Genomic DNA, 111,599 nt, shown 5'->3' with positions numbered 1-111,599 from the left:
CGGGGATGAGGCGGCCCTCTATCCCACGAAGGTCATGCTGTGGGGGAGGCTGTTGCAGGCGTTTTTCTCGGTGCGCTCAGGGCGAATGCCGATGGAGCGGATCGACGACAATCTGGCGTTTCGCTGGCCCCATCCTGAGCCTTTCGACGGACATCGGCCCGGGGATAGATGCCGCGGTCCGGTATCCAACGGCGTTCACGCACAACCACGACCGGTTGATGAAAGGGAATGTCGCCTATGCCTAAATGCCGGGCTTGCTATCGCTGAAGCCGGTCGAGCGGCTCCCGTGGAGCGACCACTGCACCGTCGATACCACGTTGATCGAAACCTGAAAGAGAATAAAAAGCTTCCCATGATGCTGAGGCAGGACCAAAGACTGCGTGTCGCATGCCCCAGATACAGATGCTAAGAGCCCCGCTGGCGCAGCCAGAGTCTCCGAGGACCCACTTGGGCACGTCTGGCAGTTGGTTGAGCCGCATAACCGCATAAAATTGTTTACGGTCCTGCGCTCGCGGCAGTCCGAAAGGTATGATGCAGCCCGGCTGGTCGGACATTATGCCGACTTCGGTGCTATAGCCGCGACGCGAGTGACCAGGAACTGCACAAGTATCCCGCCGGGATCCGAGTACCTTCATTTGGCGGCAGCATGTGTCTCCGCGTTTTGCAAGTCGGCACCCGCTTCCGGGGGCGTATCAGTTACCTCCATTGCCCCTAAAAGCGGGACAATTCCTAAATGTGAGGTCTTAAAGTATCCGCTGGGACCTCACGCAACCTTCTCAGCATCCCCCAGCCGCCCCGCTGTTGCTGACGTTGATATCGCCCTTGAAGAATGGCCTGCATCGAAGTCGTTAGGCGTAAAACACCCCTGACGAAGAGCTTCCTCGACCTCTTCAAGGCTGCGTCCTTTCAGTTCGGGGAGGAAGCGCCACACGAAGATAAATGCCAGGACATTCATACTAGAATACACCCACATCGCTCCTTCCGCTCCGAGGTGGTGGATCAGCGTAAGAGCGGTGCCCGTCAAGAGTAGGTTCGAGCCCCAGACCATGGTTGCCTGGGCGCTCGTACCAGCCCCGCGCACGCAAAGCGGATAGATTTCAGATCCGGTCAGCCAGCCGATGACTTGCAGGCCACCGGCCTGGAATACCATGAATAGAAAAAGGCAGCCGATAATGTATGGCGTGTCCGCTGGGCCGGTCCGTCCCAGGAAGAACAGTGAACCGAGGATCGCCAGCGACACCGCCGCACCCGGAAGCGTCAGAAGCGAGAGGCGACGCCGCCCTACCCGGTCAACAATGGCGAGTCCCAGCGCGGTCATGACGAGGTAGATAAGGGCGATGCCCACATTAGTCAGGAGCGCGCTCGTTTCTGCAAACCCCACCCCCTTAAGCAGGGTCGGTGTGTAGTAAATCATCATCTCGATACCGACCAGTTGAGTAAAGGCTGCAGTCCCGCAACCGGCGATCACGGCGGGCCTAACCCAGGGCGCGGCGAGTCCGCGCCACCCTAGGGTATCGGAAGCGCGGCTGTGCCGAACTGTCTCTCGGATGGCCGCCATCTCGGGATCCAGAGTGAAGCCAGATGAGCGGACGCGCGAAAGCGCTTCGCGAGCCTCCTCCCCCCGGTTATGGGCGATCAGCCAACGCGGACTCTCGGGGAGATCGAACATCGCGACAAATAGGATCACGGCCGGAATGGCAGCGATCGCGATCATCCAGCGCCACGACATTATGCCATGCAGACCGTAGCCCACAAGGCTCGCGCTCACGATCCCCAAACCAATCGCTACGCTGAAAGCTACGACCAGCTTACCGCGTTGCTCCGCCGGTGCCAGCTCGGCGACGTAAGCTGGTATCGACTGGGAGCATGCACCCACCCCGATGCCGAGGATGACACGCGCAAATGCCAGGAAACCGGGATTCGGCGCCAGGCCGGCACCTACGGCACCGAAGGTAAAGACCGCCGCGATAGCGATGATGGTGCGTCGACGACCGAACCGATCTGCAAACCAGCCGGTGCTCAGTCCCCCGAGAGTTGCCCCAAGGAGGATTGCCGCAACAACCATCTCCTGCGTGGAATGTGAGAGCTGATACTCGGAACTGATAGAAAGAAGCGCTCCAGATATTATGCCCGTGTCGTAGCCGTATAGGAAACCGCCGAGCGCGGCCGTAACAGCGACGCGCCACATGAAAGGGGTCAAATCCGGAGATTCAGAACTTCGGAAATCAGGGTAATTGGTAGGGGCTTGCAAACGGAACCTCCAAAGCCTTGAGTTGATAGGAAAGAGCAAACGGTATCTGCTCTGCATTAACCTGCGCATGAGGCGGAATCTCTCGACCGGCAGCGTACCCAACCTATTCAAAAAAGCTGTTTTTCCGGACCGCGTCGCACCTCCTGGCTTGCGGCGTGTAACGTTCTCGACCCTGGTAGAAAGACGCTATGGCTTACGATCGCGAAAACTGGCCTATACGGATAATAATCGATCCAGCGGACACACGCGAACTCCTAGCAGGAGATGTCCCGTGTGCTATAACTACTTCTCAGCCTCCTAAACCACTTTGCAGATAGATAAGCGCGAGGCTGGCCCAGCGTCTCCGCGCTCGTCATGGCATCGCTGTCAATTGCCGAGTTGCGACGAGCGCCGAAGTCACACGCCACATGAAATGTAACAGTCGCCCATTGCTAAGATAGATCTCAGCGACATCGACCGAACGAACGTAGACCAACCCACCCCCCCCCTAACGACGCTTACCTTGGGCGCTGCCGACCGCAATAATCCCATTGTTTGCTGGCTTTCTCGAAGTCGGAACAAGTGTAAGTCAGGGAAACTGGTTCCGGTGCTGAACCATACCGAACCGTCCAAAGGACTTAGCGCCATTGGTGCCCCAAAAAGGCCGCGCTTAGCCTCAACTGTCTCTGTCTGTCGGCCACCATAGATCGAATCCAAGCGCGAACTCAAAAATGCACGCCTTGAAATTGCAACGCTCTCGGCCGGCACCGACTTCGCTGGAGTTGTATCGACCGAGACTGCGTTCTCGCCAATGTACCGGCACCATATCGAGTCTCCCGTGTCGGCCCAAGAACTTTTAAAGGGCCGCCATGCTATTTCGCGCCACCGGTTTTTAGCCGAAAGCAAAGCTAAGCTGTTGTGTGCGGCGCTTCAGTCAACAACATAAGATCGAATCTTTATCCAAATATCTATTGTCTATACCTTATGTTAGGCATTTTATTTAAGCAAATCAATCCCCGCAAACATAGGTCAAAGTAAAAAATCCAAGAATGGCGTCTAGTGGTGTAAGGACAGTGAGCGCGACGAGCCAAGGGGGGCTCGACGCGTAATCACGATGGGTACGTTTAAGGCCACGCCAAGCCCGAGCGTGCTGATCCAGTTCTCCGAAGCAGATCGTCTAACGTCTTCTAATGCCGTTGGATGTGAAAGGAGGAGTTTTCACGGGGGGAAGGTGGGGAAAAATTGACGCTCCGCCGGTGAGGCGTTCGTTAGTCAGCGCGCTGGCTTAAATACTTTGTCTGGAGTTGAACTTTGGGAAAAAGCCTTGTTCTCGCGCGGGTCGGACGGAACTCCCTTCATCGATGTTGGGTCGACGCGGGAAAGCCACGAGACTGGGATCTGTGTCTGTGTCCTTTCCAAACCATTGGAGACCAATCCGATCTCCACTGCCAGGTCAGCGAGGTTTACCCGGGGCCAAAGTGGACAGGTCTCCAGCAACTCCTGCAGGACTGGTCAGGTTGGCGGGATTACGATTTCATCTGGCTTCCGGACGACGATATCTTCACCGACCAGGATACTATCAGCAAGTTCTTTTCGGCGGCTCGAAGTTTGCGTTTCCAGCTTTGTGCGCCTTCACTCAGCGAAAACTCACACTATGCTCATTACATAACGATGCGGAACTCTAATTTCTTTGCGCGCCGGGTTGGCTTCGTTGAGATCATGGTCCCTTGTTTCACGAGAGAAGCCCTTGAACGGCTCCTTCCAACGTTTGCGCTATCGACGACCGGATGGGGATGGGGGCTGGATTCCCTATGGCCGAAACGCCTTCGGTACACCGATGTCGGCATCATCGACGGGATTTCCGTTTTCCATACCCGGCCGGTCGGTCAATTCCGAGATTTGGAACTCGGCAAACGCGTGAACGCCGAAGCGGACCGAATCCACCGCGATGAGGCGTGTGGCCAGAGAATAGTCACCTTCTCAGGGATCGGTTCGGATCTGCAGGATATGCTGTTAAGCCCAGACGAACTGTTGGTCCTACTTGCCGAAGGTTGGCAGTATCTGCTTCGGCAAGAGCCAAAAGTCTTGCGCTGGATGGTCGAACATCAGCAATCCTCGTTCGAATGGCCTCCCTATCCGATCGCTGGCTGTCCCACGAGCCCGTCCAATAGCAACTGCGCTTCGCCTGTTCGATGAGCACTCCAGCGCTTCGTATGACATACCGCACCAAAAGCGATCCCCCCCGAGAAATTGCCAGCCAGATTAGTATCGAGGTTAAGGTAAAGCATCTTCGTCGGAAACCACACGAAGCTCTAGACTATGGAACGCCTTCGGGTGGTTGAGGTTTTGAACTTCACAACTCGGTGGAGCAAGCTATGCTTTTGAAGTCGTCTATTCTTGCTATTGCGCTGGTCATTCCAACCGTAGGTTTGGCAGCGGCACAGAGTCTTACTGTCCCGCAAAATCCAGATACCACTGGCACGGTTATCCAGCTGCAGCCGAACACAACCGGCAATGATCGCGACGTCATTATCTCTCGTGGCGCGACAGGTGCTGAAACCATTACTACAGACTCCGCGGCGGGAGGCAATGCCAACCATCCAGAGCAAGCCGTTCCCAACGGCAGCGCAGGGGGCGGAAGCAGCCGATGAAACCATGAAAAGCATATCCGCTTAGTTCAAACCGTCGTGAGCACATCGGAGGTTACCATGAGACCCATCCTATCGCTTATTGTCATTATCGCGTTCGGAACGACCACGGCACTTGCAGCACCCTGCGCGATCGGTACGACTGTCAGCAGCCAGGGCAAGCAGGGCGTTCAGGACAAGTCCTCGAACGTTGATACCTCGACCAAAAATCTTGCCGGTGGCGAAAAGGCGGGGGCTCCCAAGACAGTTGGTGCTCTGAATAATCTGGGTGCGGAAACGGTTCCCGGCAAGGATGAGAAGAAGCCAGAGCCTGGAAAAGTAATTCAGGGCCAAAGCAGCAACGATTGTTGATATGACTTCGATATTTGGTGTCTCATGAGAAGAACATTGGACGCTTTTGACGATCCCGTCATGGGCAAGCTGGTCGGTTTGCTTTGTGACCAGCTTCCGGGTTCAGCACAAAAAGCCCGCTTATATCTTTTGGAGCGTCTCGAAGAGCTTGAATTCGAGGCGACAAACGGCTCATCCGAACCTGCGACGCTTCGTTCGATACACGCGGTTCAACAAATCATCCTCGCGAGCGATCCCCTGGGATAGGCGATGCCTCTTTCGGCCTCACAATGATCGGAGGAAAGCGCGTTTGTGAAGGATCTCCGCACGAAGCCCAGAAACATTCATGTCTCTATGCGCGACGACAAAAGTGCAGCACCGCGCCTTCACAGTTTTGCTCGAAACTAGCGATGTCTCAGCATGCCCGCCGGCAGTCTCTAGCCAGATCTCCTGAGTGAAGCTGGAGGCCTACATTCACGGCTTTATTGCCGTCTTCAAGGGTCGCGTGACCAGTTGCCACCGAAAGTTCGTGCGGATGCTTCTCTGTACAGGGACTTACGTGAACCGCCATAAAATCGCGGCGGCGATTTGGGGTGCCGAGACAGAAGCCCATTCAAACGGCTGACGGTCCGCTCCACTAAGCCTCTGGCCAATCATATTCCGCGATGTGTAATGCCTTTTCTTCGAAGCCGTGCCATCCGCGAATCGAAAGCTATTGCCGGCTTTTGCTGTATCTCTGCATTCGTCAATTCTCACGTGTTAAGTTTCTGTCAGCATACACAAGCCGGCGGAGCTTGGCGTTTATTTAATAAACATCTATCAATAGATTTTCGTTAATGCAGCACTACATCATCGCGGTAGTATTACTTGAGGATTGATTCGTCGAATCGCAGGGCGGCTGGATGACAACAATAGTTGTAAACAACCATGCGAATGTGCTCGATAGTAAGCCACCGTTCTTTCAGCGGTGGTTTTTCTCGACCAATCACAAGGATATTGGCATCCTGTATCTGATTTTTGCATTCAACGCCGGTATCATCGGGGCTTTTCTATCCTACGCGATGCGGATGGAGCTCGAGCAGCCTGGGCTGCAGTACTTTTCCAATCCGCAAACGTACAATGTTTTCGTGACGGGCCATGGCTTGATCATGATCTTCTTCATGACCATGCCTTCGCTCATCGGCGGCTTCGGCAACTATTTCCTTCCACTTATGATTGGTGCGCCGGACATGGCGTTCCCGCGCATGAACAACATCTCGTTCTGGCTGACCGTTGCCGCCTTTGCGAGCCTGCTCTGCTCACTCTTCTTTGAAGGTGCGCCGGGGGCGAACGGCACCGGTACCGGTTGGACCATGTATCCACCGCTCTCGGCCCTGGGGCATCCCGGTCCCGCCGTCGACTTCGCGATCTTCGCCCTTCACCTTTCCGGTGCCGGCTCGATCCTCGGCGCCATCAACTTCATCACCACCATCCTGAACATGCGCGCGCCCGGCATGTCCCTGCACAAGATGCCGCTGTTCGCTTGGGCCCAGTTGGTCACCTCGTTCCTGCTGCTCCTGTCGCTTCCGGTTCTCGCCGGCGCGATCACCATGCTGCTCACCGACCGCAACTTCGGCACGACCTTCTTCGATCCGGCGGGCGGTGGTGATCCGATCCTTTGGCAGCACCTGTTCTGGTTCTTCGGTCACCCCGAAGTGTACATCATGATCCTGCCGGCCTTCGGCATCGTCTCGCACATCATCTCGACCTTCTCGCGCAAGCCCGTCTTCGGCTACCTTGCCATGGCCTACGCCATGGTCGCCATCGGCGTCGTCGGTTTCGTCGTGTGGGCGCACCATATGTACGCCGACGGCTTGTCGCTCCAGACGCAGTCCTACTTCGTCTTCGCCACCATGGTCATCGCGGTGCCCACCGGCGTGAAAGTCTTTTCTTGGATCGCGACGATGTGGGGCGGCTCGATTCGTTTCACCGCCGCGATGCACTGGGCCGTGGGCTTCATCTTCTTGTTCACGGTCGGCGGCGTCACAGGGGTCGTCTTGGCGAATGCCGCGGTGGATTACTACCTGCACGATACCTATTACGTCGTGGCGCACTTCCACTACGTCCTGTCGCTCGGCGCCGTGTTCATCATCTTCGCCGGTGTTTACTACTGGTTCCCGAAGATGACCGGCTACGTCATCCCGGAATGGGCCGGCAAGCTGCACTTCTGGCTGGCCTTCATCGGTGCGAACATCCTGTTCTTCCCGATGCACTTCCTGGGTCTGGCCGGCATGCCGCGCCGCTACGCCGATTACCCGGAGGCCTTCGCTGGCTGGCACAAGGTCTCGACCTGGGGCGGTCACATCTTCGCCCTCGGCATGGTGGTCTTCTTCATCGGCGTCGTTCTCGCCTTCCGCTCGAAGGTCCGCGCGGCAGACAATCCCTGGGGCGAAGGTGCCACTACCCTCGAGTGGACGCTCTCCTCTCCGCCGCCCTACCACCAATTCTCGATTCCGCCTCGCCTCGTCGATGAGCCGAGATAGTGACGAACCGGAGCTCACAACGAGATGCGGCGACTTCTGATCGAGAGCTGTTTCGGGAAGGAAGGCAAGACAAGCGAAGAGATTCGAGAGTCTCGGGCCTCTCTCATTCTCATCGGCCTTTCCGTTGTCAGCGTGCTTGGCTACGGGGCTTTCACTTGGATGATGCAAGTGAGATGACTTGGCGCGTTGGATACGTGTGCCTCAGCAGATCGATATCGCTGCCTCGGCGCTCGGCACGTTCCGCCCTGAGCAGGGCGAGCCGTGTGAGATTGCCAATGTGCCGGGTCAAACTGCCGTCTTTCGTTTCAGTGGCGTTTTCTTTGCCCACCTTCGTTCCGGATCGGGTGTCGAATGCCTTCTGACACAGCCCACGCGATCGGTGTTCTAGCCTCACGACCCCGTAGCGGGAGCAGAACCCGTCGTCACGATCCAGGTACAAGGTCCCTCGGACTCGCGCATGGCCGGGACGGTCTGGTGCATGTTCCCGCCTCCTATGATCCATATCGGCCGGCTCCCCTGATGATCATGTTGCATGGCGCGGGAGCCTCGGCGCGCGACGTCGTGCCGATGGTCACACCGTGTGCGGACGACCATTCCGTCCTCGTTCTCGCACCCGACGCCCGGGGCGCGAGCTGGGACTTGATCCAACGAGACTACGGACTGGACGTTGCGTTCCTGGATCGCGCCCTTGAGGAGGTCTTCCGGAACCATGCGATCGATCCAGAACGCATCGCAATCGCAGGCTTCTCGGACGGTGCTTCGTACGCGCTTTCGCTCGGGCTTTTGAACGGTACCTTGTTCCGAGACGTCCTTGCCTTCTCGCCCGGCTTTGCCGCTCCCGCACAAACCGTAGATCAGCCGCGCATCTTCATTTCCCACGGGCGACAGGACCCCGTTCTACCGATCCATCATTGTGGCGAGCGTGTCGCGGCGGCACTGATACAATCCGGATATGACGTCGATTATCGGGCCTTCAGCGGCGGCCATGTGGTCCCAGCCGAGATGGTGGCAGCCGCCTTTGTGCGCTTCCTGAATTGAGGCTCCGGCTCTCAAGCCACGCCCCCCGTGACCCTACTCCTGCAAGTCGGAGACTGCTCATGGATGCACCCGCCGACCGCAACCATCTCGTTGAGCTCCTGCGCCAGCACGCTGAGCCATTGCCCCAAGCGTACGAGGCGGACTTCGAAGCGCGCTTCGACCGGATCGGTAGTGCCAGGGTCGTGCTGCTCGGCGAAGCCACGCACGGAACCGCGGAGTTCAACCAGGCCCGCGCAGCTATCACGCAGCACCTGATCGAGCATCACGGTTTTAGGGTGATCGCCGTGGAAGCGGACTGGCCAGATGCAGCCTACATCGATCGTTTTATCGGGCATCGCGCTGCCACCCCGTATCCGCGGCAAGCCTTCCGGCGCTTCCCCACCTGGATGTGGCGCAATGCGGAGATGCTGGACTTCTCCGGACGCCTACGGAGCCTCAATGCGGGACGCGACGTTGCGGACAAGGTGCGGTTCCGTGGTCTCGATGTCTACAGCCTGGCAGCCTCCATGGAAGCGGTCTTGCACTACCTCGATGGGGTCGATCCAGCTGCGGCGCGACAAGCGCGCGATCGCTACGGTTGCCTGACGCCCTGGCACACCAAGCCGGAGCGATACGGCCGCGAAGTGATGTTTGGAGCCAAGCACCCGAGCGAGGCTGCTTTCACCGAGATCCTCAAGGACTTGCAGCTGAAGCGCATCACCTACGCCGCACAGGACTCAGAGGCTTACCTGGACGCAGCTCAGAACGCCCGCATCGTGCACTCGGCGGAGCAGTACTACCGCATCATGTACCGGGGCTCAGCCGAGTCGTGGAACGTGCGAGACCGACACATGTTCGACACGCTTCAATCGCTCGTCGGCGGTGGCTCTAAAGCAGTCGTCTGGGCGCACAACTCGCACATCGGTAACGCAGCCGCGACGGCGATGGGGTGGGAGGGAGAATTCAACATCGGCGAGTTGGCCAAGACAGCGTATGGCGAGGAGGCAGTGCTGATCGGCTTTGGCACTGACCGCGGCACGGTTGCGGCCGCGGATGATAGGGACGACCCGATGCAGGTAATGCCGGTTCGTCCAGCAAGAGCCGACAGCCACGAGGGCTTATTCCGTGATGCAGGCCACGGATGCAGCTTGACCGATCTTCGGGGACGCGAGCCAGCGCGCTGCGCGAAGCTTTGGCTCATCCCCAGCTCGAACGGGCGATTGGGGTGGTCTACCGTCCGGAGACCGAGCGCGCGAGCCACTACTTCGAGGCCATCTTGCCGGAGCAGTTCGACGCCTACGTCTGGTTCGAGGAAACGCGAGCGATCACACCGCTACAGGCCGTGAATTCTTGTGTGATGTTGATGTAGGACTCAACCGTTACCGCCGTCGTGCTCTTTCGCACCCACACCGGAGGTAATCACCCTGGCGGGTAAGCGTATGACTTGATGGCCCTTTTTGGTCGCTACACGCGATGGGGACCAATTCACAGCCCATAATCAAAGGACATAGCAGCATGACCCCAACCGAAGCCGCTGCCTACGCCCGAGGCGTGGAAGAGGCCCGCGAGTTCGCTATGATCGCAGTCCTCACCATCGAGGCCCGCTACGACCACCGCGAGATCCGCCAGCAGGCCGCATCCGCTGCCCTTTACGGGCTGGCCGAGAATTAAAGCAACTAGTCTCATAGGAGCCGATTGCCAGGGGATGACGTGATTAGCACGCCCCTTCGTTGAGCCGCCTTCACCCACTAGATTGATTGCCCTAACCTGAGATAATAATGCATGACATCTAAGCCTAGGCAGGATGGTCATGAACCATCAGAACACTGGCGAGCCCAAGCCGCAGGGACTCGACGTCATGAACCGCCTCATCGAGATGACCGAGGCGCGGCTCGTCGATTGGATCGACCCTCTGCATGACCCCGTCGTTTACGAGGAAAGCATCTCCGAGGCGGTGCGGGTCGTGGTGGCCATTGAGTATGCCCTTGGCAGGCTGATCGAGGAGCGGGATCTCCTGGCGCCCTCGGAGCTATTGGCATAACCACCAGCGGTATCCGGGTAGGAGGTCGGCGCGAGAGGAATCCATGAGCGACCCTGACCGCTTGCTTCTCAATCTGCAGAGAGATGTCGAGGAGGACCAGCGGCGCCGGAATACGCAGATCGCTCTGATCGCCTCCCTCGCTGGCCAGAAGAAGGAGCAGGACGAAACGCGGCAGGTGGCCCGCATGATCGAGACGACCATCCTTCAGGCCCAGCAAAGCCACGCCATCGTGAAATTTCTCGTGGAGTCCGAATGAGCACCCCTGTTACTCAGCCGGTGTGATACCATCACGTCCAGGCCCGGTCGGAACCGATCCCGGGTCACCAAGGCGCGCGCCAAGTCGATCTGCTCGAACGGCTTGGCCAGACGCAGCAGGCCGGTAAGCCTGTCCTCCAGCAACTCGGCATATCCGCTGGCAAGGATCACCGGCAGGGCGGGGTACTCTATCCGAGAGCCTGTGCCAGCTGCTCGCGGGCGCGGAACATACGACTCTTGATGGTGCCGAGGCTGCAGCCTGTAGTGCATGCTGCCTCTTCATAGCTCATGTCATTTAGTACGATCAGCAACACCACTTCTCGGAGCTTGGGTGAGAGCAGATTCAGTGCGGTCTGCACATCCTGCAGGTGAAGATGACTTTCCTGTGTCGGAGGAAGGCTGAGCAATGCCGCATAGGCATTATCTGGATCTTCGATTTCCCGAGATCGCCGGCGGTGGCCTGTGTAGAATCCGTTGCGCAGGATCCTCGTCAACCAGCCCGCGAGATTAGTGTCGGGCTGGTACGTGTGCCGGCTTCGCCATGCACGTAGCAACGTTTCCTGAACTAGATCGTCCGCCCGAACGGGGTCCCTAGTCAATGATAAGGCAAAGCGCCTCAGGTTTGGCATCTGAGCCGCAAGCCCAGCACGAACCTCAGCTGTCAACGCCTCGCTGTGGGCGGCCAATGCCACTGTAAGACGTTCCAACACCTCCTGTATGGATGTTGAGGTACACTACTCCACAGGGGGGCCATAGAGAGCACGCAACTGCATCCCAAGGTGCCGGCGAATGGACATAGGCAGGATAGGCTCATCTTGCTCGATTGCCTGTGAAGAAAGCGTAACGTTCTGTAGCATAAACGAAGCAGACCGCATAAAGTATTAAATGAAGAACTGTGAAAGACATGGTTCAATAGACAATTCTGATTTTAATAATCGGGTTGTCTAATAAACCTGCAATCGTTTAAATCTACGATCCAGCGATTTTGATGGCTATTCGCAACTGTCGGTGGGTGATGCTGAACTGTTCGGGCCATAGCTGGCGAGGCGCCGCATCATTGATGTCGATGTGGGCCGCGACACGAGATGTTGAGGTTGGCTGTGTGAAAGGCATACGGGGCCACCCTAGGCGCTCAGCAAGTAGGCATATAATCTGCAGACATCTAAATGATTGCTTGACAACGCGGCTTATGAGTTTTCGTTGCTCTGTCCGAAACAACACACAACTATAACTCGGCAGACCCGCGGCACCGAAAACGCCACTGCCAACCTAGCTCCGCAGATCTATATGGCTCCCTCATAAGAGTCCAGAAAACGACCGTTTTCCCGGCGCCGAGCTTCCGCAGGCTTCGGTCCTACCGTATCGTGAACCAGACCGACAGGTGTCGATCCGACTACGTCGTAGCGGCTGGTCACTGCCTTGCCCGTAAGCGGACGTTTGCGGATTAAACAACTCAGCGTTTCGCACTTCAAATTCTGGCGGTTGTATGAGTTTCGGCGCTCTGTCGGACAGAGAGTGCACTGTGTTGGGGGGGGCTTGATAGAGGTTCATACGGAGCAAGCGCGGGACGCGGTACATCTTCGACATCCACGATCGCGGCATATTCTGACATGTTATTTCTGTGCCCTTTTCGTCGTGACAGCCTAATTCCATCGCTTGCCGGTGATCCGGGCGCAGGCGCTTAGGAGACCGTGTGTGCTCTTGCCCCAATTGGGAGCGGAGCCGTGTCTCAGCCTAAACAATCCACCGTTCGCAACCGCCTACTGCAGCGCCTTTCATCCAACGACTTTGCTCTGCTCCAGCCGCACCTCCGCATGGTGCCTACTGAGTTGCGCCAGACGTTGCTCCATCCCCATGAGCCCGTCACACAGGTGTTCTTCCCCGAGGTTGGCTTCATCTCCATTGTGGCGGATGCAGCCAGCAACCGCGTCGAGATCGGTATGATTGGACGGGAAGGCCTAGTGGGGGTTGCGCCCGTGCTGCTGGACAGCGGCAGCACCCCCTACCTTGAGTTCGTGCAGGCTCCCGGTGAGTTGCTCGCCATTGAGGCCGTCGATTTTTGTGCTGCCGTCGATTACAGCCCGACCCTGCGCAAGCTGATGCTGCGCTATATCCAAACCAAGCTGATCCAAGCCCGTCAGACCGCTCACGTAAATGCGGCCTACACTATGGACGTGCGCCTCGCTCGCTGGCTCCTGATGTGCCACGATCGCCTGGACGGCGACGAAATCCCGATCACCCACGACTTCATTGCGCTCATGCTCGGCGTTCAGCGCTCGGGCGCGACGCTCACGGTGCAAACTCTGGAAGGCAACCAGCTGATCAAGGCTCAGCGTGGGCGCATCAAAGTTCGGGACCGAGACGGCCTGATCGCGTTGGCAAACGGCAGCTACGGCACGACGGAGGCCGAATATGCCCGTCTGATCGAGGGAGCATGATATGCCCCGCTACTACTTCAACCTTCGTCACCGCCCGGGGCCAGCTGGCTTGGCGGTCGACCAAGAGGGCGAGGAACTGCCGGACCTGAACGCTGCGCGCGAGTATGCTTTAGAGGCGGCACGCGACCATATCGCCCGAACCCGTACGTACCTCATTCGTGACTGGTTCGTCTGCACCTTCGAGATTGAGGACGAGGACGCTCAGCTCCTGCTCACGGTGCGCTTCAGCGACACGGTTCCCGACGAGGACGACGAGGATCAAACGGGCTGATCTGCAAGGCCCGCTTCAGCGATGATCCGTCCGCATTCGGCTGGACGGAAAGCCACCGATCCTTGCCGTAGCAGTCGATCGGAGCCGTGCTCAGAAGCGGTCGTTCCCCTTTCGGCATCTCCGCAGCATCGCGCCGATTTCGATTGATCAGGATCTGTGTACGAGCTTGACAGTTGAATCTTCAAATGCGGAAGCGGTCCCCACTTGAGGAGACGTTCACGTGGAGATCTTCGAGACCTTGCTGGGCCTGCTCGCGGCCAGCGTTGCGCTCGCGTTGCTTGCCCGCCGCTTGCGCGTTCCGCTCGCGGTCGTCCTCGTTATCGGGGGCATGGCCCTCGCCCTCATCCCGGGCCTGCCGAATGTCACTCTAGATCCACAGCTCGCGCTAGTCCTTTTCCTGCCCCCATTGCTTCAAGCGAGCGCCTACCGGATCGACTGGCCAGCTTTCCGCTTCAACCTTCGGCCCGTCCTTTTCCTGGCTCTCGGCGCCGTCGTGTTCACGGCCGCAGCTGTTGCAATGACGACGAAGCTCCTGGTGCCGGATATGCCCTGGGCCGCCGCTATCGCGCTAGGTGCGATCGTCGCTCCGCCAGACGCGGTCGCGGCCGCGTCGGTGCTGAAGGACTTCCGCATTCCTAAGCGGCTCGTCGTGATCCTTGAGGGCGAAAGTCTGCTCAACGACGCCTCGTCGCTCGTCCTCTACCGCTTCGCCGTCGCCGCAGCGCTCGCCGGCGAGGTCTCGCTCAGCCAAGCCTCTCTCTCGTTCCTTACCTCGGCCGTCGGAGGCACGCTGATCGGGTACGTTCTTGGTCGCGTCGCCATGTGGGTCTTCACCCACCTAGAGGACACTCTGCTCGACATACTAGTCTCTTTTCTGGCGGGCTTCGCTGCCTACCTTGCGGCGGAGAAAGTCCATGCCTCGGGCGTACTTGCGGCGGTGGCCTGCGGCCTCGTGCTCGGCCAGCATCAACATGCAGCATTCACCGCCCGCACCCGTCTAGAGGCAGGCGCGGTATGGAGCTTCGTCGAGTTCGTCCTCACTGCACTTGTCTTCGTTCTAATCGGCCTGCAGCTGCGGGGCATCATCGACCGCCTTGGACAACAGGATCCCTGGCACTTGGCCGGCCTTGGCTTGGCCATCTCGGCCGCCATTGTTGTCAGCCGGTTCGTTTGGGTGTTCCTAGCGCTGTGGTTGCCCCGTGCGTTGTCGCGCACCCTGCGAGAGCGCGACCCGATGCCGCCGTGGAGCCATGCAACGGTCCTGTCCTGGGCGGGCATGCGGGGCGTTGTCAGCCTTGCTGCTGCCTTGGCCCTACCGGCAAATTTCCCCGGGCGCGACATCATCCTTTTCCTGGCTTTCTGCGGGATCCTTGCCACCCTTGTGATCCAAGGCACAACACTCGGCCCCCTCATTCGCCGCTTGGATCTGAGTGAGCCCGGGGACGACGCCGTTAACCTGGCCGTGACACCGCAGGCCATCGACGCGCGCAGCCAGGCCACGGTTGCGGCGATGACAGCTGTCACCGAGAAACTCGAAGGCCTGGACCCGGAGCGCGCCGCAGCTGGGGAGGACCTGCTTCGTGAGCTCCGGCAACGCGCTAAGCGGATTGCTCATGTAAGCGAGCAGACGGACAGAGCGGGGGAACGTCTCGCCGCCCGCCTCGGCCTTCGGTTGACGGCGATCGAGGCCGCTCGGACGAAGTTGCTGGCCGATCACAAAGAGGAGCTCGACCATGACGAGATGTCATCGCTCATGGCCGAGCTCGACCTCGAAGAGCAGCGAGTCAGAGTCGCGATGGGTGAGGGGTGACTGCGACCTAGATAAATTGTCGGTTCCAGGTCGAGCCTCCGCCTGGGCGATCGCCACGCTACATGGCATATACTTTCAGGACGAAGAACATACCGTCGTCTCAGAGGTCAACGGAACGGTCAAGCTGTCCTGAGAGCTGCTCGGCAGCAACAGCATAGGGCTGCTTCACTAACTTTTCAGCCAAAAGCGGATAGGCAGACAGCCACCCAATTAAGATGATACCGGCAGCCTCATTGGCCGCTAGAGCGTTTTCGGTTTGCGCTGAGTCGATACGGCAGGGTTCACAGGAAGGCGGTGGGCTGATTCACTGAACGCTCTCGGTGAGGAGCGACCGATGGGACGGCCCTACAGTCAGGATCTGCGCGAGCGGGTGGTGGAAGCCGCGGCAACGACTTCGCGCCAGCAGGCGGCCGCGCGGTTTGGGGTGGGTATCGCCACCTCGATCCGCTGGATGGCCGCGCTCACGACGACCGGGACGGTGGCGGCCCGTCCGCAAGGACGCGCGCCGCTCGAAGCTCGATCCGCACGCGGCGTTTCTGCGCAGCCTGATCGGCGCAAAGGACGACATCACCCTGGAGGAGATGCGGGCCCGGCTTCGGGACGAGCACGCTCTGACGGTCGGGCTCGGCACCCTTTGGACGTTCCTCGACGCGCGCGATATCACGTACAAAAAACAGCCCACGCGACCGAGCAGGACCGCCCGGATGTGAAGGCCGCCCGCGAGGTGTAGTTCGAAGGTCAGCTGGATCTCGATCCTGCCCGCCTCGTGTTCCTCGACGAAACCTGGACTTCGACCAACATGGCCCGCACCCGCGGGCGTTCATCGCGCGGAGAGCGGCTGCGCTCGCTCGTGCCGCATGGCCATTGGAAGACCACGACCTTCGTGGCGGGCCTACGCCTGTCCGGGATCGCCTCGCCGTTCGTGCTGGATGGGGGCCGATCAATCGGGACGCCTTCCAGGCCTACGTCGACCGCGTCTTGGCGCCCGAGCTCGTTCCCAGCGACATCGTCGTCGTGGACAACCTCGGCAGCCACAAGGGGCCGCCGTGCGAGCCGCCATTGAGGCCGCGGGCGCACAGCTGTTGTTCCTCCCGCCCTATAGCCCCGAACCGAAGGACCGCGCAGCGACTTCAACCCGTGTATGGATGACTCCTGCGGGTCAAGGATGTCGGATCGGTTCGGGTGAACTGGTCGGTTGCGGCCATGTATACGGCGTCTGATCTGCAGCGGGATCGCTGCGCGCCCTGATGAAGTCCGCTTGGAGAACAGGTCCCACTCAATCGAGCGCGCTTGAAGCGCTTCGGATTGATCGGGGTGTCCTGGTTCTTCCTCTCCGTTTGTTCGCCATCACCTCACGTCGCCCTGACCGTTCGTTTAGCCGTTCAGGCGGTGGTCGCCTGCGGCTGGTAGCGTGAGCCGTCCCTGAGGACAGCGAAGATCGTTCTTGCCATGCGATGTGCCAACGCGATGGCGGCGACTTTCGTCTTCTTTCTGGCCAGCAGGTCGGACAGCCAGTCCTGTCTCGGACCGCACCTGGATCTCACCATGATCTGCGACATGGCGCCCAGATAGAGCAGCCGCCGAATATACCGGTTACCCATCTTTGAGATCCGCCCGATCCTCTGTTTACCGCCGGTGGAGTGCGGCTTGGGGGTCAGGCCGAGCCAGGCGGCATAGTCCCTCGCGCAGTCGAAGTTGCCGACGTCCGGCGTCGTCGCTGCGATGATCGTCGCCGAAAGCTTGCCGACGCCCGGAATCGTCGCCAGACGCTGGCTCGTCTCACTTTGGGCGTGGGTCGCTTCGATCTCGTCCGTCAACCGCTCGATCCGCGTATCGGTGTCGACCAACTGCTCGAAGAGCAGGTTGACGGGCAATCGGGCCGCTTCCGGTAGTTGGTGCAGTTGCGTTCGCAGCCGATCGACATTCTGCGCGCCCTTGGCTGCGATGACACCGAACTCCGTCATGTGAGCGCGGATCGCATTGCCGATCTGCGTGCGCTGGCGGACCAGAAGATCCCGCGTGCGGTGGAGAACCAGGACCGAAGAGCAAGCTTCGCTCTTCACGGCGACAAACCGCATGGAGGGACGTGTGACCGCTTCACAGATGGCGGCCGCATCGGCTGCGTCCGTCTTCCCGCGCTTCACATAGGGCTTTACGTAAGACGGCGGCATCAGCCGGACATCATGCCCCAATCCCTGAAGCCTGCGCCCCCAGTCGTGAGCGCCTCCGCAAGCTTCCATGCCGATCAGGCATCGCGGCTGCTTTTCGAAAAACGCGAGCAGCTGGCTTCGACGGAGTTGGCGACGCACGAGAACACGACCGCTCTCATCGACACCGTGGATTTGGAAAACGCTCTTCGCGAGGTCGATACCGACCGTAACAAGCTTGGACATGGGTGGCTCCTCAGCTTGAGGCGACAACATCCCGCCTATGCTCCAGCGCAACGCCGGGAGCAGGAGCCATCCACACCATCAATCGAGATGGCCTTCTCGAAGCTAAAAGCGCTGCTGCGCAAGGCCGCATAGCGAACCGTCGAAGGGCTGTGATCGGCCATCGGGCGCCTCGTCGACACCGTCACACCCGACGAGTGCGCCAACTTCTTCGCCGCCGCAGGCTATGAACTAGATTAAACCGAAAACGCTCTAGTCGAAGCTTCTATATCCGCCGCCTCAAATCCATAGTTCAGCTTATACCAAGTCTCACTGTACTCAACCCATAGGTCGGATTCAGCGAGGTCCGGCGGATGACCGCCGCCGCGCCGTCGCGCGGGCAGACCTTGAAGAGTCAGGCTCAGCGAGGTCTGGTATTAGATGCATTCGAGCCCGAGCTTGGCTATGCCGTCAATGAACAACTGGCCAATTGTTTGATGCTGTACGGACCAGCAGAATATTAATCTGGGTTGCGGCGACCGTTGCTTCCGCGCGCTAGCCTAGATCGAGATCATATGGAGAATTACCGATGCTATCTGCCACCCGCAACGTCATAGATATCGATTTTGAGATGGCTTCACTTGTGCAGGAACTCTCCGCCGAAGCTGTCGAAGATCGCGGCGCAGCAGCCCTGATTACGACTGAGAGGTTGCGGCGTCTGGAGGACGAAGCTCGTTGTTCCGGCACGAGTCGCCAAGCATTCCAGAAGATCGCATCCGCTCGTCGTCTTCTCGGCGACAAAGCTCACTTTGGGCCATTAAATGGACCATTTCTCGACGGCTGAACGGCTTCAAGCAACCGTTGCAGCTTCGTGCAAGGTGCTGAAACGCGCTGACCACGAAGCATAATGCGAGAACGGGTCTACGGCCTCGTTGTTAGCCGTTGCAAGCCTCAACAGGCAACCACGTGACCGTAGAGAGTTGGTTGTTGGTTACGAGTAGGTGGCTCGGCTGTAAGCCGGCGCATGAGAGATATGATGGCAGCTGACCCGAAGTCACTGAAGCTGTGGGACCGCGACAAGGGCAGATCAGTCGAGGAGTGGTTGCCGGACCACCAGGCCACTTACGAGACCCGCCCGAGACGCTCGCCCCTACAGTGGCTGCAATCGACCCCACTCTACGACAGGTTCTACGCGCTCTACCAAGACGCGCCCTGGACGGCTATCCGCAACGAGCGGCAAGTGAACATTCTGGAGTCCGAGAACTTTGGGCGTCTCGGTTTCGTCGAGTTCGGCGCGCTCACCGTGGGCCGCATCGTGCAGCGCCACCCAATTGATCAGCCCTTCAAGCGTGGCGCCCAGAAGGGGGGTGTTCAAGTTCGGTGGGTCGGCGGTTGCGATCTTTGGTGAACCGGGCGCTTGGCGGCCAGCGGACGATATTCTTGAACACACGTTAGAATGCATGGAAACCATTGTGCGGCTGGGCGAGCCGGTCGCTTCGAGCCTAAGGACTGAACTGTTGCGAGCCAACTCAACTACTCTGAGTTATCAGACGGGGTGAGAAGGCGGCTGCACGAGCCGCTTGCAGGGCGAGTGGCAGTATCAGCGCCGTACGTGGCCCAACAATCTCGGGAAGCAAAAACGTGAAATGGTGCACCCGCATGCTCGGCATCCGCCGAACGCATCAGAATAACCGCCGAACGAACATGCGAGGCTTTGATTCCTAGCTCTCAACCAGAAGGACCACGGCATGACACGCTGCAATTCGGATGCGACTTCCACCAGTACAAACATCGAGCCTGCACGGGAAAGCGAGTTTCGGACGAGCAGCCAATTTAATGCCGACTTCGCTGCTGAAGCTGCACCCGGACAAAGGAGCCCGGGTGAAGATCTGAGGCGGCGCCAAGAGCAACTCCTTGACGAGGCGATCGAAGAGTCCTTCCCGGCGAGCGATCCGATCTCGCCAGCACGCATCACAAAGTAGGGTTGCCTTATACCAGAAATCGAGAAAGCAAACGAAGTTGCAAAAGGGCTGCAGCTCCCCACCCGGTCGGAGGTCACTTGGTTGAAAGCCTCTACAGCAGCTTAGGTTAAGGACGCCGCCCGATCAACTTTGTATAAAAAAACTAGTAGAAGTTGCAGGCTGTATAGTTATGCCGCCTGGTGGCCATCTACAGCGAGGTAATCCGTGCGCATCATCCCAACCTATCTTCACGGCATACTTGACTATGCCATGGGCGTGCTCCTGATCGTCGCGCCTTACATACTGGGCTTTGCCGACGGCACGGCGGCCCAGTATGTGCCGCAAGCTCTTGGTCTCGCGACCTTGCTGATGAGCCTCATGACAGACTACGAGCTTTCCATCACCAAGGTGATCCCGATGTCGGTTCACCTTGGTGTAGACATTGCTAGCGGCCTGTTACTCGCCATCTCGCCCTGGCTCTTCGGCTTTGCAGATCGGGTCTCCTGGCCCCACCTTATTCTCGGCATTGCAGAGGTTGGAGCCGCTCTGATGACGCAGACATGCCCGCATAACGTTGACTTGAAGCAAAATCGTGTCTGAGGTTCCTCGTAACGCTCACGACGTGTCCGATATTGCAGGCGACCGCGCCGCTGAGGATGTTTCACGGTCCGAAAATCCCGAGGGTCGTGCTAGAGCGTCGGCTGCCTCGAGCTCGCCGCAGTGCGGACCAGACCACCACGTTGTCATCGTGGGCGGTGGCTTCGGGGGGCTTGCAGTGGCTCAAGAGCTCGGCAGCGTCTCCGGCATTCGGGTAACAGTGATCGACCAGCGCAATCACCACCTGTTCCAGCCCCTGCTCTATCAGGTCGCGACCGCCGTTCTCTCGCCAAGCGACATTGCTGAGCCCATCCGTGGCATTCTCAGCCACCATCAGAACATCGACGTCTTAATGGCGCGAGTAGAACGCGTCGATGTAGATCGACGTAAGGTGCTTCTGGAGAAGGACGACACTTGCGGCTACGACACCCTTGTCCTCGCAACCGGTGCCACGCACAGCTACTTCGGGCACCCCGAATGGGAGCAAGCTGCACCGGGCTTGAAAACCATTGAGGATGCACGCCGTATCCGCGCCAAGGTTCTCCTCGCCTTTGAGCAGGCTGAGCGGGCGACCGACGCGGCTGAGCGCGACCGCCTGATGACCTTCGCCGTGATTGGCGGTGGTCCCACCGGCGTGGAGATGGCTGGTGCGATCGCTGGTCTGGCTCGGAATGCCCTGGTGCGCGACTACCGATCGATTGATCCACGCTCTGCGCGCGTTCTGCTCATCGAGGCCGCACCAGAGATCCTCAATACCTTCTCGAAGGATCTCTCAACCTACGCCCGCACAGCTCTCGAGCGGCTTGGCGTTACGGTTCTGACGAATAGTCCCGTCGAAGATATATCTGGCACGGGGGTTACAGTTGGCGGGCAGTTGATCCCGACCGCAGCTGTTGTCTGGGGCGCGGGTGTCAGGGCTTCACCTGTCGGGGCGTGGCTTGGGGTGGAGACTGACTGGATAGGTCATGTGCGTGTTGGACCAGACCTCTCTGTCCCAGGTCGCGCTGGCGTGTACGTGATTGGTGATGCGGCTTTCGCTATCGCGCAGGATGGTTCGCCACTGCCGGGCCTAGCGCAGGTAGCGCACCAACAGGGACGCTATCTTGGACGCGCTCTGAGGGAACGCATACGGCACAACCGGCCACCGAAGCCCTTCCGATTCCGTAGTCGCGGAAACCTCGCGGTCATAGGCCGAAATGCTGCGGTGGTGCAGTGGGACAGCGTCAAGCTGAAGGGGTTCTCAGCTTGGCTAATCTGGGGCGTAGCACACGTGTATCTTCTGGTTGGCTTCCAAAATCGTCTGGTTGTCAGTCTGCGCTGGCTTTGGGCCTATATAACCTTTCGAAGAGGCGCACGAATCATTCCGTAAGTGCTGCTGGAAAGCTTGGGTCATACCAGCTGCGTCATCCAGGTGGACGTCCCGTAGCTGAGCGCGCTGCCAAGAGACAGGGCCATAAAAATGAGAGCTGAACGAAACACTCGAAGCCCCTGGTGCATCCGCGCCGCGACCTGCATGTCGGTGCGCAGGCGAAGGCTGCCGCCGTGATCGGGATGCTGGCTCCGCGCCTGACCGACCGGATCATGGGGCGCATCATGTACGATTCCTACCAATCTCTTACGCGCCGCTCCTCGGGCTCGCGCGCCCGCTCCCTGTTCGAGGCGGGCTGCGGCGGCCAGAAGCGTGGCACCCACGAACCGCACCTGCTGCGCGGTCGAAGCCTCTACGTCCAGGTTTCCAAGCGCCCCGTCGTCACGACGGCGGCCGTCGCCGCGGCACTGCTGCTCGGATTCGCCGTCCGGAAGCGGATGGCGCGCTAGCGGGTCGAAGACGTCGCCGACAAGCATCAGGGTCTCCTTTATGGGAACGGGACGCGCCTAAGCGATTGTGTCCCTGCCGCCGGCCGCCGGCATCGGGTTCCTCAGCGCCGGTGCGTCCGTCGGCCCGGCGACCGGGGGCGGCGTCGACGGCGGAAGCGGCCGGTTTCCCGGGACCGGCCATGCCCGCTCCGCAGCTTCGACGCGGCCCCAGGCGGCAGCATTTGGGAGAACGGAATCCTGCCGACCGCGCGGTGGCCGCCGCCGCTGGGACGTGGATCCCGATCGGAACGGGTTGCAAGATGAAGATACAGGATGATCCGAACGTTGTTCTTTGCCTTCTACGCCTTTGGCCTCGCGGTGGCGCAGGCGCATGCCCAGACCGCGTCACACGATCTGGGAACCGATTTCGGTCAGTCGAATCGCCTGATGGGCTGGCCGGTCTGGATCGCCGTTGGTGTCATCGTGGCGGCGGCGTTGCTCTATACATTCGGCTCGCCACGCGGGCGCTCGCGCAAGTGAGGCCCACCACCCCGCCCCGCGCCGCCTAGCGCGCCCAGATCTTCCGGCCGGGGCAACGGTCGATCCGCGTCACGAGCCAAACCGTTCTGACAGAAGGCGACGAGCGTTCCCAGGAACGTCGGGAGCGAGAGCGGCCACCCGACCCGGACGACGACGGCGAGGCCTTGCGCCGTCATGACGCGCTCGGTCACCGCGCCGACCGAGGCTCCGGGACGCATGGTCTTTTCGAACCGTGTCCGCAACGGCCGCGAGTTCGTGCCCGAGGTCGGCTGACCGTGACCGAACGTGTGGCGAGGGCACTTCGAGCCACTTCGCCGTGATCGCGGCAACGAGTCCGCGTGGGCTCTCGGGCAGGGCGATCGAACATCGCGACGACCAGGAAGGCGGCTGGCACGGCGCCGAGGCGATGCCTGAATCGGGCCCGCCGCGAGACGGCTCGGCCTTAGGCGCGCAGGGCTTCGGACCACAGCGGAGCCGCCGGTCAGGCGTCCGCATCGCCTCCTGCCCTCCGGGCGGGCGCCCCCTCGACTCCGGTTGAGAACACGGTGCGGCCCGCATGGGCCTCCTCCGTCCGCGGCCTTCAAGAACCGGCCGGATCGCCGCCGTCCCGGCCAACCGGGGCGTTGAACTCTGGAGAAGGGTCAGTATCGTCGCTGATGACGCTCCCGCGCACCCGGTCCTCCTCCGGCCCGAACATCTCGCCGTAATTGTTGTAGCCGTCGCCCCCGAAGCCGCCCTCCATGCGTCCGGGTTCAGCGCCGACCGGGCTGCCCGCAAGGCCGAAGGCCGCCCGGGCGACCTCGCTCTCGATCGCGGCCCTTGGGTCGGCCACCCGTCCCGTGTCGGCATCGGGCGCGCGGCCCGCATCCGGACGGGGACCCGGCGGCTGCGCCAGGCGGCCCGCGAGCTCCCGATGTTCTTCTTCTGTCAGGGGATCGTGTCGCGCATTGCGAGTCGTATCCGCGCGCGCGGTGCTCAACGTTCCGGATCGGTCGGGCTCAGCCGGCGAGGAGATGTCGCGCAGCGCATCGGCAGTGCCCGGCGCTCCGCCGTCCGCCAAGTCGCCCAAGGACACAAGTCCGACTAGATGCCGGTCCTGATCGACTACCGGCATCCTCCGCACCTGCAACTGGCGCATCCGGTCCATCACGCCTTCGACCGCATCATCGACTCCGCACGTGGTGACGTCGGTGGTGAGGATCTCCTGGACGCTCTGGTCCCCCGGAGCCTGCCCGGCGGCACTCGACCGGACGACGATGTCCCGGTCGGTGATCACGCCGACGAGGCGCGTATCGAGACACACCGGCAGAATGCCCACATTCAACTCGTCCATGAGCCGCGCCGCATCGCGAATGGTCCGGTCGGGGGTGATCGCACAAACGTTCGAGGTCATGACATCGCGTACAAGCATCGTTCCGCTCCCTGTGGCCGAAAGGATTACATCGGTGACAGTAACGGCACTAAGCCGTGGTGATCCGGTCCGGCTGGTGCGCTCGGTCCTCGCGCAGGAGGCGCTTCGTGCGCCGCAACTGCTTCTCGACCTTCTGAAGCGCCGAACGGAACGCCAGAGGCACCTCCGGTCCCAGCGCCTCCGCGCTCATCATGGGAGTGCCGCCCATCTGCATATTGACCGAACACCGATAGTCGCTGCCCTCACGCGCGACATGAACCGAAGCCATGGTTAGGTCGCCCAAATATTTCTTGGCGGTATCAAGGATGCGGGTCTGTGCCTGCTGGCGAAACTCTGAACCCAGATCAACGTGAGCACTGCCAACCGTGATATTCTCATCGCTCATCGAACTCTCCTCATAAAAGGACAATCGGACCTTCAGTATTCAAGTTCCGGTGTTGAATCGGACCGATATCGGACCGGAACTTTGCGCAATGGGAGAGCCATGTTGGGCCGATGCCGATCTCGACGGTCTCCTGTCCCGGACCGCCACAAATCTGGGAGGTCACAAGTCTTGGGGGACACGAAAAAGCAGAATCGGATCGGAAAAGCCGCGCATGATCGTCAGCAGCATCCGAAGCCGATCGATGCCGGCTAAGGCTCCGCTTTCTCTCACGCTTGCATCGCGGCAGATTCTCCAGACCAGTCAAAGGTTTTTACGTGCGTTACCGTACCGCCCCGGTAGCCCAGCTTCCCCTACACGTCCCCAGGAACCGCTTGATGTAATGCGATCTCGCAGACCCCCGCAGCAAACTAAGTTAGAGAGTCGGGCCGAGGCGCTATGCTATGTTTTCTCGCGCGCCTTTTAGTGATGGGATCGAGTCGATCTTAAACTTAGTTTGGGGCAAGCATTCTGGGAAAGTGGCACTTGACGCTTTGTCTATGCCGCTCGTTAGGAGGTCCGATGTTTGAACGCCGCAAGCATGTCCGATTTTGCGCGAGCTCGATTGCGTTGATTGGCCTACGCCAAGCAGGTCCAGGAAATGATCGAAGGCGATGAGGCAGGATCACCGTCATGATGATCTGTCCGTTTCAAGGATGGTCGCGTGGCGGCCCGGGCGCCCATGCCGGCTCGATCCGTACCGGGAATGGGCATAGCCGCGACGAACTGACCCTTTCGGTCACGTAAGCCGGCCGCTGATACAATGTCGCCGCCACGAACGGCTCACGAGCCGCCGCCAGCGCGGCGGCGTGACCCCACACATCGTCTTCTGTCTCGAGATTGGAGTCCCCTGACATGATCAGCAACACGGCGGAAGAGGACCGCGCGGAAGGACTGGCAGGAGCGAGCGTGTCCGCCAGCCTCGACCATGTCAGCCAGAGCAGCCCGGACCATCAGGAAACGGGCGACCGGACGCCGAGCCATCGCCGCCTGACCGAGGCCCCCACCCCGGGCGCGCCCAAGAAGGATCCGGATCGCCCGAAGCCCGAGGATCGCTACAAGCCCTAAGATTCCGTCCAATAAGTCATGAGGCGCGTCCCAGACGTCGAACGAGGATCATGACGGCAGCGGCGTAGAGGAAGGCTTGAGCGGAAGTGAGGGTCGCTTCCGGGTCCTTCCAGAGGCGGCGGTTGCGGGTGATCCACCCGAAGAAGCGCTCAACCACCCACCGGTGCGGATGCACGGCGAAGCCGACCTGATCTGGAGGCTTACGCACGGGCCGAGCTGTTGGATCTGGTCCTCTCCGCCCTCCGACGGGCCGCACGTGACCGTGCAATTCTCTCGAACCCGACATCGGCGTCGAATTGCTCGGGCTGGTCCGCTCGGAAGGGGCGGCCGGTCCGCTCTGTCTCCAGCCGGTCAACCACCTCGATGGCGGGCTCAAGGCGGGGCTGGGACAGGGCTTCTCGCAGGTTCGTCAGGCTGCGCAACAGGCTACCCATGGCCGAGACCATGCAGTAGCCTTTCAATCAGACCCGCTCACAATATTGGTCAGGTCGCTCCTGGGTCACGCACCTCATCTCGTGAAAGGGGTTTCACCTGTTCGTAGAAAACGAGGCGCCAGGAGTACCGAGGCACGCTTCCGTCGTCGCGCCCGATGCTTAAAGGGCTGTTTACCATAACGGGATAGCCAATCGGAAGAGAAGGCGCCGCTGTGGCGCTCGCTGAGCGCTCCGATGAGCTTCCTAGATATCTCCTCCGCGATTTGGCTGGCAGCCCAAGCTAACCTGGATGCGTTCGGGGCCATGGGTTTGGCCTTTGGCTTTGCAACAAGTGTAATGCCGCGCCGGACGATGATCCTGATGTGCTCGGCGGCTTGTGGCGTCTGCTTCAGTGCTCATTATCTGCATCTTGGATCCACGACTGGCATGGCCATGTCAGCCATATCCGTCACTCAGAGCCTTCTCGCAGCTCGCTTTATCACCTCGCATGGTCGGCCGACTTGGCTTAACGCAGCCTTTGCTGCCAGCATGTTAATGGTCGCAGGGCTAACGCTCATGACTTGGAATGGCTGGCCGTCAGCGTTCGCTGGCACAGGTGCGCTCTTCGCAACGGCCGCTCGCCTTCAGGCGTCCTCGCAGGCCATGCGCCTGCTTCTGGTATGCGCAACGTTATGCTGCGCTGGCCATAACTCGATCGTCGGATCGGTATGTGGAATTACCTGCGATGTACTGGCCATCTCAGGTTTTGTCTTAACGATGGCGCGCAGCAGTAGGTTTTGGCGTCTGCCAAAGTCGAGGGCGTCCTTTGCAGGCTGCTGACCCGCGCCGACATCGTGCTGCATGGCGGCTTTGACAGGCTGCGTCCAAGACCTCATCACCGGAGAGCCCTTCCGCTTGAAGCTTCCACATGTGGCCGAACAAGTCACCACCTACAAGGGCTACGACAGCTTGTACGAAGGGGCAGCTTGAATTGGAATTAAATATTGCAAGTGAATTAAATTCCGCTGCCTGTCAGAGCAGATGCAGACCGGACCATTCCGTTCGTCTTGAGACCGATCTCACGAGGTGCCTCAAGCCGTAACGACGAAAAAATCAGTCCGAAGCCGCACTTCAGAAGCATCTGGGGAAGAAAACCTGCTCTAAGTGGGTGCAGCAGAACGCTACTGACGTATCTTTAGAAGGGTGTAAGCCGTGCCTCCCGATGCACGGCCATCGTCGATGAGGCCGAGCATGAATGATGGATCTGGGGCTTCGCCTGAGAACACACACGTTAGCAGCGACGAACTCCTTCAGGTCATCCTCGAGAGTGCCACGGATTTCGCAATCTTCGCCCTGGATCCCAGTGGCAAGGCAATCACCTGGAACGCAGGGGCAGCTCGTCTCTTCGGCTACGTCTCCTCGGAGATGGTCGGCCAAGACAGCGACGTGATCTTTACGCCCGAGGACCGCGCTGCCGGTGTCCCGCAGGCTGAGCGCCGCATAAGCCAGGAGCAAGGCCGAGCTAAGGACGAGCGTTGGCATCAACGCAAGGATGGTTCGCGTTTTTGGGCCTCTGGCCTGCAGATGCCGCTACGCGATGGCGTGCCGGGCTTCGTCAAAGTGGTGCGGGACCTGACAGAACAGCATCTGTCCGAAGCTCAGTTGCAGGAGAGCGAGGAGCGCTTCCGCCTGCTGGCAACGAACATACCTCAACTCGCATTCCGCAGTTGGAGCGATGGCACCCGCACCTGGGGCAGCCCTCAGTGGGTGGAGTTCACGGGCCTTTCTGAGCCTGAAAGCCTTGGGCAAGGCTGGGTTGAGGCTGTGCACCCCGAGGACCGCGCTGCCACGCAGGAGGCGTGGCACGGAGCCCAGAGGACAGGTGAGTACTACGTGGAGCACCGCATCCGCTGGGCTGCCAAGGACGAGTACCGCTGGCATCAGACCCGTGCCAAGCCGATCAATCAGGACACCGCCGTCGCGCTGGAGTGGGTTGGGACCTCGACGGACATCCATGACCTGCGTGGCCTGCAGGATCACCAGCAGGTGCTTCTGGCAGAGCTTCAGCACCGTACCCGCAACCTTCTGGCTGTCGTGCAGGCGGTTGCCCGCAAGACGATGCGATCCAGCAGCACGCTTGAGGACTTCTCGACTGAGTTCGAGAGCCGCTTGAGGGCGCTGTCGCGGGTCCAGGGGCTGATCGCGCGGATGGATTACGATGCCGTCGAACTCCGCCCGCTCATCGAAGCTGAGCTGACGGCCCATGGTGACGGGAAAGCTGACAAGGTGGCGGTGGACGGTCCACCCGTTACGCTTCCGGCGCCGGCCGCGCAGGCCTTGGCTCTCGCCGTGCACGAGCTGGCCACGAATGCGGTCAAGTATGGTGCCATCGGCCAGGCGTCCGGCCACCTCTCCGTCACCTGGCAGGTGGAAGAGGACGAGCACGGTACGCCGCGGGTGGTGCTGGAATGGCGCGAGAGCGGAGTTCAAATCTCACAGAACAGTCAGTCTCGGCGAAAGGGCTATGGCCGCGAACTGATCGAGCGAGCTCTTCCATACCAGCTGAATGCCAGAACGGAGCTCGAATTTGGCGAGGGTGGTGTGCGCTGCCTAATCGCAGTTCCGATTATAACGCAGCGCGAAGGAGCGTCCCGTGGCTGATCCACGTATCCACGGCCTGAAAGGGTTGCGCCTCCTTATTGTGGAGGACGAGTACACGATTGCCTCCGATCTCGCGGACGCCCTTGAGGCAGCCGGAGCGACCGCGGTGGGGCCGACCAGCTCCGTTGCGGAAGCGCTCGCTTTGGTAGAGGCGGAGCAGGATCTGGATGGCGCCGTGCTCGACATCAACCTGAATGGCGATCTGGTCTACCCGGTCGCCGACGCCCTAAGGGCCCGCAGCGTGCCCTTCGTTTTCGCCACGGGCTACGATGCGCGGGTCATCCCCGCCGCTTATGCCGAGGTCCCGCGCTACGAGAAGCCCGTTGATACCGGCCAACTCGCACGTGCTCTCTCGCGACATGTCACGTCGTCACCCAATATGCCTTGAAGGCCGGCCACCTGGACCACGGCGTCAATCTCGCCAACATCACCCTACTGCTCGTATCGCTACGGCAAGAGAGCAGCCCAGCCCCTTCCGGCTCGCTCCATAGCCCCAGCAGCGAGCCGCACCGCTGCCGAACGGCCCCTGCTAAGCTCCGATGTAGCAAGCTCTAATGGACCGGCGGGACCAATGCTCAAGAGGCATGGGTTTGGGGGAACGGCCGAAACCGGTGGATTTCTGCCAGTCCGGTTTCGAGTTTAGAATTTGGAATAGCGGACGCTGTCTCCGCGAGCGATGGGTTTTGGAACCGCTTTGGCCCTACGCCGTTCCAGTCTCGCTTTACTCACGCTCTAGTGACGGGAAGGCGATGATGACTTCCGGGCCTCAAACATCGACGAATTCCGAGCCGCACGCCCCCCGAGCTGACGAAGGCTTTGCTGCGAACGTCCGGAGTCAGGCCGAGGATTACGTAGCTCGTCGCAAGCAGGACGTGGTCAGGGTGGTCTCGGACGTGGCCGGGGCCATTCGCGGAGCCGGCGCGGGCTTCGAGGATGCGCCTAACGTGAAGGCGTTCTTCGACAACGCTGCCGAGGGCGTCGAGGAGCTCTCCGCCGATATCGGACGCCGCACGGTCAGCGAGCTGTACGACGAGCTCGACGCCGCAGCGAGACGTCGGCCTGGGTTGACCCTGGCCGTGGCAGCTGCCGCCGGCTTTGCGCTGTACCGACTGCTGGCCGCATCTGGCGTCAGGCCAATCCCACGGTCCCGGGCAGTGGTCCCTGTCGACGTGTTACCCGTCCCCGACATCGACGGCCCTTCATGACCGAGCCTCGGCCCAGGACCGTCCAGAGTCTCCTTGGAGATGCGATCCGTGAGACCCAGGAACTCGTCTCGACGGAGATCGTCCTCTTTCGGGCCGAGATGACCAGTAGCCTGCATCATCTCACCTGGGCGTTGAGCCTGTTCATCGCAGCCGGTGTGTTCGCCATGGCAGGGGTGGTCGTGCTGATCCTGGCGCTGGTAAAGGGCCTAGCGGTCCTCCTTCACTCCGAAGCGCTTTCGGCCTTGGTCATCGGCGGTGTGTTCGCGGCCATCGCTATTAGCTTGACCCTGTGGGGCCGCAGCAAGGCGTCGCTTTCGGGGCTGGAGCCGATCCGGACCGAGCAGCAGGTCGGGCAGGACGTCGCCCTCATCACGGAGCGCATCAGCGGATGAGCAAATCTTTCGATGAGTTGGAGCACGACGTCGAGGCGAGCCGCGGAAGGTTGGACGGCACGCTGGCCGAACTCCAATCCCGCCTCAACCCATCGAGCCTTGCCGAGGAACTCACCGGCACCCGCGATCCTGCAGGTGCGGCGGCGCTGACGGCTGGGCGCTTGTCCGACAAAGTACGTGCTAACCCGCTTCCCGTGCTTCTGATCAGTGCCGGATTCGCGTTCCTTGCCTTCGCAACGATGCGACAGGCGGCCGAGCGTCGGCGCTTGCGCCTCATCTCGGAGGAGAAAGCCCTTAAGCCTTCCTTGGATGCCGCCTTGCCAGGCAACCACCCGGATCGGCTTGATGAGAAGCTCGACGAGGCGCTGGAGGAAACCTTCCCGGGCAGCGACCCCGTTTCGGTCAGGATCACGAAATAGATTGCCTTCGATCTCCTGCCGGTACGATCTAGCAAATGCTTCGGGGAGAGGGACTTCGTGGCCATCGGAGGCCCGGCGACTTCGCGGGGCACGTTAGGGTGACGTGTAGCATAATGATGTGATGGGAGAACGGATCGGGCTCGCGCGACGAATTCTCGGCTTACCAACGAAGGACACCCCTGAGCCATCACACGATGTCACCGAGATAACCGAACGATGTTCGATGGCGACGCACCCAGCAAGGGGGGGGGCGCATCGCGAACGACTGCTTCCAGGAACAGCGCATGCTACCGTGATCCGCCGGGCGAACGCCTTCAAAGATCATTCAGGAAGTGGGTCCTCTGATAACCGCAAATTGGGCGGCGACTTCAGTTTTTGCTTGATGCCATATAAGCGTCCATAGCCCGACGGCAATTTTCAGTCAGCTTTTCGCGGTTCGTCTTGAAGCAAGCACCCATAGCTGGATCATCTGAATCAATATCTCCACAGTGCGTGAGTGCATCACCTGTGCAGTATTTCTTTAAGTCAGGGTTGCCGCGCTTGGTAGAAGTTGCATCTGCGGCGGCAATGACGGGCCCACTGATAAAAATGCTGAAGCCCAAAGCAACAAGGAAACCGCGCATTTTAAGTTTATACCTTCATATGTCGTGATGCTGCAGACGCATCCCTGATCCGAACAGCAAAACACCCCACAAGCCCAAAGGCCGTGGAGCAGAGATTTTTGGTTATTTGGACATGCCGCTGGAACTCGTGCCGCCACCGCTGCTATGGCCGCTCATCGGAGCGCCGCCAGGCGCTGCAGCACCACCGGCAACACCAGGAGCCATCGTCGAGCCAGGCGCTTCCATGGCTGCACCGGTCGCAGAGCCCTTCGAGCGCTCCATGCTCTTCTCGCTATTGCTCTTCACGCTGCCAGGATTGTTCATGTTACCCTCGGTGCTGCCACCGCCTGCCGCGGTCTGAGCGAGCGCCGCGCCCGTAAGGGCGAGGGTGAGTGAAGCCGCCAGGGTAAGTGCCTTAATCGTCATGTGCGTTTCTCCAGATCGATTCAAATCGGTGTCCAAACGCGATGGTGGTCGTATTCGTTCAACCGTTTTTCTGCATCTGACACGCACTGATTCACTTCGTGCCTCACATAGTACGGAGACCTTACCTTCTACCAAGACGTGCCATGCCCAGATCACGACCGGCCGGAGCACCGGCGCATATAATGGCGAGCTCTGTTCCATAGGAAAGCAATGGGAGTTCTTCTTTCAAACTTCCGTACCTGCAAAATTAATTTATCATACATTTATAATAATAGTTGTTGTCGTTGCATTTGGATCTCCCACCTGTCTGTTTCGAAACGATGAGACCTTGAAACGGAACAGGAGAGAAGGAGTGCGGTTAACCGCGGACCCAAAGAAGGAGACGCCTCGTGGCCACGCCAAACACTCTCAAGGACATCTACCTGGACGAGCTTAAGGATAACTGGTCCGCCAACGATCAGATGGTCCGAGCGGTTCAACAGCTAAGCCAGCGGGCTTCCGACGAGAAGCTTAAGCTGATTCTACAAAAGTCGATTGAAGGCATCAACAAGCACACCGGCATACTCAAAACCCTTATCGAGCAGGCTGGCGGCCAAGCCGAGCCAGAGCATTGCAAAGGCATGGAGGGCTTGGTCCGCGAAGCGCATAAGCACGGCTTCGAAGAGGCGCCAGAGGACGGCAAGCTGCGCGACGTTGTCATCATCGCCCAGTACCAGCGAATGGCCCATTACGGTCTTGCCGGCATCGGTTCGGCCGCAGCCTATGCCAAGGCATTGGGTAAATCGGAGGACGAGAGCAAGCTCAAGCAGGCCGTCTCTGAAATCTACAAGGCTGACGAATATGCCAGCCAGCTTGCCGAGAGCCTGCAGCAGGTCGCAACCTGATTCGACCTCTACACAAGGGTCGCCCCCCCTTCGATCACACTCGCTATAGTATGAGCGGCGATCCAGGCTCAGATGGAGGGGCTGCCTAACAGCGTCCCTTCCATTCTAATCCAATTACTTTATCCACGATCGGCCTGAGCACCAGCGGAGACGCGGGAGAATTCTGTTCAGCAAAAAGGCCATGGGCGACCTGTTCCGCGGGCCTTATTGGACTGGCACGTCGGGATAGAGATCCAAACACGTTTTACCGACAATAGAAAACTAGACACATTTTCCTGGCATAAACGCATTCGTTTTGACATGTGCTGCGGACACATAAGTTGTTTGTCGGGAAAACGAACGTTTTCCGTTCACGCGACGCAATGACGTTTGCAACGTTCCAGGAGGGGCAACCCTCATTGGAACGTCTGAAGGCTGGGAACGCTAATATCCTATGAGGGCCGCCGCTCTGCGCAACCCGCGTAATAGGATTGCTGGAATTGGATTGCACAAGGCGTAGCGTTGGACGGCAATAGGATCTCATCAGCTTGGCCGCAAGACGGCGGAGAAATGGCCGAGCGTGTTCGCGTTCACGACTGGTCCGCGACGCCGCTTGGCCCTCTGGCGGCCTGGTCGGACCGCCTCAAGCTCATGGTTGAGCAGGTTCTCGCCAGCCCGCTCGTTGCCACGCTCGTGTGCGGCCCCGAGCGCATCCTGATCTATAATGACGCCGCTGTGCAGATCTATGGTGATCGGCATCCCTCCGCCTTCGGCCGCCCACTTCCGATGGCCTTCCCCGAAGGCTGGGCGACGGTCGCGCCCTTCTACGCGCGTGCTTTCGCGGGTGAGACGGTGAAGGTTGAGAGCCAGACACTCGACACCCGTGGCGAGGGTGATGCGGTCGATACGTTCGACGCCTTGCTCATGCCCGTACGGGAAAACGACGGCTCGATCGCCTACGTGCACCTGATCGGCGCCGAGGCCGGAGCCCGCATGAAGGCAGAGGCAGCGCTGCACGCAAGCGAGGAGAGGCTCGCAGCCGACCTCGCTGACGCGACCCTTCTGCGCGACCTCGCAGCTCGCTTAGTTACAGAGGAAGACGTCGAGACGATCCACGAGGAGATCCTGTCGGCCGCCATCGCCATCATGCGATCGGATGCGGGGACTGTCCAAGTCTATGATCCGAGAACAAAGTCGCTCGTGCTGCTCGTGACCCGGAACTTGGAGCGCACGATGACGGACCATTTCCGCCGTCTTGATGCGAGCAGCCGCACGGCGTGTGGCATTGCGCTCAGAACGGGGGAGCGGACGTTCATCGACTTCAACGACGATGACACGGATGAGGCGTGCATCAAGCACGTCGAGGCTGGCTATCGATCGGCGCAGGCCACCCCGCTGGTGTCCCGCACGGGCACCCCGTTGGGCATGCTGAACACCCATTGGCGCGAGGCCAGGCATCGCCCGAACGAGAGGCAGCTGGGCTTCCTCGATCTGCTCGCCCGGCAAGCGGCCGACCTGATTGACCAACGGCAAGTGCAGAGAACCTTGCGCGAGAGCGAGGAACGCTTGCGGCTGGCCGTCGACGTCGGACGGCTCGCGACATGGGACTGGAATGTCGACACGGGCGCAGTCAGCTGGTCCGACGAGCACTATCGCGTCCATGGCTACGCGGTTGGCGAGGTCACACCAAGCTATGAAGCCTGGGCCGCTCGCGTCCACCCCAAGGACCTTGAAGACGTCGAGAACGCGCTGATACGGGCCCGCGACGAGCACCGAGAGTACACCCACGAGTTCCGCACGCTTCATCCGGACGGCACTATCCGCTGGTGCGATGCGCGCGGGCAGTTCTTCTATGACCCGGGAGGCCGCCCATTGCGCATGATCGGGACCATGCTGGACACGACAGAGCGCCGCGTCTGGGCGGAACGCCAGCAGGTGCTTATCAGTGAACTGCAGCACCGGACCCGCAACCTCCTGGGCGTGGTGCGCTCGATCGCGCAGCAAACAATGGCCAAGGCCGGGCCGACAGAGGCATTCCGCGAGCAGTTCAATGAACGGCTCTCCGCTCTCTCACGCGTGCAGGGCCTGCTCTCACGCTCGGACCAGGAACCGATCACCATCGGCGCACTGATTAGGACCGAGTTGGACGCGCTCGGGGCTGGTGCCATGCAGGATCGCATCCATCTCGACGGCCCTCCGGTCCGTTTGCGCAAGGCTCACGTGCAGACCCTCGCGCTGGCGCTGCATGAGCTGGCCACGAACGCGCGCAAGTATGGCGCGCTGACCACGGAGCACGGGCAACTCCGGGTGACGTGGCGAACCTATGCAACCGATGACGATGGGCAACGGCTCGCGCTGGAATGGGTCGAGGACGGGATCAGCCGGCAGCGTGAAGAGCAGAGCCCCGTCACGCGCGGCGGCTACGGGCGGGAGCTGATCGAGCGGGCGCTACCCTACGCGCTCGGCGCCAGGACTCGTTACGAACTGGGGGAGACGCAAGTGCGTTGCTCCATCGACCTGCCGCTGACGGAGCGGACCGATAAGAAGGGTAGTCCATGACGGGTACGTCGAAGGACTTGACCGGCTGCCGGGTTCTGCTGGTGGAGGACGACTACTTCATCGCCGACGATCTGAGGCGGCAGTTCGAGGAGAGCGGAACCGAGGTGCTTGGGCCGGTCCCCAGCGTCGAGGATGCCCTGGCGCTGATTGCGGCCACGCCGCAGATCGATGGCGCGGTGCTCGACGTAAACCTGCGCGACGAGATGGTCTATCCTGTAGCTGATGCGCTCCGGGAGCGGCACGTGCCGTTCGTGTTCGCCACGGGCTACGAGAAGACGACGATCCCGGCGCGCTATACGGACGTGCGTCACTACGACAAGCCGGTTGGGGCCGCTCAGGTCGCACGGTCGCTCTTTGCCTGAACCGGAGAGCGGATCGGGACTGTCGCAGGACCGTTCAGCGAACGGCAGGTTCCAAGAGCGATTGATGGCGTTCGGAACGGCTGGATGGGGTCGGGAGTAGACAGTTCGAGTGGGTGAAGATCACCACCGTCGAGCCGCATCCGGAAAAGCAGGCGCCACCCCGCGCCGCCGACTACGCCCCGGCCCTCGTCGCGCGCTTCCGCCTCGTCGCCGAGACGCCCGCCGCCGACTTCCGGCCCGATCCGGTCAAGGCCGAGGTGGTGCGCTGGGATCTGAAGATGCCCGGCCCCGGCAGCGTCTACGCCCGCCTCGTCGCCGCTCTGCCGGCGGCCACCCCACTGCCGTCGTCGCGCTCGCGTCCAGCATCGCGGCACCGAGTTCTCACGAGCGCAAAGGCGCCCCTGGTCCCGCCCGCCCCGTTCCCTGCTTTCGGGGTTCGGCCATGATCCTTGCTCCTTGCCGGTCGACCCGGCCGTGGACGCACTGACAACCATCCTCGCTGCCCTGGAGCGGCCTGACACGGGGAGCGCCGCCGCTTCGCCTACCACGCAGCCATCCGCCGAAAGGGCCAGGAGATCGTCCGGAGACAATGTATCTTCAGATGGCATTGCCAACGTCCTTCCCAGCTCCCCCGCCAGCCCCGTCGGCAAGGTTAGGCACGTCGCGCAATTCGTCGTCGATCTGACGGACGACGATCCGGCCTTCCGCGATGACGATGATGGCCGCGACGATGACCAGGACGAAGCCGCCGATGGCCGTCGCGACACCCAGAACTGTGATGGCTGCGGTCTGGGGGACCATGACGTCCAGCGCTCCGAAGATGAGCGAACTTATCAGTAGGATGACCGGGGCGCTGGCAGGCGTGGCCGGCGCTGTGGCCGGCACGCTCCTTGGCCGGGCCGCCCGGGGGCCTGACTCTCGCACGGCTCCCGGGCGTGCCAAGGGTCTCGCCGAGGATGCTGCCGCCGTCGCCCTCGCCGTCCTGGTTGTTGCCTCGGCCGAGCGCCATCACGTGACCGCCCACCGGAGTGCAAACCAAGCCTGACCCTACCGCGTCGGCGGCTCTCCATAGGCGGGAAGGAACTGAGCGAACCTGAAGGTCCTCTTCATCACCAGCTAGGCGTCGTGGTCACGCTCACGATGAAAAAGGCTTACCTCGTATCCTGAGGCGGTGCCGGTGCGGCCCCATGGCGATGCGGGGAACCAGGACCTGTCAGACGCTACCTGAAGGTATCGCCACCCTGACGGACGAGAGCGAGCGCCGCTTCGGCGTCACCGCGCCGCCTGACCTTGAAGTCCTTCCCCATGAGATGGTTGTACTGGGCGAAGAACGCCTCGACCTCGTCCAGCATGCCAGGACGCAGGTCCGGTAGGGCCGCGATGTGGGCGTGAGTGCGAGCCTTCACCGCCACGCCAACGAGACGGTCGTTGCGCTCCCAAGTGCCGTCGCGCTCCCGCTGATCGGCCTCGATCACGCCGACCAGCCGCGCTTCCAGCACGCAGCCAGGGAATGCGGGTGCGTCGAGGAGGATCAGGATGTCGAGCGGATCGCCGTCGGCACCCTTTGTCGAGGGAACCATCCCGAAATCGTACGGAAAGCTCATGCCGTCCGGCAGGACCATCTTGAACTCGAAGGCGCCGAACGCATCCGAGTAGGCGTACTTGTTCGGACTTCCCTTGGGCGTCTCGATCACGACGTGGACGGCTCCGTCTTTCCCGAAGGTGGGAAGGCGGCTGAGGGAAGGTGCGGGCTTGATCAAGGGGCGGTCTCCGGGGAGGTGCCACCGTACCGTGGCCCAGGGGGTGAACCCCGAAATGATCGATAGGCTCCAATGTGGAGCAGGTGGTGCAGTGGCGCGCGGATCCCCAAGCGCTCCACTGCGCCACCTTGCGCCACTCCACTTTCGCAGGTGTCGCAGACGGGGGTCGGCCATGATCCCCGCCGCCGATGATCTGGACGAAGCCGAGCGCCCCGCCCGGTCTCGCGCGTTCTGAGCCGTGCCAACCGGACCAGGGGGATGCTCTACCGGATCCAGGCGGAACGGTAGCAGCCTTCGCCTCCGGCCTCTCGGCGATTGTCTACACAGCGCACCACCTGTTGCTCGGCAAGACGGCCGAAGAACTGCCGACGTTGTTCATGAGCATCAGCGTCGATCTTCGTTCTGTCCGGCCATGTCGAGGCTGAATAAACCGCGAGAGGCGTTATCGCGAGAAGGGCTACCACAACGATTGGGCACAACATTTCGGCTTTCGTTTTTAGCGGCCGCTTACGTATTTAAATCCAACAGTATGAAATGCTTGAAGTTCCGCCTGTAAAATATGACCTGGTATTTTGCTTTTGATTGGTTACCTAAACATTATGGGTTGAAATAGTAGGCGGAGGAACTTGCGAGCCCGCGTGCTGATGTTCGCCGGGTCCACCCTCTTTTTGTCTTGGATGCGAGCCCGAAGCCATGATCCGCCCCCGGACGACTGGACACCTTGCTGAATCCATCAAGCGGCCAGAAGCAGCCGTGAAGTCCTCGTCGCAGGAGAGTGCCGACCTGATCGGCCAGGCGCTTCTAGCCCTCGTCATCGTAGTCGAGAGCCAACCACTCGTTGGACCGGCCGTGAAGGCCTACCAAAGTGCCATCCGGCGCAACGGCGAGGAGGCCTCAGCCAACGGCGGTCATGAGGCAATGGAGGTCGCTCTGCGCTTCGTCATGGATGCCGATTCTGACCATGCAGAACGCCGGGAGAGCATCATCGACAAGGCATGGGCTGGCCTGCCGGGGTGGCGCTCATGATCGATGACGCTCAGATCTCGGTCTGGCGTCAGACGACTGCTGTCTCGTCCGTATCCTTCTGTGCCAGCGCAACATCCCGAGCCTCATCGGTGCCGGTTACAGGCTCGGCCGTCAACTTCTTCCCCGCAGTCAACGCCGCTTCGGATGCCTGCTCCGCGCGAGCACGTCGGTTGCCATCGTACTCGGTGTTTCCAAGGTCCTCCGTGTGGACGACCAGTTTGTCGGGCATGAGTTGCTCTCCGTGTGCGAGGGCAACGTATCTTGCTTCCAGAAGGCGGGGAACAGGTTGGCAGCACAAGGCTGCGATCCCGCGCACACAAAAACGGCGAGGCTTTCGCCCCGCCGCTCACATATTAGACCGATCAGGTGCTTACCGATTGGATCCCAGGCTCTCACGAGATGCGGGCCCAGATAATGGCAGTCCACGGGGGCCGACGTTCGGGCTAAGTGAGTTGGTGGTGAAAGCAGCATCAGCATCCGGCGAAAGCCCGCGCTGGGCGCCGACAAGGTCATGCTGGGAGTCTGCAACAAATGGCGAGTTGATTGAACCCGTGGGCAGTTCGTCGGGTGGTGAGCCCAGCCGTTGAACCCGAACACTCATCTGTCCGGGAGACTCGGCAAGAATATTCGTTCCCTGTGCGACTGCCGAACGGGTACTCAGGCCAAGTAGTAAAGCCAAACTGATAAACGTAGAAAGCTGTTTCATAGATTTTCCCAACTGTTAAGTTTAGATTGTTTCTCTCGAATAATGATAGATTTATTTTTTATGATAATGGTTGTTGCTGATCCGATCAACACTGTGCGTCCATTAGACAGCTGCAACTCGGAAACTAGTGAAATGTTTCAAGAAAACTGCTCAATGAGCGCTATAAGAGCGACTTGGTGTTAATTCAGACCAACCAACCAGCCATCCGGCAGCGCGGCGGGAAGGATGCCCGCGAGTTCGCAATGATCGCCGCCGTCACCATCGAGGCCCGCGACGATCACCGCGAGGTCCGCCAGCAGGCCGCGAGCGCGGCCCTTCATGGGCTGGCCGAGGGGTTGAAGCAGCTACTCCCGCAGAAGCCGACCGCTGGAGGGTGATGCGGCGAGTGCGCCGCTCCGCTGCCTCAACCTGCCGGACGGAACAATTTAACCTCGGATAATTAATTAGTGTATCCGGGGCCAGACGGGCGGGGCATGTGAACGAACTGACCATGGGCGAGACCGAGCCGCAGACGCTCGATGTCGTGGATCGGCTCATGGATGAGGCCGAGGTCCGTCACGTCGCGTGGGTCGCTCACCTGCGTGCCCTGGTCGCCTGTGGGGAGCGCAACACCGAGGCGATGCGGGTCCTGGTCGCGATCAAAAGCGACCTCGTGCGCCTCAAAGATCAGCGGCTCAGTCTGTCGCCCCTGGAGCCAACGCCATGAGCGCCGGGGTCGAGGCCTTCACCGATCCCCTACTCCTCAGTCTTCAGCAGAGCCTCAACGAGGCCTTGCAGCGCCATGAGGCACAGATCGCCTTGATTGCATCTCTCACTGGCCAGGAGAGGAAGCAGATCGAGGCGCGACAGGTGCTTCGCCTGATTGAGACGACCATCCTTCAAGCCCAGCAGAACTACGCCCTCGTGAAGTTCCTCGCGGAGCCCGAGTGAAGGCCATCGGCATTACGGCAGGGCCACCGGCGTTATCCCTTCAGAAGCTTCTCCAGTGCTAGGAGCACTATCTGGGGATCCACTGGCTTCTCTAGACGGGGAACATGTGCGTAAGCATCCGGGATGATGCCCTGGTCATAGCCCGTCGTGAAGACGAACGGCACGGATCGGGCGATCAGAACGTCCGCGAGCGGGTAGACGCACTCGCCGTCTAGGTTGACGTCTAGGCTCGCCGCGTCTGGCGCAGCGCTCCCTTCCAGAATGCGCAATCCATCCTGCACAAAGGCGACCGGACCCAGGACCTCGGCCCCGGCATCCTGCAATTCGCGCCTCAACTCGTCCGCCAGGAAATACTCATTCTCCGCTATGAAGATCCGTCGCCCCCGAAGCGTGTGGTCAAGCATCGGCATCCTTTGTCGGATCGTGCGTCCCGGACCGGCAGCGCGAGGGTGCACCGCCTTGGGCGCCACTGAAAAACGCACCAACCTGTTTTGGACCCGTACTATTTCGACATGGGTTGCCCTGGAGAGCACCTAGGATGACCGCCCGAGGCTGTCGGTGGTTCAGCCGGGGTGGATGGCGGGGTTAGGTTGGGCGCCGCGTCCGGTTCGCTATGGTGATGCAGCGGCCATCTGGCACGGCAACCATTCGCAGGTGAGAACGTAGAGCCCCGGCATTGGAGCATGGCCGTGTGGCTACACCCGTTGAGAGCGATTGCGGGACCTGCTGGGCCGATTTTGTGGGCTCAGACGGAACGGTATCACTCACACTCATGCTGTTCGCACTCGATGATCGCGAAGCAAGACGCAGGGCCAAAGGGATGGTGGATGACCACGCCGTGGACCTGTGGGACGGCGTGCGCTTGATCGGGCACTTTTCGCCCACTGATAACAGGCCGGATGCCTCAGGCCCCTCCTTCTGGAGCTAGTCGAGGTTCGGCCGGTAGGGCGGGATCTTGAAAAGGATTTCCTTGATTTCGCTCAGAAGGGCACGGCTTCGAGCAACCTCATCCCGCATTTCTTGGACCAATCGAACAGGTTGACGGACGTGTTCAGGACCTTTTGCGGGGATGCGGTTTTCCGCTATTCTAACAACGTTCGACATTAACTTGCCGTAAATCTAGAGAGTTTGAGCCCAAACGATTTAATCGTTTAGGCTTAGGAGCTGTCATTGTGGCTCCTCTTGCAGATAGCGGCAATTACTTGAGTTTATAATCTTTTGATTGTTGTGGACCAGACGAAACGATGCTGCCCTAGCAACGCTAGCCGTGAGCATTGGATGGCACTGTATGTTCCTGTCCATGAGTGCGTTACTACGCCAAGGCCGAGCGGAATAAAGTTGAGTGCTGCAGGCTATCGTGTGTGAGTGCGCCGGCATATCGCACGTTTAGGATCACGGCATTGTCGGCGGTTCTGACACAGGAGCCGACATCTGGGAGAGACGTGTGCTTCCGCCTGCAACGCAGAGTGAAGCGGCCATGCCCCCAGCTTTCAACGACAAGCTTTTGACCATGCTCATCCGCAAACTGGAGAGCATCGCGCCCCTGTCCGAGGAGGAGCGGGAGGCCATTCGCAGCCTGCCTACCAAGATCCGCACTCTTCAAGCGGGGGAGACCATCGTGCGCGAAGGCGACACGCTTTCGCAGTGCTGCCTCATCGTTGAGGGCTGGGCTTGCCGCTTCAAGATCTTTGGAGACGGGCGTCGGCAGATCTTCTCATTCCATATCCCTGGCGACATTCCCGATCTGCAAAGCCTGCACCTGCACACCATGGATCACAGCCTCGCGACGATAACCGAGGCGACCGTGGCCCTCATTCCACACGAGAGCATGCTGGGTCTGACGATGCGCTTCCCGCGTGTCGGGGCGCTGCTCTGGCGCGACACGCTGATCGACGCGGCAGTCTTCCGGGAGTGGATGGCTGGAATCGGCCGGAAGTCGGCTTTTGGTCGGGTCGCGCACCTGTTTTGCGAACTGTACGTGAAGCTGGAGGCGGTCGGTCTTGCTGGAGATCACCGCTGTCCCCTGCCGATCACGCAGGCCGAACTCGGCGATGCGCTCGGGCTCACAACCGTTCATGTGAACCGAACCCTACAGGCGATGCGCGGCCAGGGCCTCATCACCCTGCGGGGCAGTACTCTCGTCGTCCACGCCTGGAAGGAACTCACGCGGTCTTCCGAGTTTGATCCTACCTACCTGCATCTCACAAAAACGGGCTGAAGGATGAGTCTACACCTCCAGCCTGTGCAGGTTGCGACAGGCAGCAACGATACGGAAAGCCATCTGGTTTTTGCTGATGGCTTCCTTGTGGCGATCCTCGTGCAACTCTCCGAGCAGCATGAACACGAGGCAGGTAGCTGGTTCTTGGAAGCCGGGTTCGGCCGGGTTCATCACCAGAACGCTCCCACATTCGCGAACCTCGACGTGGCCCAGGACTGGATCGAACGGCAACTCGCCCGCACGGTAGGGTCTGCCCCGTGACACCACGCTGAGGCTTGTTCGTCCCCTCTGCCGCCCGCCTACCGCCCCGCGTCCCGCAGCATCTGTTCACTGATCTGCATCGTCTCGCCGAGATCCCGACCCGCCTGCGCAATGGCTCGTTTCATGGCGATGTACTCAGCCGAGCGCCGGCCGTGCTTCCAGTTCGACCGCTGCGCCCGCGCCTTGCCCACGGCCGTCCTCGGCTCGGTGCTGGCGCCACCGTGGACCCAGTATCGACTACTCTTCATCGCCATGCCGCTGCGGCAGCACCAGCCTTCGCCAATGGCCTGCATCATCTGCCTATCAGGCCCGCGCCTTCCTGTTCCGTTTCTGATATAAACAGAAAAGCGGACAAACCGGCTAACTCATTGCCACCGTTCGATCCGTAGTAGAGTTATGGAACTATGACGGAGCGAAAGAGCAGGTTCGAGAAGGGCAAGATCGGCAACCCTGCCGGCCGTCCCAAGGGCAGCCGCAGCAAGTCCACGCTCGCCCTGGAGGCCATCCTAGAGGGCGATGCCGAGAGCATCGTCCGCAAGGCCATCGAGCTCGCCACGGACGGCGACACGCAGGCCCTGCGCATGTGCCTGGATCGCCTCATGCCGGCCAGGAAGGACCGCCCGGTGCAGTTCGACCTTCCCGTGATCGAGACCACTGCTGACCTCCCCAGGGCCACGCATGCCCTGTTGCAGGCTGTGGTAGCCGGCGAGCTCACCCCGTCGGAGGCCGCCGACATCTCGAAATCCGTCGACGCCCACGTCCGCGCCATCGAGGCGACGGATCTGCACGAGCGCCTTTCCCGTCTGGAGGAGATGACCCAGCCATGACCTCGAAAGTGATCGACCTCCGCCTCCGCAAGCTGGAAAAGGCGAGAAGGGCCAACCGCTTCGACCACATGTCGGAGGGGCAGCTGAACGAAGAGATCAACCTCTACCTCGGCGAGGTCTGCGAGCCCTACGGCACCGTCAACGCCACGGCGGAGGCCCTGAAGGCGTCGCCCGTTCGCCTGGACCAGGAGGTGGCCGGGCACCTCGAATGGTACATCGGCTATGTGGGTGAGGAGCGGGCGGCGGGGCGGATGGGGTGAGGAGTGCCCCTAAAAATCTTTGCCATTTGGAAGCCTGTTTCGTTGCCCCCCTGGATAGCCCCCGGGTTGGCTGGTAACTGAAGCCGTTCATTTGAAGGGTCACGGCGATTTCCGACGACGTATGGTCGACCACGCTGGGGCTTGTGGCAGTCCTCGCCCTGGTGTTCGCCAACGGGTTCTTCGTGGCGGCCGAGTTCGCCTTGGTTTCGGTGCGCCGTAGCCGCGTCGCCGAACTCGTTTCTGAGAGACGCACCAACGCCACTGCTCTCCAGCGGGCCACCGACCGCCTCGACGCCAATCTTGCCGCTACGCAGTTCGGCATCACACTATCTTCCCTTGCCCTGGGCTGGGTCGGCGAACCGGCACTCGCCCACCTGATCGAGCCAGCGCTCGCATGGCTCCCGATGGGGCTTGGAACAGCTGCGTCTCATACGGTGGCAGTCGTGATCGCTTTTTCCATCATTACGTCTCTGCACATTGTGCTCGGTGAACTTGCCCCCAAGAGTCTGGCCCTGCAACGCAGTGAGCGCACGGCGCTCGCCATCGTCCGTCCCCTCGGGCTGTTCCTCCTCGTCTTCAGACCGGCCATTCTGTTCCTGAACGCACTTGGCAATGGCGTCCTGCGCCTATGCGGCCTCCAGCCCGGGCACGGCGAGGGCTCGCTCCACTCGACCGCTGAGCTCAACCTGCTGATCCAGGCGAGCCAGGAGGCCGGTCTCATCCGTGAGGTTCAGCAGGAGGCGGTCGAACGCATCTTCTCTATCGGCGAGCGTAAAGTCCGGGACATCATGACCCCGCGCCACGAGGTCTTCTGGGTCGATGCCGATGATCCGCGGGACATGGTCCTGAAGTCCGTCCGGGAATGCAACCATGCCCAGGTCGTTGTCAGCCGTGGTGACGTGGACGAGATCGTCGGTGTGGTACGCAAGCAGGACCTGCTCAACCAAGTGCTCGATGGGAAGGAGATCGACGTTGTGGGCGCCACCCAGCCGCCCATCGTCGTCCATGAGAGCATGACCATTCTAGTGCACTGACGCGGTCAGAGGATTCACGCAGGGCGTGATGCATGCGAGTCTGGGCGATGGCTCAGACCGTCTGTGTGCTCCTCGACGAAGTCAGCGCTGTCCGCGATCGCCGGAGATCGATCCCGCCCCCTCAAGCACATCCTGCGGGCGTGCATCGTCCTGCTGTCGTCCGAACGGTTGAGCGTGCAGGACGTGGCGCGGCAGGCTGACGTCAGCCGACCCGCCGTTTGGCGCTGGCAGCAGCGCTTCGCCGAGGAGGGCGTCGAGGGCCTGCTGCACGATAAGACCCGCCCACCCGGCACCCCGCCGCATTCCACACGCACAGTGGCGAAGGTGCTGGCGCTGACCTGTTCGGAACCGCCGGACGAAGTCACTCACTGGACCGGGCGCGCCGTCGCTGCGCGGACCGGCATCTCACTCCGCTCCGTGCAGCGGATCTGGCAAGAGCACCGCCTGCAGCCGCATCGGGTGCGTACCTTCAAGCGCTCGCACGACCCGGCCTTCGCCGAGAAGGTGGAGGATGTGGTCGGTCTCTACATGGATCCGCCCGCCCACGCCGTCGAGCTGTCCATCGACGAAAAGTCCCAGATCCAGGCTCTGGAGCGAACCCGTCCCGATCGGCCCATCCGTCCCGGACATCTTGCCGCTCAGACGCATGACTACACCCGCCACGGTACGACGACCTTGTTTGCCGCCCTCGACGTCTTGGAAGGCACGGTGCTCGGCCGCTGCATGCAGCGCCATCGCCACGGTGAGTTCATCCGCTTTCTCAATGCCGTCGAGGTTGCGGTCCCTGCGGGCAAGGTGATCCATGTCGTGCTCGACAACTACGGCAGCCACAAGCACCCGAAAGTTCGCGCCTGGCTCACCCGCCACCCGCGATGGACCTTCCACTTCACACCAACCTCAGCGTCCTGGCTCAATGCCGTCGAGGGCTTCTTCTCCACGCTCACGCGCCGCCGCCTTCAGCGGGGCACCTTCACCGGCATCGTCGACCTGCAGGCGGCCATCAAACGCTATATCGCCGAGCACAACCGCAGCGCCCGTCCCTTCGTCTGGACAAAGCCCGCCGCCGCCATCTTCGATGCCCTCAACCGAGCCCCTGAACCATCCGTCTGAGTCAGTGCACTAGCGACCATCACGGAAGGTCAGGGCAGCTTCTGCATCCGTGACGCCGCGAAGCTCCTGCAAATGGTCGAGACGGGCTTGCGCGGCTACCTCGCGTCCAACCACTGGATCTACAAGCGCGAGGCTGGCGGCGAGTGGGTGCCGTTCGCCGAGCGCGAGCGCCAAGGCTGGATGACGACGAAGCTGATCCCGGCGGAGACCGGCACCGTTAAGCCCTGGAACAAGCCACAGGCCCGCATAACCTGCGCCGGGCTCACCATCCTCGCCCAACGGTTCGGCAAGCCCGTCGCGCCCGAGGCGATGACACCTTTACCCCTCGTCCAGTTCGCGTCGGCTCGCGCGTAGCAACATCGACCCGGTCGCGGCCGGTGGCCGGGTCACACTCTGGAGATACCGATGAAACTCGAAGACATCACCATCAGCATCGAAGCCAACAACGTGTCGGACATCGAGCGCGCCTATCGCGTGCTGGCCGACTACCCGCGCGAAGAGACCATCGAAGGCGCTGACCCGACGAACCTGCTCGCCGCCATGGTCAGCGTTACCATCGCGCTCGCGCACGACTACAGCATCATGCCGAGCGAGACCTGCGAGGCCGCCGGCCTGCGTCCTGGCTCAACCTACTCGGAGGCAACGACGGACTTCATCGTGAACCGCCAATGGTGGGTGCGCCGCTTCCAGTCAGTGATGCAGGGCCACTGATCCTCAACCCCCAATCGAAGCGGCTCGGCCGCATGGAGGACTGTGACATGGCGAGCATTCGGAAGCGCGAGTGGACCCACAAGGGCGAGAAGAAACCGCGTGGGTCGTGAGCTACTCTGATCAGGGCGGCAAGCGACGGCTTAAGACCTTTGAGACGAAAAAGGATGCCGACAACTAGGCCAAGCCGAAGTGCCCATGCCCTTCACGCACCGCCAAGCTAACGTACCTGTGACCGGGACCTTCCTAGCCGTTTCCTGTACGCCTCCCAACGACACGGCTCCGCGCAACGACCCTGTCCGGGATCATTGGGTCTTCGACCGACGCGTCGCATGTGCGCGCTCTAGGGAAGCCACCTTGCGCCGTTGCTCACGCAGGATCTCGATGGTCGGCTGCCACCAGCCGCGGGCAAGTTCGGCCTGTCCCGGCCCTTCCCTGGCGGGCCAGGTTCGAACCAGTTCTTGGTGCGTCGGCCTCCGCCGGGTGGCCCAGATCAATGCGCCCGCACCAGCCGACACGCCCTGGTAGAAGCGGGTAGCAACCGAGTTCTCGACGACCTCGCCGGTGACCGCTTCCAATATCACGCAGCCTGCCTGGGTCATCAGCACCTGCCCGAGCGGTGGCAGCGCGTCCTCGGGCACGGGGTACCGGTTGCGGCGGCGTTCGGCGGCTTCGGCCAGCCTATCCGCATGCTCGGGGGAAGCCTTGCGGCCCTCCGCACGTTTCCTTCGCTCCTCAGGCTCGGCCCGGCGAGCGGCCTCCTCGACCCCAGGCCAGCGCCGCCGTAACTCCTCCAACGACCGGAACGGGACGCGCCATGCCTTCGATGCCGGATCCCACCGGGCCCATGGCACTTGCCGCAGTTCGGAGACGACGTCCCGGGAATAGGGCGTCCGCACTACCAGTTCGTCGGCGACCTCCAGATAGGGGCTCGTGAGTGGCTCGAACGTAAAGGCATCGCGTCCGCGCTCATCGGCATGGGCTAGGACGCCGGACCATTCGCGGCTCGACCACGAGTTGAGGCGGCGCTCCGCAGATGTGCCCGGCACGAACCAGGCATCCAGGTCGTCACGCCACCGCGCACGCGGGAAAGCGACACGGAACCGCTCCACGGTCATCCGATCATACGGAAAGGCCGCCGTTGCCCCGGGCCTACCCCCGTCGGCTTCTCGCTGGGTAGCGTTGAACTGCTCGGTCTCTCCAGTCACTAATCGACCCATGTTGCCTTATCGACCAAGCGGCCGAGCCAGGCGGATCAGTTGAAAGTTCGTGCGCGGGCACCGGTTCCCGTAGTCGCGCACGGCCATGGCATTGGCGCGGTCGGGCAGATTGTCATCGGCGCCGATTGACCTGTGTAGCCACGCGAGTTCGCTGGCTGGATGTTATGGAACCTGGGATGGTCCGCCGTCCATAGTGAAATGAAGGCAGCGGTCGTGCGCCGACCGTCGAACTACTTGTCAAGAATACGTTTGCGCCGCTTCCACGTGGCGGCCTTGCGTAGGATGCGCGAGAGCTGTTCCACCGAGTAGGGCTTGTGCAAAAGCTCGAACCCGTAAGTGCCGTTCTGCGCCAGGACGTGGCTGTACCCGCTTGCCAGCACCACCGGCAGGTCATGGTAGAGACGACGGATCTCGTGGCCGAGGTCGATCCCGTTCATGCCGGGCATGATCACGTCGGAGAACACGACATCGAAGGCGCCGGCATCCTTGGCGAGTTCGGCCAAAGCGTCTTGGGCGTTCGTAGCCCACGTCGGGACATAGCCAAGCTCGGCCAGCGTCTGGGTGGCGAAGGTGCCGACCTCGACGTTGTCCTCAACCACAAGCACGCGGGTGCCGTGGCCATCGATGAGGGGTTCGGGCTCGGGGATCGGGCCGGCCACCCCAGCAGCAACGCGCGGCAGGTAGAGCACGAACATCGTGCCCTTCCCGACCTCGCTCTGGACTCGGACCTCGCCTCCCGACTGCTTGGCGAACCCAAACACCTGGGAGAGACCGAGCCCGGTGCCCTGACCCACCTCCTTGGTCGTGAAGAAGGGCTCGAAGATGTGCTCGATCTTGTCGGCCGGGATGCCTGAGCCGGTATCCTCAATGCACACCGCCACGAAGTCCCCGGCGACGGGAGAATGGCTGCGGATAGCCGGAATGCTGGTGACCGGGTGAACTGTGATGGTCAGGCGACCCTCGCCGTCCATGGCGTCCCGCGCATTCACTGCCATGTTGACGATGGCGGTGTCGAACTGGCTCGGGTCGGCATCGACGAAACAGGGTTCGTCGGGAATGTCGGTGTCGATCCGGATGCGCGAGCCGGTCAGCGTCCCCATCATGTCGCTCAGGGCCGCCACGCCTCGGCCGATGTCAAACACCTCGGGCTTGAGGGCCTGCCGACGTGCGAAGGCGAGAAGCTGCCCGGTGAGCTTCGCTGCACGCCCGACCGTATCGGAGATTGCACCGATGTAGCGCTGGCGCCGCTCCTCCGCGAGGTCGGGCCGCTTCAGCAGGTCGGTGGATGACTTGATCACGGTCAGCAGATTGTTGAAGTCGTGCGCGACCCCGCCCGTAAGCTGCCCCACGGCCTCCATCTTCTGAGCCTGACGCAGCTGCTCCTGCGTAGTAGCAAGCTCGATCCCCGCCTCCTTCTCGGCCGTAATGTGCCGACCGCTTGCATAGATCAGCCCGTCTTCAGGCGCAGCTACCCACGAGATCCAGCGATGGCTCCCGTCCTTATGCCGGTAACGGTTCTCGACCGTAGGGAGGCTCTCCTTTCGGGCATGCTGAAGCGCGCTTTGGGTCAAGGCCTCGTCTTCGGGGATCACAAAATCGAGCACTGTCCGGCCGATTACCTCCTCCAGCGACCAACCGAGGATCGCGGTGAAAGCCGGATTGATGTCCTGGAATACGCCCTGCCCGTCGATGACGACCTGGATGTCTTGAGAGTTGTGCCAGAGCCGGTCGCGCTCGCGAGTTCGCTCCTCGACACGCTGCGCAAGGCTCTCGTTCAGGCTGCGCAAGGCCTCCTCGCTCTCGCGCAAGGCGATCTGGCCCAGGTACATCTCGGTTACGTCGTGGCCCTCGGCGAAGATGCCCGTGACCGCGCCGCTCGCGTCGGTGACCGGCTGGTAGACGAGGTCGATGAAGCGCTCCTCGATCGGAGCGCCAGGTATCCGCTGCAGGCCGACCCGCATGGCCTTGCCCCGAAACGGTTTGCCGCTGGCATACACGTCATCGAGCAGCTCGAAGAAGCCTTGGCCCTCGACCTCTGGCAGTGCCTCGTGCACCGGCTTGCCGACGACGTCGCGGTGGCCGACGAGCTGCATGTAGGCCGGGTTCGTCAGTTCAAAGACATGCAGCGGGCCGCGCAGCATGGTCATGAAGCCGTGGGCCTGATCGAACAGCTGCATCAAGCGCTCGCGCTCGGCCGCTAACTGGCGCTCGCCCAGCGTCTTGGCCGTAGTATCCATCGCGGTGACGAGGACACCGCCGACACCGCCAGTCTCAACCCGAATTGGGGCGAAGCTGTAGGTCCAGAAGGTCTCCTCCAGCCGTCCATGCCGCATCATCATCAAGCGCTGACTCTCGGTCGCGAAACCCTGGCCTGTCGTGATCACGGTGGCGAGCTGCGGGCCGAGCACGTCCCAGATCTCGGGCCAGACCTCGCTCAGAGGCAGCCCAAGCGCTCCGGGGTGCCGCTCTGCCAGGGCGGGCTCATAGGCGTCGTTGTAGAGGACGCGGAAATCCGGTCCCCAGTAGAGCGCGCTGACGATCTTGGCGTTCAGGCAGATCGAGAGAGCCGTTTGCAGGGATTGTGGCCACGTCGCTGGCTCTCCCAAGGGCGTCGTCGTCCAAGCATGGGAGCGCATGAGTGCACCCATGGCGCCGCCCTCTTCCAGAAATTGAGGAACGTCGGACGACCGGTTAGCGCTCATGAGTATGAGTGTGCGGTGCCGGTATCGTGTCCTGTCTGCGAAGGTCTGGCTCATGTTCACCGAGCAGGCGTAGCGCAGCGCGGACGACTTCACTCGCGTTGCCGTAGCGCCCTGACTTCAGCCGCCCTTTGATGAAGGAGCGAAGTTCTGGGGTGATCGAGATCGTCATGGTTTCGCGAACGGCCATCCTTGGTCTGTAGCAGGTTCCTAACGTGTGTTACAGGTGTCACGATGCCATGACCTTAGGCACCGTTCCAATGGAGCTTGCCCTAATGGATCGAATGTTTCCGTCGATCCGCAGCGTCGGTGGTAGACCAATTGGCACCATGTCACGGTGGAAAACCGTGACATGTTTGGCTAAGCCACTAATCTGATGGACGAGACTTCTCAGCCGCCGGTCCCATGGGCGACTCCAGAGCAACTCAAGAGTGATCGGGCCAGGATCACATCGGAGATAGACGGGACCGATGGGGGCATCGATCCGTTTCCCGCTGCCGTGCGCGCCACGCGCATGCCGATGGTCATCACGAACCCACGCCTGCCTGACAATCCGATCATCTTCGTCAACGCCTCATTCTGTCGTCTGACCGGCTACAATCGAGACGAGATCGTCGGTCGCAACTGCCGCTTCCTGCAAGGGCCCGAGACCGATCCGGCGACCGCGGCACGCATCAAAGCAGCCATAGCCGTACCGCAGGCCATCGAGATCGACGTCCGCAACCACCGCAAGAACGGCACAACGTTCTGGAACCGGCTGTTGATGGCGCCGGTCAACGATGCCAACGGCCAGCTCGCCTATTTCTTCGCCAGCCAGCTCGACGTGACAGTTGAGCGAGAGCGGTTGGCGACCCTGGAGGATGAGAACGCCGCCCTGACGGCCGAGCGGCGCGCCAACCGTGAACGGCTCGAATTCAGCGAGCAATCGCATCAACTCGCCATCGAGGCCGCCGAGATCGGCACGTGGGACCTCGACCTGTTTACCGACACGCTCACGTGGTCAGATCGCACGAAAGCAATGTTCGGCATCTCCCCGAACGTCTCCGCCGATATGGCGGACTTTTACGCCGGTCTGCATCCTAACGACCACGACGCCACCGCTGCCGCCTTCGCCTCGGCCCTCGATCCCATGCGGCGCACAACGTACGACGTTGAATACCGCACAATCAGCAAGGAGGACGGAACCGTGCGTTGGGTCGCGGCCAAGGGTCGAGGCATATTCGACGAGACCGGGCAATGCGTGCGGGCGCTGGGTACAGCGATCGACATTACGGCCCGGCAGCAGGCGGACGAAGCCGTGCGTGCAAACGAAGCCCGCCTCCGCTTCCTCGATAACCTAGGCGGAGAGACCGCAAACAGCACGGATGCCGACGCCATCTTGGCGACGACTACACGGATGGTAGCTGAGCATCTGGCCCTCTCGAACTGCGCCTATGCCGACATGGATCCGGACGAAGATGGGTTCACCATCCGCGGCAACTGGGCGGCAGAGGGCTCGCCGACCATCGTCGGCCATTACAAACTCGCTGATTTCGGCAAGCTCCCGGTACGCAATCTGAGTGCCGGCGAGCCGCTGATCATCAACGACAACCTGTCAGAGCTGGCGCCGGAGGAGGCCGCAACCTTCCAGGCCATCGGCATCACAGCCACGATCTGCATGCCGCTGATCAAGGAGGGTCGCCTCACCGCCCTCATGGCAATCCATGACCGTGTCCCCCGCGTCTGGACTGCCTATGATCTAGACCTCATCCGCGAAGTGACGGGGCGCTGCTGGGCCCACATCGAACGGGTTCGCGCGGACGCAGCCGTGAGTGAGGCGGTGGCTGCGCTTGCCACCCTGAACGCGACCCTTGAGGAGCAGGTCACCGCGCGCACTGACGAGTTGATGCGCGCCGAGGAAGCCCTTCGCCAATCCCATAAAATGGAAGCCGTTGGTCAGCTTACAGGCGGCCTGGCCCACGACTTCAACAACCTGCTGGCGGGCATCTCCGGCTCGCTGGAGCTGATGCAGACGCGCCTGCAGCAAGGCCGGTTCAACGATGTCGAGCGCTACATGGCGGCGGCACAGGGAGCCGCAAAGCGCGCCGCTGCGCTGACGCACCGCCTGCTTGCCTTCTCGCGACGCCAGACCCTCGACCCGAGGCCTACTGACGTGAATCGGCTCGCTACGGGCATGCACGAGCTGATCCAGCGCACTGTCGGACCCGGCATCCCGGTCGAGGTGGTCGGCGTGACCAATTGCTGGCCTGCCTTGGTGGACCCGCCGCAGCTTGAGAACGCCTTGCTCAACTTGTGCATCAATGCCCGCGATGCGATGCCGGATGGTGGAACCATCACCATCGAGACCGCCAACAAGTGGATGGATGAACGCGGGGCACGCCAGCACGACATGCCGGAAGGCCAGTACCTCAGCCTCGCCGTGACCGACACCGGGACCGGCATGCCGCCGGAGGTGATCGCACGGGTGTTCGAGCCGTTTTTCACCACCAAACCCATTGGTGAGGGTACGGGCTTGGGCCTGTCAATGATCTACGGCTTCGCGCAGCAATCGGGTGGGCAGGTACGCATCTACTCCGAAGTCGGACAGGGAACGACCGTGTGCATCTACCTGCCGCGCCACTACGGAGCCGTCGAGGACGAGACGGCAGCCGAGGGTATCTCCGACTTGCCCCGCTCCGAGCAGGGCGAGACCGTGCTGGTGGTGGACGATGAGCCGACCGTACGCATGCTGATTACCGACATCCTCGAAGATCTCGGCTATGCGGCTATCGAGGCTGGTGATAGCGCGACGGGCCTCAAGGTGCTGCAATCGGACGTGCGCATCGACCTGCTGGTGACGGATGTGGGCCTGCCCGGCGGCATGAATGGGCGGCAGATGGCGGACGCAGCGCGCACGCACCGCCCTAACCTCAAAGTGCTGTTCATCACCGGCTACGCGGAGAACGCGATCCTCGGCAACGGGACGTTTCCACCGGGGATGGCGGTGCTGACCAAGCCATTTGCAATGGACAACATGGCTGCGCGCATTCGTTCGATGATCGAGGGTAGCAAGGAGCAGGCCCGTCGCGCGTAGCCCTATGTCCGATATGGGGCCGTCGACAAGCACGGCAATCCGGTCGACTTCCTCCTCACCGCCAACCGCGATCTCGACGCCGCCAAGCGGTTCTTCCGCAAGATGCTGCAGGATCAGCCCCTCCTCGCCCCCGACCGGATCGGCACGGATGGCGCCGGCACGTATCCGCCGGCCATCACCGAGAGCCGGAAGGCAGGCCTGCTGCCAAGTACTCCGATTCACTACGTCACCAAGCACCTCCAACAGGGGATCGAGAGCGACCACTTCCGGGTGAAGCGGTCGATGCCGCGAGTGGGCGGCTTCCGCTCGTTCAACACAGCGCGGTGCACGATCCAGGGGTTCGAAGCCATGCTCTGGCTGCGCAAGGGCTTCGGCTTCGCCGGCGCGTGGACGGTGCGTGAGCAGAACCAGCTGCTCGCACTCTGCTTCGGGCTTCCCCAGGCGAACAAAGGGTGAAAGCGAGACGGTAGGGGGCGTTCGGCGCCTCAGATCAGAGTTTGCGACACGCCCCTCTTTCGAGGTCGAGGACGAGGATGCCGGGCATGTGCTGACGGTGCCGTTCAGCGACATCGTTCCCCAGGAGGACGACGAGCAGACGGCCTGATTGGCAATGTCCGCTTCAGCCATGAGGCGGCCGATAGCAGACAGGCAGAAATCCACCCAACCCAGTTGTCCAACGCTGCTTCCTGAGAGCCTAAGATCGGACGTTTTCAGGTTCATCAAAGGGTCATCAGGGATGCTGCGGTAGCGGGCCTTTGCCTTCGTAGGCATCAAGCTCGTCCCGCAGATACGGGGCCGTGCGGCTGGCCTGCGCTTTGGCCACCACCTCGGGACGGCCGGCCACCATCACAGCGCCACCCAAGTTTCCGGCGCCGGGCCCCACGTCGATGACGTGATCGGCCGCTGCGACAACGCGCATGTCGTGCTCGACCATGACGACCGCGTTGCCTGCATCGACCAAGCCGTTGAGCTGGAGCATGAGGCGATCCACGTCGGTCGGGTGCAACCCGGTCGTCGGCTCGTCGAGGACGTAGAGCGTGCCCCCGCGCTGGCCTCTCTGCAGCTCGGTCGCGAGCTTGATGCGCTGGGCCTCACCGCCGGAGAGTTCGGTCGCCGGCTGGCCCAGGCGCAGGTAGCCGAGACCGAGATCCTGCAGCACGGCGAGCGGCCGCAGCACGGACGGCTCGTCCGCGAAAGCTAAACAGGCGCGATCGACGGTGAGCCCGAGCACGTCCGCGATCGTCAGCCCGTTCCAAGTGACCTCCAGCGTCTCCGGCGCGTAGCGGGAGCCGTGGCAGGTCGGGCAGGGAGCGTAGACGCTCGGCATGAATAGGAGTTCGACGCTGACGAACCCCTCGCCCTCGCAGGCCGGGCAGCGGCCCTTGGCGACGTTGAAGGAGAAGCGGCCGGCATCGTAGCGGCGCCTGCGCGCCTCGGGCGTGGCGGCGAACAGTTTCCGGACGGCGTCGAACAGGCCCGTATAGGTCGCAAGATTCGAGCGGGGAGTGCGCCCGATCGGCTTCTGATCGACCTTCACCAAACGCCGGACCCCGTCCATGCCGCCGACGATGCGGCCCTCGGTCGGGCCCGGCGCGTCGTCGAGCGGGTCCTCCGGCTCGTCGTCGGTCTCGATAGGCCGTCCAAGCCGGTCGCCGACGAGTTCGAGCAGGGCTTGGGAAACGAGGCTCGACTTGCCGGATCCGGAGATGCCGGTCACGGCGGTGAGACATCCTAGAGGGAACGCGGCCGAGACGCCGCGCAGATTGTTGCGGAAGATTCCCTCCAGGCGCAGCCATCCCGAGGGCTCGCGGCGCGGACGCCGCGGCGGTTCGACCAACCCAAACAGGTGCAGGCGCGTGCGCGACGCCTCCACACCGCGCAAACCCTCCGGCGGCCCACTGTAGAGTACGGTGCCCCCGTGCTCGCCCGCCGCCGGGCCGACATCGACCAGCCAGTCGGCGCGGCGCATCGTGCCGATGTCGTGCTCGACGACGAACAGCGAATTGCCCGAGGCGAGCAGCCCAGCGAGCGCCTCGTGCATGGCATCCCCGTCGGCGGGGTGCAGTCCGGCTGTGGGCTCGTCGAGCACGTAGGCCACGCCGAAGAGCTGCGAGCGGAGCTGGGTGGCAAGGCGCAGGCGTTGCAGTTCGCCCGACGACAGGGTCGTGGTGACCCGGTCCAGCGACAGGTAGCCGAGGCCCAAATCCGTCAGCGTTCCGATCCGACCGACGAGGTCGGCGGCGAGACGCTGGGCGGCAAGGCGCTTCTCGATAGAAAGGTTCGGCGTCACGCGCACGTCCGGCGCACCCGCATGGGCCGACGCCCCGGAGGCAGCGCGCCGGGCGCGATCCCGCTGGCCCGCTTCGCGGTCGAGGACCTTCTGGGCGGCATCGTTGGCAGAGTGGTCGTCGGGCAGCCTGTCCTCGGCCGCCGGCCGCATCGCCTCGGCGAGCTCGGAGAGCGGCATGCGCGACAGCTCACCGATATCCAAACCCGCGAAGGTGACCGAAAGCGCCTCGGGCTTCAGGCGCTTGCCTTGGCATGCCGGGCAATCCTCGCTCACGAGGTAGCGCGCGGCGCGGCGGCGCATGAGGGCGCTCTGCGAGGTGGTGAAGGTGCCGAGCACGTGACGACGGGCACTCGTGAACGTGCCCATGTAGCTCGGGTCCAGGCGCCGCCGGCGAGCTGCCTGCGTCTGCTCCGGGGAGAGCCCGGCATAGACCGGCTCCTGCGGCTGGTCGTCCGTGAACAGGATCCAGTCCCTGAGTGCCCTCGGCAGCTCCTTCCAGGGCGTGTCGACGTCGACGCCCCGGCTGACCAAGATGTCCCGCAGGTTCTGCCCGCCCCAGGCCTGCGGCCAGGCCGCGACGGCCCGCTCACGGATCGTCAGCGAGGGGTCAGGCACCATGGAGGCTTCGGTTGCCTGGTAGATCCGTCCGAGCCCGCCGCAGGACGGGCAGGCGCCCTGGGGCGTGTTGGGCGAGAAATCCTCCGCGTAGAGCATCGGCTGGCCCGCCGGGTAGGTGCCGGCGCGCGAGTACATCATCCGCACAAGGCTCGACAGGGTGGTGACGCTGCCGACCGAGGAGCGGGCGCTGGGCGTGCCGCGCTGCTGCTGGAGGGCGACAGCCGGGGGAAGCCCCTCGATGGCATCGACGTCGGGCACCCCGACCTGATCGATCATCCGCCGCGCGTAGGGGGCGACAGACTCGAAGTAGCGCCGCTGGGCCTCGGCGTAGAGCGTGCCGAAGGCGAGCGAGGACTTGCCGGAGCCGGAGACGCCGGAGAACACCACGAGAGCGTCGCGCGGCAACTCTACGTCGACGTTGCGCAGGTTGTGCTCCCTCGCGCCCTTCACCGTGACGTAGCCCGGCCGTCCCGCGCCGGCCCGAGCAATCCTGACCGGTTCTCGGGGCTTCGCCTGATCCATGAAACCTCCCCACGACGCGTCCTCTCTCGCAGGACGCCGAACGTTGCCGCGCCGAGTAGATGTTCAGGAGCGCGGGAGCTACCCCTCGCGGGACACCGTCGGCAGGCTGGAGCCGACTTCCCGAGCCACAAAATGGATGTTCCGGAAGGGCTCAGAGGTGCGCAGGCCGCCTGTTCGGCTGTGCGCCATGAGCGGAAGTTGGCCGCCCGCCCTGAAGCAGACGTTCCGCATTCGACCCGACCTCGCCGTAGCAGCGGTTTCTCAGCGTGCCCTGTAGCGGACGTTCGCGGAGGCTTGCGAATCCCTCATGGCAACTCGTGCCATTTTACGGGCGGGCATCACGCAGCGGAGCGGCGCCCCAGGTGCAGATAGTTCGGTTTGAACGAGGCCATTTTCTTCAGCCGCGGAAGGTCCAAAACCGTCAGGCGTCCGCCCTTGAATGTGATCAGTTCCTCCCGCCGCATCGCCTGCAAGGTGCGGTTCACATGAACCGTCGTAAGCCCGGTTGTGCTGCCGAGTACGGTCTGTGTCAGCGGCAGGACGCAGCTGTCCTCGACGGCATGGCCAACTGCCTTCATGCGCGTCAGAAGCTCGCAAAACAGATGCGCCATTCGTGACAAAGCGGAACGGCAATTGATGTTGACGAGCCATTCTCGCAATGTCGCCTCGTCCACGAGCTTGGACATGCGCAGAGCCCGGGCGATGCCGGGGTGGTCCCGCATCAGCTCCGCGATTGTCTCAGGTGTGATGTGAACGATCCGGCATGACGAGACAGTGGTAATGGTGTGATCCATCCTGTCCAGCAGAGCCACATCGAGGTCGCAGATATCGCCCGGTAGCAGGTAGGCCATGATCGGGCTCTCACCATCCGACTGGTGCTTCTGGCGGCAGACGAAGCCGTCCATGACGAGGAACACACCATCGGGTTTGTCGCCCTCGCGCACGAGAGCGGTATGCGCGGGAACGTTGCGGGGTTTCGCGCTGATCCGCTCCAGCACCGCCCGCTCCGCATCCGATAAGGTCGCGAGGCTCTCCAGCTTGCGAACGAAGGGATTGCCGCTGCTTACGGGCGTAAGCGGTTGTTCTGGCGTGATTTGCGGGCGGCTCGCGGGTGCAATCGTCGCCACAGGGGACGAGAGGGACAACTGATCACACATCGCCACCACATCCTCGGCCAAGGCCGGTTTGCTCAGCCAGGGTACGCCTTGGCAGTCAGGGACGAACGATCTATCCGGCCGGCAAGCCGAGTGGACGAGGAACGAAATCCCCCGCTGGCGCAGCTCGCGAGCCAGTTCAGTGCAGGCCCCATCCTTCAGCACGACGTCGATGATCGCCAGTGTTGGCGTCTCACGCATGAGGCTGGATAGCGTCTCGGCTCCCGTCGCAAAGGGCCCGAGCACGCGGTAGCCCTTCTGTTCCAACGTGTCGCTGAGGTCCATGGCCACCGAGGCATCAGCTTCGGCAAGCAGGACGGCGGGCGGCCGGGCTATGAGTTCCATGCAAGGCTCCATAATGATAATCCGCCTGGCCTGTCCGGGGCGCGGGGCTGTATATCCGAAGCTGTAAACTTGAAATATTCGCTTAGTAAATGTCCGCATTTGCCGGGTGCGATACCGAACTTTCTGAATGTGCGCTACCGTAACCCTGGATGATCTGTACCAGACATAGCACTAAATCATATGCCGCAGGGCAATTATGTTGAAAATTACTGTTTTTTATTTTATATCGATCTCATCGCCTGCTGGAAATATCCGAGCGTAGGCGGCTGAGAGACGATGTGCTCTTGCTCCAAAATGGAGAGCAAGAGCCCATGGCTTACGTTCAACAATCCGCTGTTCGCAATCGCCTGCTGAAGGCCATGTCCGCCGAGGACTTTGCCCGGCTTCAGACGCAGCTGGAGCCCCTGGATCTGCCGGCAGGGCAGTCTCTGACCAAACCCAACGCCCGCACTGACCACCTGTACTTCATGGAAGCTGGGATCGCCTCGATCACGGCCGAGGGCACGAACGGCCGGGTCGAGGTAGGGATCATCGGCTGTGAGGGCGTGGTGGGTGCCACGCCCGTGCTACTCGGCGCGGACCGTATTCCGTATGACCACTTCGTCCAACTGCCGGGAAGCGCCCTGCGCATCCGCGCTGATGTCGTGAGCGCGGCCGTGGATGAGAGCCCATCCTTACGCAAGCTCCTCCTGCGCTACATCCTGACCGAGATGGTCCAGGTGCGGCAGACGGCATTCCTCAACGCAACCTTTGAGATCGAGGCGCGCCTCGCACGCTGGCTCCTGATGTGCCACGACCGGACGGACGGCGACGATCTTCTGCTCAAGCACGAGTTCCTGTCGATGATGCTGGGTGTCCGGCGGTCCGGCGTGACCTTGGCCATGCAGCAGCTCGAAGGCGCAGGGCGCATCCGGGCCAAGCGCGGGCGCGTCACCGTGCTCAACCGCGAGCTTCTGGAGGAGGTGGCGGATGGCGCCTACGGTACGCCGGAGGCGGAATATGCTCGCTTGATCGAGGGAGCGTGACATGTCCCGCTACTTCTTCAATCTGCGCTATGGTCCCCGCCTGGGCAAACTGACACTTGACCCGGAGGGGGATGAACTCGCCGACGATGAGGCGGCACGTCAGCATGCGTTGCAGATCGCCCGTGACCTGGTCGCCGGGCCACCTTCGTTTGCCGTACGAGATTGGTTTGCCTGCTCTTTCGAGGTCGAGGACGAGGATGCCCAGCATGTGCTGACGGTGCCGTTCAGCGACATCGTTCCCGCGGAGGTGGACGAGTAGACGGCCTGATCAGCAAGGCCTGCTTCAGCCATGAGGCGGCTGATAGCTGACAGGCAGAAATCCACCCAACCCAGTCGTATAGGGGACTGGCGGGTCCCGACCCAACCACGCCGTAGCGAGCAATCCATGCAATCCCAGAAATCGGACGTAAGTCCCTTGGTTTGAGGAATTGCCAGCGACTCCCGCGAAGCTTGCGGGTCTCATCGACCCTCCGCTCATTAAAAGTGGCTAAGTCGTTGTGTCCGCCAAGACAGCAGACGGATACCACTCAGGGGGCAGGGATGAGAAAGATCCTTCCTTGTCCGTGGCTTGACATTAGGCACCCTAGGCATTGAATAAGCGCATCGGGATGCGGTCTCCCGACGAGGCCTCGGCCGAAGCATCGCGTCCAACCTGCATGTCTTGCAAGGACGCGCCATGGCCCTGCCCAACACGATTTCTGTCGAGAAGCTTGCACGTCTCATTGGCACCCCGGCATGCCCGGTCCTGGTGGACGTGCGTCCCTTCGGCGACTTTCAAGCCGACCCGCGCTTAATCCCCGGCGCAAAGCCAAGGATCTGGGACAGGGTCGCAGAATGGGGACATACCCTTCATGGGCGCTCCGTCGTCGTAATATGCCGGGATGGCCATGGGCAAAGCCAAGGGGTCGCCGCCTGGCTCAGGACCCAAGGTGTGGCCGCTGAGACGCTGGAAGGCGGGGTCTCAGATTGGGCGGCTGCGGACCAGCCCATGGTACCCACCGACAAGCTCCAGAACCGAGACGCGCAGTGTCGGACGGTCTGGGTGACCCGGTCGCGCCCAAAGGTCGATCGTATCGCCTGCCCTTGGCTGATCCGCCGCTTCGTCGATCCAGACGCGGTGTTCCTCTTCGTGCCACCCTCCGAGGTCTTGGACGTAGCCAAGCGCTTTGACGGCGAGCCGTTCGACATCGACGGTGCCGGAGTGTTCTGGAGCCACCGTGGCGAACTCTGCACCTTTGACGTGATGGTGCAGGAATTGGGGCTGGCGAGCGAACCGCTGCTGCACTTGGCAACTTTGGTTCGGGGGGCTGATACGGGTCGCCCCGACCTCGCTCCCGAGGCGGCCGGGCTCCTCGCCGCCTCGCTCGGTCTGTCGCGGATCTTCGCCGACGACCTGGAGCAGCTCGACGCGGGCATGCTTCTCTACGACGCCTTCTACCGCTGGTGCCGGGACGCCTCGGACGAGACCCACGATTGGCCGACCAACAAGCCTAAGGCGAGGTTCTGACATGGCAGGAGCCACCCTCGACCACGCCACCGCACGACGCACGAATGCCTCCGCCACGCCAGCCTCGGTCACCCTGCGCGAGGCCGTGCCGATCTGGGCGCGCATCGCCTCCCTCTCCTTCGGCGGACCGGCCGGGCAGATCGCCGTAATGCATCGCATCCTCGTCGAGGAGCGGCGCTGGATCTCCGAGAACCGGTTCCTTCACGCTCTTAACTTCTGCACCCTTCTGCCGGGGCCCGAAGCCCAGCAGTTGGCGACTTACGTCGGCTGGCTCATGCACGGCACCCGCGGCGGTCTCGTCGCCGGTGGCCTGTTTGTGCTGCCCGGTGTGATCGCGATCATGGCCCTGAGCTGGATCTACGCCCTCTACGGCAACGTCGGGCTCGTGGCCGGCCTGTTCTTCGGGCTCAAGGCTGCCGTGCTGGCCATTGTCGCCCAGGCCGTACTGCGCATCGGTCGCCGGGCCCTCAAGAGCCGGACCATGGTCGGGCTGGCGGCCGCGTCTTTCGTGGGCATCTTCTTCTTCGACGTGCCGTTCCCGATCATCGTCCTGACGGCGGGCGTCATCGGCTACTTCGGCGGCCGTGCCGGCCTGCCGCAGTTCCGGACCGGCGGAGGGCATGGCGCGTCAGGAAAGGCGGCTGGAGGCCCCTATCTCCTCGGCGACGACGAGCTTCCGCAGGAGCGAGCTGCGCACGGGCATACCCTGCGGACGCTAGCGACCTGGGGGACTCTTTGGCTTGTGCCGGCCCTTTCGGTCCTAGCGTTGCTCGGGCCTAGCAACGTGTTCGGCCAGATCGCGGTGTTCTTCTCGCAGATGGCGATCGTGACGTTCGGCGGAGCTTACGCCGTCCTGGCCTACGTCGCCCAGCAGGCGGTCGACCACTACGGTTGGCTCCGACCTGGCGAGATGCTGGATGGTCTCGGCATGGCCGAGACGACGCCGGGGCCCTTGATCATGGTCACCCAGTTCGTGGGCTTCATGGCCGCGTTCCGCAATCCAGGCACTCTCCCACCGCTGCTGGCCGGGACGCTCGGGGGGCTGCTGACGACCTGGGTCACCTTCGCGCCCTGCTTCCTCTGGATCTTCCTCGGTGCGCCATACATCGAACGTCTACGTGGCAACCTTGCACTGACCGGCGCACTCTCAGCCATCACCGCGGCGGTGGTTGGCGTGATCCTGAACCTAGCCGTCTGGTTCGCTCTTCACACCGTCTTTGCCAATGTCCAGGCGTTTGCAGCCGGCCCCATTCGGTTCAACCTTCCTGTGCTGGCAAGCGTCGACCCCTGGGCACTGCTGCTGGCGGCAGCTGCCCTCATCGCGGTGTTCCGCTTCAACACCAGCGTCCTCCTGACGCTGACGGCATGTGCGACTGCCGGTATCGTTCTTCGCCTCTCGGGCGTCGGCCTATAAATTACGCTATCCGCCCTCCAGCCCTGGTTCTCCGATGCCGCACCGCTCCCTTCTCGACCCTGCTGAACTCAAAGCGGACACGTGGGCGGTTCTCGATGCGCGGGCGGATGAAGCGTATCGCGCCGGACATTGGCCAGGGGCCATTTACGTGCCGGTGGCGGCCTGGGAGGCCGCTGCCAGACAAGCCGACACGGGCTTGGACAATACGGATCATTGGCATGGCTTGATTGGGGAGCTCGGCATCGACGGCACGCGATCCGTTGCCGTCTATGACGACGGTCGCCTCACCGAGGCGGCCCGCGTCTGGTTCGTCCTTCAGCATTTCGGGGTTCCTGCCGCCGTCGTCGACGGTGGTTGGCCGCTCTTAAGCGCGCAGCCCGATCTTACGGTCGAGACAAGCCCTGCAAAGCCAATGGCTCCCAGCTTTCTTGGTGGGATAGGAGCTGAGCAGGTCGGGCTTGTGACGCGTGAGGATGTACGAGGAAGACTCAGCTCGGACACCCGCATCTTCGATGCGCGGACGGCAGCCGAGTTTGCGGGCGAGGAACTGCGGAGGAACGCACGCGGCGGCCACCTACCAGGTGCCAGACGCGTAGGTCACGCCGATCTGATCGGACCGGACGGCCGCCTCAAAGCCTCAAACGAGATCCGTATGATGCTATCGGAGGCTGGCTTCAAGCCTGGCGACCGGATCATCACTCACTGTGACGGGGGCGGACGCGCAGCACTCGCGGCGCTGGCGGCGGTTGAGGCTGGCTTCCCGAAGGTGGACGCCTACTACCTCAGCTTCTCGGACTGGGCAAAGGACGAGAGTTGCCCAATCATCAAAGGAGACGCATAGGTCCCCCGTCGGATCAGCGAGAAGTACGGCGAGCACATGTTATGCACTGAGAACGAGACGAAGGGGGCCGGGTGGAGGGCGCCGCGGAGTTGAGCGTCCCGAAGCCGTAGATTAGGAAGGAAAGAGAAGTAACGGTAAATTCGAACTTTGACGGGCTTGACTTAACCTTGGAGGGGTCAACCCACTGTGACAGGATCGGGCATGCCTTACACTGTAGAAATTACCTTAGCCGATCCCCCTTCCCCGACCGGTGGGGCCGAAACGCAGATGTACCCCCTGCCTGAGACGTTCGACACAATAGCGGATGCTAAGGAAGCAGCCGTGGGTCACATTGTGGGGCTGGGCCGCGATCCCAAAGCTGTGCTGTATATCGTGATGGACCAGAACGGTCTTACTGTTATGACAAGCCTAGAGATATCACAGTGACAGCTTTCGCTTAACACCCGTCTTTCGGAAAATCACCTCGTCTGTCCTAAGATGCGCGGAATAGCACCAGAACAATCAGTGTAAGAACAACGGATATAAAGATCGAACCGAGACAGCCGAGCCGGCTAGAAAAGAAAAAGAGCATAGCTTGTCCCTTAAATTTTAGTCAGCCGCTTCGTATTAGTAGCCACGTGTTCACGATAACGGACAATCACGGTCTCAGGCGAGCCGCCGAGCATCAACGTGTTCGTCGCCTCGATAGCTGCGCTGATTTTTTTCCGAAACCATCGAGTGAGCCTCATCACGAGCCTCCTGGCCTCCCCATCCAAGCCTAACGAGCCGAGGCTCAATGACCTTCTGCGCTTCAAAAGCCAGCATTAGGGACGATAGGAAAGGATTGTACACGGCATACTCCGCACTACGGTATCGCAGCGGAGGTCCAACGTAGGGCATCCTTGGAACGATCCCGAGTATGAGAGATGTCTGGACTCAAGAGGGCTGCCGGTAGGGCTTGGAAGGCCGAGAAGCTAAGCTCGCATCCTTGGGCACACGAGGGCGATCTTTCGCAGTGCTAACGCCTCTCAGTCGGACCTCGCCAGCCTTCAGGTTGATGCGCTCAACCGAACGAGCGCCCAGTGAACCAGCATACCGCGGCACAGCCCCCCCCCGGGTCACGAACGGCGGCCGCTTCAATCGCCTTGTCGATCGCATCCGCTAGGACCGCATAGATATGGTCGCTTCCGTTGGGCTGCCCGACTGCGATCAAGTAAGCGAACAAAGGTGGCTTTTTCGACATGGTCTCCTTCGATGCCGTGCGCGGAGACTAGCAGGAAGCTCCTACGAAGACGAGAAGGATACAGCGGACTGGGACGAGCGGTAGTCCCTCGGTAATCTCGTCACTAGGGTGGGGGATGGGTTGTGCATTTCCGTGAAGGCAAAGCACCGGGCGGAAGTTCTCTTCGCCCTACAATGCCCTTGCGAGAGATCGGATCGGCGCTGCGTATTTCAAAATGGTGATATATCAATACTGTGCTCGTTTATTGCTCGCTAAGTGTGTTGTAATCGGAACCGACAGTGCCCTATAGGTTTTTCCTTCGCCCTCAGGGAGCATGCCATGCTCGACAGCATCCAAGATTTTCAGTCAAATTACATCGAACTTACGGCCGACATCGTCGCCGCCTACGTCTCCAACAACTCAGTTCCGGTAAGCGCATTGCCCGAACTGCTGAGCAACGTGCATGCTGCCGTCAGCGGTCTTGCGACGGGTGAAAACGGCGCAGTAGCCGAGGATAAGATCGGGAAGCTGACGCCGGCCCAGATCAAAAAGTCCATCACACAGGACGCGCTGATCAGCTTCGAGGACGGCAAGAGCTACAAGACACTGAGGCGGCACCTGACGCTCCGTGGTCTGAGCCCGGAGGCCTATAGGGCAAAGTACGGTCTGCCCGCTGACTACCCGATGACCGCGCCCAACTACTCGGCGCAGCGCTCGGCACTTGCTCGGTCGCTTGGCCTAGGGCAGGTGCGAAAAGCGCCTCCCGCCGCCCAGGAGCAGCCAATCGCTCAGGAGACCGCTCCGGCTCCTGAGAAGCCCAAGAAGGCGGGTCGGCCTCGGAAGACCGCCGCAGCTTGATAGACACCCATGGGCGACGGCTAGGTCGTCCTGAGCGCACTTACGCCCGATAGGGGAGGCGGGCTCAGCCCCGCCGCCCCGAACTGCTCACGGGGCCGGCGGGGTCTTGAGGCGATCCGAGCTTACCCGGCGCCGTAGCCACCCTTTTCGTTGGTTGGGTGGTTGCTCGGGGAATGATCGTCATACCCTCCGGTCGAGGGACCCTTATCCGCAGAAGGCTCTACCGAGCGTGGTCCCGTTGGACCTGCGTCGGCAAGGCCGGCCGGTTCCATGGCCTTTCCTACGGGTTTCAATGGTAGCGGAGTTTTGGGTTCGCCTTGGGCAACGTTGTCGGCCATTGGTTTCGCTCCCTGTTTCGATTTCAACGGAAGGGAGATGGACGTGTTCCTGTAAACGTATCGCCTCGGTAGGATGCGGTGTGAAACCGACCGGGTTGAACCGGCCTTAAGTCATCTCAAATGATCCGCACCTCGCCCGGTTTCAGCTTCATCCGAGCTACGCTGATGGCACCAAGCGTGCCGACATAGCGGGGCGACCTGCTCGGCTCTTGCGCCTACGCCATAGGCACCGAGACGATGTCTGCTTCCATGGATTGCCGACCGGAAGCGGACCGGCAGAGATCCACCCAAACAAGACGACAGTCCTATCAGCAGGATTGTCAGAAATCCAATCGTTTTACTTACATCAAAGCATCACTCGATTTTGGGGGAAGGCTATGGAAGTGACGCTCTAAGCGCTTAAGCTGAACTGACATGAGGTCGTCACTCTCAAAGGCGCACCGGTCGCCTGGCTCGGCACCGCTCATGCGCAACGGCAGATCGCCGGAAGCCGAACTGTTTCTGCCTTTGCTCAGGTGCAGATAGTGGTCATCGAACTCTGCTAAGGCTTTGAGCTTTTTCCATTCTAGGATACTTAGACGCCCCTTTTTGAGTTCGATAAGCCGTCTGCGCCGTAGTTCTTGCAGCAAGCGATTGATGTGCACGCACGACATGCCGGCAAGGTCGGCAAGATCAGCCTGCTTCAGGGGTAGGTCGTAGCTCTGCCCGTGAGCCCACCCCACGGTCTGATAGCGAAGGTACAACTCACAGAAGAGATGCGCCAACCGTTCGAGAGAGCTGCGGCTTCCAACGTTCAGCAGCCATTCGTGCAGCGTCGCCCGATCTACTAGGGTGCTCAGGCGCAAACCGCGAGCGATGTTTGAGTGCTGTTGCAGTCTCTGGATCGTCTCTGGGCTAAGCCAAACGACACGGCAGATGGAGCATGTGCCGATGGAGCGATCCATCTTGGATCGAAGGGGAGCATCAAGATTGCCTAGATCACCAGGGATGAGGAGCGCCGTGATCTGGCGGCGGCCATTCTTCCGCTGTTTGTAACAATAGGCCAAGCCCTCCATGATCAAGAAAGCACCCAACGCTTCGGCGCCTTCCTCAACAAGCATGGTTCGCTGCTCGATCCTCCTGCCAGCTTCGCTGATCTCCTGCAAGAGTGTTCGCTCGGCATCGGAGAGGCGAACGAAGCTTTCGATTTTGTGGATCAAAGGGTTCAGCGGACGGGTGCCAAACGGCATTGTCGTCTCCTTTGGATGCACAAAGCCTCTTATGGCTTCATATTTGTGCGACCGAATGAACGACACATTTGTAAGTGAGTCAAATCAATACACAGTACCGATTTCCGCTAAATGTACCTGGCGTACTTGCATCCTCAAGTTGCGGCCTGTGGAACTTATTAGAGGTGTACGATTCAACATAAAAACTGAAGTGACACCTTACGTGATCCACAATGGGACTTTGTGATCGGCCCCCACGAGGTGGCCCAAGGGTAAAGTTAGTGCACGGTTGGGCTGGAGCTGACCCCGTTTGTGGTCCACGGCCTATGCAAGTTCTCGGGCTGTGACAGCTTGGTTGGCGAAAGCTCGGGGCGTCAAGCCGCCCAGGGCAGTGTGGGGTCGATCTTCGTTGTAGTGGCACCTCCATTCCTCGATGCGCTCGCGGGCATCGGCCAGCGACAGGAACCACGAGGCGTTCAAACATTCCGCCCGTAGGCGACCGTTGAACGACTCGATGTAGGCGTTGTCGGTCGGCTTGCCCGGTCGGGAGAAGTCGATCTCGACCCCGTTCAGGTAGGCCCACTGGTCGAGCATGCGCCCAGCGAACTCCGGTCCATTATCCACCCGCAGGCTTTTGGGTCGACCTCGCAGCCGGACCAAGGCGTCCAGGGCCTCGGTCACCTGGTAGGCACGGAAGTTGGCTCTCGGGGTAAGTGAGAGCGCCTCTCGCGTGTGGCAATCGACGACGGTCAGGATCCGGAACGGACGCCCGTCGAAGAGGCGGTCGGACATGAAGTCCATCGCCCAGACCTCATTGGGTCCACCGATCGCCGGTCGCCCCTGACGGTAGTGCCAGGCTCGCTTGCGCTTGGGCAGCTTGGACCGGATCGACAGCCCCTCATCCCGGTAGATCCGGTAGGTGCGCTTGTCGTCTAATTGATCAAGCCTTGTGCCAGGGTGCTTGTGTTCGATCTGCCTTGCGCATCGTTGTCGTCTTCGAGGTCGGCACCGCGTGCCCCCTCAACATGGCGCCAGATCACCGGCCTCTCAATGTGGTTCTCGTGTTCCGGATGGTCTCGAAGCGAACCTCGAGATGGCCGTGGCCGCACCCTGGCGGGGCGGCAGCTTTGGAAGCGAAGCGATATCAGGCCATGGCGATCACCTTCGGCTCGAAGGGACGCTCATCGATCCACATGCGATGGAGGATGACGGACAGCTTGCGCGCCAATGCGACGCGGGCCTTCCAGAAGCCAGCATCTCCTTGAAGCGCCCCAATGGAGCCGCATTATCTTATATTCCCATCTTCGATCAGTTCGCGGGCTGAACGCCTCCCCCCAACCATGAGATGAGGAAGGCTGCTATACGGCTGACAAGGCGACGACTGGTAAGACTTGGGACGATCATAGGCTGGTCGAGGGCGACAATGCGGCGGGCGCTAAAGCTTGCCTCGGCTTCAATCGACACAAGTGCCTCATCGGAGAAGACCAACGTCGGAGGCACGAAAGTGCGGCGTCCGTCGAAGTCGGCCTGGATCACACGGATTGCGCCAAGCGCTCTCGGCCTGTCGGGTAAGGCCGAGGCGAAGCCGATGAGGCTGACTGTGAAAGATGTGTCGCCCGTCACCGATACTCTCCACAATAAGATCTAATATGTTCTGCCGATCCTGCTGCAGGCGACGCACGCCACCGCGGCACAAGACGCTGAGGATCGGACGATGGTTTGCGCCGGTTCAGATCGTCTCATAGGCGAAGAAAATCGTGATTGTGGAAAGGCTGAAGAGGTCGATGATGAAGCAGACATCGGCGACACGCTCCAACCGAAGAGCAAGGGGACGGTCTTCATCGAGGCGCATTGAAAGATACGAGGCCACCGCACTGGCAAGGAACAGGATCGCCGTTAGCGAAACGGCCTCGTCCACATGGGTTGGGCCGATCTGGGCCTCGGCGATCTTCACCAATCCGACCAGTGTCGTGCAGACCCCAATCATCGTTCCCGCGGCGGGCAGGATGTGCTGGGACAGGGCACGGGGGCCATGCCCGCGGTTTGGGCTTAGTGTCTTCATCCGCAGCTCCGGCGGTTGGATGGTTCAGGCCGGATCAGTCATCGTATGAATGGCCCCCGGTCTTCGACGCCTTGACGCCTGCCTCTCCCAGAACTCGATCGACTACCATTTCGATTCAAGCGCGCGTCGCGGCGAAGTGAACGCGCCGGACAGTGCACGACGTGGGCCCGTGGTAGCGCTTATGTCGTGCTGCGCGCAGATGTGGCTTTGGGGCCTCGTTGCCTCTGGTGAGGCTGTAGCGAGATCGCTCAACCGCGACGTTTCCTTCCGGGTGGTTTCTTTGATGATCCGCTCCATCTTGGCAATCACGAGACGGTGTCCAAGACCAGCAAGGCGGTCCGCCGGTTGTTCAGAGTGAAATGGTGGAGGTGGGCCGGGGATCGAGTAGCAACGGCGCCTGATGCGGTCCCGCCAACCACTCTCGCAACTTCGTCCAGCGTCGCTTCGCGCTCCCGCCTCGAACTGCCATTCCGATCGCCTTGCGCTGACCGATCAGCACAACGAGCTCTTTGCCGCGCGTAACGCCGGTGTAGAGCAGGTTCCTCGCTAACATGTTGAAATGCTGGGTCACGATCGGGATCACCACGGCGGGATACTCCGAGCCTTGGCTTTTATGAATCGTGGTGGCGAAGGCCGGCACCAGCGTATCAAGTTCACCGTAGGGGTAGACGACTTCGCGCCCGTCGAAGATGACGATGACGGCGCCTTCTTCCTCGTCGATGCGCACCACCATGCCGAGATCGCCGTTGAAGACATCGCGGTCGTAATCGTTCTGGGTCTCCATCACACGGTCGCCGGGGGCGAAGCGCCAGCCAAAGCGTTCAATCTGCTTGGCCGGGTTTGGGTTCAGAACGCGCTGGAGTTCGTGGTTGAGGTTGCGTGAGCCGAGGGAGCCGCGCAGCATTGGGGTCAGAACTTGAATATCGTGGATCGGGTCGAGCCCGAAAGAACGCGGAATGCGTTTGGTCACGACCTCGATTAGCTTAGCGACGCCGACGTCGGGGTCGTCAATCTCGATCAGATAGAAGTCCGACTTCTCGCTGGCCTTCGGCCACTCCGGCATCTGGCCCTGGTTGATGCGGTGCGCATTCACAATGATCCGGCTCTCGGCCGCTTGCCGAAATACTTCGGTCAGGCGCGCTACCGGCACCCGCGCCGAAGCGATGATGTCGGCAAGCACTTGGCCTGGACCAACCGAAGGAAGCTGATCGACGTCGCCGACGAGCAGGAGCCCGGCACGCTCTGGCACGGCCTTGAGCAGCGCATTCATCAGAGGCACGTCGATCATGGAGCACTCGTCGAGGACAAGCAGATCACAGTCGAGTGGGTTCTCCTCGTTGCGCGAGAAGCCGCCGCGCTTCGGGTCGATCTCCAGGAGGCGATGGATGGTCTTGGCTTCGAGCCCAGTTTGTTCCTTCATCCGCTTGGCGGCACGACCCGTCGGCGCAGCGAGCAGGACGTTCACGCTCTTCGCCGTGAGAATGCGCAGGAGCGAGTCCAGGGTGCTGGTCTTGCCGACACCGGGACCGCCGGTGATGACACTCAGTCTCGAACCCAGCATCAGTCGAATGGCCTCCCCTTGAGAAGGTGAGAGTGTCTTTCCTGTCTTCGCCTCGACCCACGGCCGCGCCTTATCAAGGTCAATGTTTGGCCAGGGTGGTGAGCCGCTTGCTCGGTTGACGAGTCGCTCGGCGATCGCCCGCTCGGCCGCGTGCAGGCCCTTGAGAAAGACACAGGGCTCGTCATCGACCGTGTCCGCAATGACCTCCTCGCCTCGTGCTAGCTCGTCGGCTACGGCGTTGCGGACGAGGGCGACTTCGACCTCAAGCAGCTTCTGGGCGAGCACGATCAGCCGCGCGTTCGGCAGGCCACAATGGCCTTCGTCCATAGCCGTCTGGAGCGCGAAGGACACACCTGCCCGGAGCCGCTGCGGTGCCTCCTTCGACAGCCCAAGGCGCATCGCGATCGCATCCGCCGTGCGAAAGCCAATGCCGCGGATGTCGCGAGCGAGCCGGTAGGGGTCCTCGGTCATCACGACGATCGACTCGTAGCCGTAGGTCTTGAAGATCCGCACTGCCCGCGCCGTGCCGACGCCATGCGCGTGCAGGAAGATCATGATCTCGCGCACAGCCTTCTGCTCAGCCCAGCCGGAAACGATGCGGGCAGCGCGCGTCGGACCGATGCCCGAGACTTCCTTGAGACGCTCGGGGGCGGCCTCGATGATCTCGAAGGTAGCTTCACCGAATAGTGCCACGATCCGCTTGGCCATGGCCGGCCCGATGCCGCGCATGTAGCCCGACGCCAAGTAGCGCTCTATTCCCTCGACCCCAGTCGGTGGCGTGGCCTTGAGCGTCTCAGCCTTGAACTGGAGGCCGTGCTGCCTGTCAGTGAACCAAATTCCTGTGGCCGTGATCCACTCGCCGGCACCAATCGCCGGGGCGTGTCCGATGACCGACACAAGGTCTCGCTTGCCGCGCGCCTGGACCTTCAGAACGCAGAAGCCAGTCTCGGCGTTATGAAAGGTAACGCGTTCGATCGTGCCGGCCAGCGTTTCCACAGGTGCACTACGGTCGAAAGACTTCGGCACCGTGCTGCTGCTCTCACTATTGGCTGGACCAATACGTCGAGATACCATGGCTACCGGAGAACTCCGACTCGATCGCTACGGGGGCCTGATCGAAGGAAACAAGGATCGCTGGGACGAAAGTGCATTGTCTTTCTCGATCGATCCGGATCTCACTCGGAATCGACCGGAGGTAGGACACCGCCGTTCGCGTGCCTCACGTCAGGGCGCCGGCATTCATCAATCCGTCCGGGTCGAGGCCGTGCTTTATGGTGGCGATGAGGTTGAGGCGGGTCGGATCAGCGTAGCGGCGCAGCAGGTCGCGCTTGAATCGGCCGATGCCGTATTCGGCGCTGAAGCTGCCGCCTAGGTCGATCGCCAGGGCGTAGAGCTCGTGGGCGATGCCGGCCTCCACCTCGCGGGTGAAGGCGAGCCGGTCACGCCCCTCGGGCACCACCAGATTGTAGTGGATGTTGCCGTCGCCAACGTGGCCGTAGAACGACAGCCGCACGCCGGGCAGCTGCCGGCCAACAATCGCGCCGCTGCGCACTAGGAATTTACCCAGCGCTGAGATCGGCACGGAAATGTCGTGCTTGACCGACCCGCCAGCGTGCTTCTCGCCCTCGGGAATGGTCTCGCGCACTGCCCACATCGCCCGACGCTGCTCCTCGGACTGGGCGAGCGCCGCATCTGTGATCCAGCCGCGTTCCATTAGTGCTTCGAGGCTGGCCATCAGGACGTCGTCGAGGGGAATGTGCGCCGAAGAGGCCGAGAGTTCGAGCAGCACGGCGCCGCCGGGGCCCGTGGCGAGACCGGTCTCGGCCCTGCGCATCGCGGAGACGAGGTTAAGCGATGTGGCCGAGATAAGCTCGAAGGTCGAGATCAGGTCGGAGGTCTCTCGGCGCATCAAGGCGGCGATCCCCGGGAGCGGCGCATCAGCGGCGAGCTGGAGCCAGGCGGTGGCCCGGTGGCTTTGAGTCGGCCACAGCTTGAGGACTACGCCGGTGATGATGCCCAGGGTGCCCTCGGCGCCAATGAACATCTGCTTGAGGTCGTAGCCGATGTTGTTTTTGCGAAGGGCGCCCATGTTGGAAAACAGCTGGCCGTCGGGCAGGACGACCTCAAGTCCAAGCACAAGGTCGCGAGTCATACCGTAGCGCAGCACCTGCAGGCCGCCGGCATTGGTGCCGAGGTTGCCGCCTAGGCGACAGCTGCCTTCGGAACCTAGACTGAGGGGCAGGAGCAGATCGTGCCGGGACGCCGCGGCCTGGGCGTCAGCCAGGACGATCCCCGCATCGCAAGCGAGGGAGAAGTTCAGCGGGTCGACAGCGCGCACCCGGATCATGCGCTCCAGGCTGACCACCAGCTGTCTGCGGCCGGCCTCTGGCGTCGCCCCACCGACATAGCCGGTGTTGCCGCCTTGGGGCACGAGGCCGAACCCATGGTTCCGGGCAAGGCAGACCAGCGCCTGCACCTCGTCCACCGAGCGCGGGCGCAGGACTGCAGGTGTCTCGCCCTGCATCAGCTCGCGATGGTCCAGGGTGTATCGCGCGGTCATGTCGGAGGCGGTGAGCACCCCGCCATCGCCGAGTAGGGCCGTGAACGGCACGAGGGAATCGGAGGTCGCCATTGATGGGACGCCTGTGCGGGGTGGGCCGGATGGAGCTCGGACCTTGTCGCGCAGGGCCGTCGATGGAAAGGGGCAGTCGGCGGGAATGTGTATCGGCGTGGAAAAAGTATCCGGCTGAGGGCTTGACCACCGTCTAATAGGGATCGGCTCGAGCGATGACACGCCCTAGATCACGCTGATCGTCGTCAACGATAGTAGCCATATCGTTTCGCCGGACCCGCCAGCAGTGATCGTAGGGAACGCTAGTGATGGCGGGTTACGGCTCCGAACCATCGGCAGCCATGTATCCAGCAAGCATATCGTCCTTCTGCACAGGCGTCGCATTGAACGGGTCGAACAGGCCGTGATGTCGGGCGGATCTCCGGCGATGCCGGCGAGCGCGCAGTTGCCCGCGCAGGCCCAGCAGTAGTCGGCGCAGTTCCCGGATTTACGACCCGCGCGACCCGTTCTCCATCGCCGGTCCGCCGCCCAATCTCCTCGCCGCCCTGCGGTCCTCCGTGGAGGGGGTGCGCATCGCCTGGAGCGCGGCCCTCGGATACGCCCGAGCCTATCCAGATATCGTGCGGCTCGGCCGGACCCGCGTTCTGGCCCTGGCCGACGAGGGCGCGAGCGTCGAGGAGATGGGCGACATACTAGGCGCGGATCCGGAACCGATCTGGTCATCCGAATTCTAAGGCGGTGTTGGTACCCGCCTTCGCGCCACCCTGCTGAACCAGCGCGAGCTCCTCGATCCCGCCGTCGCCGAGCGGCTCGTTCGGGCCCTGCAACAGGATCGTGAAGGACACGGCACCCGTACCGCAGAACGCCTCGCGCACCGCGACCGCATGGCGCTCCGGTTCAATAACGTCGATGTCCTGATCACCCCCACGCTTCCGATCTTACGCCTGGGCGTTGGATGGAATGCTCCCGCCCATCTGGCCGGGCGAGGACCGATCGCGTGGTCTCAGTATACCTATCTCTTCAACCTGACAGGGCAACCCAAGCTTTCCCTGTGCGCCGGCAGGGCCGCCGACGGATCGCTCATCGGTCTTCAGGTCGTTGGGCAGGCCCTTGGGGAAGCACTCGTGATCCGCGTTGCGGCGGCCATTGAGCGGGCGACGGCGCACTCTTGCCCTGTTCGAGGAGGTTGCGGGATATCCAGACAGTCGAGCACACGGTTCAACATGGACTCAAGATTTAAATCGACAAAATTGTTAGACCTACCATCGCGTATCCCGCCAGGTCAGCAAGAAAGCAAGGAAGTCATTGTTATTACTGAACTTTAATTGATGTGATACATGACGCAAATAGCGCCTCCGCTGTTTTGCTTGTATTTTGTTCCATCCTATTGCTTGCCAGCATTGCTCATGGTATTGACTGTTATGCGGCGAGTCCACACACGATATTGTTGTTGCAATATTGTTTCGCTTGCACCAATCAATTGCATCACGAAGATTATTGATGTTATCCTTAATATTACAGCGGTTTCTTTCGACTATGAGGCTCCGAACTTTAGCTCTATCATACATCGCACTTAACGCGAGCTGTATGGTTGTAACATCAATTATTTTCGGCTCCATGTTAAACAATACTGCACCTGATTTTGTTAGCAGTCCGCCAAACGGAGGAACCTTAGTGACGAAGTTAGCCATATTACTATCCTATGTTTTGTATACTTCGTTCCGAAGCTAGGCATCCCAGCAAGATATCTTGACTATAATAGGCACGGATTTGCCGCCGACATGGAAACACTACTGGAATCGTCAGCTGCAATGTGAATATAAATATTAATATTTGCAAAATCGCCTAAAGTTGAATATATTCCCGCCATGTACTACTCAGTAGTAAAAGACGATCAATCATCGGGCGCGACAGATCAATCATTGCTCCGCTGCGGCAGCCGGAACCTGACTACGAAGGCAAACTGCTCATCCCGGCTAAGCAGATCGACCACCGCCATACCGTCCGGCTTACCGACATCTTCCAATTCATGGAGCCTGCCGCCGTTGTCAAACAGCCATTCTCGGATCTCTTCAAGTAATGATTGTGCTGGCTGCAGGGGAAACGCAATGACGTACGACCCGACCTCAATACCTTTCCGTCGCAATGCCCGCTTAGCAGTAGCAACCTGCTGAGGCGTGTAGGCATTCAGCTGAATTTCACTCTTCTGCTCGTGCCCAGCGATATGCTGGTCTACGAACTCCTCTGCAGTTTGGACCTCATACTGGCTGTGGCGCTGCCCTGCGAGAATCGTGAGCACATCTGCCATTAGCAAGCGGCCTTTATGAGAAAGGAACAGCAGATTCCGATTGCCGCGTAGAGGATCGGGGACCTCCTTGATTAGCCCCGGTCCCTGCCGACCGCTCCGGTCCGTTGCGCTTAGATTGAGAAGCACCCTCTGAATTCCTGATATTGTCATTCGCATCTCCCGTGCAAGCCAAGAGATCGGTCGTGCCGGAGTTTCTGCGATAAGAAGCAGTACTTGTAGTGATGCCATTGACAGATCGGTCGCGGAGCTTGCTCGCCGAATCACCTCGTTTGCTCTCCGCAGTGAACCAATATAGCAGCGTTGCGCTTCTGCCCGTCTTGCATCTCTCATTTCTTTGCTCCGTTGAGATGAGGCTCCTGAGCGTCGGTGAAGCCCCTCCAACGATGGCTAACAAAATGCGCCACTTGACGCAACGTCCATCTGCCGATAAACCGGAGAAACTGCTGAGCAAGCTATGTGTCGTGAGAGCTGGCTAAAGCGTCGCTCATCACCTCGCCAGTCGAAGCAATGCTGCTTCTTCGGAAGCGTGTTTGAGTTCATTCAAGCCTGGCGAGCCGCGGGTTAGACAATACCATGCCTATGATGAGCGAAACTGGGACCGCTTTCTATTGGAGCTCCCTCCTTTTGAAGCGCTTCCCGGCCTACAAGATTTCTGGTGTCCGTCAGTCACAGTATCTGGGCATGTTCCTGTGACGAGGCGCCCCATCGCAACTCAAGCGGCCATCTCACGCGTCGTAAAAGCTGCGCGGGCTGCAGGGGTTCAGATTGATCGCGTCGAGGTCGAGGGTATCAAAATCGCGGTCTATTCCAGCGAGGCTGTTCAGCAAGTGCCTACGTCCGAGTACGACAGATGGAGGATGAAGCGCGATGCGCGTTAGGCTAAAGGGAATCAACTCAAAGGCGAAGGTTCTGGCTGACGGTACCAAACGGACCTACTGGTACGCTTGGAAGGGTGGCCCCAGGATTGAGGGCCAGCCAGGCACACCCGAGTTCATGGCAAGCTACAACGCCGCCGTAGCAGAGCGGCGCAAACCGGCGTCGGGTGTGATGCTGTCGATCATGCAGGGCTTCCAGGCCAGTCACGCCTTCTTGTCGCTCCGGGACTCTACCCGTCGCGATTACATTAGGTACGTGAAGGCAATCGAGACTGAGTTCGGCGACCTCCCGCTCGGCGCCCTCGCAGATCGGCGGGTGCGCGGCGAGTTCATGGCGTGGCGAGATCGGATGGCCATACGTTCGCGCCGACAAGCTGACTACGCTTGGAGCGTCCTCGCCCGCATCCTTTCGTGGGCGCTAGATCGTGGCCTGATCCTGGCCAATCCGTGCGAGCGCGGCGGCCGTCTCTATAGGGCGAGGCGTGCTGATAAAGTGTGGCAGGATGCGGACGAAGCGGCGTTTCTTGCTGCAGCACCCCGTCACCTTCACCTGCCCCTTCTTATGGCTCTGTGGACTGGCCAACGACAGGGTGACCTCTTGCGCCTCACTTGGTCAGCTTACGATGGCACAGCGATTCGGCTCGTGCAGAGTAAGACGGGTGCTCGGATCGTGGTCCCTGTCGGCAGCCCCCTGAAGGCCGCCCTGGATAACACGGCGCGCAAGAGCCCCTTCATTCTGCTCAATTCAGACAACCGGCAGTGGACGAGCGACGGCTTCCGGGCATCCTGGGGGAAAGCCTGCAAGGCTTGCGGGATTTCCGGGCTGACGTTCCACGATCTGCGAGGCACCGCTGTAAGCCGCCTTGCGCAAGCCGGATGTACTGAAGCGGAGATCGCTACCCTCACTGGCCACGCTCTTACGGACGTGCGCTCAATCATCGACAGCCACTACCTTGCCCGCGATCCCACCCTGGCCCAAACAGCGATCAGAAAGCTCGAAGGTAGAACAAAATTGCCCGACCAGGTACCCGACCAAGCCTAGCTGTTCTGGAAACGAAATGAAAAAGCTTAGATTTAACAACGAGATATTTGGTGGGTGCACAAGGGTTCGAACCTTGGACCCGCTGATTAAGAGTTTGCGGTAGCAGTGTATTGGGGGTGCCCGTGACGACCCTAAGCTACTGATTCCATTAAGCTGATTACCCGGGATTACCTTGCTGGGGCATTGCGATCACGCTATGATGGTTGCTAGTTGAGCCCCTAGCGACCAATCATGAATCAGCCAAAGCGCCTTACGAAAGCGGCCGTTGAAGCCCTTACTCCAGGGCAAACCCTATGGGACGCCGAACTGAAAGGCTTCGCGGCTCGCTGCCAGCGTCGCGACCACGTCTACGTGCTGAAGTACCGCCTCGACGGGCGGCAGCGGTGGTTCACCATTGGCAAGCACGGGTCACCCTGGACGGCCGAGCTAGCCCGCCGTGAGGCCAAGCGCTTGCTGGGGCTGGTTGCCAGTGGTCAGGATCCGGCAACGAAGAAGGCTGATGCCCGCACCGCTCCCACCGTTGCCGAACTCACCGACCTTTTTCTGAGCGAGCACGTGGAAGCGAAAAACAAGGGCAGCACCCACGCCGAATATGCCCGACTCGTCGAACGGCTCGTGAAGCCACAGCTGGGCAACAAACGAGCCGATGAGGTCACGCACGAGGAGGTTCGCCGGCTCCACGTGAAGCTTCGAGCCACGCCCTACCAGGCCAATCGATTGATTGCCGTGCTCTCGAAGATGTTCAGCTGGTCGGGGCGTCGGGGCGAAAGCAATCCGTGCACGGGTATCGAACGATTCGGCGAAAAGAAGCGCCGCCGTTATCTTTCAACAGCCGAGCTCGGTCGCCTGGGTGAAGCCCTTGCAGCCTTTGAAAGCGAAGGCGGGGTCTCCCCTCACCCAATCGCAGCGATTCGGTTGTTGCTGCTGACCGGGGCCCGGCTCGGCGAGATCCTAACGCTGCGCTGGGACTACGTGGACCGCGAGCGTGGCTGCTTGGCTCTGCCGGACAGCAAAACCGGGGCAAAGGAAATCCACCTTAATGAGGCTGCGCTAGCGGTGCTCGACGCCGTGCCGCGCGACCTCGATAACCCCTATGTCATAATTGGCCAGCGTTCGGGCGCGCACCTCGTCAATCTCGAAAAGCCGTGGCAGCGGGTTCGGGCGCGGGCAGGCCTGGACGAGGTCCGGCTTCACGACCTGCGGCACTCCTTTGCATCGATAGGCGCCGGCGCCGGCCTAGGCCTGCCAATGATCGGCGCCCTACTTGGCCACACCCAAGCGGCGACAACGGCGCGGTATGCCCACCTTGCTGTTGATCCGCTGAGAGCAGCCAACGAACTTATCGGGCGCCAGATTGCGTCTTTGATCACGCCAGTGACCGCAAAACCCGAATGATAGTTGGCGAAGAGAGCTGGGGCGCCCGCCTTATCGGTTTGGGCCGGGAGACGGTCGCGGCATGCAAGGGCTCGGCCTTTGGAGATGGTCGTTCATTGTGGCGCTCCCGATAAAGACACAGATCAGCACGCCGTGCCCGTCAGGAAGCACCTAAACGCTCGACCCCACGCTTGCCGCAGTCGGTCGAGTTGGGGGTCGTTTTTTCCTCACCGAGCGGCGGCTTGCTTATGACGCCGTCCAGGGACAACCACGTCCAGTGATGCCAAGCAAGTCGTTGTAGGTCAGCAAAGCCTACCACCAGAACATCTCGAACACCTTGGCCTTCGTTCAGTCCTGGAACCGGCAATGGGCCGAGGACGAGGTGCAGAGCCCGGTGACGATCCGGGCATTCAACAGGCACCCTGTGCGTAACACGAACAAGGTGGCGTCCATTGCCTTGCGATCGGGTGCCAGCGGAACGTGGCAACCCAGGGGATGAAGTGGACGCGGCGGCAGCCGGGGCTACGTCCGAGGCCGCACTTCGTCGGGCAACCAATAGCCGTCCTGCATAACCGAGGGCTCCCTCGGGCGACATTTGCAAGGCTCGATGATTCCATAATGATAGGTCGGCCAATTTCAGTGCCTAGCGAGACAGTATCTTATTCGATTGGCGATATCTTTCGAACAACGCTTGTAGTTCATCGTTGAACTCAGATCCTATATTGACATAAGTCAATTGCGTTTTGCCCTTCGGAGTTACCATTTCCCAGACGAGTCGATTTAAATAGCGCGGCTCTTCCTGTAGATGTCGTTCAATAAAAGTTCGGTGTTGATCATTGGAGTGATGTTCTTGCTGAGAATTGTCCGCCTTATCTTCCTTGTCCGATTCGCACTCCTTGGTTTCATTGCTTTTCACTTCATCGGGGGCAGGCTTTTCTTCTCGTGGCTTGTTAGCGGGCGAGCTCATTCGCACCCAGTAATCAAGGCCTTGCTTCGGCTCCCGACTGAGACGGAGCACGTCACTTGGTGGGGTGCCTTGCCGTATAAGGCTTTCGATTGCCATTACATCACGACTATAAGTTTTATTCGCCTGCCTCAAACTTCTTGGATCTGTGTCAGTAGTGTAGCTGATATGCAACTCGACGAGAAGACGAAGGATCGTCTTTCGTCTATTGACCGTAATCCCCTGGACTTTTGCTGCTGAAACGATAGCTGAGCGCAATGAACTGGTCTGACCCATTGCGGCATAAACGGCATAGGCTTCAGCGATGGTTTTGTAGTGATGATCACGATTTTCTTTGCTGACACGCGTCATGCGTTCTGCAAGCCATCCGATAAGCTCGTTATGGTTATCCGCCGCACGCTCTGGGTTGGCGTTTGACCGCCTTAAAAATTCACTCGCATCCTTTGCGATGCCGTCGGGCACATCGATGCCGGGCAGGACGTTTTCATCGGACATAAAGCTGACCGGCTTTGGCCGGGGCTTCACTGCGGGTCGAGGTGCACCCTTCCCGTTCGGAAAAGTCCGTTTCCCTGGTTTCACTTTTCCATTTCGCGCCTGCGCAGCCATTCGACGTCCTCCCGAACCTCAATCGTGTATCTTCGTCTGTATAACAGACGAAATGACTGAGTTCCACCGCTGAGTTGGCGCTCGGAGGCCACCTGCATCCCGTTCGGCGGGGCGCTTTCGCACCTTCCGTAAAGGCTCGTCGTAACAGCACGAGGAGCGTTGCGTTATGAACGACGACAAGCACACGAACTCGGTTCTCGATCACCTGCTCGACGAGCACGCCGTCGCCGAGCGGCAGGGGCGTTCCGTCAAAACCCTGCGCAACCAGCGCGTCGCCGGCGACGGCATTCCCTATCTCAAGCTAGGTCGCCTCGTGCGGTATCGCCTCTGCGATGTCGTCGCGTGGGAACAGGGCTGCCTGCGGAACAGCACGAGCGATCAGGGGGGCGCCCGATGAACCACCCCCTGCCCTACGATCTGTCGCCCGAATTGTTGGCCGAACTCGGAGGCAAGGGAGTTCGCTACCTGCCGAGCGCGGAAACGCTTCAGCTGAAGCAAACGAAGATGCTCGCCGGCTTCCAGCGGGGGGATGTTCCGCGGCGACGTTGGCGGCGGCTGGAGTCCTGCGAGGGGCGTGGCTGCCCGAACCGGGTGTGCTCCTCGGCATGCTGGTTCGGCGAACGCGCGGCGGTCCTCAGACTGGTCGCGCAGGCGCATGACTTGCTGGAGGAAACTGGGTTGCCGCTGTGGTTCGCCACCACATATGACCCGCGATACGCGACGCCGCTCGGCGAACTGGCGACCCTGTCGCTCGACGGAATGCAACAGGGCCTTCGTAGACGCCTCCGGCGGGTCGAAGAGGCCTGGGGCCCCACGCATGCCTTCGGCGGCTGCGAGGTCAGCTTGGAGATCGAACGTGACGGCGCGTCATACTGGGGGCCGCACACGCACTTTGTGGTCGCGACACGGTGCCCCCAGGCCGAACTGAGCGCGGCGCTCATGCCGGCCGGCGACCTTCCCGCAGGCGCGCGTCCAGTGGTGGTGAAGCCCGTGACCGATCTTGCGAACCTCTTGAGCTATTGCGTCAAGCGGGAGCCGGCGGAGCGCATCGCCATTGTTGGCTCGCGCGGCACACAGGATCGCGACAAGCGACCGGTGAACCGGCAAGCCGCGCTGGAGCACGACACGTGGTTGCTCGGCCTTCGGCCAACCGAACGGTTGATCCTGCGTGGCTTTAGGCGAGTGCACGACCGACTGGTTTTGCTGCGGTAGGCGGCATCTGCAGTGACATCACGAAAAAAGGCCTGGCTCGGCTGTGGGGCAGCGGGGCTAGGCTCTGATGGTGATGCGGGGCTGCTGGGGCCTATTTGAACGTGGGGGGCAGGGTGGGGGTAGGTATACAGCATATCGCTGCCACCCTGTGATTTCGCCTCCGCAGCAATCGAAAATCACGAAATCCGAACTGGCTCAAAGCCTCGCGTAAAGATCAGCGGGTGCGCAATCATGTGCTCCCCGATCAATGAGGTTTGTTATGAGCAACATCGAAGAGGGTTTTGCGTGGGCTGACAGTCGGCAGCGCGTTCGTACCGATGTCCGGAAGCTGTGTGCTGGGATCGTCAAGAAGCACGAGACTTCCTCATCCGCGGAGGAAACGCTGAAGGTGCTGGTCGAGTCGGTGGCGGGCCGCCTCGTTTTCGAAGTCGAGTCCGAAAACGACATCGCGATCTACCTCGAGCGTTTGGCACGTCGCCTTCGCCGCGGCGGTGAAAGCATCGAGTTCTAATTCCCTCGCCGTCGTATGAGATACCCTGGGGCCCGTCTTCGGGCCCCAGGCACTCAAAACCGTCAAGCTCCATCCCGCTCTGCCTGTCGTCTCGGCACTCGTACTCTGCGGTCCATTCAACCTGACAGGTGACGGATCGATCGAATGGCAGAGCCGCATTGAGACCAAACGCAACGGCTGCAATCTCAATCGTTCGTCAGCTCCCATTTCGTCAAAGCCAAAGAGCCGTGCTGGATGAGGCTGATGCTGCCTACTTAAGAGCGCCTAACGAAACCGGCGTTTGGCGAGTTGGTAGGGCATGACGAAGTTCCTCGTTCCCGACGATCTCTGGGCGGTGATCGCGCCGCTGCTGCCACCGGCGCGGGTGCGTCCGAATGGCGGGCGGCCACCCGCGCGCTCGCCAGCCCTTTCCTGGCGGCGCTCGCTGCTCATCCGGTCAAGGTTTTCGCCGATGCCGCGGCCTGGAATGCGCATTTGATCGCCCTGGGCTTCGATGCGCGGGCCGTCACCCCCGATCCGGTGCGGATCGCCACCGAGGGCGCACTCTGGGGCGCGATCCGTCATCACGGCCTGCTGCCCGACACGGTGATCGTGTCGGACGGGGCCGATCAGTTCCCGGTCGGCACACACCTGCTGTGCTGGGTCCACGCCGAACGCCTCGTCCACGCGCTGATCCCAACGACCGCCACCCAGCGCAGGGCCATCGCGGTCACCCGCACCCTGATCTGGTGGTTCTACGACAACCTCAAGGCCTGGCTCCACGCGCCTTGTCCCAAACGAGCGCGCGCCCTGCGCGCTCGCTTCGACCGGATCTTCAGACGCACCACCGGCGCGGTGATGCTCGACCGGCTCCTCGCCCGCCTGCACGGGCACAAGGCCGCGCTTCTGCGCGTTTTGTAACGGCCGGAAACCCCGCTCCACACCAACGGCTCGGAAAACGACATCCGCGCCTGCGTGACCAAGCGCAAGATCTCCGGCGGCACTATGAGCGAGGCCGGCCGCACAGCCCGCGACGTCATGCTCGGCGTAATGAAGACCTGCGCCAAGCTCGGCGTCTCGTTCTTCCGCTACCTCGGCGATCGCGTTGGCATCCTAGACGGTGCAACCGTCGCGCGCCTGCCGGAACTCGCCGGAAGCGCCGCAACAGCCTGACCGCCCGGTGATCTGCCACAGTTACCTACCGTTCCTGCGGACGAGGAAATGTGCTGCTGGTCGCCCAACTCTGCCAAGCCATCCGGACATCTCACAGATGTCAGACACTGGCACCGCTTCTTAGTCCGCCAGGTAAAGGATCATTGGATAGCGACGTCGCTACCAAGAAGGCGCAGGCGCTTTCTTATAAGCAGTCTTATAGGAATCTACAGATGAAAGCCCGATTGAAAGATTTCGATGCGAGGGAAGTCCGTTTGCGCGATGCGAGAGAGCACGTTCGCATTCACTTGAAGCGGATGTTCACCGAATGGGAAGGACAGCCTCGCATCCTGCTGTACGAGGTGATGTCCTACACCATGGGCGCCATGTTCCGTACCAACCGGCTCAAGGCAAGCGCCGATGTGCAGGAGGTCATGGCGTCCCTCTGCCGGAAGCGCGAAATCTACTAGCGCGATCGGTACTTCACGAAAAGTCGGGCTGCAGGATCAGAATTCCTGCAGCCCACCCTAAAAACCGGGGACGCCCCGCGTCACGATGGCCCTCGCTCCCCCGCACCGCACCGAGATCGCGTCCGATGCCGAACCCTGTCGAATCAAGCCTGCGTGCCGCCGCCGAGGGTCTCGTCGCGCTGGTGGCGGCCCTCAACCGGCTACGCCTGCCGGGGACGCCGCACCCGTTCGTTGTTGGCGTCCACGCGCCGATGCGCGAGGAGCTGACGCTGCAGGACCTGCCCGTGACCGGGACGATTCCGGCGGGGCTTGACGGGCGCTACCTCAAGATGGGCGCCAACCCCGCCAGCCCGACGACGCGCGGCCACGACTGGTTCCTGGGTGACGGCATGGTGCACGGCCTCTGCATCGAAGGCGGCAAGGCCTTGTGGTACCGCAACCGCTGGATCGGCTCGCGCGCTGCGTCCGCAGCGCTCGGCCGGCCCGCCGCCCCTGGACCACGCCGGGGCGATGACACCGTCAACACCAACGTCGTCGAGATCGGCGGCCGCGCCTTCGCAGTGGTCGAGGCCGGCAGCTACCCCGTCGCGCTATCCGAGGACCTGGAGACGCAGCGCTACGATCGGTTCAACGGCACGCTCGCCGGCTCCTTCAGCGGGCACCCGCACCGCGACCCGGAGACCGGCGAGATCCACGCGATCGCCTATGACGGCCGGGTCTGGGACAGCGTGCGCCACGTCGTCGTCTCGCCTGCGGGCCGGGTCGTGCGCGACGTGTCGATCCCGGTCGAGCACGGCCCCTGCATCCACGATTGCGCGATCACAGCGCGTTTCGCCGTCGTGCTGGACCTGCCCGTCACCTTCTCGATGAGGGCGGTGCTGGCCGGCCACCGCTTCCCGTTCCGTTGGAACCCCGCCCACCGCGCCCGCGTCGGCCTGCTCCCCCGGCACGGCACGGCCGCCGACATCGTGTGGTGCGCGGTCGAGCCGTGCTTCGTCTTCCACGTGGCCAATGCCTACGACGACGCGGACGGGCGGGTGGTCCTCGACGTCGTCGCCTACGAGCGGGTGTTCGCCTCGGCCGGTGGCGGCCTCGACTCGCCGGGCCGAATGGAGCGCTGGACTGCCGACCCCGCCACGGGGCGGGTCGACCGGCGGGTGATTGACCCCGCGGCGCAGGAGTTCCCCCGGATCGACGAGCGCCGCTTCGGGCGGCCCCACCGCTACGTCTACACGGGCTCGGTCCCCGCCGACGGCAACACGCAGCTCGTCGGGGCGACGCAGATCTACAAGCACGACCTGGCGACGGGTGAGCGGCTCGTGCACGAGTTCGGCGCCGACCGTGTCCCGGGGGAGTTCGTGTTCGTGCCGGCGGGGCCGGAGACCGGCGAGGACGAGGGGTGGCTCGTCGGGCTCGTCATCGACACGGTAAGCGACACGACGGACTTCACCATCCTCGACGCGCACGCGTTTGAGGCGCCGCCCGTTGCCACGGTCCGCCTCGGGCACCGGATCCCGCCGGGCTTCCACGGGAACTGGTTTCCGAATCAAGGGGCCGAATGACGATCTCCAGTGACGCGGACGCCGACGCGCGCGTTCACGTGCCGCAGAACGTGCGGTAGTCCGCCCCGCCGCTCTCAGGCGCCTCGGCGTAGCGGGCGTGGGCGGGCTGGTCGTCGTAGGGCCGCGACAGCACCGCCAACAGCTCTTCGAACGGGCTGAAGTCGCCTTGCTCGACCGCTGCCGCGATCATCGCCTCGACGTGGTGGTTGCGCGGGATAAAGGCCGGGTTGACGGCGCGCATCGCTGACGCCGTCGCTGCGGGGTTCCGTCCCGCCTCGGTCAACTTCTCCCGCCAGCGCACGGCCCAGGCGTCGTACGCGGTTGGGTCGACGAACAGGTCGCGCACCCCGGCGTCCGCCTCCGGCCGCTCGGCCGCGTCGCACAGGCGGCGGAAGGTCAGGGTGAAGTCCGCTTGGTTACCCTATGCGGCCCCGATAACGGGGATGTCGGCGATTCGGGTGGTGTAGCGCGGCGACCGCATATCAAATCTCGTGGACCACGTTCGCTGCGCCCCGAAGCCGGCTGTGCCGGGCACAACCGCCCCGCGCCCCCAGCGCCGGTTGCAGGCGTCGAGAGCGTCCATCAGCGCCGAACCCCGCTCGCAATCGAGACCGTCGAACAGCGCCCGCTGTGAGGCCGCCAGGGGCACAAGATCGACGGTGATGACCCCTGCCTTTGAATATCGGTAGCCTGTCTTCCAGATCCGTCGCGCGCCTGCTGTCGCCGCCTTGATCAGCACCAGGGTATCGGACGTCGCTTCGGGAAGGGTTACAACGGTCGAGGCAGATCGCTGCGGGTTCCCGGTGTCATGCTCCGAGGTATGGAAAAACACTGTCACATGATCTGTGCCGAGCCGTTCACGGCGGAGCTTTTCACCAAGCCGGGTTGCATGCGCCGCTACTACCTGCTCCATCGTGGGAAGGTCCTCGACCCGCTGGGAAAAGTTCCGGGTAACCGCCCAGCCCTTACGCGTCGCTGCGACCGTCTCAGTCCGGTTTTTTTGAAACCAAGGCTATTTTAGTCTGTACGGCCAAGCCTTAGGCCAGTCGATCAGCCAAAAAATCATTCCAAAAATTCCCTCTATATCTGAATATTTGTGATACCTTCACATTAGAGTAAAAACGGGAGGAAGAGATGCTATGGAAATATACGCATCGTAGTTCCCACGGCGGTGCGAACTCAGTTTCTGGATTTTGGACATTTGTCGTCAAGGGACAGGGGCCGTTCGCGGCTGCCCTCTCGCTGAACGTCCTGTGGTTCATCATCTTGGCCTGGATCGCGAATTTGGTCGTCACCGGACTTAGATAGGATCTCCGTACCACGGCATCGCCGAGATCATCGCGCCGCGGCGGAGCATCGCCGCCGCGGCGCGGGCTGACGCCATTCAGATCCTGGTTTCCGCATTCGCAGCAGCCGGGGGAATGGTGATCCATGCGGACCCTGCGCAGGGTCATCAGTTCGGAGCTTGCTTGAACCGGAGGACATCAGATGACCTACACGAGCATCATGGTCGGGCTGGATCTCGGTGATGGGTCCCGAGGTCGGACCAAACTCGCCGCGCACCTGGCTGAGACGTTCCAAGCCCGGCTTATCGGCGTCGCGGCAAGGCGGCCCGATTACGCTGGCCGATATGGCGAGATCTCGGTGCTGAGCGAATCCGGCATGGATGAAATCCGACGATTTGCCACGGATGACCTAGTTGCGGCCGAGGATGCTTTTCGCGAGGTCGCAGGCGAGGGCCGAAGCGTCGAATGGCGGTCCGCCGTAGCGGACCCTGGGGTCTTTTTGGAAGAACAGTCACGTGCAGCCGATCTCGTCGTGATCGGTCGAACCGGGGATAAGGATCCGCTCGATTACCGAATGTCACTTGATGCTGGCGTAGCTCTGATGGCTCTCGGCCGCCCCGTCCTCGTGGTGCCACCGGAGGTCAACCACCTGTCGGCCACGCGTGTCGTCGTCGGTTGGAAAAATACACTTCAGAGCCGTCGGGCCATCTCGGATGCGATGCCTCTCTTGAAACGGGCTGAGCAGGTCCGGGTCGTCAGGATTGCGGCCGAAGACGACAAGGAGGACCTTGCGGACGTCGTTCAGTTCCTCGGGTTGCACGACGTCAATGCAGTGCCGTCCCGTTGGGCATCGTCGGGAGTCGGTATCGCTGAGGCGCTGCAGCGGGCGGCGAACGACTTCGATGCTGACCTGATCGTCAGCGGAGCATACGGCCACAACCGTGTTCGCGAATGGTTCTTCGGCGGGGTCACCCGGGCCTTGCTCGATCACTGTCCGATCTGCTGCCTGATGTCTCACTGAGGCAAGCGCTCCTTACAGAACGCGATAAGTTCGTGGGCACGTCCGAGACCAGGAACGCTTGCGAGCGGCGTCCATTGCCATTGGCCGATGGGTGGGGGCGACGATGGCAACGGGCGCGAGTGGATTGACCCTAAAGACCGGGACGTGACCGGCCCAATAGGGGTATTGCTGGGGGGCGCAACCGGTGGCCTCGGGCTGCGGATCGCCAAGGCGCTGCGGGTACACGGCGCCGGCGTGAAGGCGGTCGTGCGACTCGGCACGGCGGCTGACCGCGTCTCCGTCCTGCAACGCCACGGTGCGAACCGGCAGTTGCCAATGGGGCCGAGAGCCTCTATCGGCGTCCAAACCCCTGCCCGTAAGTCTTAGATGGCCGTCGTGGGCCGCCTGTGACGCCTCCAGTGTGCGGCCGCCAGGGGGACGAGATCGACGGTCATGACTCCGGCCTTTGAGTACCGGTAGCCCGCCCTCCAAATCCATCGCGCGCCTGACTTCCCCGCCTTGATCGGCACCAGGGCATCCCCACGCCTGAACACGGCGTTAGGTACGATGTGATGAATGATGGCGAAAGGGACCTGCGGTAAGTCTCCGATCAGGTTTGATGCCCCAGATACCAAGGTACAAAACCCACGCTTGGAAGCGCTTGACGACGATGAGGCTTCAAAAGCTATCGATGGTATTCCGTTCCGCCCGGACCTGGACCGCGCTGAGCGTCCTGGCGCCGGTTGGTATGCTCGTCGTCTCGAGTTTGATGCTGATCGATCTACGCCGCGATGCCTGGGACAAGGCTGAGCAGACGTCACGCAACCTGCTTCAGGTCATCGAACGCGACATTGCCCGTAACGTCGAGATCTTCGACCTTTCGATCAGCGCAGTTGTCGAGAACCTCCACGCGCCAGGCATCGACGCGGTCAGCCCTGCCATGCGCCAACTCATCCTGTTTGATCGAGCGGCGATGGCCCGCGACATGGGCGTGATGCTCGTGATCAATGAGCGCGGCGACATCGTGGAGGATGCGGGAGCCGCGCAATCGCGAAAAGGCAACTACGCTGATCGGGAGTACTTCCAAGCCCAACGGCTACGGTCCGACCGGGGCCTCTACATCGGCAAACCCGTCGTCTCGCGGCTGACCGGCGAGCCCATGCTACCCTTCAGCCGGCGCGTTTCTAAACCCGACGGCTCATTCGGCGGCGTCGTGCTAGGGAGCCTGAAGCTCAGCTACTTCACCCGTCTTTTCGATCAGATTGGTCTGGGCCGCGACGGTGCGATCAATCTCTATCTGCGCGACGGCACACGGGTCATGCGCTATCCCTATGAGGCGGCGGACATCGGCGTTAATATCGCCGGTGCGCCAACCTTCGTGCGGTTCGCGAGCGCGCGCAACGGTTCATTCGTTGACACTTCGGTCCGAGACGGCGTCGAGCGCTACTACACCTTTACCCAAGTTGGCGACTTGCCCCTGATCCTTAACGTTGCCCTTTCGGCACGCGAGGTAGAGGCAGAATGGCGGGCCAAAGCCCTCGGCATCGGCACAGTCGTACTGATCCTCTGCGGCCTGACCGTCGCGATGTCCCTGCTATTTGGGAAAGAACTGCGTCGCCGCACCCAGATGCAGGCCGAGCTCGCTCGGCTATCGGAGACCGACACCCTGACGGGCCTAGCGAACCGCCGGCGCTTCGATGAGGCATTCAGCCGTGCTTGCGCGCAGGTCGCCCGTTCCGGCAAACCGCTCTCGCTGCTTATGATAGATGCAGATCATTTCAAGCGTTTCAACGACCGCTACGGTCACGCTGTTGGGGACGAGGTGTTGAAGGGCCTGTCCCGTTGCCTTGCGGCAAGCGTACACCGACCCTCCGACTTGGTCTGCCGGGTCGGCGGAGAAGAATTTGTCCTCCTGCTACCCGACACCGACACGGCCGGCGCCTTGCGCGTTGCCGAGGCGGTGCACGCCGAGATAGCGACCCTGGCGGTCGAGGCTGCAGGGATCGGCCCTGGCGGCATAACAGTCAGCATCGGCAGTGCCACAGGCACATGCGCTGCTCGCAGCCTGTACGCCCGCGCGGATGCCGCGTTGTATGAAGCCAAAGCAGGCGGCCGCAATCAAACCCGCTGCGCACCGTCTATCACCATCCAGTCCGTTGAGAAGCCATCCTTGCGCCTTGTGGGACACTGAGCAGACCATGCCCCGTAAGAACCTCAAAGGAGGATAATCATGGAGTTGGAATCGCTTCAGCCAACTGGCACTGAGGCGGCCGCGGATACCTTCCGGGTGGTAAGGTTGCCCGCCCAACTTTCCTGCTGCTCATTCACTGATTGACGAGTGGGATGGCGCGACGAGTTTGCCCTCGCGGCTGGCGAGGGACGGCGCTCCGCCGAAGCGACCACCAAGGTTGCAAGGACAGCGGCAGCCGCATCCTCGGCTAGGCCCTTCGAGCGACCGGTCGTCGTACGCGAGTCCGGGCCCCGCATGGCTCGCCCAAGGAGCGTACCGGCAATGGCGCCTGCTACTCCAGCCATTGCTCCGGTTTTCGGTGATGACCTTTGTCCGGCCAATGCCCACCCGCCAACCGCACCAATGCATAGCCGTAGCGCGAACGACGGTGGGATGCGCCGGTCAGGTGCGAACGGCATTTTGTCCCCAGCCATCTCGGCTAGTGCTGCCGCTGTCGCAACTGCGCGCGAGCCTGGACCATGGGGAATGAGCACGTTGCGCGTTCGCCCTTGGGATGCCGCCCAGCTTAAGGCCGCGCACGCGGACATGCTCCGCATCCCAGCTACCATTCCGATACCGAACGAAGATCCGTACCCCATCGCCTGATCAACTCCCCTAGCTCGCAAAACTCGACTACGGGAGCAAAACGGCAACCGTCTGCCCTGTTCCAGAAAGGTAGTAGGCACAGGCGACTGCGCCGCAAATGGAAAACCCGGCGGGCCTATCGAACGGCCATCAGATCAGGCGTTCACAGATCCTGGGGCAAGAAAGCGCCTCGCGTAGAGGACGTCAGCGCGGTAGCCTGCAACTCTGCCGGAGGGTTCGGCGACGGCGCCAACGATGCTGGCACAACCGGAGGTTTGCCATGGCGTTCTCAAGCGTGATGGTCCCGCTGGACCCGGGTGCCTTGGGGCTGGCGCGCCTGAAGCTCGCGGTTGGCCTGGCACAACTCTTCGAGGCACGCCTGATAGGTATCGCCGCCCGTCAGGCGCTGCCGCAGCACCTGTATGGGAGAGGCGCCCTCATCGATAGTCGGTTTGTCGATCAAGCGTCGTCGCGCCTTTGCGCCGAACTCTCGCAGCTTGCCGCGCGGTTTCAAGAAGCTTCGGCTGATCTCGGCGCTGCTGAATGGCGCTCGGCCAAGATTGACCCGATGACGTTCCTGGTCCAGCAGGCGCGATCTGCCGACCTCGTCATCGTCAGCCGCTACCAGGAGGAGGGCAACGAGGACTGGTGCTCCTGCATCGCGCCGGGCGAACTTGTCCTGCGCCTGGGCCGACCTGTGCTCGTCGTCCCGGAGACGGTCAAGGCCATCACGCCGCGGCGCATCGTTATTGCATGGAAGGACACCCGCGAGGCCAGGCGCGCCGTGTCCGATAGCTTGCCGTTTATGAAGGCCGCCGAAGAAGTTCTTGTCGTCGCCCTTGGAAATGAGGCGGACTGGGCGAGTGCTCGGGCCATCCAGGCCTACCTTGCCCAGCATGGCATCGCCTCGACGATGATCCTTCGACCCTCCCTGGGGGGCAACGTCGCCACACAGATCCTGGCCATTGTGCAGCAGGAGGACGCAGACCTAATCGTCGCTGGAGCATACGGACATACGCGGGTCCGCGAGGTGATCTTTGGGAGCGTGACCCGAACCCTGCTCGAGCGCACCCCGATCTGTTGCTTGATGAGCCACTGAGCGTCTGCCCAGGGAAAACCAGGCCGTCCGCGTTGGGCATCGGTCTTAATAGTGGGTAGTGGCGCGTAGCGGACGAAAGGGCCGTTGTGGTTAACGCGCACCATTTTATGTAACATCGTTTGCTACATGAGACGCAATAGCCGCCTGTCCGGCATTCTCCACGTATTGCTCCACATGGCCGAGGAGGCGGGCCCGATGACTTCCGTGGTGCTGGCCGCCGCCATGCATATCAACCCGGTGGTCGTCCGACGCATCATGGCCGACTGCGCGAGGCGGGCTTCGTCCGGTCCGAGGGCGGGCACGGTGGTGGCTGGACAATTACCCCGGCGCTTCACAAGATCACGCTCCGCGACATCTACTGCTATATCCTCGAGGATCTCGGCTACACAGCCATCGAGGCTGGCGACAGCGTCGCGGGCTTGAAGGTTCTCCAGTCCGATGTGCGCATCGACCTGCTCGTGTCCGACGTCGGGCTGCCTGGCGGTATGAACGGACGCCAGATGGCTGATGCTGCAAGGGTGTCGCGCCCAAATCTCAAGGTGCTGTTCATCACCGGCTACGCAGAGAACTCCATCCTCGGCAACGGGCACCTAGCTCCAGGGATGGCTGTGCTGACCAAGCCATTTGCTATCGAGACAATGGCTGTCCGCATCCGCTCAATGATCGAGGCATCTCGCGTTGCCCTACCGAACCTGTGAGGGTCCGCTTCTGAGGATTGGTTGCGCCAACTGCTATGGCGATGTTGGGTCGAGGCGGAACGTTTGCTTCGGCGTGAAAGTCTAGGGTCTCTTTGCCACCCATTGCCGCCACTCCACCATTCTAATTGGGACGGTCTAACCAACGCAACTAAACAGCAGATGCTAAAGCATAAGTCAACCTAAGCTTGACATTGGGATGATATTCTTATAATGCGATGGTCGCTGCGGGCTGTTTCGCAGCTGCCCGGCTTCCCCCCGATGACCCTTCATTTGCGACCCCTACCGCCACCCAAGCCACACCGACAGCCGGCGGGTGCATCCTCCCCCTCATATCCATCGCAAGGCGGCCTCCGGGCCGCCTTCGTCGTTTCTGGAGCCCTTTGATGACCATTAACGCCACCACCAGCACCGTTACCGCCATGCCGCCAGGCGTGATCCTGTTCGGCCGCGACGAACGACACCGCCCCCACGCCTCGCGCTTTGCCGCCGGCGACAAGGCCAATGCTGAGCGCGCCGCCGGCCTGATGGGCATGAATGTGCTCGAGATCAGCGATGACACCCATCACAGCCTCGCCGCCGGCCTGCCACAGGGGCGTTTGTTCGAGAGCGGCAAGGCCTTCGTGCCGTTCGTCAAAGCCGAGGTATTCGACCGGCTCGTGGCAGCGGCGGGCCTGCCCGATGTTGCCCCACCCGTCAGGGCCTCAGGCAAGGCCACCGGCGCCCCTCCGAGCTCAGGGGGCGGGGCAAGTGGCGCTTCGGGCGCCGGAGCCCCTGGCGGCCGCTTCAAGGCGCCCGCCGATTGGCCCGAAATCGAACGCGGCTGCCTTGTGCTCGCCTGCGAAGGCCCGCAGGAGGGCTGGTTCGAGGCGATCATCATGTACACCAAAGCTGACGACGCCTTTGAGCTTCAGTGGCGCGACTGGCCGGACAATCCGTTGATCACTCGGCACCGCAGTGAACTGGGCTTGCTCCCACCCGGGGCGGTTCAGGGCGCGAAGCGAGGGGCATGAGTCAGCTTGCCCCTAACAGCGTCGAGGCGGATCCCGCCTCGACCACCTGCACTGACCGGGTGCGTGCCCTCAACGATGCCTTCCGCCGGAGCTTTGCCGGCGGCCATGTGATGCTGTCGCGCGGGATCGCTACTCTGCCCGAGGAGCAGCGTCGCGAAGCCGAGGCGGCGGTGCAAGCAATCGAGGTTTTCAGCGTCGCCGACGACCCGTATGGCGAGCACGATTTCGGCGCCTTCGATCTTGCCGGGCAGCGATGCTTTTGGAAGATCGATACCTACGACTGGGCCATGGTCGGGCACTCGCCTGACCCGGCTGACCCAACCGTGACCGTGCGCATCCTCACCATCATGCTGGCCCAGGAATACTGAGCCTCCGACATCGATAGCCGTGCCGGCCGACCACTCAGCCAGCACACCTGCCCGCACGATGTCTCGCCTGCCCCTGGCCCCCAAGCTAACCCCGACAAAACCCCAACCATCAGGATCTCGAACATGAACTCGTACCTCAGTGCGATGCGGAGCTATCGCAACTTCACCGGCCGGACCTCGCGCGGCGACTACAGGCGCTTCATTCTCGTGTCCCTCGGCATCGCCTTGGTTGCGCTGATGCTCGATGCAGCCTTCGCCACCGGCAACAAGGATGGTGGCCTGTTCATTGGCCTCACCCACCTTGTTCACCTCTTGCCGCGGGTGGCCGCCGGCATCCGACGGATGCACGACACCGACCATTCGGGATGGTAGTTGTTGCTCAGCCCCGTAGCGTTGGTCTTCGCCTGCTTTGTCGGGACGCCGGGGCCAAACCGGTTTGGGTCGGCCCCTGTAGCCGGTGCCGTGCCCAACTCAATTGGCGCTACCCCCTCAGGCCCCGTACCGACTAACACCGTCGCCCAGCCGCAGCGGCGGGTGTCCAGCCGGAGCAGATCACCGACGTTCTAATCACCCATGTCCGCATGGACCATACCGGCAGCTTGGTAAAGGCCGGCACACGTGTCTTTATCAATGCGACCCTGCACATTGGCGAGCCGGATATCGACTTTTTTATGGACCGTTCGAACGCTACGAAGGCCCGATACGATATCAAGTATTTCGACGAGGCAGTCACGACACTGAAGCCTTACCTCGACACCGGCAAGGTCAGGAACTTCTCAGCGACCGAGGAGATCCTGCCCGGCATCACGGCGACCCTGCATGCAGGACACACGCTGGGCAGCGCCTTCTACACGCTAGATAGCGTCGACCAGCGTGTCGTGTTCGTCGGAGACATCACCCACGTCTCGTTCGTGCAGTTTCAGGAACCGGCAATCATGATGACCTACGACATTGACCCGAAGGGCGCCGCAAAGGTACGAGTCGAGGAGTTTCCGGTGTTCGTCCACGATCGCGAGCTGATTGCAGCGCCGCACCTACCGTTCCCCGGCGTCGGCTATGTCCGGTCCGCCGAGAATGGCTTCGCCTGGGTGCCGATGGATTACGACAATCGCAAAATTAAGTAACTAGATGGTTGGTCACAACACGAGACCCGCCCACAAACGGCGTGGTGCTGTTCGTCTACGAAAGTTCTGGATCCAAGCCGTTAAGCGAACCCGTCCCGACCAGCCCTTGAACCAAAGCAATGAATTAGTGACCCTTCAGCGCATCCTCCAATGAGCGAATAATCGTTGCTCCGTCGCAAGGTTTGCCCAGGAAATCGTGCGCGCCGGCTGCTAGGGCCCTTTTTCGTAGTGCCGCCGTCGGAAAGGCAGTCACGAAAATGACAGGGATCTTAGATCCTGCTGCAATCAACTTTTCGTAGAGCTCGATACCTGTCATGTCCGGCATCTGAACGTCGGCAATTAGGCAATCGGCAAATTCCTGTTCGGACGTTTTGAGATAGTCGTTTGCTGATGCGTAAGTGCGGGCGACGTATCCGAGAGACCGGACGAGGCTCTCGGTTGCTTTGCGCACGTCCTCGTCGTCATCGATGATGGCGATTATCGTAACTGATGGCATCAAATTGACCCGGCGGACATCGCTGCGCTCCCTGCAACCGCAGCCCGTTGCATCGCTAGGAGCATGCATCGCCAGAGAGGATTTTGAAATTATACTGAGGTTTACCAAGCCTCATCTTTGCGCAACGTCTACGGCCCGCAGGATGCCAAGCGCTTCCGCCATCCGCACGAGATCGGCGAGAGATCGTGCGTTCATTTTGCGCATGGCATGGCCGCGGTGGATCTTCACGGTGATCTCGCTGAGGCCAAGGTTGCCGGCGACCTGCTTGTTCATCAATCCGGTCGTGACCTGGGCGAGAACCTCGCGCTCACGACCGGTAAGAGTCTTATAGGCCGCGGTCAGACCATCGAGCGTGGCATGCGCCCGGCGCTTCTGTTCATCCCTGGTCAACGCCGTTCCAATCGCGTCGAGGAGATCCTGATCACGAAACGGCTTGGCCAGGAAGTCGATCGCACCGGCCTTCATCGCCTTGACGGACATCGGAATGTCCCCTTGACCGGTCATTAGGATGATCGGCAAGTCGATGCCATCCGCAGCCATTCGGGCCTGAAATTCCAATCCACTCAGCCCCGGTAGGCGGACATCGACCACTAGACACCCGGGTCCGTAGGGACGGGCAGTCGGAAGGAACTCCGCCACGGAGGCGAACACGGCGCACCCCAGGTCAACCGAGCGCAACAGGCTGGAGATCGCCTGACGGATTTCTGGGTCATCGTCGACGACGAAGACGGTTTGCCTGCTGGTTTCGGGAGGGGCCGTCACCGATGCGGAGGATCGGATCATCGCGCGTTGCCTCCCGCGAGCGGTAGGGTGAAGTCGAAGCGCGCGCCGGGAGATTGCTGTTCCGACGCCCAGAGGCGGCCGCCATGAGCCTCGACGGTGGACCGACAGATCGCCAGTCCCATACCCATGCCATCCGCCCGGGTCGTGAAGAAGGGCCGAAAAACACGCTCCATGGCGTCGCTGGCGATCCCCTTACCGGTGTCTGTCACGGTCACGTGGACATGCCCCGCATCATCCATGGCGGCTGCGACCGTAAGCATGCGATCCCGCTCGGCCGTCGCCGCCATGGCCTGGGCTGCGTTGATCAGGAGATTGAGCAGCACCTGCTGCAGTTGCACGCGGTCACCGTGAATGAGGGGCAGATCGGGTGCGATCTCACGTTTCATGCGCACGCGGCTTCGCTGCATCTCGTGCTCGACGAGAAGGGTAGCCTCCGCGATCATCTCCTTCACGTCGATCCAATCACGCGGGGCGGGTGCCTTGGTCAGGAAAGACCGGATGCGGGAAACGATCTCGCCGGCCCGCGTCCCGTTGGCCACCACCCGGGTCACCGCAGCGGAAACCTCTTCCAGGTCCGGCACATCCCGACGCAGCCAGCGCAACGCCGCCTCGCCGTTGGTTACAATCGCGGCCAGGGGTTGATTGACCTCGTGCGCAATCGACGCGGTGAGTTCACCTAACGTTGCTACGCGCGCCGTATGGGCGAGCTCCGCCTGAACCGCGAGGAGGGCGTCCTGGGCCTGCTTTCGTTCCAGGATGTCCACGGCGAAGACAAGGACGCAGCCGAAATCCGCGACCCGTGCCGGAAAGGTGATGCCAAAAAGGACCGGAACCCTCACGCCCGCCCGTGTCAGGATCTCGGTCTCACCCTCGAAGAACGTCTCTCCCCGCACGAGTGCCAAAAGCGATTGCGTGAAGGTCGGCTCGTCCTCGGGCAGATACTCATCGAGGGAGCGCAACGCTGCCTGATTCCAGGCATCGCCGACCAAACGCAGCATCACGGCGTTGGCATCGACGATCGTCACGCTACGCTTGAGATCCCGCAAGAATCCCGGATGGGCCTCAAGATAGCTTTCGAGTGCGAGGAGATCCTCCGGCGCCAGGCCGTTCAGCGCGGTTTTCACAGCTGTCCAGTCCTGCTGGACGATGGAGACGCGCGTGGTGTCGAAGATCGTCCGGTAACGCCGTTCGCTCTCTACCAGGGCGTCATGGGCGCGCATGCGCTCGCTGACGTCGGTATTGGTTTCTAGAACTGAGATAGCCTTGCCGTTCGCATCGCGCTGGAGCGACCATCGGCTTTCGACGGTCACGGTGGAGCCCGAACGGACGGTCTGGATCAACTTGCCTTCCCAGCGGCCGGTCCGCATGAGTTGCGCGTGGATCGACGCCTTGCCCTCCGGAAACACCGTGCGCAGCAGCATATGCACGTTCTGTCCTTGTGCCTCCTCCCGCCCCCAGCCGTACAGTTCCTCGGCCGCTCGGTTCCAGAATGTCACGAGATCGGTCAGCCCTCGCACGATGATCGAGTCGTGGGTTAGTTCCAGAAGCTCGGCCTGTTCGACGAGTACGCTGGATGCCGACTGGTTGCGAAGGACGAGTCCCGTGCTGATCGCGATGGCCGCGAAGCTCACGAAGGCCCGCAGAAGGGCCGAGTCGTTCTCGAACGGGCCGTGTGCGAGAAGGTAAGCCGTCGTCGTCATCGCTAGGCAGGCGGCTGCGGTGAGGATCACACCGCTGCGCTCAAAGCCCCGTGCGGCAATCAACACGACAACGACGTAAAGGACAGCGACCGCTCCTTCGAGGGGCGTGAACGCATCGACGACGAAAATGCCGAGCGCGAGCCCGACGGCCATCATACCGATCGCCCTCTCATGTGACGGGTGCGGAACCGTCGCCTTGGACCGCCCGCCAAAAGCAATCAGACGATGGATGGCCCGATCAGTGAGGGCAAACGCATTCATCGAGCTTCCTGGTCTGGTAAGCGTAAACCCCGACATTCCGCGGTTCATATGCTGGGGCAGCGATGGGGACCGTAACAGAAAACGTCGAGCCCACCCCCTCAATCGATTTTACCGTGATAGGGTGATCGAGCACCATTGCGGTTTGTTGAACGATGGCCAGCCCAAGTCCGAGCCCCTGCTCGGTGTGCTCCTGACCACCACGGTCGAAGGCATCGAAGATCGTCGCGAAACGTGAGGCCGGTATGCCGTACCCTCGATCATGGACCTCGATCACCACTGTCCCGCCACGCCGACGGCAGCCGACCAGGACGCTACCGCCACGCCCTGAATACTTAATGGCGTTGCCGACGAGGTTGCGAAGGATCACGGCCAGCATGATCGGATCCGTCTCGACCATCAGCGATTGCGGCTTCAGCCTCACTGTGATCCCGGATGCCTGTGCGTAGCCCCGCCAATGCGTATCGAGATCAAGGAAAAACTTGGGAAGCGGCACGGATTGAAGGACCACCGTTGGTTCGAGACCTCGTTGCGACGAGCGCGCAAGGTCGTCCAACTCCGATCCCAGTCGTTGAAGGGCATGCGTCGCAAGGTTGAGGCGCTCGGATATCGCCGGGTCAACGCTTCGCTGAAGAACGCCCTCGATTGCCATAAGAGCAACTTGAAGCGGCTGTTTCAGGTCATGTCCGGCGACTGCGAGCAGTCGGGACATCGCCGCATAGGCGGCTTCGGCCCTGATGGTCGCCTCTGCCGCGTTGGGTTGGTTTTGCATGAAAGCTGCCCGAGGCATCCGCTGCCCCCCTTAATAGCACCCCGGAGGCCGGTCGCCAGACCGGCGTCCACCAAAATCATGCTGCCTTAAGCTAAGCTATGAAACTATACATAGGTTTAGGGAATGCGTTGAATGCTCTCGAAAGAGAGAATTCGAGGGGGAATGAGCTTCTCGTGATTGGCCGGCGGGCGGGAATAATCCCAAGCAACGGGGAATTCCTTCGATGTCGACGCACACGTCTTTCCGGCTGGACGTACCCACATGCCGATTACGAGCGCTCCGGCTCGCGCGTGTTTCCAAGGCTCGCCATGCTTTCGAACACGCCGTCGCGGCGGATTAACCGGTGGAACAACGCAGCTGCGAGGTGAAGCAGGAAGGTCGCGATGAGCAGGTAGGCAAGAAAGGTGTGCGCTTTGCGGAGAACTGCATAGAGCGAGAGAGAATGAGGGACGATGGGCGGCAACTGAAGCGGGCCGTACAGAACGATGGGTATTTGGGCCGCCGAGAGCATCGCCCAACCCACGAGCGGCATCGCGATCATCAGCGTGTAAAGAGCGAGATGGGATGCCCTTGCCCCAAACTTCTGTACAGCGGGAAGTGACGTCGGCAGCGAGGGGGGCCTGTGGGTCAGGCGATACCCAAGCCTCAGTACCGCCAGCACCAGCACCGCGACACCGAGCGGTCGATGAATCCTGAGGAACAGATCGTAGGATGGCGAGACCGTTCCAGCCAGCCAGAGACCGATCAGCAGCATGGCAAGGATCATGGGTGCCATGGTCCAATGCAAGGCTCTTGCGATGACCGTGAAGCGGTGAGGTGAAGCTGTCATGGCAGGGACTTTCTTCATGGCTGGCCGACCTTCTTCAGCGCGCGCACGGCCTCGACAGTGACGGCGCTCGGTGGCTTGGTCTCGCCGGCTCGGAGCGTGAAGGATTTGGCATAAGCCGACGACCGGGCACTCAAGATAGGGTCGTCGGAAGGTGCGATGCCGTCGGGCAGGATCAGCGGATCGAACAGAACGGCCGTGCAGGCGCCGTCATCCTCGCTGCGAACGGTGTCAATGGTGAGAAGGCCGGCCTGGACGGTACGGCGATCCAATGGCCAGGGCAGCGTCGGGTCATCGGTTCTATCACCCGCCTGCCCGACAGTGACCGACAGCCGCCATTGCAGTGGATGTATTCCTATCGCCTTGGCAACATCGTCGAACAGGTAGTTTGGGTTGCCGTCTCCATGGCCCGGCATCGGCGCGGCGAAAGACTGGACCGGCATCAGCGACCAGCGCACGGGGGTGGAGATGCCGTCCCGTGCCACGAAGTGAAAGGCGTTGATGCTGTTGTAGGTGTCATTGGCAAAACCCGACGAGATCGCCCGCCTGCCGATGATCTTGAGGGCTGCCACGGTTTCGGGATGCATGGACAGGAATGCCTTCATCGCTTCGGGATCCGGCTTTCCGTCCGCGCCCGGCGTCGACGCCGCGAGCGCATCGCGGAAGCCTTGGGCATTGGTCACGTTGAAGACCGGTATATCGATCAGTCCCATCCGCCATTCCTCGGCCCCGTCGGCCGGGAGCAGGCGGAGCGCAAGGCTGCGCACCGCCTTCGGTCCATCGACCTGAAACGGCATGCCACCGGCCAGGGCGAATCGCGCTTCGACGCGGCTCGGACCCTGCGTCAGGACGGCAGCACGTGACAGCCCCCCCGCTTCGCCCGTGCTCTCGAAGCGGCCGGTGGCACAAAGCCCCTTGGCATGATTGCGGCGAAATCCCGGATGCGGGCCGTTAACCGCCTCGAAGGTCGCGACGATGCCATCGGCGGTGAGGCGCCCGGGTGAAAACCACCCGGCGACGAACGCGAAGGTCGCGGCGGCGGCGCCGGCGATGGCGCCGATGAGCGCGAATGCTTCGACGAGGGAGCGGCGCGAGACCGGGGGGTGGCGAGCCGGATCGGTGTCATCGGTCATGAAGTACGCGCCTTGGAGGAATGGTGGAAATGGGTTGTCGCTGCCGGTCGGTGATCGGCGAACGTCGCACGGCTCCCGCATGGGCGACGACGCGGTCATCTCGGCAGAACCTCACGCGATGGTCGGTTCCAGGCCGGGGGCGCGCCGCCGTTCGATCGATCGGCTGAGCTTTTCCATGTAGAGGTAGACCACCGGTGTGGTGAACAGCGTCAGCACCTGCGACACGAGCAGGCCGCCTACGATCGCGTATCCGAGCGGCTGCCTGAACTCGGAGCCGACGCCCGTGCCCAGCATGAGCGGCACGCCGCCCAGCATCGCGCACATCGTCGTCATCAGGATCGGCCGAAATCGCAGCAGGCACGCCTCATGGATCGCTCGCTCGGGCGAAAGCCCCCGCTCTCGCTGTCCGACGAGGGCGACGTCGATCAGCATGATGCCGTTCTTCTTCACGATCCCGATGAGGAGGATGATCCCGATGATGCCGATCACGTCGAGGGGCCGGCCGACCAGCAACAACGTCGCCAGCGCGCCGAGCCCCGCCGAGGGCAGGGTCGAGAGGATGGTCAGCGGGTGGATCAGGCTTTCGTAGAGCATGCCGAGGATGAGGTAGACCGCGAACAGGGCCGCCAGGATCAACACCGGCGTGCTGCTGAGCGAGCTCTGGAAGGCCTGGGCGCTGCCCTGGAAGCCCGTAGTGAACGACGGCGGGAGGTGCAGGTCGGCCACCACCCTGTCGATCGCCGCGACCGCCGTGCCGATCGTCGCGCCCGGCGCGAGGTTGAAGCTCAAGGTCACCGAAGGGAACTGGCCTTGGTGGTTGACCGCGACCGGCGCGACCCCGGAAACGAGGCTGGCGATCTGGCTTAGGGGCACCGAGGTTCCGTCCCGGGAGCGGACGTAGATACGCTGGAGGGCGTCCGGTCCGAGCTGGTAGAGCGGATCAACTTCCAGGATGACGTAATACTGGTTCAGCGCGGTGTAGATCCGTGCCACGTGCCGTTGGCCGAAGGCGTCATAGAGCGTGGCATCGACGACGGCCGGATCGATGCCGAGGCGCGCGGCCGCGGAACGGTCGATGTTCGCCGTCAGGGTGCGTCCGGTCGATTGCTGGTCGCTGGCCGCCTCCGAGAGCTCGGGAAGCCCCTGCATGGCCGCGAGAACCCGGGGAGCGTCGCGGTTCAGCGCATCGCCGTCGACATCGGTCAGGGTGTACTGGTACTGCGTCTTGGCCAGACGCGCCCCGACTGTGATGTCCTGGGCGGCCTGCATGTAGAGCCGCATGCCCTGGACCTGGCGCAGGGAGACGCCGAGGCGCGCGATGACCTGATCGGCGGTGGCGTCGCGCTCGCCCTTCGGCTTGAGCGTGATGAACACGCGGCCGTCGTTCTCGCTGACCGTCGCCCCACCCGGTCCGATGAAGCCGACCGCGTTGGCGACGGCTGGATCGCGGCCGGCGATGCCGAGGATCGCCTGCTGCCGCTGCTTCATGCCCTCGGGCGAGACATCCTCGGCCGCCTCGCTGATGCCGATGATCAGGCCGGTATCCTGCTGCGGGAAGAAGCCCTTGGGAATGACGATGAACAGCCCGAGCGTGGCTGCCACCGTGGCGATCATGACGGTCAGGGTTATCCGTCGATGTGCCAGCGCGCGCGTGAGGCCGGCATCGTAGCGGGCGACGAGCCACCCGAGGCCGAGTTCCAGGCCGCGGGAGATTCGACCCGGGCGCTGCGCGCCGGCGGCGGGAAGCAGCCGTGCGCACATCATCGGGGTCAGGGTCAGGGAGACCACGACGGAGACCAGGATCGCGATCGCCACCGTCGCGGCGAACTCGCGGAACAGCAACCCGACGACGCCGCTCATCAGGAACAGCGGGATGAAGACGGCGACCAGCGAGATCGAGATCGACACGATGGTGAAGCCGATCTCGCCGGCTCCGGCCAAGGCTGCCTGGAGCGGGGTCTTTCCGCCCTCGATGTGCCTGACGATGTTCTCGACCATGACGATGGCATCGTCGACGACGAACCCGATGGCGATGGACAGCGCCATGAGCGAAAGGTTGTCGAGGCTGTAGCCGACGACATACATCACCGCGAAGGTGCCGATGAGCGAGATCGGCACAGAGACGGCCGGGATCACGGTCGCCCATAGCTTGCGCAGGAAGACCGCGATGACGCCGACCACGAGGGCGATCGTGAGGAGCAGGGTGGTGCGCACGTCGGCGACGCTGGCCGCGATCGTCTGCGTCCGGTCAGAGGCGATTTCCATCCGGATGCCCGGCGGCAGCGTGGCGCGCAGCTGCGGCAGCGCCTTCCGGATCGCCGCGACGGTGGACATGACGTTGGCGCCGGGCTCGCGCTGCACGGCGAGGATCACGGCACGTTTTCCCCCCAGGAAGCCTGCAAGTGTCGTATCCTGTGGTGACTTGATCGCCCGCCCGATGTCGCGGACGCGGACCGGTGCGCCGTCGCGATCGGCGACGACGACGTCGTCGAACCCGGCGGCGGTCATGAGCTGGTCGTTCGACTGCAAGGAGACCGCTCGCTGACCGCCGTAGAGCTGACCCTTCGGCTGAAGCACGGTGATGGAGGCCAGGGCGTTGCGGACGGTCTCGAAATCCAGCGATTGCGCCGCGAGCTGGGCCGGATTGACCTGCACCCGGATGGCGGGCTGCTGCAGTCCACCGATGCCGACGGTGCCGACGCCCGGAACCTGGGACAACTTCTGGACAAGGATGGAATACGCGTAATCGCTGACCGTCATGATCGGTAGCGTGTCGGAGGTCAGCGCGATCAACAGGATCGGCGTGTCGGCCGGATTGGTCTTCCGATAGGTCGGCGGATTGAGCAGTGCCGCCGGCAATTGTCCCTGCGTCGCGTTGATGGCCGCCTGAACGTCGGTAGCAGCCGAGTCCACGGTACGGCTACGGTCGAACAACAGGGTGATCTGCGTGAAACCCGTGCCGCTGCTCGACGTCATCTGACGCAGGCCGGGAATCTGTCCGAACTGCCGTTCGAGCTGGGTGGCCACCGACGAGGCGACGGTCTGTGGGTCGGCGCCTGGTAATTGCGCCGTCACCTGGAAGGTCGGCGCGTCGATGTCGGGCAGCGCCGCCACGGGGAGCAGCGTGTAGCTGATCGCCCCAAGTGCCACGATGGCGACCATCAGCAGCGCGGTCGCAATGGGACGCGTGATGAACCCGGCGGAAATGTTCATGGCAACATCCCGGCACTAGCGCTTGTCATATCTGGGACTTTTGCCGGGCTCACGGCCGCAACGACGATCCCGGGCGTTAGGCGATACTGACCCTGGGCGACCACCGTCTCCCCGGCATTCAGCCCGGTGGAGACGAGGGCGACGCCGCGCATGCGCTGGGCGACCCGTACCGAACGCGTCGAGACCCTTTGGTCCGGACCGACCACGAAGACGAACTGGCCGGAATCGTTCTCCTGGAGGGCGTCGGTGGGCACCGTGAGCGCCGCCGTGGCGACGGAGAGCGTCACCTGCGCGTTGACGAAGGCGCCGGGCCAGAGTTGGCGGTTCGCGTTCGGGAATGTGGCCTTGAGCTTGACGCTCCCTGAATTTGCCGCCGCCTCGTTGTTGATGAGCAGCAGGGTCCCGGTATCGAGTTGTTTCGTTCCGGCCTGGTCGTAGACAGCGACGGAGACGCGACCGCGATCCAGGGCCGCCTGGACGGTGCCTATGTCGTGGGTGGGGAGCGTGAAGACCACGCTGATCGGCTGCACCTGCGTCAGGACGACGATGCCGCCGGGATCGGTCGGATGGACGACATTGCCGATATCCAGGAGACGCAGGCCGGTGACGCCGTCGAACGGGGCTCGCAACGTGGCGAAGTCGAGTTCCGTCGTGGCAAAGTCGATGGCGGCCTGATCGGCCTGCTGCGTGCTCTGCGTTTGAGCGATCCCCGCCTGCTCGCCCGTCACCTGCCGGTCCGTGGCGTCCCCCCTTTTGAGCAAGGGTTCATCCCGCTGGACGTTCGTCTGCTGGTTCGCGAGCAGGGCTTGATCGCGCCTGAGCTGCGCCTTGACCTGTTCGAGCTTGGCCCGATAGATCCGGGGATCGATCCGCGCCAGGACGTCGCCGCGCTTGACCGCCTGACCTTCCGTGAACTCAACGGCTTCCAGCATGCCAGTCACCTGACTGCGGATCACGGCCCGGTTGAGGGCTTGAACCGTCCCGAGACCGGTGAGGATGATCGGCACGTCCTCCCGCTTCACCGCGGCCATGACGACGGGAACCGGAGGCTGTATTTCGGCCCGGGCGGGCAGCGCTCCGGACGACAAGTCGAGATAGCCCGCAAACCCCGCGCAGGCCCCGAAAATCGCGAGGACGACGATCCACGACCCGATTCGCCGCGTCGCCGGATCCCGCCCCGCGGCGGTTTCCCGCGGCAAGGGTTGCGAACGGTCGGTCCCATACTCCATCCGGGTCATCGGACACCCCCGTCAAGGTGGCGCATCCGGACGGGAACGGCCTTGTACGACGGCGTGTGGCTCAAGGGGTCCCGGGCGTAGAGCGGGACCAGTGGATTGGCTTCGGGGTAGTAGGCGCCACAGCATCCGTCGGGCAGGCTGTAGCGGACGATCCTGAAGCCCTCGACCACGCGCAGGACGCCATCGGTCGAAACCGTCTCCAGTGCCACGATCTCGCCGTCGTCGAAGCCCCGACTTTCCATCTCGACGGGATTGAGGAACACCACCATGCGCTGGCCGAACACGCCGCGGTAGCGGTCCGAAAGGCTGTAGAGCGTAGTATTGTACTGGTCGTGGCTGCGGATTGTCGTCAGCCAGAGCGTCTTCGGATCGTCCTGATGCGGGTCTTCTTCGAGGCCCTCGTAGACGGCGAACTCGGCCTTGCCGGAAGGCGTCGCCCAGATCCGCCCGCGGGCCGTCGACGCCAGATGAAAGCCGCCCGGCACGCGGATGCGGGCGTTGTAGTCTTGGAAGATCGGGAGCACGCATTCGATCGCCTCGCGGATGCGATCGTAGTTGGAACTCAACGCGTCCCAGGGAATGCCTCGGCCCCGGTCGAGGGTCGCCTGCGCGAGCCCGGCGATGATGGCCGTCTCGCTGCGAAGGTGCTCGGATGCCGGCTCGTTGCGTCCCAACGATGCGTGGACCATCGACATCGAATCCTCGACCGTGATCAATTGTGGGCCGCTCGCCTGCCGATCGATCTCGGTGCGGGCCAAGCAGGGCAGGATGAAGGCTTGCCGGCCATGGACGAGATGGCCGCGATTGAGCTTTGTCGAGATCGCCACGGTGAGATCGAGGCCACTCATCGCCTCCCTGGTCGCCACCGTATCCGGGGCGGCGGCGGCGAAATTGCCTCCGGGCGCCACGAAGGCCCGGGCCTCTCCGCGCTGCATCGCCTCGATCGCCAGCACGACGTCGTGCCCCTGCCGCCGCGGGGGATCGAAGCCGAAGGTCCCGCCCAGGCGGGTGAGGAAGTCGGAAGCCGGCTTCTCTGTGATGCCGACCGTCCGGTTGCCCTGGACGTTGGAATGCCCCCGCACCGGGCAGATACCGGCGCCCGGACGCCCGATGTTGCCACGCATCAGGGCTAGGTTCGCAAGGAGGCGGACGTTCTCCGTGCCGCGACGGTGCTGAACGAGTCCCATCCCATAGACCAGTATCGCATTCCGCGCCTGAACATAGACGCACGCTGCAGCTTCGAGATCCTTCCGAGATAGGCCGGATTGCCGCTCGATGGCTTCCCATGCCAGACCGCGCAGGTCGCTGGCGAACGCCTCGAACCCGCGTGTATGACGCTCGATGAAATCTGTATCGAGAAGTCGCGGCTCGTCGTGTGCGATGGCCGCATCATCCAGTGCGAGGCATGCCTTCATGATGCCCTTCAGGGCTGCCGCGTCGCCTCCGACCCGCACTTGGAAGATGCGTGACGAAATCGGGGTCGAGGTCATCGACACCATCTCCACAGGGCTCTGCGGGGACTGAAATCGCTCCAACGCTCGTTCGCGAAATGGGTTGAAGCTGAGGATTTTTGCCCCGCGCCGCGCCGCCGCGCGCAGGCTCGTCATCATGCGTGGGCTGTTCGTGCCTGGGTTCTGCCCGATGATGAAGATGGCGTCGGCCTGGTCGAAATCCTCCAGCAGGACCGTGCCCTTGCCGACGCCGAGGCTCTGCGGCAAGCCAACGCTCGTCGCCTCGTGACACATGTTCGAGCAGTCGGGAAAGTTGTTGGTTCCGAAGGCCCGTCCGTAAAGCTGGAACAGGAACGCCGCCTCGTTCGAAGCGCGACCTGAAGTGTAGAACTCGGCTTCGTCCGGATGATCAAGGTCGCGAAGCACCTTACCGATCCGATCGAGCGCATCGTCCCAGGATACGGGTAGGTAGCGGTCGGTGCTGCTGTCGTACGCCATGGGATGGGTAAGGCGCCCCTCCATCTCCAGGTCGTAGTCGCTCCAGGCAGCAAGCTCCGTGACCGTATGGGCCGCAAAGAAGTCTGGGGTGCACCGAAGGGCCGTGGCCTCCCAGGCGACGGCTTTGGCACCGTTCTCGCAGAACTCGAAGCTGCTGGTGTGCTTCGGGTCCGGCCACGCACAGCCCGGGCAATCGAATCCGGTGGGCTGGTTCACACGAAGCAGCGTCGCCGCGCCGCTTATCGCGATTCCTTGCTCGACAAGAGCCTTGCCCGTCGCCCCAAGCGCGCCCCAGCCGCCGGCCGCGCTCGTATAGTCGCTGATCCTTGGTTTCGGCATGGGCGTGTCCTTCGCTCGGAGAAGCAATGAGGGAGCTGGGATGGGCGGTTCGAAAGTGCCCATCCCTCCCTTCGGATCGTGTCCGCCGGGCCTAGGGTAGCGGGACGGATCACCGGCTTTCGCTGCAACGGCGCGCCTGCCCGGAGGCGCTCAGATGGGCATCACGCCGGCGTTGATCCGCGGAAGCTTCGCGATCATGTCCGCGGGCAGATTGAGATGCGCCGAGACCATTTCCTTCGGCGTATGGGAGAGCCAGTCCGACAGGGAAATGTCCTGGTACTCGGATGTCCTGAACACTTCCAGGAACATTAGATCGCCGGTCCCGACATTCTTAATATAATGACCGAAGTTTTTTTGGATGTAACCAATGTCGCCGGGATTGAAGTTCGTCGTCACCGAGTTCGGGCCGGTCTTAAATACGGTCATTTGTCCTGTGCCCTTAATGTAGTATTGCCATTCGTCCGCGTTCGGATGCCAGTGCATCTCGCGCATCCCGCCGGGCTTCACAGTGACGAGGGCGGCGGCCACGGTCGTCGAAGCCTTGAAGTTGTGGCTGTCCGCAATCTGGACCGTGCCGCCTCTGGTCTCCTTGGTGACTGGCCCGCTCGCCAGCGAGAAAGTAAAGGGATTGGGCGGTGGACCCGACGGAGCCCTTACCGCCGCCTGATCGGCAGCGAGCGAGCCGGGAAGCTTGCCCTGGAAGATGTAAGTGTCTTGCAGCGGGATGCTCTCGAAGGTTTCCGACGGCACGCCGAAATTGAGCGCCAGGACATCGGGCGGCGTATGCGCCATCCACTCGTTCAGAAGCAGCGTGTCGTACTCGGACTGGTTGCCTTCGTCGAAGCAAAGGACGAATTGGGCTCCGTCGGGTCCGAGGCCCTGGAGGGAATGCGGGTAGCCGGCCGGAAAGTACCAGAGATCACCTTCGCCGATGTCGGCGACGTAGGCCCGACCTTTCGGGTCGAGCACCGTGATCCGACAATTCCCGTAGGTCATGAATGCCCACTCGGCCGCTTGGTGCCAGTGCATCTCCCTGATGCCGCCCGCGGCCAAGCGCATGTCGACGCCTGCGATGGTCGTGGAGATCGGGAAGGTCGACTGGGTGACTTGGCGAGCCCAACCACCATTCTGAATGCGTCGCTGAGCGTTGTTGAAGGAGGCCCAGAACTGCGGCAGGGATCCGACATCCGTTGCCGGCGGCGACACCGAGGTTGGGAACTGACCGGACAGGATCGGATTTTGTGGGCCGGGGATCGCGAGGCTTCGCGGGTTATCCAGGGTGTTGACGGCGCCCTGAGGCGGCGCGTCTGGATTTCCGAAGGTGGCTGCCGAGGCTGTCGACATGGTCAGTGCCAAGCCTGATACCGTGCTGCCCAAAAGAACGATCCGCCGCGTGATGTCGTCCATGGTCGGCTATCCCTTAAATGTCCGAAGACGATTTGCCGTAAGGACCCGCACGGAACAGTGCTCGCATCGGGTTCGGTTGGCCGGCGACTTGGCCGATATCGCAGAGTAAGATGGGCGATCCATTATTGGAAACTATACACAAGGTATGGGCGATATACGTGCGTATGATAGGAATGGTTTTTGCGCACGATTATTGTTCTATTTGAATGGGGCGAACCTGTTTCTTCCCCGAGCCTCCACCTTGAATCCGGGGTGGCATCGTCACGGTTCGATGATCGATTTCTCAGGCGGCGCCACTGGGAAAGGCCGAAGTCGGCGTCAATCAATCGAGCATGCGGTTCGACACCGAAGCCAGCAACCTGCAGCACGATCGGAAGGTAATCCGGGAATGGATAGAGTTGTTGGAGGGACGGCTGCCATCTGCATGACGATGGCTCTGGCCGCTCCCAGTGTGGCAGACGCCGGCGAACGCTTCGAAACCCTCAAGGACTCCGGGGGCTCCGGTTTCCATCTGATCCTGATCTTGCCCGAGGCACCGCTTGGGGTCATCGTCATGCTGCCCGGCGGCACCGGCGACATAGGCATTCGGCGCGACGGTGGGATCCGGCACGGCAACAACTTCGTCGTGCGAACCCGAGACCTCTGGCTCGCCCGCGGCTTCGGCGTCCTTCTTCCCGATGCAAGCGACGGCATCTCCCTGCGCGGCGCACGCAGCACCGCCCGTTACGCCGCGATCGTGGGGGATCTCGTCACGCTGGCGCATGAACGATCGCCCGGCCCCGTGTTCCTGCTCGGCACGAGCCAAGGGTCGATCGCTGCCATGAACGGCGCGGCTCACCTCGGTCCATGTTCGATCGCGGGCGTTGTCCTGACGGAATCCGTATCCCGCCCGGGGGGATCGGGGGAGACGGTCTTCGATGCCAGGCCCGATCGCGTTCGAGTGCCAGCTCTGGTCGTGGCCAACGATCGGGACGCCTGTCCGGTGAGCCCCCCGGAGGACGCGGCACGCATCGCAGCGTCGATGTCAGCTTCACCCGCGGTCGAGGTGCTCCGGATCTCGGGCGGCGAGCCGGGCTCGAAAGCGTGCGGGTCTCTCTCGCCGCACGGTTATCTTGGAATTGAAGCCGACGTCGTCTCGGAGATTGCAAAGTGGATGTCAGCCGCCTCTCTTCATCGATATCAATGAAATTCACGATCTTTTGTCATCCGGTCTTGCGCGCCCCTGCGTGTCCGATCATCTGCCGCTTCGGAAGAGGACAACTTATCAGTTCACAACATTTAATTCAGTAATAATCAGATTTCTCATCACGCAAATCATAATTCCATCGCCCATTGATTTGATATTATATCTCTAAACCAAAGTATGTATTTCAATATACTGCAAAATCATTACATGTTTTGTCGTTGTAGCATGTAATGCGCAACGGAAAACAGGAGATCGTCATGAGTAAAAAGTTCTTCGTTCCACTCGTGCTATTCGTCGGTATGGCAACCCCTGCCTTGGCCGAGGGGACCCGCACGATCCAGGTCTGGGGCGCCAATGTCGACGTTCCGAAAGCGTGGTCGCAGCCCTACGTGCCCCCCGCCGATCGGGCGCAACGGAGTCCGCTTCGTTGGGCTAACATCCGACCGTCGAAGCAGTATTCCGCGACGACCTCCGATGTTTCCCTCTCCAGGGGCGATGAGGACGGCGATAACGCGAAGAATCCCGCCCTGCCGGGTTACGAACGCGGCAGGGGGCAGGAGACTGGCGGACCGGCCCGTCAGTTGATCCCTGACTGACCGATCGCGTCTTCCCCTTTCGGAGGTTCTCAGCGCCGTGCGGAGTATCGTCGCTGGAATTGGGGCCGTTTGTTCGAAGGGGGAATGCTCGTTCGTAGTGTTTTCCGACGACGTGGATGTCGATCCGCCGCAGTGGGTGCGAAAGGCCTTCGATGCCCTTAACGATCTACATCGCGAAGGCGGAGGATCCTGGGCTTCGGCAAGCCCGCGCCGTGACGGGGATGCACCGAACACGGTGACCGGGTACTAGAAGCCGGGTCGATACCCGCCTGCCAGAACCCGCCAGGTCGCCTCAAACGCGGCTAGCGGGGTGTAGGAATAGCCGTTCGAGGTCTCGATCATCGAGCGAACCACGCGGCCGATCTTTCACACTTGCTTTTAGAAAGCAGACTGGCAGAAATCCACCCTTTAGGGACATAGCGATGGCTTGATACATCCGGCCCGTCAGGACCCGCGGAGCACCCGGTATACCTGCATTCGGGAGCAGCCCAAGGCCGCAGCAATCGCCGCGGCCCCATTGCCGGCCTTCGACAACGACATGATCTGCGCGCGGTCGAGGCGGCGCTTACCGCCGACATAAGCACCGCTGCCCTTCGCCCGCTCGATGCCCTCGCGCTGGCGCTCCTTGATGAACCGTCGCTCCATCTGCGCGACCATGCCGAGCACGGTCAGAACGACGTGACCCATTTCGCCTCGGGTCGAAACATGTGGGTCGAGCACGGTGACATGCGCACCGCGCTGCTCGGCCTCGTGAATGAGGTTGAGGACGTCTCGCGTGTCGCGGCCCAGGCGGTCGAGGCGCGTTACCACGAGTTCATCGCCGGGCCGAAGGAACTCGAGCACGGTCTCCAGTTCGGCTCGGCCATCGCGGCTACCGCCGGAGACCTTTTCCGACCGGATTACGCCGCAGCCTTCGGCTTTCAGCCGGGCGATTTGCCCGTCGAGATCCTGATCAAGGGTGCTGACGCGGGCGTAACCGATGCGGGCCATAATTTGTAACCTCAAGCTTTAGGCCCGAGGCTACGTTGTCACAAATAGCCGGTGTCAACCCAAATGTTACGATGACCAACGTCGGCTATGTTACGTCACAGCAGGGTATACCCTGATGTCACTCATATACGCCAGCGTACACTTTGCGGCATAAGCAGACACTAAGGCCCTGACCAAGATGCGGACCTTCGGCTTCGTGTTCAATTCGGTCAATCGAAGAGATCAACGCCGATCCTGAGTCCTGTCGCTTGTTCATCTGAGTTGCGCCTGTCGCCAAGGGTT

Annotated in this window: 105 protein-coding genes and 15 pseudogenes; 77 read left to right on the top strand and 43 right to left on the bottom strand. The window is 61.9% G+C overall.

Translation table 11 applies throughout. The annotated features are described in order from the left end of the window. Positions 1-763 precede the first annotated feature (763 nt). Positions 764-2,188, bottom strand: a complete 1,425-nt coding sequence (locus tag ACYQOP_RS08020) for a sugar porter family MFS transporter (protein ID WP_461222017.1) — start codon at positions 2,186-2,188, stop codon at positions 764-766. A 2,417-nt stretch (positions 2,189-4,605) separates the two neighbouring features. On the opposite strand from ACYQOP_RS08020, the gene ACYQOP_RS08015 reads away from it, so the two are divergent. The 9 genes and pseudogenes from ACYQOP_RS08015 to ACYQOP_RS07975 all read left to right on the top strand — a co-directional run bounded on the left by ACYQOP_RS08015 (position 4,606) and on the right by ACYQOP_RS07975 (position 11,044). After that, a complete protein-coding gene (locus ACYQOP_RS08015) occupies positions 4,606-4,881 on the top strand; it encodes a hypothetical protein (RefSeq protein ID WP_461222016.1) in 276 nt (91 codons plus the stop codon). 57 nt (positions 4,882-4,938) lie between these two features. Beyond that, positions 4,939-5,229 carry a hypothetical protein gene (locus ACYQOP_RS08010; RefSeq protein ID WP_461222015.1) on the top strand — a complete coding sequence of 97 codons (291 nt, stop codon included), beginning with the start codon at positions 4,939-4,941 and terminating at the stop codon, positions 5,227-5,229. A gap of 60 nt (positions 5,230-5,289) precedes the next feature. Further along, positions 5,290-5,475: a hypothetical protein gene (locus ACYQOP_RS08005; RefSeq protein ID WP_461222014.1), complete on the top strand. Its 186-nt coding sequence runs from the start codon at positions 5,290-5,292 to the stop codon at positions 5,473-5,475. Between the two features lie 635 nt (positions 5,476-6,110). Continuing rightward, the gene (ctaD, locus tag ACYQOP_RS08000; protein WP_461222013.1) at positions 6,111-7,730 is read left to right on the top strand and encodes a cytochrome c oxidase subunit I; all 1,620 of its coding nucleotides are present in this window, start codon (positions 6,111-6,113) and stop codon (positions 7,728-7,730) included. A 519-nt stretch (positions 7,731-8,249) separates the two neighbouring features. Next, positions 8,250-8,768 (top strand): alpha/beta hydrolase, encoded by a 519-nt coding sequence (locus ACYQOP_RS07995; RefSeq protein WP_461222012.1) that lies wholly within the window; start codon positions 8,250-8,252, stop codon positions 8,766-8,768. A 59-nt stretch (positions 8,769-8,827) separates the two neighbouring features. Then, positions 8,828-10,116 (top strand): annotated as a pseudogene (locus ACYQOP_RS07990) (erythromycin esterase family protein). A gap of 146 nt (positions 10,117-10,262) precedes the next feature. Beyond that, on the top strand, positions 10,263-10,418 hold the full coding sequence (locus ACYQOP_RS07985; RefSeq protein ID WP_461222011.1) for a hypothetical protein: 156 nt from the start codon (positions 10,263-10,265) through the stop codon (positions 10,416-10,418). Between the two features lie 139 nt (positions 10,419-10,557). After that, entirely contained in the window at positions 10,558-10,788 is a 231-nt protein-coding gene (locus ACYQOP_RS07980; protein WP_461222010.1) for a hypothetical protein, read from the top strand. A gap of 43 nt (positions 10,789-10,831) precedes the next feature. Then, on the top strand, positions 10,832-11,044 hold the full coding sequence (locus ACYQOP_RS07975) for a hypothetical protein (protein WP_461222009.1): 213 nt from the start codon (positions 10,832-10,834) through the stop codon (positions 11,042-11,044). A gap of 187 nt (positions 11,045-11,231) precedes the next feature. Here ACYQOP_RS07975 and ACYQOP_RS07970 read toward each other — a convergent pair whose 3' ends face one another. Then, complete coding sequence (locus ACYQOP_RS07970) at positions 11,232-11,672, bottom strand: sigma-70 family RNA polymerase sigma factor (RefSeq protein WP_461225243.1); 441 nt, start codon at positions 11,670-11,672, stop codon at positions 11,232-11,234. A 1,095-nt stretch (positions 11,673-12,767) separates the two neighbouring features. Between ACYQOP_RS07970 and ACYQOP_RS07965 the strand changes: the two genes are divergently transcribed. The 4 genes and pseudogenes from ACYQOP_RS07965 to ACYQOP_RS07950 form a co-directional block, all read left to right on the top strand. Next, the gene (locus ACYQOP_RS07965; protein ID WP_461222008.1) at positions 12,768-13,481 is read left to right on the top strand and encodes a Crp/Fnr family transcriptional regulator; all 714 of its coding nucleotides are present in this window, start codon (positions 12,768-12,770) and stop codon (positions 13,479-13,481) included. Between the two features lies 1 nt (position 13,482). Continuing rightward, positions 13,483-13,752: a DUF6894 family protein gene (locus ACYQOP_RS07960; RefSeq protein ID WP_461222007.1), complete on the top strand. Its 270-nt coding sequence runs from the start codon at positions 13,483-13,485 to the stop codon at positions 13,750-13,752. Positions 13,753-13,972: 220 nt separating this feature from the next. Continuing rightward, positions 13,973-15,562 carry a Na+/H+ antiporter gene (locus ACYQOP_RS07955; RefSeq protein ID WP_461222006.1) on the top strand — a complete coding sequence of 530 codons (1,590 nt, stop codon included), beginning with the start codon at positions 13,973-13,975 and terminating at the stop codon, positions 15,560-15,562. 334 nt (positions 15,563-15,896) lie between these two features. Continuing rightward, positions 15,897-16,671: pseudogene (locus ACYQOP_RS07950) on the top strand (IS630 family transposase); the annotation flags it as partial. Between the two features lie 273 nt (positions 16,672-16,944). Here the strand turns inward: ACYQOP_RS07950 and ACYQOP_RS07945 are convergent. Further along, on the bottom strand, positions 16,945-17,955 hold the full coding sequence (locus ACYQOP_RS07945; protein ID WP_419951587.1) for an IS110 family RNA-guided transposase: 1,011 nt from the start codon (positions 17,953-17,955) through the stop codon (positions 16,945-16,947). 66 nt (positions 17,956-18,021) lie between these two features. On the opposite strand from ACYQOP_RS07945, the pseudogene ACYQOP_RS07940 reads away from it, so the two are divergent. The 8 genes and pseudogenes from ACYQOP_RS07940 to ACYQOP_RS07905 all read left to right on the top strand — a co-directional run. Continuing rightward, positions 18,022-18,192: pseudogene (locus ACYQOP_RS07940) on the top strand (IS630 family transposase); the annotation flags it as partial. A gap of 113 nt (positions 18,193-18,305) precedes the next feature. Beyond that, entirely contained in the window at positions 18,306-18,455 is a 150-nt protein-coding gene (locus ACYQOP_RS07935; RefSeq protein WP_461222005.1) for a hypothetical protein, read from the top strand. Between the two features lie 65 nt (positions 18,456-18,520). Continuing rightward, positions 18,521-18,775 (top strand): hypothetical protein, encoded by a 255-nt coding sequence (locus ACYQOP_RS07930; RefSeq protein ID WP_461222004.1) that lies wholly within the window; start codon positions 18,521-18,523, stop codon positions 18,773-18,775. 192 nt (positions 18,776-18,967) lie between these two features. Then, the gene (locus ACYQOP_RS07925; RefSeq protein WP_461222003.1) at positions 18,968-19,339 is read left to right on the top strand and encodes a phosphatidylserine decarboxylase; all 372 of its coding nucleotides are present in this window, start codon (positions 18,968-18,970) and stop codon (positions 19,337-19,339) included. Between the two features lie 778 nt (positions 19,340-20,117). After that, positions 20,118-20,492, top strand: coding sequence for an SPW repeat domain-containing protein (locus ACYQOP_RS07920; protein ID WP_461222002.1), 375 nt, complete (start codon positions 20,118-20,120; stop codon positions 20,490-20,492). A 145-nt stretch (positions 20,493-20,637) separates the two neighbouring features. Beyond that, positions 20,638-21,858 carry an NAD(P)/FAD-dependent oxidoreductase gene (locus tag ACYQOP_RS07915; protein WP_461225241.1) on the top strand — a complete coding sequence of 407 codons (1,221 nt, stop codon included), beginning with the start codon at positions 20,638-20,640 and terminating at the stop codon, positions 21,856-21,858. Positions 21,859-21,980: 122 nt separating this feature from the next. Further along, positions 21,981-22,307, top strand: a complete 327-nt coding sequence (locus tag ACYQOP_RS07910) for a hypothetical protein (protein WP_461222001.1) — start codon at positions 21,981-21,983, stop codon at positions 22,305-22,307. 312 nt (positions 22,308-22,619) lie between these two features. Next, the gene (locus ACYQOP_RS07905) at positions 22,620-22,826 is read left to right on the top strand and encodes a hypothetical protein (RefSeq protein WP_461222000.1); all 207 of its coding nucleotides are present in this window, start codon (positions 22,620-22,622) and stop codon (positions 22,824-22,826) included. A 580-nt stretch (positions 22,827-23,406) separates the two neighbouring features. Here ACYQOP_RS07905 and ACYQOP_RS07900 read toward each other — a convergent pair. After that, positions 23,407-24,237 carry a CBS domain-containing protein gene (locus tag ACYQOP_RS07900; RefSeq protein ID WP_461221999.1) on the bottom strand — a complete coding sequence of 277 codons (831 nt, stop codon included), beginning with the start codon at positions 24,235-24,237 and terminating at the stop codon, positions 23,407-23,409. Between the two features lie 49 nt (positions 24,238-24,286). Next, positions 24,287-24,622, bottom strand: a complete 336-nt coding sequence (locus ACYQOP_RS07895) for an HPF/RaiA family ribosome-associated protein (protein WP_461221998.1) — start codon at positions 24,620-24,622, stop codon at positions 24,287-24,289. A gap of 891 nt (positions 24,623-25,513) precedes the next feature. Between ACYQOP_RS07895 and ACYQOP_RS07890 the strand changes: the two genes are divergently transcribed. Further along, on the top strand, positions 25,514-25,726 hold the full coding sequence (locus ACYQOP_RS07890; protein WP_461221997.1) for a hypothetical protein: 213 nt from the start codon (positions 25,514-25,516) through the stop codon (positions 25,724-25,726). A gap of 16 nt (positions 25,727-25,742) precedes the next feature. Here the strand turns inward: ACYQOP_RS07890 and ACYQOP_RS07885 are convergent, their stop codons facing one another. Continuing rightward, positions 25,743-26,012: a transposase gene (locus ACYQOP_RS07885; RefSeq protein WP_461221996.1), complete on the bottom strand. Its 270-nt coding sequence runs from the start codon at positions 26,010-26,012 to the stop codon at positions 25,743-25,745. A 382-nt stretch (positions 26,013-26,394) separates the two neighbouring features. Between ACYQOP_RS07885 and ACYQOP_RS07880 the strand changes: the two genes are divergently transcribed. The 7 genes and pseudogenes from ACYQOP_RS07880 (at position 26,395) to ACYQOP_RS07850 (ending at position 30,816) form a co-directional block, all read left to right on the top strand. Then, positions 26,395-26,979 (top strand): YgjV family protein, encoded by a 585-nt coding sequence (locus tag ACYQOP_RS07880; RefSeq protein WP_461221995.1) that lies wholly within the window; start codon positions 26,395-26,397, stop codon positions 26,977-26,979. A 411-nt stretch (positions 26,980-27,390) separates the two neighbouring features. Beyond that, complete coding sequence (locus tag ACYQOP_RS07875) at positions 27,391-28,800, top strand: PAS domain S-box protein (RefSeq protein WP_461221994.1); 1,410 nt, start codon at positions 27,391-27,393, stop codon at positions 28,798-28,800. Next, entirely contained in the window at positions 28,793-29,188 is a 396-nt protein-coding gene (locus ACYQOP_RS07870) for a response regulator (protein WP_461221993.1), read from the top strand. Before ACYQOP_RS07875 ends, ACYQOP_RS07870 begins: the two co-directional genes overlap by 8 nt. 361 nt (positions 29,189-29,549) lie before the next feature. After that, positions 29,550-30,005, top strand: a complete 456-nt coding sequence (locus ACYQOP_RS07865; protein ID WP_461221992.1) for a hypothetical protein — start codon at positions 29,550-29,552, stop codon at positions 30,003-30,005. Continuing rightward, the gene (locus tag ACYQOP_RS07860) at positions 30,002-30,397 is read left to right on the top strand and encodes a phage holin family protein (RefSeq protein ID WP_461221991.1); all 396 of its coding nucleotides are present in this window, start codon (positions 30,002-30,004) and stop codon (positions 30,395-30,397) included. The genes ACYQOP_RS07865 and ACYQOP_RS07860 overlap by 4 nt, the downstream gene beginning before the upstream one ends. Continuing rightward, positions 30,394-30,498, top strand: a pseudogene (locus ACYQOP_RS07855) (DUF3618 domain-containing protein); the annotation flags it as partial. The gene ACYQOP_RS07860 and the pseudogene ACYQOP_RS07855, both read left to right, overlap by 4 nt. Before the next feature lie 138 nt (positions 30,499-30,636). Further along, complete coding sequence (locus tag ACYQOP_RS07850; RefSeq protein ID WP_461225239.1) at positions 30,637-30,816, top strand: hypothetical protein; 180 nt, start codon at positions 30,637-30,639, stop codon at positions 30,814-30,816. 368 nt (positions 30,817-31,184) lie between these two features. On the opposite strand, the gene ACYQOP_RS07845 is transcribed toward ACYQOP_RS07850, so the two are convergent. Both ACYQOP_RS07845 and ACYQOP_RS07840 read right to left on the bottom strand, forming a co-directional pair. After that, positions 31,185-31,439, bottom strand: coding sequence for a cysteine rich repeat-containing protein (locus tag ACYQOP_RS07845; protein WP_461221990.1), 255 nt, complete (start codon positions 31,437-31,439; stop codon positions 31,185-31,187). Positions 31,440-31,541: 102 nt separating this feature from the next. Next, complete coding sequence (locus ACYQOP_RS07840; RefSeq protein WP_461221989.1) at positions 31,542-31,844, bottom strand: hypothetical protein; 303 nt, start codon at positions 31,842-31,844, stop codon at positions 31,542-31,544. Positions 31,845-32,233: 389 nt separating this feature from the next. Between ACYQOP_RS07840 and ACYQOP_RS07835 the strand changes: the two genes are divergently transcribed. The 4 genes from ACYQOP_RS07835 (at position 32,234) to ACYQOP_RS07820 (ending at position 36,074) form a co-directional block, all read left to right on the top strand. Continuing rightward, on the top strand, positions 32,234-32,728 hold the full coding sequence (locus ACYQOP_RS07835; protein ID WP_461221988.1) for a YciE/YciF ferroxidase family protein: 495 nt from the start codon (positions 32,234-32,236) through the stop codon (positions 32,726-32,728). A 549-nt stretch (positions 32,729-33,277) separates the two neighbouring features. Then, positions 33,278-35,266, top strand: coding sequence for a sensor histidine kinase (locus tag ACYQOP_RS07830; protein ID WP_461221987.1), 1,989 nt, complete (start codon positions 33,278-33,280; stop codon positions 35,264-35,266). Next, the gene (locus tag ACYQOP_RS07825; protein WP_461221986.1) at positions 35,263-35,628 is read left to right on the top strand and encodes a response regulator; all 366 of its coding nucleotides are present in this window, start codon (positions 35,263-35,265) and stop codon (positions 35,626-35,628) included. The genes ACYQOP_RS07830 and ACYQOP_RS07825 overlap by 4 nt, the downstream gene beginning before the upstream one ends. A 113-nt stretch (positions 35,629-35,741) precedes the next feature. Beyond that, positions 35,742-36,074: a hypothetical protein gene (locus ACYQOP_RS07820; RefSeq protein WP_461221985.1), complete on the top strand. Its 333-nt coding sequence runs from the start codon at positions 35,742-35,744 to the stop codon at positions 36,072-36,074. 151 nt (positions 36,075-36,225) lie between these two features. Here the strand turns inward: ACYQOP_RS07820 and ACYQOP_RS07815 are convergent, their stop codons facing one another. Then, positions 36,226-36,429 carry a hypothetical protein gene (locus tag ACYQOP_RS07815; protein ID WP_461221984.1) on the bottom strand — a complete coding sequence of 68 codons (204 nt, stop codon included), beginning with the start codon at positions 36,427-36,429 and terminating at the stop codon, positions 36,226-36,228. Between ACYQOP_RS07815 and ACYQOP_RS07810 the strand changes: the two genes are divergently transcribed. Next, positions 36,428-36,673 (top strand): hypothetical protein, encoded by a 246-nt coding sequence (locus tag ACYQOP_RS07810; RefSeq protein ID WP_461221983.1) that lies wholly within the window; start codon positions 36,428-36,430, stop codon positions 36,671-36,673. The genes ACYQOP_RS07815 and ACYQOP_RS07810 overlap by 2 nt on opposite strands. Before the next feature lie 175 nt (positions 36,674-36,848). Here ACYQOP_RS07810 and ACYQOP_RS07805 read toward each other — a convergent pair whose 3' ends face one another. Further along, a complete protein-coding gene (locus tag ACYQOP_RS07805) occupies positions 36,849-37,388 on the bottom strand; it encodes an inorganic diphosphatase (RefSeq protein ID WP_461221982.1) in 540 nt (179 codons plus the stop codon). 753 nt (positions 37,389-38,141) lie between these two features. On the opposite strand from ACYQOP_RS07805, the gene ACYQOP_RS07800 reads away from it, so the two are divergent. Beyond that, a complete protein-coding gene (locus ACYQOP_RS07800; protein ID WP_461221981.1) occupies positions 38,142-38,414 on the top strand; it encodes a hypothetical protein in 273 nt (90 codons plus the stop codon). A gap of 28 nt (positions 38,415-38,442) precedes the next feature. Here the strand turns inward: ACYQOP_RS07800 and ACYQOP_RS07795 are convergent, their stop codons facing one another. Together ACYQOP_RS07795 and ACYQOP_RS07790 are read right to left on the bottom strand one after the other, a co-directional pair. After that, a complete protein-coding gene (locus ACYQOP_RS07795; RefSeq protein ID WP_461221980.1) occupies positions 38,443-38,643 on the bottom strand; it encodes a hypothetical protein in 201 nt (66 codons plus the stop codon). A 656-nt stretch (positions 38,644-39,299) separates the two neighbouring features. Beyond that, positions 39,300-39,440 carry a hypothetical protein gene (locus ACYQOP_RS07790; protein WP_461221979.1) on the bottom strand — a complete coding sequence of 47 codons (141 nt, stop codon included), beginning with the start codon at positions 39,438-39,440 and terminating at the stop codon, positions 39,300-39,302. A 170-nt stretch (positions 39,441-39,610) separates the two neighbouring features. Here ACYQOP_RS07790 and ACYQOP_RS07785 point away from each other — a divergent pair, with 170 nt between their 5' ends. Both ACYQOP_RS07785 and ACYQOP_RS07780 read left to right on the top strand, forming a co-directional pair. Next, entirely contained in the window at positions 39,611-39,826 is a 216-nt protein-coding gene (locus ACYQOP_RS07785; RefSeq protein WP_461221978.1) for a hypothetical protein, read from the top strand. Beyond that, a complete protein-coding gene (locus ACYQOP_RS07780) occupies positions 39,823-40,050 on the top strand; it encodes a hypothetical protein (protein ID WP_461221977.1) in 228 nt (75 codons plus the stop codon). Before ACYQOP_RS07785 ends, ACYQOP_RS07780 begins: the two co-directional genes overlap by 4 nt. 32 nt (positions 40,051-40,082) lie before the next feature. Here the strand turns inward: ACYQOP_RS07780 and ACYQOP_RS07775 are convergent, their stop codons facing one another. After that, the gene (locus ACYQOP_RS07775) at positions 40,083-40,460 is read right to left on the bottom strand and encodes a response regulator (protein WP_461221976.1); all 378 of its coding nucleotides are present in this window, start codon (positions 40,458-40,460) and stop codon (positions 40,083-40,085) included. Positions 40,461-41,560: 1,100 nt separating this feature from the next. Here ACYQOP_RS07775 and ACYQOP_RS07770 point away from each other — a divergent pair. Continuing rightward, positions 41,561-42,268: a Crp/Fnr family transcriptional regulator gene (locus ACYQOP_RS07770; protein WP_461221975.1), complete on the top strand. Its 708-nt coding sequence runs from the start codon at positions 41,561-41,563 to the stop codon at positions 42,266-42,268. 24 nt (positions 42,269-42,292) lie between these two features. Further along, positions 42,293-42,529, top strand: coding sequence for a hypothetical protein (locus ACYQOP_RS07765; protein ID WP_461221974.1), 237 nt, complete (start codon positions 42,293-42,295; stop codon positions 42,527-42,529). A 38-nt stretch (positions 42,530-42,567) separates the two neighbouring features. Here ACYQOP_RS07765 and ACYQOP_RS07760 read toward each other — a convergent pair whose 3' ends face one another. Further along, positions 42,568-42,825, bottom strand: coding sequence for a hypothetical protein (locus ACYQOP_RS07760; RefSeq protein ID WP_461221973.1), 258 nt, complete (start codon positions 42,823-42,825; stop codon positions 42,568-42,570). Between the two features lie 108 nt (positions 42,826-42,933). On the opposite strand from ACYQOP_RS07760, the gene ACYQOP_RS07755 reads away from it, so the two are divergent. The 6 genes and pseudogenes from ACYQOP_RS07755 (at position 42,934) to ACYQOP_RS07730 (ending at position 46,471) form a co-directional block, all read left to right on the top strand. Further along, positions 42,934-43,356 carry a DUF5681 domain-containing protein gene (locus tag ACYQOP_RS07755; RefSeq protein ID WP_461221972.1) on the top strand — a complete coding sequence of 141 codons (423 nt, stop codon included), beginning with the start codon at positions 42,934-42,936 and terminating at the stop codon, positions 43,354-43,356. Then, complete coding sequence (locus tag ACYQOP_RS07750; protein WP_461221971.1) at positions 43,353-43,616, top strand: hypothetical protein; 264 nt, start codon at positions 43,353-43,355, stop codon at positions 43,614-43,616. The genes ACYQOP_RS07755 and ACYQOP_RS07750 overlap by 4 nt, the downstream gene beginning before the upstream one ends. A 107-nt stretch (positions 43,617-43,723) precedes the next feature. Next, a pseudogene (locus tag ACYQOP_RS07745) lies at positions 43,724-44,641 on the top strand (hemolysin family protein); the annotation flags it as partial. Positions 44,642-44,713: 72 nt separating this feature from the next. Next, the gene (locus tag ACYQOP_RS07740; protein WP_461221970.1) at positions 44,714-45,760 is read left to right on the top strand and encodes an IS630 family transposase; all 1,047 of its coding nucleotides are present in this window, start codon (positions 44,714-44,716) and stop codon (positions 45,758-45,760) included. Between the two features lie 18 nt (positions 45,761-45,778). Beyond that, positions 45,779-46,114 (top strand): phage antirepressor KilAC domain-containing protein, encoded by a 336-nt coding sequence (locus ACYQOP_RS07735; RefSeq protein WP_461225237.1) that lies wholly within the window; start codon positions 45,779-45,781, stop codon positions 46,112-46,114. A 51-nt stretch (positions 46,115-46,165) separates the two neighbouring features. Next, a complete protein-coding gene (locus tag ACYQOP_RS07730; protein WP_461221969.1) occupies positions 46,166-46,471 on the top strand; it encodes a hypothetical protein in 306 nt (101 codons plus the stop codon). Between the two features lie 302 nt (positions 46,472-46,773). Here ACYQOP_RS07730 and ACYQOP_RS07725 read toward each other — a convergent pair whose 3' ends face one another. From ACYQOP_RS07725 to ACYQOP_RS07715, 3 genes are all read right to left on the bottom strand, one after another. Beyond that, entirely contained in the window at positions 46,774-47,688 is a 915-nt protein-coding gene (locus ACYQOP_RS07725; RefSeq protein WP_461221968.1) for a hypothetical protein, read from the bottom strand. A 230-nt stretch (positions 47,689-47,918) separates the two neighbouring features. Beyond that, positions 47,919-50,336 (bottom strand): PAS domain-containing protein, encoded by a 2,418-nt coding sequence (locus ACYQOP_RS07720; protein WP_461221967.1) that lies wholly within the window; start codon positions 50,334-50,336, stop codon positions 47,919-47,921. Between the two features lie 43 nt (positions 50,337-50,379). After that, positions 50,380-50,559, bottom strand: a complete 180-nt coding sequence (locus ACYQOP_RS07715) for a type II toxin-antitoxin system ParD family antitoxin (RefSeq protein ID WP_461225235.1) — start codon at positions 50,557-50,559, stop codon at positions 50,380-50,382. Positions 50,560-50,763: 204 nt separating this feature from the next. On the opposite strand from ACYQOP_RS07715, the gene ACYQOP_RS07710 reads away from it, so the two are divergent. Both ACYQOP_RS07710 and ACYQOP_RS07705 read left to right on the top strand, forming a co-directional pair. Beyond that, positions 50,764-53,460 carry a PAS domain-containing protein gene (locus ACYQOP_RS07710; protein ID WP_461221966.1) on the top strand — a complete coding sequence of 899 codons (2,697 nt, stop codon included), beginning with the start codon at positions 50,764-50,766 and terminating at the stop codon, positions 53,458-53,460. Between the two features lie 12 nt (positions 53,461-53,472). Then, positions 53,473-53,916, top strand: a pseudogene (locus ACYQOP_RS07705) (IS6 family transposase); the annotation flags it as partial. Positions 53,917-54,190: 274 nt separating this feature from the next. Here the strand turns inward: ACYQOP_RS07705 and ACYQOP_RS07700 are convergent. Together ACYQOP_RS07700 and ACYQOP_RS07695 are read right to left on the bottom strand one after the other, a co-directional pair. Further along, positions 54,191-56,890 carry an excinuclease ABC subunit UvrA gene (locus ACYQOP_RS07700; protein ID WP_461221965.1) on the bottom strand — a complete coding sequence of 900 codons (2,700 nt, stop codon included), beginning with the start codon at positions 56,888-56,890 and terminating at the stop codon, positions 54,191-54,193. A 338-nt stretch (positions 56,891-57,228) separates the two neighbouring features. Beyond that, on the bottom strand, positions 57,229-58,389 hold the full coding sequence (locus ACYQOP_RS07695) for a helix-turn-helix domain-containing protein (RefSeq protein ID WP_461221964.1): 1,161 nt from the start codon (positions 58,387-58,389) through the stop codon (positions 57,229-57,231). Between the two features lie 311 nt (positions 58,390-58,700). On the opposite strand from ACYQOP_RS07695, the gene ACYQOP_RS07690 reads away from it, so the two are divergent. From ACYQOP_RS07690 to ACYQOP_RS07670, 5 genes are all read left to right on the top strand, one after another. Then, positions 58,701-59,414, top strand: coding sequence for a Crp/Fnr family transcriptional regulator (locus ACYQOP_RS07690; RefSeq protein ID WP_461221963.1), 714 nt, complete (start codon positions 58,701-58,703; stop codon positions 59,412-59,414). A gap of 1 nt (position 59,415) precedes the next feature. Beyond that, the gene (locus ACYQOP_RS07685; RefSeq protein ID WP_461221962.1) at positions 59,416-59,673 is read left to right on the top strand and encodes a DUF6894 family protein; all 258 of its coding nucleotides are present in this window, start codon (positions 59,416-59,418) and stop codon (positions 59,671-59,673) included. 417 nt (positions 59,674-60,090) lie between these two features. Further along, entirely contained in the window at positions 60,091-60,921 is an 831-nt protein-coding gene (locus ACYQOP_RS07680; protein WP_461221961.1) for a chromate resistance protein ChrB domain-containing protein, read from the top strand. A gap of 1 nt (position 60,922) precedes the next feature. Continuing rightward, positions 60,923-62,335: a chromate efflux transporter gene (gene chrA / locus ACYQOP_RS07675; protein WP_461221960.1), complete on the top strand. Its 1,413-nt coding sequence runs from the start codon at positions 60,923-60,925 to the stop codon at positions 62,333-62,335. A 34-nt stretch (positions 62,336-62,369) separates the two neighbouring features. Next, on the top strand, positions 62,370-63,176 hold the full coding sequence (locus ACYQOP_RS07670) for a sulfurtransferase (RefSeq protein WP_461221959.1): 807 nt from the start codon (positions 62,370-62,372) through the stop codon (positions 63,174-63,176). A gap of 581 nt (positions 63,177-63,757) precedes the next feature. Here ACYQOP_RS07670 and ACYQOP_RS07665 read toward each other — a convergent pair. Continuing rightward, positions 63,758-64,007: pseudogene (locus ACYQOP_RS07665) on the bottom strand (hypothetical protein). 709 nt (positions 64,008-64,716) lie between these two features. Here ACYQOP_RS07665 and ACYQOP_RS07660 point away from each other — a divergent pair. Continuing rightward, on the top strand, positions 64,717-65,235 hold the full coding sequence (locus tag ACYQOP_RS07660) for a Ros/MucR family transcriptional regulator (RefSeq protein WP_461221958.1): 519 nt from the start codon (positions 64,717-64,719) through the stop codon (positions 65,233-65,235). A 679-nt stretch (positions 65,236-65,914) separates the two neighbouring features. On the opposite strand, the gene ACYQOP_RS07655 is transcribed toward ACYQOP_RS07660, so the two are convergent. Beyond that, positions 65,915-66,802, bottom strand: a complete 888-nt coding sequence (locus ACYQOP_RS07655) for a Crp/Fnr family transcriptional regulator (RefSeq protein WP_461221957.1) — start codon at positions 66,800-66,802, stop codon at positions 65,915-65,917. 303 nt (positions 66,803-67,105) lie between these two features. Next, positions 67,106-67,720 (bottom strand): annotated as a pseudogene (locus ACYQOP_RS07650) (IS3 family transposase); the annotation flags it as partial. Positions 67,721-67,874: 154 nt separating this feature from the next. On the opposite strand from ACYQOP_RS07650, the gene ACYQOP_RS07645 reads away from it, so the two are divergent. Then, complete coding sequence (locus ACYQOP_RS07645; RefSeq protein WP_461221956.1) at positions 67,875-68,105, top strand: hypothetical protein; 231 nt, start codon at positions 67,875-67,877, stop codon at positions 68,103-68,105. Between the two features lie 405 nt (positions 68,106-68,510). Here the strand turns inward: ACYQOP_RS07645 and ACYQOP_RS07640 are convergent, their stop codons facing one another. The 3 genes from ACYQOP_RS07640 to ACYQOP_RS07630 all read right to left on the bottom strand — a co-directional run bounded on the left by ACYQOP_RS07640 (position 68,511) and on the right by ACYQOP_RS07630 (position 73,036). Then, positions 68,511-68,843 (bottom strand): hypothetical protein, encoded by a 333-nt coding sequence (locus tag ACYQOP_RS07640; protein ID WP_461221955.1) that lies wholly within the window; start codon positions 68,841-68,843, stop codon positions 68,511-68,513. Positions 68,844-69,192: 349 nt separating this feature from the next. Beyond that, positions 69,193-71,478 (bottom strand): SF1B family DNA helicase RecD2, encoded by a 2,286-nt coding sequence (recD2, locus tag ACYQOP_RS07635; protein WP_461221954.1) that lies wholly within the window; start codon positions 71,476-71,478, stop codon positions 69,193-69,195. 145 nt (positions 71,479-71,623) lie between these two features. Further along, positions 71,624-73,036, bottom strand: coding sequence for an FAD-binding oxidoreductase (locus ACYQOP_RS07630; protein WP_461221953.1), 1,413 nt, complete (start codon positions 73,034-73,036; stop codon positions 71,624-71,626). A 497-nt stretch (positions 73,037-73,533) separates the two neighbouring features. On the opposite strand from ACYQOP_RS07630, the gene ACYQOP_RS07625 reads away from it, so the two are divergent. After that, positions 73,534-73,710 (top strand): hypothetical protein, encoded by a 177-nt coding sequence (locus ACYQOP_RS07625; protein WP_461221952.1) that lies wholly within the window; start codon positions 73,534-73,536, stop codon positions 73,708-73,710. Here ACYQOP_RS07625 and ACYQOP_RS07620 read toward each other — a convergent pair. Beyond that, the gene (locus ACYQOP_RS07620; RefSeq protein WP_461221951.1) at positions 73,696-73,851 is read right to left on the bottom strand and encodes a hypothetical protein; all 156 of its coding nucleotides are present in this window, start codon (positions 73,849-73,851) and stop codon (positions 73,696-73,698) included. The genes ACYQOP_RS07625 and ACYQOP_RS07620 overlap by 15 nt on opposite strands. Positions 73,852-73,860: 9 nt before the next feature. On the opposite strand from ACYQOP_RS07620, the gene ACYQOP_RS07615 reads away from it, so the two are divergent. Continuing rightward, positions 73,861-74,301 (top strand): amidase family protein, encoded by a 441-nt coding sequence (locus ACYQOP_RS07615; RefSeq protein ID WP_461221950.1) that lies wholly within the window; start codon positions 73,861-73,863, stop codon positions 74,299-74,301. On the opposite strand, the gene ACYQOP_RS07610 is transcribed toward ACYQOP_RS07615, so the two are convergent. Both ACYQOP_RS07610 and ACYQOP_RS07605 read right to left on the bottom strand, forming a co-directional pair. After that, entirely contained in the window at positions 74,236-74,667 is a 432-nt protein-coding gene (locus ACYQOP_RS07610) for a hypothetical protein (RefSeq protein ID WP_461225511.1), read from the bottom strand. The two genes, ACYQOP_RS07615 and ACYQOP_RS07610, sit on opposite strands and share 66 nt — an antisense overlap. Positions 74,668-74,891: 224 nt before the next feature. Further along, entirely contained in the window at positions 74,892-75,284 is a 393-nt protein-coding gene (locus ACYQOP_RS07605; RefSeq protein ID WP_461221949.1) for a hypothetical protein, read from the bottom strand. A gap of 993 nt (positions 75,285-76,277) precedes the next feature. Between ACYQOP_RS07605 and ACYQOP_RS07600 the strand changes: the two genes are divergently transcribed. Together ACYQOP_RS07600 and ACYQOP_RS07595 are read left to right on the top strand one after the other, a co-directional pair. Then, entirely contained in the window at positions 76,278-77,201 is a 924-nt protein-coding gene (locus tag ACYQOP_RS07600) for a tyrosine-type recombinase/integrase (RefSeq protein ID WP_461221948.1), read from the top strand. A gap of 231 nt (positions 77,202-77,432) precedes the next feature. Then, entirely contained in the window at positions 77,433-78,596 is a 1,164-nt protein-coding gene (locus ACYQOP_RS07595; protein ID WP_461221947.1) for a tyrosine-type recombinase/integrase, read from the top strand. A gap of 622 nt (positions 78,597-79,218) precedes the next feature. On the opposite strand, the gene ACYQOP_RS07590 is transcribed toward ACYQOP_RS07595, so the two are convergent. Further along, the gene (locus ACYQOP_RS07590; protein ID WP_461221946.1) at positions 79,219-80,145 is read right to left on the bottom strand and encodes a hypothetical protein; all 927 of its coding nucleotides are present in this window, start codon (positions 80,143-80,145) and stop codon (positions 79,219-79,221) included. A 166-nt stretch (positions 80,146-80,311) separates the two neighbouring features. Between ACYQOP_RS07590 and ACYQOP_RS07585 the strand changes: the two genes are divergently transcribed. The 8 genes and pseudogenes from ACYQOP_RS07585 (at position 80,312) to ACYQOP_RS07550 (ending at position 85,031) form a co-directional block, all read left to right on the top strand. Beyond that, positions 80,312-80,542 (top strand): helix-turn-helix transcriptional regulator, encoded by a 231-nt coding sequence (locus tag ACYQOP_RS07585; protein WP_461221945.1) that lies wholly within the window; start codon positions 80,312-80,314, stop codon positions 80,540-80,542. Then, complete coding sequence (locus tag ACYQOP_RS07580) at positions 80,539-81,357, top strand: hypothetical protein (protein ID WP_461221944.1); 819 nt, start codon at positions 80,539-80,541, stop codon at positions 81,355-81,357. Before ACYQOP_RS07585 ends, ACYQOP_RS07580 begins: the two co-directional genes overlap by 4 nt. Positions 81,358-81,616: 259 nt before the next feature. Beyond that, positions 81,617-81,868, top strand: a complete 252-nt coding sequence (locus tag ACYQOP_RS07575; protein ID WP_461221943.1) for a hypothetical protein — start codon at positions 81,617-81,619, stop codon at positions 81,866-81,868. A 298-nt stretch (positions 81,869-82,166) separates the two neighbouring features. Then, positions 82,167-82,262 (top strand): annotated as a pseudogene (locus tag ACYQOP_RS07570) (IS5/IS1182 family transposase); the annotation flags it as partial. Positions 82,263-82,342: 80 nt separating this feature from the next. Further along, positions 82,343-82,768 (top strand): hypothetical protein, encoded by a 426-nt coding sequence (locus ACYQOP_RS07565; protein WP_461221942.1) that lies wholly within the window; start codon positions 82,343-82,345, stop codon positions 82,766-82,768. A gap of 54 nt (positions 82,769-82,822) precedes the next feature. Further along, on the top strand, positions 82,823-83,020 hold the full coding sequence (locus tag ACYQOP_RS07560) for a hypothetical protein (protein WP_461221941.1): 198 nt from the start codon (positions 82,823-82,825) through the stop codon (positions 83,018-83,020). Between the two features lie 212 nt (positions 83,021-83,232). Further along, positions 83,233-83,469, top strand: a complete 237-nt coding sequence (locus ACYQOP_RS07555; protein ID WP_461221940.1) for a hypothetical protein — start codon at positions 83,233-83,235, stop codon at positions 83,467-83,469. A gap of 125 nt (positions 83,470-83,594) precedes the next feature. Further along, positions 83,595-85,031: an 8'-apo-carotenoid 13,14-cleaving dioxygenase gene (locus ACYQOP_RS07550; protein WP_461221939.1), complete on the top strand. Its 1,437-nt coding sequence runs from the start codon at positions 83,595-83,597 to the stop codon at positions 85,029-85,031. A 34-nt stretch (positions 85,032-85,065) separates the two neighbouring features. On the opposite strand, the pseudogene ACYQOP_RS07545 reads toward ACYQOP_RS07550, so the two are convergent. Together ACYQOP_RS07545 and ACYQOP_RS07540 are read right to left on the bottom strand one after the other, a co-directional pair. Then, positions 85,066-85,449: pseudogene (locus ACYQOP_RS07545) on the bottom strand (protein adenylyltransferase SelO family protein); the annotation flags it as partial. A gap of 3 nt (positions 85,450-85,452) precedes the next feature. Next, positions 85,453-86,019: pseudogene (locus ACYQOP_RS07540) on the bottom strand (DinB/UmuC family translesion DNA polymerase); the annotation flags it as partial. A gap of 500 nt (positions 86,020-86,519) precedes the next feature. Between ACYQOP_RS07540 and ACYQOP_RS07535 the strand changes: the two are divergent. Together ACYQOP_RS07535 and ACYQOP_RS07530 are read left to right on the top strand one after the other, a co-directional pair. Then, positions 86,520-87,338, top strand: coding sequence for a universal stress protein (locus ACYQOP_RS07535; protein WP_461221938.1), 819 nt, complete (start codon positions 86,520-86,522; stop codon positions 87,336-87,338). 670 nt (positions 87,339-88,008) lie between these two features. Continuing rightward, complete coding sequence (locus ACYQOP_RS07530; RefSeq protein WP_461221937.1) at positions 88,009-89,508, top strand: sensor domain-containing diguanylate cyclase; 1,500 nt, start codon at positions 88,009-88,011, stop codon at positions 89,506-89,508. Between the two features lie 188 nt (positions 89,509-89,696). On the opposite strand, the pseudogene ACYQOP_RS07525 reads toward ACYQOP_RS07530, so the two are convergent. After that, positions 89,697-90,146: pseudogene (locus ACYQOP_RS07525) on the bottom strand (hypothetical protein); the annotation flags it as partial. A gap of 266 nt (positions 90,147-90,412) precedes the next feature. Between ACYQOP_RS07525 and ACYQOP_RS07520 the strand changes: the two are divergent. From ACYQOP_RS07520 to ACYQOP_RS07490, 7 genes and pseudogenes are all read left to right on the top strand, one after another. Beyond that, entirely contained in the window at positions 90,413-91,231 is an 819-nt protein-coding gene (locus ACYQOP_RS07520) for a universal stress protein (RefSeq protein ID WP_461221936.1), read from the top strand. 126 nt (positions 91,232-91,357) lie between these two features. Beyond that, positions 91,358-91,590: pseudogene (locus tag ACYQOP_RS07515) on the top strand (RrF2 family transcriptional regulator); the annotation flags it as partial. 6 nt (positions 91,591-91,596) lie between these two features. Beyond that, a pseudogene (locus ACYQOP_RS07510) lies at positions 91,597-91,929 on the top strand (response regulator); the annotation flags it as partial. 383 nt (positions 91,930-92,312) lie between these two features. After that, positions 92,313-92,939 carry a hypothetical protein gene (locus tag ACYQOP_RS07505; protein WP_461221935.1) on the top strand — a complete coding sequence of 209 codons (627 nt, stop codon included), beginning with the start codon at positions 92,313-92,315 and terminating at the stop codon, positions 92,937-92,939. After that, a complete protein-coding gene (locus tag ACYQOP_RS07500) occupies positions 92,936-93,307 on the top strand; it encodes a DUF3768 domain-containing protein (RefSeq protein ID WP_461221934.1) in 372 nt (123 codons plus the stop codon). Before ACYQOP_RS07505 ends, ACYQOP_RS07500 begins: the two co-directional genes overlap by 4 nt. A 123-nt stretch (positions 93,308-93,430) precedes the next feature. Next, positions 93,431-93,679 (top strand): DUF805 domain-containing protein, encoded by a 249-nt coding sequence (locus ACYQOP_RS07495; protein ID WP_461221933.1) that lies wholly within the window; start codon positions 93,431-93,433, stop codon positions 93,677-93,679. 164 nt (positions 93,680-93,843) lie between these two features. Continuing rightward, positions 93,844-94,431, top strand: a pseudogene (locus ACYQOP_RS07490) (MBL fold metallo-hydrolase); the annotation flags it as partial. A 124-nt stretch (positions 94,432-94,555) separates the two neighbouring features. Here ACYQOP_RS07490 and ACYQOP_RS07485 read toward each other — a convergent pair. From ACYQOP_RS07485 to ACYQOP_RS07440, 10 genes are all read right to left on the bottom strand, one after another. Next, positions 94,556-94,996 carry a response regulator transcription factor gene (locus ACYQOP_RS07485; protein WP_461221932.1) on the bottom strand — a complete coding sequence of 147 codons (441 nt, stop codon included), beginning with the start codon at positions 94,994-94,996 and terminating at the stop codon, positions 94,556-94,558. A gap of 42 nt (positions 94,997-95,038) precedes the next feature. Continuing rightward, positions 95,039-95,710 carry a response regulator transcription factor gene (locus tag ACYQOP_RS07480; protein WP_461221931.1) on the bottom strand — a complete coding sequence of 224 codons (672 nt, stop codon included), beginning with the start codon at positions 95,708-95,710 and terminating at the stop codon, positions 95,039-95,041. Further along, the gene (locus ACYQOP_RS07475; RefSeq protein ID WP_461221930.1) at positions 95,707-97,566 is read right to left on the bottom strand and encodes a PAS domain-containing sensor histidine kinase; all 1,860 of its coding nucleotides are present in this window, start codon (positions 97,564-97,566) and stop codon (positions 95,707-95,709) included. The genes ACYQOP_RS07480 and ACYQOP_RS07475 overlap by 4 nt, the downstream gene beginning before the upstream one ends. An 82-nt stretch (positions 97,567-97,648) precedes the next feature. Further along, the gene (locus ACYQOP_RS07470) at positions 97,649-98,440 is read right to left on the bottom strand and encodes a sensor histidine kinase (RefSeq protein WP_461221929.1); all 792 of its coding nucleotides are present in this window, start codon (positions 98,438-98,440) and stop codon (positions 97,649-97,651) included. 268 nt (positions 98,441-98,708) lie between these two features. Next, positions 98,709-99,287 (bottom strand): cytochrome b, encoded by a 579-nt coding sequence (locus ACYQOP_RS07465; protein WP_461221928.1) that lies wholly within the window; start codon positions 99,285-99,287, stop codon positions 98,709-98,711. Further along, a complete protein-coding gene (locus tag ACYQOP_RS07460; RefSeq protein ID WP_461221927.1) occupies positions 99,284-100,399 on the bottom strand; it encodes a catalase family peroxidase in 1,116 nt (371 codons plus the stop codon). Before ACYQOP_RS07460 ends, ACYQOP_RS07465 begins: the two co-directional genes overlap by 4 nt. A gap of 111 nt (positions 100,400-100,510) precedes the next feature. Then, positions 100,511-103,612, bottom strand: a complete 3,102-nt coding sequence (locus ACYQOP_RS07455; protein WP_461221926.1) for an efflux RND transporter permease subunit — start codon at positions 103,610-103,612, stop codon at positions 100,511-100,513. Further along, positions 103,609-104,811, bottom strand: a complete 1,203-nt coding sequence (locus ACYQOP_RS07450; RefSeq protein WP_461221925.1) for an efflux RND transporter periplasmic adaptor subunit — start codon at positions 104,809-104,811, stop codon at positions 103,609-103,611. Before ACYQOP_RS07450 ends, ACYQOP_RS07455 begins: the two co-directional genes overlap by 4 nt. 35 nt (positions 104,812-104,846) lie before the next feature. Next, a complete protein-coding gene (locus ACYQOP_RS07445; protein ID WP_461221924.1) occupies positions 104,847-107,138 on the bottom strand; it encodes an FdhF/YdeP family oxidoreductase in 2,292 nt (763 codons plus the stop codon). Positions 107,139-107,288: 150 nt separating this feature from the next. Then, positions 107,289-108,545, bottom strand: coding sequence for a cupin domain-containing protein (locus ACYQOP_RS07440; RefSeq protein ID WP_461221923.1), 1,257 nt, complete (start codon positions 108,543-108,545; stop codon positions 107,289-107,291). Between the two features lie 430 nt (positions 108,546-108,975). On the opposite strand from ACYQOP_RS07440, the gene ACYQOP_RS07435 reads away from it, so the two are divergent. Together ACYQOP_RS07435 and ACYQOP_RS07430 are read left to right on the top strand one after the other, a co-directional pair. Continuing rightward, the gene (locus ACYQOP_RS07435) at positions 108,976-109,731 is read left to right on the top strand and encodes an alpha/beta hydrolase (RefSeq protein WP_461221922.1); all 756 of its coding nucleotides are present in this window, start codon (positions 108,976-108,978) and stop codon (positions 109,729-109,731) included. Positions 109,732-109,988: 257 nt separating this feature from the next. After that, complete coding sequence (locus tag ACYQOP_RS07430) at positions 109,989-110,327, top strand: hypothetical protein (RefSeq protein ID WP_461221921.1); 339 nt, start codon at positions 109,989-109,991, stop codon at positions 110,325-110,327. A gap of 444 nt (positions 110,328-110,771) precedes the next feature. Here ACYQOP_RS07430 and ACYQOP_RS07425 read toward each other — a convergent pair whose 3' ends face one another. Beyond that, complete coding sequence (locus ACYQOP_RS07425; RefSeq protein ID WP_461221920.1) at positions 110,772-111,317, bottom strand: recombinase family protein; 546 nt, start codon at positions 111,315-111,317, stop codon at positions 110,772-110,774. Positions 111,318-111,599: the final 282 nt, after the last annotated feature.

The sequence above is a fragment of the Methylobacterium sp. CM6247 genome (assembly GCF_054817925.1).
The sequence above is the reverse complement of the archived record's forward strand: the minus strand, read 5'-3'. Positions and strand labels throughout refer to the sequence as shown.

Excerpts from the sequence above, each read along its gene's own strand:
- ACYQOP_RS07845 (WP_461221990.1), bottom strand. The coding sequence starts at position 31,439 with ATGCGCGGTTTCCTTGTTGCTTTGGGCTTCAGCATTTTTATCAGTGGG.
- ACYQOP_RS07690 (WP_461221963.1), top strand. The coding sequence starts at position 58,701 with ATGGCTTACGTTCAACAATCCGCTGTTCGCAATCGCCTGCTGAAGGCC.
- ACYQOP_RS07600 (WP_461221948.1), top strand. The coding sequence starts at position 76,278 with ATGGCAAGCTACAACGCCGCCGTAGCAGAGCGGCGCAAACCGGCGTCG.
- ACYQOP_RS07595 (WP_461221947.1), top strand. The coding sequence starts at position 77,433 with ATGAATCAGCCAAAGCGCCTTACGAAAGCGGCCGTTGAAGCCCTTACT.
- ACYQOP_RS07785 (WP_461221978.1), top strand. The coding sequence starts at position 39,611 with ATGGGCGAGACCGAGCCGCAGACGCTCGATGTCGTGGATCGGCTCATG.
- ACYQOP_RS07995 (WP_461222012.1), top strand. The coding sequence starts at position 8,250 with ATGATCATGTTGCATGGCGCGGGAGCCTCGGCGCGCGACGTCGTGCCG.
- chrA (WP_461221960.1), top strand. The coding sequence starts at position 60,923 with ATGGCAGGAGCCACCCTCGACCACGCCACCGCACGACGCACGAATGCC.
- ACYQOP_RS07730 (WP_461221969.1), top strand. The coding sequence starts at position 46,166 with ATGAAACTCGAAGACATCACCATCAGCATCGAAGCCAACAACGTGTCG.
- ACYQOP_RS07850 (WP_461225239.1), top strand. The coding sequence starts at position 30,637 with ATGCGACAGGCGGCCGAGCGTCGGCGCTTGCGCCTCATCTCGGAGGAG.
- ACYQOP_RS07710 (WP_461221966.1), top strand. The coding sequence starts at position 50,764 with ATGGACGAGACTTCTCAGCCGCCGGTCCCATGGGCGACTCCAGAGCAA.
- ACYQOP_RS07840 (WP_461221989.1), bottom strand. The coding sequence starts at position 31,844 with ATGACGATTAAGGCACTTACCCTGGCGGCTTCACTCACCCTCGCCCTT.
- ACYQOP_RS08010 (WP_461222015.1), top strand. The coding sequence starts at position 4,939 with ATGAGACCCATCCTATCGCTTATTGTCATTATCGCGTTCGGAACGACC.
- ACYQOP_RS07630 (WP_461221953.1), bottom strand. The coding sequence starts at position 73,036 with ATGGCGACCTCCGATTCCCTCGTGCCGTTCACGGCCCTACTCGGCGAT.
- ACYQOP_RS07470 (WP_461221929.1), bottom strand. The coding sequence starts at position 98,440 with ATGCAAAACCAACCCAACGCGGCAGAGGCGACCATCAGGGCCGAAGCC.
- ACYQOP_RS07790 (WP_461221979.1), bottom strand. The coding sequence starts at position 39,440 with ATGAAGGGCCGCGCTCGCGGCCTGCTGGCGGACCTCGCGGTGATCGTC.
- ACYQOP_RS07935 (WP_461222005.1), top strand. The coding sequence starts at position 18,306 with ATGACCGCCGCCGCGCCGTCGCGCGGGCAGACCTTGAAGAGTCAGGCT.
- ACYQOP_RS07430 (WP_461221921.1), top strand. The coding sequence starts at position 109,989 with ATGAGTAAAAAGTTCTTCGTTCCACTCGTGCTATTCGTCGGTATGGCA.
- ACYQOP_RS07680 (WP_461221961.1), top strand. The coding sequence starts at position 60,091 with ATGGCCCTGCCCAACACGATTTCTGTCGAGAAGCTTGCACGTCTCATT.
- ACYQOP_RS07755 (WP_461221972.1), top strand. The coding sequence starts at position 42,934 with ATGACGGAGCGAAAGAGCAGGTTCGAGAAGGGCAAGATCGGCAACCCT.
- ACYQOP_RS07905 (WP_461222000.1), top strand. The coding sequence starts at position 22,620 with ATGATCCGAACGTTGTTCTTTGCCTTCTACGCCTTTGGCCTCGCGGTG.
- ACYQOP_RS07460 (WP_461221927.1), bottom strand. The coding sequence starts at position 100,399 with ATGACCGATGACACCGATCCGGCTCGCCACCCCCCGGTCTCGCGCCGC.
- ACYQOP_RS07890 (WP_461221997.1), top strand. The coding sequence starts at position 25,514 with ATGATCAGCAACACGGCGGAAGAGGACCGCGCGGAAGGACTGGCAGGA.
- ACYQOP_RS07605 (WP_461221949.1), bottom strand. The coding sequence starts at position 75,284 with ATGGCAGATGTGCTCACGATTCTCGCAGGGCAGCGCCACAGCCAGTAT.
- ACYQOP_RS07610 (WP_461225511.1), bottom strand. The coding sequence starts at position 74,667 with ATGGCTAACTTCGTCACTAAGGTTCCTCCGTTTGGCGGACTGCTAACA.
- ACYQOP_RS07720 (WP_461221967.1), bottom strand. The coding sequence starts at position 50,336 with ATGGGTGCACTCATGCGCTCCCATGCTTGGACGACGACGCCCTTGGGA.
- ACYQOP_RS07495 (WP_461221933.1), top strand. The coding sequence starts at position 93,431 with ATGAACTCGTACCTCAGTGCGATGCGGAGCTATCGCAACTTCACCGGC.
- ACYQOP_RS07860 (WP_461221991.1), top strand. The coding sequence starts at position 30,002 with ATGACCGAGCCTCGGCCCAGGACCGTCCAGAGTCTCCTTGGAGATGCG.
- ACYQOP_RS07615 (WP_461221950.1), top strand. The coding sequence starts at position 73,861 with ATGGCGCTCCGGTTCAATAACGTCGATGTCCTGATCACCCCCACGCTT.
- ACYQOP_RS07960 (WP_461222007.1), top strand. The coding sequence starts at position 13,483 with ATGCCCCGCTACTACTTCAACCTTCGTCACCGCCCGGGGCCAGCTGGC.
- ACYQOP_RS07970 (WP_461225243.1), bottom strand. The coding sequence starts at position 11,672 with ATGCCAAACCTGAGGCGCTTTGCCTTATCATTGACTAGGGACCCCGTT.
- ACYQOP_RS07455 (WP_461221926.1), bottom strand. The coding sequence starts at position 103,612 with ATGAACATTTCCGCCGGGTTCATCACGCGTCCCATTGCGACCGCGCTG.
- ACYQOP_RS07575 (WP_461221943.1), top strand. The coding sequence starts at position 81,617 with ATGAGCAACATCGAAGAGGGTTTTGCGTGGGCTGACAGTCGGCAGCGC.
- ACYQOP_RS07930 (WP_461222004.1), top strand. The coding sequence starts at position 18,521 with ATGCTATCTGCCACCCGCAACGTCATAGATATCGATTTTGAGATGGCT.
- ACYQOP_RS07900 (WP_461221999.1), bottom strand. The coding sequence starts at position 24,237 with ATGCTTGTACGCGATGTCATGACCTCGAACGTTTGTGCGATCACCCCC.
- ACYQOP_RS07660 (WP_461221958.1), top strand. The coding sequence starts at position 64,717 with ATGCTCGACAGCATCCAAGATTTTCAGTCAAATTACATCGAACTTACG.
- ACYQOP_RS07465 (WP_461221928.1), bottom strand. The coding sequence starts at position 99,287 with ATGAAGAAAGTCCCTGCCATGACAGCTTCACCTCACCGCTTCACGGTC.
- ACYQOP_RS07760 (WP_461221973.1), bottom strand. The coding sequence starts at position 42,825 with ATGATGCAGGCCATTGGCGAAGGCTGGTGCTGCCGCAGCGGCATGGCG.
- ACYQOP_RS07865 (WP_461221992.1), top strand. The coding sequence starts at position 29,550 with ATGATGACTTCCGGGCCTCAAACATCGACGAATTCCGAGCCGCACGCC.
- ACYQOP_RS07815 (WP_461221984.1), bottom strand. The coding sequence starts at position 36,429 with ATGGTCCCCCAGACCGCAGCCATCACAGTTCTGGGTGTCGCGACGGCC.
- ACYQOP_RS07520 (WP_461221936.1), top strand. The coding sequence starts at position 90,413 with ATGGCGTTCTCAAGCGTGATGGTCCCGCTGGACCCGGGTGCCTTGGGG.
- ACYQOP_RS07945 (WP_419951587.1), bottom strand. The coding sequence starts at position 17,955 with ATGTCCAAGCTTGTTACGGTCGGTATCGACCTCGCGAAGAGCGTTTTC.
- ctaD (WP_461222013.1), top strand. The coding sequence starts at position 6,111 with ATGACAACAATAGTTGTAAACAACCATGCGAATGTGCTCGATAGTAAG.
- ACYQOP_RS07585 (WP_461221945.1), top strand. The coding sequence starts at position 80,312 with ATGAACGACGACAAGCACACGAACTCGGTTCTCGATCACCTGCTCGAC.
- ACYQOP_RS07550 (WP_461221939.1), top strand. The coding sequence starts at position 83,595 with ATGCCGAACCCTGTCGAATCAAGCCTGCGTGCCGCCGCCGAGGGTCTC.
- ACYQOP_RS07725 (WP_461221968.1), bottom strand. The coding sequence starts at position 47,688 with ATGGGTCGATTAGTGACTGGAGAGACCGAGCAGTTCAACGCTACCCAG.
- ACYQOP_RS07895 (WP_461221998.1), bottom strand. The coding sequence starts at position 24,622 with ATGAGCGATGAGAATATCACGGTTGGCAGTGCTCACGTTGATCTGGGT.
- ACYQOP_RS07985 (WP_461222011.1), top strand. The coding sequence starts at position 10,263 with ATGACCCCAACCGAAGCCGCTGCCTACGCCCGAGGCGTGGAAGAGGCC.
- ACYQOP_RS07975 (WP_461222009.1), top strand. The coding sequence starts at position 10,832 with ATGAGCGACCCTGACCGCTTGCTTCTCAATCTGCAGAGAGATGTCGAG.
- ACYQOP_RS07875 (WP_461221994.1), top strand. The coding sequence starts at position 27,391 with ATGAATGATGGATCTGGGGCTTCGCCTGAGAACACACACGTTAGCAGC.
- ACYQOP_RS07700 (WP_461221965.1), bottom strand. The coding sequence starts at position 56,890 with ATGGATCAGGCGAAGCCCCGAGAACCGGTCAGGATTGCTCGGGCCGGC.
- ACYQOP_RS07885 (WP_461221996.1), bottom strand. The coding sequence starts at position 26,012 with ATGTCGGGTTCGAGAGAATTGCACGGTCACGTGCGGCCCGTCGGAGGG.
- recD2 (WP_461221954.1), bottom strand. The coding sequence starts at position 71,478 with ATGGTATCTCGACGTATTGGTCCAGCCAATAGTGAGAGCAGCAGCACG.
- ACYQOP_RS07590 (WP_461221946.1), bottom strand. The coding sequence starts at position 80,145 with ATGGCTGCGCAGGCGCGAAATGGAAAAGTGAAACCAGGGAAACGGACT.
- ACYQOP_RS07685 (WP_461221962.1), top strand. The coding sequence starts at position 59,416 with ATGTCCCGCTACTTCTTCAATCTGCGCTATGGTCCCCGCCTGGGCAAA.
- ACYQOP_RS07925 (WP_461222003.1), top strand. The coding sequence starts at position 18,968 with ATGGCAGCTGACCCGAAGTCACTGAAGCTGTGGGACCGCGACAAGGGC.
- ACYQOP_RS07810 (WP_461221983.1), top strand. The coding sequence starts at position 36,428 with ATGACGTCCAGCGCTCCGAAGATGAGCGAACTTATCAGTAGGATGACC.
- ACYQOP_RS07825 (WP_461221986.1), top strand. The coding sequence starts at position 35,263 with ATGACGGGTACGTCGAAGGACTTGACCGGCTGCCGGGTTCTGCTGGTG.
- ACYQOP_RS07880 (WP_461221995.1), top strand. The coding sequence starts at position 26,395 with ATGAGCTTCCTAGATATCTCCTCCGCGATTTGGCTGGCAGCCCAAGCT.
- ACYQOP_RS07655 (WP_461221957.1), bottom strand. The coding sequence starts at position 66,802 with ATGCCGTTTGGCACCCGTCCGCTGAACCCTTTGATCCACAAAATCGAA.
- ACYQOP_RS07775 (WP_461221976.1), bottom strand. The coding sequence starts at position 40,460 with ATGCCGATGCTTGACCACACGCTTCGGGGGCGACGGATCTTCATAGCG.
- ACYQOP_RS07555 (WP_461221940.1), top strand. The coding sequence starts at position 83,233 with ATGAAAGCCCGATTGAAAGATTTCGATGCGAGGGAAGTCCGTTTGCGC.
- ACYQOP_RS07980 (WP_461222010.1), top strand. The coding sequence starts at position 10,558 with ATGAACCATCAGAACACTGGCGAGCCCAAGCCGCAGGGACTCGACGTC.
- ACYQOP_RS07830 (WP_461221987.1), top strand. The coding sequence starts at position 33,278 with ATGGCCGAGCGTGTTCGCGTTCACGACTGGTCCGCGACGCCGCTTGGC.
- ACYQOP_RS07530 (WP_461221937.1), top strand. The coding sequence starts at position 88,009 with ATGGTATTCCGTTCCGCCCGGACCTGGACCGCGCTGAGCGTCCTGGCG.
- ACYQOP_RS07780 (WP_461221977.1), top strand. The coding sequence starts at position 39,823 with ATGAGCGCCGGGGTCGAGGCCTTCACCGATCCCCTACTCCTCAGTCTT.
- ACYQOP_RS07645 (WP_461221956.1), top strand. The coding sequence starts at position 67,875 with ATGGCCGTGGCCGCACCCTGGCGGGGCGGCAGCTTTGGAAGCGAAGCG.
- ACYQOP_RS07480 (WP_461221931.1), bottom strand. The coding sequence starts at position 95,710 with ATGATCCGATCCTCCGCATCGGTGACGGCCCCTCCCGAAACCAGCAGG.
- ACYQOP_RS07475 (WP_461221930.1), bottom strand. The coding sequence starts at position 97,566 with ATGATGGCCGTCGGGCTCGCGCTCGGCATTTTCGTCGTCGATGCGTTC.
- ACYQOP_RS08020 (WP_461222017.1), bottom strand. The coding sequence starts at position 2,188 with ATGTGGCGCGTCGCTGTTACGGCCGCGCTCGGCGGTTTCCTATACGGC.
- ACYQOP_RS07435 (WP_461221922.1), top strand. The coding sequence starts at position 108,976 with ATGGCTCTGGCCGCTCCCAGTGTGGCAGACGCCGGCGAACGCTTCGAA.
- ACYQOP_RS07535 (WP_461221938.1), top strand. The coding sequence starts at position 86,520 with ATGACCTACACGAGCATCATGGTCGGGCTGGATCTCGGTGATGGGTCC.
- ACYQOP_RS07425 (WP_461221920.1), bottom strand. The coding sequence starts at position 111,317 with ATGGCCCGCATCGGTTACGCCCGCGTCAGCACCCTTGATCAGGATCTC.
- ACYQOP_RS07445 (WP_461221924.1), bottom strand. The coding sequence starts at position 107,138 with ATGCCGAAACCAAGGATCAGCGACTATACGAGCGCGGCCGGCGGCTGG.
- ACYQOP_RS08005 (WP_461222014.1), top strand. The coding sequence starts at position 5,290 with ATGGGCAAGCTGGTCGGTTTGCTTTGTGACCAGCTTCCGGGTTCAGCA.
- ACYQOP_RS07795 (WP_461221980.1), bottom strand. The coding sequence starts at position 38,643 with ATGCCCGACAAACTGGTCGTCCACACGGAGGACCTTGGAAACACCGAG.
- ACYQOP_RS07505 (WP_461221935.1), top strand. The coding sequence starts at position 92,313 with ATGACCATTAACGCCACCACCAGCACCGTTACCGCCATGCCGCCAGGC.
- ACYQOP_RS08015 (WP_461222016.1), top strand. The coding sequence starts at position 4,606 with ATGCTTTTGAAGTCGTCTATTCTTGCTATTGCGCTGGTCATTCCAACC.
- ACYQOP_RS07750 (WP_461221971.1), top strand. The coding sequence starts at position 43,353 with ATGACCTCGAAAGTGATCGACCTCCGCCTCCGCAAGCTGGAAAAGGCG.
- ACYQOP_RS07485 (WP_461221932.1), bottom strand. The coding sequence starts at position 94,996 with ATGCATGCTCCTAGCGATGCAACGGGCTGCGGTTGCAGGGAGCGCAGC.
- ACYQOP_RS07580 (WP_461221944.1), top strand. The coding sequence starts at position 80,539 with ATGAACCACCCCCTGCCCTACGATCTGTCGCCCGAATTGTTGGCCGAA.
- ACYQOP_RS07500 (WP_461221934.1), top strand. The coding sequence starts at position 92,936 with ATGAGTCAGCTTGCCCCTAACAGCGTCGAGGCGGATCCCGCCTCGACC.
- ACYQOP_RS07770 (WP_461221975.1), top strand. The coding sequence starts at position 41,561 with ATGCTCATCCGCAAACTGGAGAGCATCGCGCCCCTGTCCGAGGAGGAG.
- ACYQOP_RS07670 (WP_461221959.1), top strand. The coding sequence starts at position 62,370 with ATGCCGCACCGCTCCCTTCTCGACCCTGCTGAACTCAAAGCGGACACG.
- ACYQOP_RS07640 (WP_461221955.1), bottom strand. The coding sequence starts at position 68,843 with ATGAAGACACTAAGCCCAAACCGCGGGCATGGCCCCCGTGCCCTGTCC.
- ACYQOP_RS07695 (WP_461221964.1), bottom strand. The coding sequence starts at position 58,389 with ATGGAACTCATAGCCCGGCCGCCCGCCGTCCTGCTTGCCGAAGCTGAT.
- ACYQOP_RS07440 (WP_461221923.1), bottom strand. The coding sequence starts at position 108,545 with ATGGACGACATCACGCGGCGGATCGTTCTTTTGGGCAGCACGGTATCA.
- ACYQOP_RS07715 (WP_461225235.1), bottom strand. The coding sequence starts at position 50,559 with ATGACGATCTCGATCACCCCAGAACTTCGCTCCTTCATCAAAGGGCGG.